Source organism: Acinetobacter yuyunsongii, from assembly GCF_041021915.1.
Taxonomy (GTDB): domain Bacteria; phylum Pseudomonadota; class Gammaproteobacteria; order Pseudomonadales; family Moraxellaceae; genus Acinetobacter.
Genome location: NZ_CP157435.1, coordinates 980,414 through 1,095,756, shown reverse-complemented (window position 1 = coordinate 1,095,756; position 115,343 = coordinate 980,414). Strand labels below are relative to the sequence as shown.

The 115,343-nt window shown below is 37.7% G+C and carries 98 protein-coding genes, 5 tRNA genes and 13 pseudogenes (2 of these 116 running past the window's edge); 39 read left to right on the top strand and 77 right to left on the bottom strand.

From position 1 onward, the window contains the following. The 6 genes from ABLB98_RS05265 to ABLB98_RS05240 all read left to right on the top strand — a co-directional run. Positions 1-297, top strand: partial view of an NUDIX hydrolase gene (locus ABLB98_RS05265; protein WP_348883417.1) — the 3' portion only. It extends 192 nt beyond the left edge of the window; the window shows 297 of its 489 coding nt (coding positions 193-489); the start codon falls outside the window, past its left edge; the stop codon is at positions 295-297. A 4-nt stretch (positions 298-301) separates the two neighbouring features. Then, the gene (gene mnmA / locus ABLB98_RS05260; protein ID WP_348883416.1) at positions 302-1,435 is read left to right on the top strand and encodes a tRNA 2-thiouridine(34) synthase MnmA; all 1,134 of its coding nucleotides are present in this window, start codon (positions 302-304) and stop codon (positions 1,433-1,435) included. A gap of 18 nt (positions 1,436-1,453) precedes the next feature. After that, entirely contained in the window at positions 1,454-2,185 is a 732-nt protein-coding gene (gene hflD / locus ABLB98_RS05255) for a high frequency lysogenization protein HflD (protein WP_005217064.1), read from the top strand. A 54-nt stretch (positions 2,186-2,239) separates the two neighbouring features. After that, positions 2,240-3,628, top strand: a complete 1,389-nt coding sequence (purB, locus tag ABLB98_RS05250) for an adenylosuccinate lyase (protein ID WP_348883415.1) — start codon at positions 2,240-2,242, stop codon at positions 3,626-3,628. 162 nt (positions 3,629-3,790) lie between these two features. After that, a complete protein-coding gene (locus tag ABLB98_RS05245) occupies positions 3,791-4,096 on the top strand; it encodes an IS630 transposase-related protein (protein ID WP_000122230.1) in 306 nt (101 codons plus the stop codon). 47 nt (positions 4,097-4,143) lie between these two features. After that, positions 4,144-4,638, top strand: coding sequence for an IS630 family transposase (locus ABLB98_RS05240; RefSeq protein ID WP_348883414.1), 495 nt, complete (start codon positions 4,144-4,146; stop codon positions 4,636-4,638). A 235-nt stretch (positions 4,639-4,873) separates the two neighbouring features. Here ABLB98_RS05240 and ABLB98_RS05235 read toward each other — a convergent pair. After that, positions 4,874-5,696 (bottom strand): IS5 family transposase gene (locus ABLB98_RS05235; RefSeq protein WP_180012291.1). Its coding sequence is split into 2 segments (ribosomal slippage): positions 4,874-5,314 and positions 5,316-5,696, totalling 822 coding nucleotides; the frame shifts between segments, so codons are not numbered across the junction. Positions 5,697-6,089: 393 nt separating this feature from the next. On the opposite strand from ABLB98_RS05235, the gene ABLB98_RS05230 reads away from it, so the two are divergent. Both ABLB98_RS05230 and ABLB98_RS05225 read left to right on the top strand, forming a co-directional pair. Then, positions 6,090-8,804: a M66 family metalloprotease gene (locus ABLB98_RS05230; protein WP_348883413.1), complete on the top strand. Its 2,715-nt coding sequence runs from the start codon at positions 6,090-6,092 to the stop codon at positions 8,802-8,804. 144 nt (positions 8,805-8,948) lie between these two features. Then, a pseudogene (locus ABLB98_RS05225) lies at positions 8,949-10,039 on the top strand (IS4 family transposase). 131 nt (positions 10,040-10,170) lie between these two features. On the opposite strand, the gene ABLB98_RS05220 reads toward ABLB98_RS05225, so the two are convergent. The 6 genes from ABLB98_RS05220 to ABLB98_RS05195 form a co-directional block, all read right to left on the bottom strand. Continuing rightward, positions 10,171-10,244 (bottom strand) — tRNA-Trp (locus ABLB98_RS05220). A gap of 62 nt (positions 10,245-10,306) precedes the next feature. Beyond that, positions 10,307-10,391 (bottom strand) — tRNA-Leu (locus tag ABLB98_RS05215). A gap of 150 nt (positions 10,392-10,541) precedes the next feature. Then, positions 10,542-10,615, bottom strand: a tRNA-Trp gene (locus ABLB98_RS05210). Positions 10,616-10,683: 68 nt separating this feature from the next. Beyond that, a tRNA-Leu gene (locus ABLB98_RS05205) sits at positions 10,684-10,768 on the bottom strand. Positions 10,769-10,874: 106 nt separating this feature from the next. Further along, complete coding sequence (locus ABLB98_RS05200; protein ID WP_348883230.1) at positions 10,875-11,696, bottom strand: protein kinase; 822 nt, start codon at positions 11,694-11,696, stop codon at positions 10,875-10,877. Then, the gene (locus tag ABLB98_RS05195; RefSeq protein WP_348883229.1) at positions 11,671-13,179 is read right to left on the bottom strand and encodes a DUF3336 domain-containing protein; all 1,509 of its coding nucleotides are present in this window, start codon (positions 13,177-13,179) and stop codon (positions 11,671-11,673) included. The genes ABLB98_RS05200 and ABLB98_RS05195 overlap by 26 nt, the downstream gene beginning before the upstream one ends. Positions 13,180-13,357: 178 nt before the next feature. Between ABLB98_RS05195 and ABLB98_RS05190 the strand changes: the two genes are divergently transcribed. Then, positions 13,358-14,242, top strand: coding sequence for an ATP-binding protein (locus ABLB98_RS05190; protein ID WP_348883228.1), 885 nt, complete (start codon positions 13,358-13,360; stop codon positions 14,240-14,242). Between the two features lie 100 nt (positions 14,243-14,342). Continuing rightward, positions 14,343-14,456: pseudogene (locus ABLB98_RS05185) on the top strand (DUF6670 family protein); the annotation flags it as partial. A gap of 75 nt (positions 14,457-14,531) precedes the next feature. Here the strand turns inward: ABLB98_RS05185 and ABLB98_RS05180 are convergent. Both ABLB98_RS05180 and tsaD read right to left on the bottom strand, forming a co-directional pair. After that, positions 14,532-15,035: a hypothetical protein gene (locus ABLB98_RS05180; RefSeq protein WP_004662957.1), complete on the bottom strand. Its 504-nt coding sequence runs from the start codon at positions 15,033-15,035 to the stop codon at positions 14,532-14,534. A gap of 198 nt (positions 15,036-15,233) precedes the next feature. Next, the gene (gene tsaD, locus ABLB98_RS05175; protein WP_249571135.1) at positions 15,234-16,241 is read right to left on the bottom strand and encodes a tRNA (adenosine(37)-N6)-threonylcarbamoyltransferase complex transferase subunit TsaD; all 1,008 of its coding nucleotides are present in this window, start codon (positions 16,239-16,241) and stop codon (positions 15,234-15,236) included. Between the two features lie 145 nt (positions 16,242-16,386). Here tsaD and rpsU point away from each other — a divergent pair, with 145 nt between their 5' ends. Beyond that, positions 16,387-16,602: a 30S ribosomal protein S21 gene (gene rpsU / locus ABLB98_RS05170; protein WP_004652785.1), complete on the top strand. Its 216-nt coding sequence runs from the start codon at positions 16,387-16,389 to the stop codon at positions 16,600-16,602. A 29-nt stretch (positions 16,603-16,631) separates the two neighbouring features. Next, complete coding sequence (locus ABLB98_RS05165; RefSeq protein WP_004808327.1) at positions 16,632-17,078, top strand: GatB/YqeY domain-containing protein; 447 nt, start codon at positions 16,632-16,634, stop codon at positions 17,076-17,078. An 81-nt stretch (positions 17,079-17,159) separates the two neighbouring features. Here the strand turns inward: ABLB98_RS05165 and ABLB98_RS05160 are convergent, their stop codons facing one another. From ABLB98_RS05160 to ABLB98_RS05130, 7 genes and pseudogenes are all read right to left on the bottom strand, one after another. Next, a complete protein-coding gene (locus tag ABLB98_RS05160; protein WP_348883227.1) occupies positions 17,160-17,519 on the bottom strand; it encodes a hypothetical protein in 360 nt (119 codons plus the stop codon). Between the two features lie 41 nt (positions 17,520-17,560). After that, positions 17,561-17,926 carry a GFA family protein gene (locus ABLB98_RS05155; RefSeq protein ID WP_348883226.1) on the bottom strand — a complete coding sequence of 122 codons (366 nt, stop codon included), beginning with the start codon at positions 17,924-17,926 and terminating at the stop codon, positions 17,561-17,563. 28 nt (positions 17,927-17,954) lie between these two features. Next, complete coding sequence (locus ABLB98_RS05150) at positions 17,955-19,367, bottom strand: M48 family metalloprotease (protein WP_256731731.1); 1,413 nt, start codon at positions 19,365-19,367, stop codon at positions 17,955-17,957. A 154-nt stretch (positions 19,368-19,521) separates the two neighbouring features. Further along, positions 19,522-20,109, bottom strand: coding sequence for a 1-acyl-sn-glycerol-3-phosphate acyltransferase (locus ABLB98_RS05145; RefSeq protein WP_046738732.1), 588 nt, complete (start codon positions 20,107-20,109; stop codon positions 19,522-19,524). Positions 20,110-20,220: 111 nt separating this feature from the next. Further along, complete coding sequence (locus tag ABLB98_RS05140; RefSeq protein WP_348883225.1) at positions 20,221-21,186, bottom strand: D-glycerate dehydrogenase; 966 nt, start codon at positions 21,184-21,186, stop codon at positions 20,221-20,223. 17 nt (positions 21,187-21,203) lie between these two features. Further along, on the bottom strand, positions 21,204-21,851 hold the full coding sequence (locus ABLB98_RS05135) for a hypothetical protein (protein ID WP_348883224.1): 648 nt from the start codon (positions 21,849-21,851) through the stop codon (positions 21,204-21,206). 325 nt (positions 21,852-22,176) lie between these two features. Then, positions 22,177-22,590, bottom strand: a pseudogene (locus ABLB98_RS05130) (DUF4113 domain-containing protein); the annotation flags it as partial. Between the two features lie 222 nt (positions 22,591-22,812). Here ABLB98_RS05130 and ABLB98_RS05125 point away from each other — a divergent pair. Beyond that, positions 22,813-23,043, top strand: coding sequence for a hypothetical protein (locus ABLB98_RS05125; RefSeq protein WP_004662971.1), 231 nt, complete (start codon positions 22,813-22,815; stop codon positions 23,041-23,043). 22 nt (positions 23,044-23,065) lie between these two features. Here the strand turns inward: ABLB98_RS05125 and ABLB98_RS05120 are convergent. From ABLB98_RS05120 to ABLB98_RS05110, 3 genes and pseudogenes are all read right to left on the bottom strand, one after another. Beyond that, positions 23,066-23,212 (bottom strand): annotated as a pseudogene (locus tag ABLB98_RS05120) (IS30 family transposase); the annotation flags it as partial. Positions 23,213-23,281: 69 nt separating this feature from the next. Continuing rightward, positions 23,282-23,509 (bottom strand): hypothetical protein, encoded by a 228-nt coding sequence (locus tag ABLB98_RS05115; RefSeq protein WP_004662973.1) that lies wholly within the window; start codon positions 23,507-23,509, stop codon positions 23,282-23,284. Between the two features lie 325 nt (positions 23,510-23,834). Next, positions 23,835-24,300: pseudogene (locus ABLB98_RS05110) on the bottom strand (transposase). A gap of 514 nt (positions 24,301-24,814) precedes the next feature. Between ABLB98_RS05110 and ABLB98_RS05105 the strand changes: the two are divergent. Next, positions 24,815-25,939, top strand: coding sequence for a Fic family protein (locus ABLB98_RS05105; RefSeq protein WP_348883222.1), 1,125 nt, complete (start codon positions 24,815-24,817; stop codon positions 25,937-25,939). 17 nt (positions 25,940-25,956) lie between these two features. Here the strand turns inward: ABLB98_RS05105 and ABLB98_RS05100 are convergent, their stop codons facing one another. From ABLB98_RS05100 to ABLB98_RS05085, 4 genes are all read right to left on the bottom strand, one after another. Further along, the gene (locus tag ABLB98_RS05100) at positions 25,957-28,833 is read right to left on the bottom strand and encodes a type I restriction endonuclease subunit R (protein ID WP_348883221.1); all 2,877 of its coding nucleotides are present in this window, start codon (positions 28,831-28,833) and stop codon (positions 25,957-25,959) included. Positions 28,834-28,921: 88 nt separating this feature from the next. Further along, positions 28,922-30,574 (bottom strand): RNA-binding domain-containing protein, encoded by a 1,653-nt coding sequence (locus ABLB98_RS05095; protein WP_348883220.1) that lies wholly within the window; start codon positions 30,572-30,574, stop codon positions 28,922-28,924. 9 nt (positions 30,575-30,583) lie between these two features. Continuing rightward, complete coding sequence (locus ABLB98_RS05090; protein ID WP_348883219.1) at positions 30,584-31,777, bottom strand: restriction endonuclease subunit S; 1,194 nt, start codon at positions 31,775-31,777, stop codon at positions 30,584-30,586. Continuing rightward, entirely contained in the window at positions 31,777-33,345 is a 1,569-nt protein-coding gene (locus tag ABLB98_RS05085; protein ID WP_348883218.1) for a type I restriction-modification system subunit M, read from the bottom strand. The genes ABLB98_RS05090 and ABLB98_RS05085 overlap by 1 nt, the downstream gene beginning before the upstream one ends. Before the next feature lie 313 nt (positions 33,346-33,658). On the opposite strand from ABLB98_RS05085, the gene ABLB98_RS05080 reads away from it, so the two are divergent. Continuing rightward, a complete protein-coding gene (locus ABLB98_RS05080; protein WP_348883216.1) occupies positions 33,659-34,246 on the top strand; it encodes a DUF805 domain-containing protein in 588 nt (195 codons plus the stop codon). 54 nt (positions 34,247-34,300) lie between these two features. Continuing rightward, a complete protein-coding gene (locus ABLB98_RS05075; protein ID WP_348883215.1) occupies positions 34,301-34,903 on the top strand; it encodes a hypothetical protein in 603 nt (200 codons plus the stop codon). A 42-nt stretch (positions 34,904-34,945) separates the two neighbouring features. Here ABLB98_RS05075 and ABLB98_RS05070 read toward each other — a convergent pair whose 3' ends face one another. From ABLB98_RS05070 to ABLB98_RS05015, 12 genes are all read right to left on the bottom strand, one after another. Continuing rightward, complete coding sequence (locus ABLB98_RS05070; RefSeq protein ID WP_348883214.1) at positions 34,946-35,431, bottom strand: hypothetical protein; 486 nt, start codon at positions 35,429-35,431, stop codon at positions 34,946-34,948. A gap of 82 nt (positions 35,432-35,513) precedes the next feature. After that, entirely contained in the window at positions 35,514-35,951 is a 438-nt protein-coding gene (locus tag ABLB98_RS05065; RefSeq protein WP_348883213.1) for a hypothetical protein, read from the bottom strand. Positions 35,952-35,971: 20 nt separating this feature from the next. Continuing rightward, complete coding sequence (locus tag ABLB98_RS05060; RefSeq protein WP_087545259.1) at positions 35,972-36,508, bottom strand: hypothetical protein; 537 nt, start codon at positions 36,506-36,508, stop codon at positions 35,972-35,974. A gap of 102 nt (positions 36,509-36,610) precedes the next feature. Then, on the bottom strand, positions 36,611-37,267 hold the full coding sequence (locus ABLB98_RS05055; RefSeq protein WP_348883212.1) for a hypothetical protein: 657 nt from the start codon (positions 37,265-37,267) through the stop codon (positions 36,611-36,613). A 67-nt stretch (positions 37,268-37,334) separates the two neighbouring features. Further along, positions 37,335-40,073 (bottom strand): hypothetical protein, encoded by a 2,739-nt coding sequence (locus tag ABLB98_RS05050; RefSeq protein WP_348883210.1) that lies wholly within the window; start codon positions 40,071-40,073, stop codon positions 37,335-37,337. A gap of 60 nt (positions 40,074-40,133) precedes the next feature. Beyond that, positions 40,134-42,881, bottom strand: a complete 2,748-nt coding sequence (locus tag ABLB98_RS05045; RefSeq protein WP_348883209.1) for a hypothetical protein — start codon at positions 42,879-42,881, stop codon at positions 40,134-40,136. 85 nt (positions 42,882-42,966) lie between these two features. Next, positions 42,967-43,857 carry a hypothetical protein gene (locus tag ABLB98_RS05040; RefSeq protein WP_348883208.1) on the bottom strand — a complete coding sequence of 297 codons (891 nt, stop codon included), beginning with the start codon at positions 43,855-43,857 and terminating at the stop codon, positions 42,967-42,969. A gap of 2 nt (positions 43,858-43,859) precedes the next feature. Next, the gene (locus ABLB98_RS05035; RefSeq protein WP_348883207.1) at positions 43,860-44,792 is read right to left on the bottom strand and encodes a hypothetical protein; all 933 of its coding nucleotides are present in this window, start codon (positions 44,790-44,792) and stop codon (positions 43,860-43,862) included. Next, positions 44,785-45,486, bottom strand: a complete 702-nt coding sequence (locus tag ABLB98_RS05030; protein ID WP_151730859.1) for a hypothetical protein — start codon at positions 45,484-45,486, stop codon at positions 44,785-44,787. Before ABLB98_RS05030 ends, ABLB98_RS05035 begins: the two co-directional genes overlap by 8 nt. A 1-nt stretch (position 45,487) precedes the next feature. Then, positions 45,488-45,727: a hypothetical protein gene (locus ABLB98_RS05025; protein ID WP_348883206.1), complete on the bottom strand. Its 240-nt coding sequence runs from the start codon at positions 45,725-45,727 to the stop codon at positions 45,488-45,490. Between the two features lie 15 nt (positions 45,728-45,742). Continuing rightward, positions 45,743-48,928 (bottom strand): hypothetical protein, encoded by a 3,186-nt coding sequence (locus ABLB98_RS05020; protein ID WP_348883205.1) that lies wholly within the window; start codon positions 48,926-48,928, stop codon positions 45,743-45,745. An 85-nt stretch (positions 48,929-49,013) separates the two neighbouring features. Beyond that, entirely contained in the window at positions 49,014-49,904 is an 891-nt protein-coding gene (locus ABLB98_RS05015; protein WP_178883339.1) for a YafY family protein, read from the bottom strand. A gap of 141 nt (positions 49,905-50,045) precedes the next feature. Here ABLB98_RS05015 and ABLB98_RS05010 point away from each other — a divergent pair, with 141 nt between their 5' ends. From ABLB98_RS05010 to ABLB98_RS05000, 3 genes are all read left to right on the top strand, one after another. Then, entirely contained in the window at positions 50,046-50,315 is a 270-nt protein-coding gene (locus ABLB98_RS05010) for a transcriptional regulator (protein ID WP_348883204.1), read from the top strand. A gap of 156 nt (positions 50,316-50,471) precedes the next feature. Next, entirely contained in the window at positions 50,472-51,083 is a 612-nt protein-coding gene (locus ABLB98_RS05005; RefSeq protein ID WP_348883203.1) for a DeoR family transcriptional regulator, read from the top strand. A 35-nt stretch (positions 51,084-51,118) separates the two neighbouring features. After that, positions 51,119-51,811 carry a hypothetical protein gene (locus ABLB98_RS05000; RefSeq protein ID WP_348883202.1) on the top strand — a complete coding sequence of 231 codons (693 nt, stop codon included), beginning with the start codon at positions 51,119-51,121 and terminating at the stop codon, positions 51,809-51,811. Between the two features lie 64 nt (positions 51,812-51,875). Here the strand turns inward: ABLB98_RS05000 and ABLB98_RS04995 are convergent, their stop codons facing one another. The 8 genes from ABLB98_RS04995 to ABLB98_RS04960 form a co-directional block, all read right to left on the bottom strand. Then, on the bottom strand, positions 51,876-52,097 hold the full coding sequence (locus tag ABLB98_RS04995) for an AlpA family transcriptional regulator (RefSeq protein ID WP_019384633.1): 222 nt from the start codon (positions 52,095-52,097) through the stop codon (positions 51,876-51,878). 85 nt (positions 52,098-52,182) lie between these two features. After that, entirely contained in the window at positions 52,183-53,094 is a 912-nt protein-coding gene (locus ABLB98_RS04990) for a hydrolase or metal-binding protein (protein WP_348883201.1), read from the bottom strand. Between the two features lie 288 nt (positions 53,095-53,382). After that, positions 53,383-54,432: a lambda-exonuclease family protein gene (locus ABLB98_RS04985; protein ID WP_348883200.1), complete on the bottom strand. Its 1,050-nt coding sequence runs from the start codon at positions 54,430-54,432 to the stop codon at positions 53,383-53,385. 160 nt (positions 54,433-54,592) lie between these two features. Next, positions 54,593-55,633, bottom strand: a complete 1,041-nt coding sequence (locus tag ABLB98_RS04980) for a DUF932 domain-containing protein (RefSeq protein ID WP_087545282.1) — start codon at positions 55,631-55,633, stop codon at positions 54,593-54,595. A gap of 18 nt (positions 55,634-55,651) precedes the next feature. Continuing rightward, on the bottom strand, positions 55,652-55,918 hold the full coding sequence (locus tag ABLB98_RS04975; protein WP_087545284.1) for a hypothetical protein: 267 nt from the start codon (positions 55,916-55,918) through the stop codon (positions 55,652-55,654). 168 nt (positions 55,919-56,086) lie between these two features. Beyond that, positions 56,087-56,317 (bottom strand): AlpA family transcriptional regulator, encoded by a 231-nt coding sequence (locus ABLB98_RS04970; protein WP_269228216.1) that lies wholly within the window; start codon positions 56,315-56,317, stop codon positions 56,087-56,089. A 187-nt stretch (positions 56,318-56,504) separates the two neighbouring features. Further along, positions 56,505-57,350, bottom strand: a complete 846-nt coding sequence (locus ABLB98_RS04965) for a hypothetical protein (RefSeq protein WP_087545286.1) — start codon at positions 57,348-57,350, stop codon at positions 56,505-56,507. A gap of 91 nt (positions 57,351-57,441) precedes the next feature. Further along, positions 57,442-58,299, bottom strand: a complete 858-nt coding sequence (locus ABLB98_RS04960) for an inovirus-type Gp2 protein (RefSeq protein ID WP_348883199.1) — start codon at positions 58,297-58,299, stop codon at positions 57,442-57,444. 728 nt (positions 58,300-59,027) lie between these two features. Between ABLB98_RS04960 and ABLB98_RS04955 the strand changes: the two genes are divergently transcribed. Further along, positions 59,028-59,930 carry a hypothetical protein gene (locus ABLB98_RS04955; RefSeq protein WP_262579038.1) on the top strand — a complete coding sequence of 301 codons (903 nt, stop codon included), beginning with the start codon at positions 59,028-59,030 and terminating at the stop codon, positions 59,928-59,930. A 34-nt stretch (positions 59,931-59,964) separates the two neighbouring features. Here ABLB98_RS04955 and ABLB98_RS04950 read toward each other — a convergent pair whose 3' ends face one another. Next, a complete protein-coding gene (locus tag ABLB98_RS04950) occupies positions 59,965-61,320 on the bottom strand; it encodes a tyrosine-type recombinase/integrase (protein ID WP_348883198.1) in 1,356 nt (451 codons plus the stop codon). 225 nt (positions 61,321-61,545) lie between these two features. Here ABLB98_RS04950 and mutS point away from each other — a divergent pair, with 225 nt between their 5' ends. From mutS to ABLB98_RS04930, 4 genes are all read left to right on the top strand, one after another. Further along, positions 61,546-64,218 carry a DNA mismatch repair protein MutS gene (mutS, locus tag ABLB98_RS04945; RefSeq protein WP_348883197.1) on the top strand — a complete coding sequence of 891 codons (2,673 nt, stop codon included), beginning with the start codon at positions 61,546-61,548 and terminating at the stop codon, positions 64,216-64,218. Between the two features lie 275 nt (positions 64,219-64,493). Continuing rightward, a complete protein-coding gene (gene fdxA / locus ABLB98_RS04940) occupies positions 64,494-64,823 on the top strand; it encodes a ferredoxin FdxA (protein ID WP_004663008.1) in 330 nt (109 codons plus the stop codon). 136 nt (positions 64,824-64,959) lie between these two features. Continuing rightward, the gene (locus ABLB98_RS04935) at positions 64,960-65,673 is read left to right on the top strand and encodes a peptidase M15 (RefSeq protein WP_348883196.1); all 714 of its coding nucleotides are present in this window, start codon (positions 64,960-64,962) and stop codon (positions 65,671-65,673) included. A 138-nt stretch (positions 65,674-65,811) separates the two neighbouring features. Further along, positions 65,812-66,480, top strand: a complete 669-nt coding sequence (locus tag ABLB98_RS04930; RefSeq protein ID WP_005157533.1) for an O-methyltransferase — start codon at positions 65,812-65,814, stop codon at positions 66,478-66,480. 119 nt (positions 66,481-66,599) lie between these two features. On the opposite strand, the gene ABLB98_RS04925 is transcribed toward ABLB98_RS04930, so the two are convergent. The 9 genes and pseudogenes from ABLB98_RS04925 to ABLB98_RS04885 all read right to left on the bottom strand — a co-directional run. Then, a complete protein-coding gene (locus tag ABLB98_RS04925) occupies positions 66,600-67,442 on the bottom strand; it encodes a universal stress protein (protein WP_087546763.1) in 843 nt (280 codons plus the stop codon). 115 nt (positions 67,443-67,557) lie between these two features. Further along, positions 67,558-68,175 (bottom strand): DapH/DapD/GlmU-related protein, encoded by a 618-nt coding sequence (locus ABLB98_RS04920; RefSeq protein WP_348883195.1) that lies wholly within the window; start codon positions 68,173-68,175, stop codon positions 67,558-67,560. Continuing rightward, positions 68,165-68,767: a YigZ family protein gene (locus ABLB98_RS04915; RefSeq protein WP_348883194.1), complete on the bottom strand. Its 603-nt coding sequence runs from the start codon at positions 68,765-68,767 to the stop codon at positions 68,165-68,167. Before ABLB98_RS04915 ends, ABLB98_RS04920 begins: the two co-directional genes overlap by 11 nt. A gap of 80 nt (positions 68,768-68,847) precedes the next feature. Beyond that, positions 68,848-70,467 carry a VWA domain-containing protein gene (locus ABLB98_RS04910; RefSeq protein ID WP_348883192.1) on the bottom strand — a complete coding sequence of 540 codons (1,620 nt, stop codon included), beginning with the start codon at positions 70,465-70,467 and terminating at the stop codon, positions 68,848-68,850. A 13-nt stretch (positions 70,468-70,480) separates the two neighbouring features. Beyond that, the gene (locus ABLB98_RS04905) at positions 70,481-72,472 is read right to left on the bottom strand and encodes an AAA family ATPase (protein WP_348883191.1); all 1,992 of its coding nucleotides are present in this window, start codon (positions 72,470-72,472) and stop codon (positions 70,481-70,483) included. A 237-nt stretch (positions 72,473-72,709) separates the two neighbouring features. Next, a complete protein-coding gene (locus tag ABLB98_RS04900; RefSeq protein ID WP_348883190.1) occupies positions 72,710-73,900 on the bottom strand; it encodes an HlyD family type I secretion periplasmic adaptor subunit in 1,191 nt (396 codons plus the stop codon). Then, entirely contained in the window at positions 73,897-76,038 is a 2,142-nt protein-coding gene (locus ABLB98_RS04895; protein ID WP_348883188.1) for a type I secretion system permease/ATPase, read from the bottom strand. The genes ABLB98_RS04900 and ABLB98_RS04895 overlap by 4 nt, the downstream gene beginning before the upstream one ends. Beyond that, positions 76,035-77,570 (bottom strand): TolC family protein, encoded by a 1,536-nt coding sequence (locus ABLB98_RS04890; protein ID WP_249571150.1) that lies wholly within the window; start codon positions 77,568-77,570, stop codon positions 76,035-76,037. The genes ABLB98_RS04895 and ABLB98_RS04890 overlap by 4 nt, the downstream gene beginning before the upstream one ends. A gap of 152 nt (positions 77,571-77,722) precedes the next feature. Next, positions 77,723-78,259 (bottom strand): annotated as a pseudogene (locus tag ABLB98_RS04885) (transposase); the annotation flags it as partial. Positions 78,260-78,336: 77 nt separating this feature from the next. On the opposite strand from ABLB98_RS04885, the pseudogene ABLB98_RS04880 reads away from it, so the two are divergent. Both ABLB98_RS04880 and ABLB98_RS04875 read left to right on the top strand, forming a co-directional pair. Continuing rightward, positions 78,337-78,675: pseudogene (locus ABLB98_RS04880) on the top strand (transposase); the annotation flags it as partial. Beyond that, positions 78,662-79,752: pseudogene (locus ABLB98_RS04875) on the top strand (IS4 family transposase). The pseudogenes ABLB98_RS04880 and ABLB98_RS04875, both read left to right, overlap by 14 nt. 18 nt (positions 79,753-79,770) lie before the next feature. Here the strand turns inward: ABLB98_RS04875 and ABLB98_RS04870 are convergent. The 7 genes and pseudogenes from ABLB98_RS04870 to ABLB98_RS04840 all read right to left on the bottom strand — a co-directional run. Continuing rightward, positions 79,771-80,121: pseudogene (locus ABLB98_RS04870) on the bottom strand (IS1 family transposase); the annotation flags it as partial. Between the two features lie 101 nt (positions 80,122-80,222). Further along, positions 80,223-80,969 (bottom strand): LPS export ABC transporter ATP-binding protein, encoded by a 747-nt coding sequence (lptB, locus tag ABLB98_RS04865; protein WP_004663024.1) that lies wholly within the window; start codon positions 80,967-80,969, stop codon positions 80,223-80,225. After that, a complete protein-coding gene (gene lptA, locus ABLB98_RS04860; protein WP_087546760.1) occupies positions 80,969-81,517 on the bottom strand; it encodes a lipopolysaccharide transport periplasmic protein LptA in 549 nt (182 codons plus the stop codon). The genes lptB and lptA overlap by 1 nt, the downstream gene beginning before the upstream one ends. Then, on the bottom strand, positions 81,501-82,049 hold the full coding sequence (gene lptC, locus ABLB98_RS04855) for an LPS export ABC transporter periplasmic protein LptC (RefSeq protein ID WP_348883715.1): 549 nt from the start codon (positions 82,047-82,049) through the stop codon (positions 81,501-81,503). Before lptC ends, lptA begins: the two co-directional genes overlap by 17 nt. 39 nt (positions 82,050-82,088) lie before the next feature. Beyond that, positions 82,089-82,628, bottom strand: a complete 540-nt coding sequence (locus ABLB98_RS04850; RefSeq protein WP_005157544.1) for an HAD family hydrolase — start codon at positions 82,626-82,628, stop codon at positions 82,089-82,091. Positions 82,629-82,631: 3 nt separating this feature from the next. Then, positions 82,632-83,609 carry a KpsF/GutQ family sugar-phosphate isomerase gene (locus ABLB98_RS04845; RefSeq protein WP_348883716.1) on the bottom strand — a complete coding sequence of 326 codons (978 nt, stop codon included), beginning with the start codon at positions 83,607-83,609 and terminating at the stop codon, positions 82,632-82,634. 147 nt (positions 83,610-83,756) lie between these two features. Further along, positions 83,757-84,098, bottom strand: coding sequence for a hypothetical protein (locus tag ABLB98_RS04840; RefSeq protein WP_348883717.1), 342 nt, complete (start codon positions 84,096-84,098; stop codon positions 83,757-83,759). Positions 84,099-84,323: 225 nt separating this feature from the next. Here ABLB98_RS04840 and cysS point away from each other — a divergent pair, with 225 nt between their 5' ends. The 3 genes from cysS (at position 84,324) to ABLB98_RS04825 (ending at position 86,542) form a co-directional block, all read left to right on the top strand. Beyond that, a complete protein-coding gene (cysS, locus tag ABLB98_RS04835; RefSeq protein WP_348883718.1) occupies positions 84,324-85,745 on the top strand; it encodes a cysteine--tRNA ligase in 1,422 nt (473 codons plus the stop codon). Positions 85,746-85,807: 62 nt separating this feature from the next. Beyond that, positions 85,808-85,883: transfer RNA gene (locus tag ABLB98_RS04830), tRNA-Gly, on the top strand. A 227-nt stretch (positions 85,884-86,110) separates the two neighbouring features. Then, entirely contained in the window at positions 86,111-86,542 is a 432-nt protein-coding gene (locus ABLB98_RS04825; RefSeq protein WP_348883719.1) for a copper resistance protein NlpE, read from the top strand. A 6-nt stretch (positions 86,543-86,548) separates the two neighbouring features. Here the strand turns inward: ABLB98_RS04825 and ABLB98_RS04820 are convergent, their stop codons facing one another. Beyond that, a complete protein-coding gene (locus ABLB98_RS04820) occupies positions 86,549-87,295 on the bottom strand; it encodes an IS5-like element ISAba31 family transposase (protein WP_004645384.1) in 747 nt (248 codons plus the stop codon). A 244-nt stretch (positions 87,296-87,539) separates the two neighbouring features. Beyond that, the gene (locus ABLB98_RS04815) at positions 87,540-89,144 is read right to left on the bottom strand and encodes an isocitrate lyase (protein WP_348883523.1); all 1,605 of its coding nucleotides are present in this window, start codon (positions 89,142-89,144) and stop codon (positions 87,540-87,542) included. 534 nt (positions 89,145-89,678) lie between these two features. Between ABLB98_RS04815 and ABLB98_RS04810 the strand changes: the two genes are divergently transcribed. Both ABLB98_RS04810 and ABLB98_RS04805 read left to right on the top strand, forming a co-directional pair. Further along, complete coding sequence (locus ABLB98_RS04810) at positions 89,679-90,668, top strand: LysR family transcriptional regulator (RefSeq protein ID WP_004663040.1); 990 nt, start codon at positions 89,679-89,681, stop codon at positions 90,666-90,668. Positions 90,669-90,813: 145 nt separating this feature from the next. Then, the gene (locus tag ABLB98_RS04805; RefSeq protein WP_005157561.1) at positions 90,814-92,142 is read left to right on the top strand and encodes a hemolysin family protein; all 1,329 of its coding nucleotides are present in this window, start codon (positions 90,814-90,816) and stop codon (positions 92,140-92,142) included. A 33-nt stretch (positions 92,143-92,175) separates the two neighbouring features. Here ABLB98_RS04805 and ABLB98_RS04800 read toward each other — a convergent pair whose 3' ends face one another. The 5 genes and pseudogenes from ABLB98_RS04800 to ABLB98_RS04780 all read right to left on the bottom strand — a co-directional run. Then, positions 92,176-92,439 (bottom strand): ribosomal protein L7/L12, encoded by a 264-nt coding sequence (locus ABLB98_RS04800; RefSeq protein WP_249571387.1) that lies wholly within the window; start codon positions 92,437-92,439, stop codon positions 92,176-92,178. A gap of 50 nt (positions 92,440-92,489) precedes the next feature. After that, positions 92,490-93,005, bottom strand: coding sequence for a hypothetical protein (locus ABLB98_RS04795; protein WP_249571386.1), 516 nt, complete (start codon positions 93,003-93,005; stop codon positions 92,490-92,492). 198 nt (positions 93,006-93,203) lie between these two features. Next, on the bottom strand, positions 93,204-94,817 hold the full coding sequence (gene cysN / locus ABLB98_RS04790; RefSeq protein WP_348883525.1) for a sulfate adenylyltransferase subunit CysN: 1,614 nt from the start codon (positions 94,815-94,817) through the stop codon (positions 93,204-93,206). Between the two features lie 83 nt (positions 94,818-94,900). After that, positions 94,901-95,809, bottom strand: a complete 909-nt coding sequence (cysD, locus tag ABLB98_RS04785) for a sulfate adenylyltransferase subunit CysD (RefSeq protein ID WP_004663051.1) — start codon at positions 95,807-95,809, stop codon at positions 94,901-94,903. A 325-nt stretch (positions 95,810-96,134) separates the two neighbouring features. Next, a pseudogene (locus ABLB98_RS04780) lies at positions 96,135-96,293 on the bottom strand (capsule assembly Wzi family protein); the annotation flags it as partial. Between the two features lie 22 nt (positions 96,294-96,315). Here ABLB98_RS04780 and ABLB98_RS04775 point away from each other — a divergent pair. Beyond that, positions 96,316-96,516, top strand: a pseudogene (locus ABLB98_RS04775) (transposase); the annotation flags it as partial. Positions 96,517-96,724: 208 nt separating this feature from the next. On the opposite strand, the gene lysS reads toward ABLB98_RS04775, so the two are convergent. Then, positions 96,725-98,251, bottom strand: coding sequence for a lysine--tRNA ligase (gene lysS / locus ABLB98_RS04770; protein WP_348883527.1), 1,527 nt, complete (start codon positions 98,249-98,251; stop codon positions 96,725-96,727). A 162-nt stretch (positions 98,252-98,413) separates the two neighbouring features. Beyond that, positions 98,414-98,828: pseudogene (locus ABLB98_RS04765) on the bottom strand (SRPBCC domain-containing protein). Between the two features lie 369 nt (positions 98,829-99,197). Between ABLB98_RS04765 and rubA the strand changes: the two are divergent. The 4 genes from rubA (at position 99,198) to oxyR (ending at position 102,565) form a co-directional block, all read left to right on the top strand. Further along, positions 99,198-99,362 (top strand): rubredoxin RubA, encoded by a 165-nt coding sequence (rubA, locus tag ABLB98_RS04760; protein WP_004663059.1) that lies wholly within the window; start codon positions 99,198-99,200, stop codon positions 99,360-99,362. A gap of 83 nt (positions 99,363-99,445) precedes the next feature. Next, positions 99,446-100,627, top strand: coding sequence for a rubredoxin reductase RubB (rubB, locus tag ABLB98_RS04755; protein ID WP_348883528.1), 1,182 nt, complete (start codon positions 99,446-99,448; stop codon positions 100,625-100,627). An 81-nt stretch (positions 100,628-100,708) separates the two neighbouring features. Beyond that, positions 100,709-101,653, top strand: a complete 945-nt coding sequence (gene estB, locus ABLB98_RS04750; protein ID WP_256414561.1) for an esterase EstB — start codon at positions 100,709-100,711, stop codon at positions 101,651-101,653. A gap of 6 nt (positions 101,654-101,659) precedes the next feature. Beyond that, positions 101,660-102,565 (top strand): LysR family transcriptional regulator OxyR, encoded by a 906-nt coding sequence (gene oxyR, locus ABLB98_RS04745; protein ID WP_005157596.1) that lies wholly within the window; start codon positions 101,660-101,662, stop codon positions 102,563-102,565. 63 nt (positions 102,566-102,628) lie between these two features. Here the strand turns inward: oxyR and dusB are convergent, their stop codons facing one another. Continuing rightward, positions 102,629-103,654, bottom strand: coding sequence for a tRNA dihydrouridine synthase DusB (dusB, locus tag ABLB98_RS04740; protein ID WP_348883529.1), 1,026 nt, complete (start codon positions 103,652-103,654; stop codon positions 102,629-102,631). A gap of 82 nt (positions 103,655-103,736) precedes the next feature. On the opposite strand from dusB, the gene ABLB98_RS04735 reads away from it, so the two are divergent. Beyond that, the gene (locus tag ABLB98_RS04735) at positions 103,737-104,945 is read left to right on the top strand and encodes a DUF1615 domain-containing protein (RefSeq protein ID WP_348883530.1); all 1,209 of its coding nucleotides are present in this window, start codon (positions 103,737-103,739) and stop codon (positions 104,943-104,945) included. Further along, positions 104,912-105,586, top strand: coding sequence for an HAD-IB family hydrolase (locus ABLB98_RS04730; protein WP_348883531.1), 675 nt, complete (start codon positions 104,912-104,914; stop codon positions 105,584-105,586). Before ABLB98_RS04735 ends, ABLB98_RS04730 begins: the two co-directional genes overlap by 34 nt. Before the next feature lie 37 nt (positions 105,587-105,623). On the opposite strand, the gene proB is transcribed toward ABLB98_RS04730, so the two are convergent. Both proB and cgtA read right to left on the bottom strand, forming a co-directional pair. After that, positions 105,624-106,757, bottom strand: coding sequence for a glutamate 5-kinase (gene proB / locus ABLB98_RS04725; RefSeq protein WP_348883532.1), 1,134 nt, complete (start codon positions 106,755-106,757; stop codon positions 105,624-105,626). Between the two features lie 15 nt (positions 106,758-106,772). Beyond that, positions 106,773-108,002, bottom strand: coding sequence for an Obg family GTPase CgtA (gene cgtA, locus ABLB98_RS04720; protein ID WP_348883534.1), 1,230 nt, complete (start codon positions 108,000-108,002; stop codon positions 106,773-106,775). A gap of 256 nt (positions 108,003-108,258) precedes the next feature. On the opposite strand from cgtA, the pseudogene ABLB98_RS04715 reads away from it, so the two are divergent. Continuing rightward, positions 108,259-108,848: pseudogene (locus ABLB98_RS04715) on the top strand (IS5 family transposase); the annotation flags it as partial. A gap of 259 nt (positions 108,849-109,107) precedes the next feature. Here the strand turns inward: ABLB98_RS04715 and ABLB98_RS04710 are convergent. From ABLB98_RS04710 to uvrB, 5 genes are all read right to left on the bottom strand, one after another. Next, positions 109,108-110,565 (bottom strand): glyceraldehyde-3-phosphate dehydrogenase, encoded by a 1,458-nt coding sequence (locus ABLB98_RS04710; RefSeq protein ID WP_256414565.1) that lies wholly within the window; start codon positions 110,563-110,565, stop codon positions 109,108-109,110. A gap of 348 nt (positions 110,566-110,913) precedes the next feature. Beyond that, positions 110,914-111,665 (bottom strand): IS5 family transposase gene (locus ABLB98_RS04705; protein WP_099714932.1). Its coding sequence is split into 2 segments (ribosomal slippage): positions 110,914-111,329 and positions 111,329-111,665, totalling 753 coding nucleotides; the frame shifts between segments, so codons are not numbered across the junction. Positions 111,666-112,054: 389 nt separating this feature from the next. Continuing rightward, a complete protein-coding gene (gene rarD / locus ABLB98_RS04700) occupies positions 112,055-113,005 on the bottom strand; it encodes an EamA family transporter RarD (RefSeq protein WP_348883702.1) in 951 nt (316 codons plus the stop codon). Between the two features lie 103 nt (positions 113,006-113,108). Continuing rightward, on the bottom strand, positions 113,109-113,693 hold the full coding sequence (locus ABLB98_RS04695; protein ID WP_256414567.1) for a lipocalin family protein: 585 nt from the start codon (positions 113,691-113,693) through the stop codon (positions 113,109-113,111). A 120-nt stretch (positions 113,694-113,813) separates the two neighbouring features. Then, positions 113,814-115,343, bottom strand: the 3' portion of a protein-coding gene (gene uvrB / locus ABLB98_RS04690; protein WP_348883703.1) for an excinuclease ABC subunit UvrB. It continues 495 nt past the right edge of the window; 1,530 of the gene's 2,025 nt are visible here — the last part of the coding sequence; the start codon falls outside the window, past its right edge; the stop codon is at positions 113,814-113,816.

Sequence of the window (115,343 nt, the reverse complement as noted above, 5' to 3'; positions counted from 1 at the left end):
GAAATTGATCATCTGCTCGGTATTTATACCTATACTCCCCCGATGTTTCCAGATCGTACCTATTACCGTTTTTGCTTTTTAGCACATGTCACGTCAGTTGAAGAAAATGCGCAACTGGATACAGGTATTGTTGGTACAGTATGGATGAACTTGGATGAGCTACAAGAATCAGCACGTGCTAGAAGCCCATTGGTTTTAAAAGTAATTGAAGATGCCCTTGCTGGCAAAAAATATCCCTTATCGCTCATTTATGAGCACCCTTTCTCTCCCTCATTAACTTCTCATTTGGACGCTTAATTAGATGCAACAACGTGTCATCGTCGGTATGTCTGGTGGTGTAGACTCCTCTGTTTCTGCCGCATTATTACTTCAACAAGGATATCAAGTTGAAGGCCTTTTCATGAAAAACTGGGAGGAAGATGATGGTACGGAATACTGCACAGCACTTGAAGACTTAGCTGATGCGCAAGCCGTTGCAGATAAAATTGGTATCAAGCTGCACACTGCGAACTTTGCCATGGAATATTGGGATCGCGTGTTTGAACACTTCTTGGCTGAATATGCTGCAGGTCGCACACCAAACCCAGATATCTTGTGTAATAAAGAAATTAAATTCCGTGCATTCCTCGACCATGCGATGACTTTAGGTGCAGATTTTATTGCAACAGGTCATTATGCGCGTCGTGGTGCAAGCATGCAAAACTCGCGTGGCGAAACGTATGCTCAATTACTCCGTGGTGTGGATAATAATAAAGACCAAACTTATTTCTTACATGCAGTGCATGGTCGTGAAATCAATAAGACGCTGTTCCCTGTCGGTGAAATCGAAAAGCCCGAAGTTCGTCGCATTGCTGAACAACTTGATTTAGCAACAGCGAAGAAAAAAGACTCGACAGGTATCTGCTTTATTGGTGAACGTCGTTTCACCGATTTCTTAAAACAATATTTACCTGCACAAGCTGGAAAAATTGTTTTAGAGTCAGGTAAAGAAGTTGGTGAACATCATGGCTTGATGTACTATACGCTCGGTCAACGCGGTGGTATTGGTATCGGTGGTATGAAAGGCGCACAAGAAGGTGCATGGTTCGTACTCCATAAAGATATTGCCAATAACCGACTGGTGATTGGACAGGGACATGATCATCCACTCATGCAAAGCACACAGCTCTGGAGTGAGTCAATTGACTGGGTTGCTGGTGAACAGGATATCCCAGCCAGTGGTTTCCGATGCACGGCAAAAACCCGTTATCGTCAGCCTGATCAAGCGTGTACAATTTATCGTGATGAACAAACTGAAAATGGTATTCGCGTTGAGTTTGACGAAGCACAACGTGCTGTGACTCCTGGGCAAAGTGTAGTGTTCTACTCAGGAGAGGTTTGCTTAGGTGGTGGTGTGATTCACCATACCAATGCACCTGAACCAGATTTTATTTAAGGAAATTGGAAGCGAAGCATGGTGGAGTTACCCTTTCAGCACGCCCAAGCGTTGAATGTTCGACAAAATCGTGCTTTGGCATTGGCTGCTGTGTTTCAAGCAACTCAGCTCACGCATATGACTGCAATGGCGGGTCAGCAAAGTATTGGCGATAGCGGTAATTTTTATTTTGAACTACTGATTAAAGCCAGTCTTAATATTCGCCCAGCCACCAACAATGCCACTCAAACTTTAGATTTTTTTAATCAACTTGCAGATATCTCTCTTGGTTTAAAAACATTAGAAGGTTGTATAACGCAACCTTTTAATACTGCGCCTAAATCTCGTATTCCGAAAATGTCAACTGCTAAACTCCCAATGTCTTATGCAATGGCGTTATTGCAATTAGAAAAGAAAGTGTATAGCAATCCTGAATACGTCAAAATTATCGAAGCAGCTCAACAAAAAATATTAAAACAGCTTTCATTTTTCGATAACAACTATTTGCATCCAAGTATTATCGCCAACCTTGCACAAACTTATGTGGAAACAGCAGGACAAATCAATCCTCGTATTTTAGTTCGCGGTAATGCTGAAGCATTTAAAGACATCAATCATACCAACCGTATTCGTGCATGCTTATTTACTGGCTTACAACTTGCACATTTATGGAAGCAGCTCGGTGGTAGCTCTTGGAGTATGATTTTTACTAAACGTAAGTTATTACAAGATATTCAAGCTCTCGCTCGTTTACAGTATCAGGTGGTATAAACCGATGCTAAGACGAATTTATTTTTATGTTTATTCCAAAATTAAGGAATCTGTATGAATGCTTTAACCGCACTCTCACCACTTGATGGACGTTATGCAAGCAAATGCGATGCGTTACGCCCTTTTTTGTCTGAGTTTGGTTTAATCCACGCTCGTGTTACGGTTGAAGTGCGTTGGTTACAAGCACTTGCAAATCGTGCAGAAATTATTGAAGTTCCTGCTTTTTCTGCTGAAACAAATGCAGCATTAGATGCGATCGTAACCAATTTTTCTGAAGAAGATGCGAATCGTATTAAAGAAATTGAACGTACGACGAACCATGATGTAAAAGCGGTTGAATACTTCCTTAAAGAAAAAATTGCGAATATTGATGAGCTACAAAATGCGGGCGAATTTATTCACTTTGCATGTACCTCTGAAGACATCAACAACTTGTCTCATGCATTAATGCTTAAAAATGGTCGTGAAGTTTTAGTTTCAAGCATGAAACAAATCCTCAATGCGATTTCTGCTTTGGCAATCACACATGCTGAACAACCAATGTTGTCTCGTACACATGGTCAAACTGCAAGCCCGACTACGTTGGGTAAAGAGATGGCAAACGTTGCTTATCGTTTAGCGCGCCAAATCAAGCAATTTGAAAATATAGAATTACTTGGCAAAATCAATGGCGCTGTCGGTAACTACAATGCTCACCTATCTGCTTACCCAGAAATTGATTGGGCTGCACATGCTCAAGCATTTGTAGAGTCTTTAGGTTTAGCATTCAACCCATACACCACACAAATTGAGCCACACGATTATATGGCTGAATTGTTTGATGCATTACGTCGTTACAACACGATCTTGATCGATTTTAACCGTGATGTTTGGGGCTATATCTCACTAGGTTACTTCAAGCAAAAATTAAAAGACGGTGAAGTTGGTTCTTCAACAATGCCTCATAAAGTAAACCCAATTGACTTCGAAAATTCTGAAGGTAACTTAGGTATCGCAAATGCGGTATTGGGTCATCTTGGTGAAAAACTTCCTGTTTCTCGCTGGCAACGTGATTTAACTGACTCAACTGTTCTTCGTAACATGGGTGTTGGTTTTGCACAAAGCTTGATTGCTTTTGATGCTTGCTTAAAAGGTATTGGTAAACTTGAATTGAACGCGAACCGTTTAAATGAAGATTTAGACCAAGCACAAGAAGTTCTTGCAGAGCCAATCCAAACCGTTATGCGTCGTTATAACGTTGAAAAGCCATACGAAAAATTAAAAGCATTGACTCGTGGTCAAGCAATGACCCGTGACATGATGGTGAACTTCGTGAATGGTGATGAACTTGCACAAGTTCCAGCAGATGAACGCGCTCGCTTAGCTGAACTTAGCCCTGCAACTTACACAGGTAATGCGGCTGAACAAGCGAAACAAATTAATGATCTAATTAGCAAAATCTAAATTTTGTTGATTAAAAAAAGCAAAGCCTCGTCTTTGCTTTTTTTATTTCTTCATTTTGCTCGTTAAAATCATCAGAATCCCAACGATTTTAACTGATCACCACCCGATTTTTATTTAAAAACGTTTATAGTCAAATCATTATAAAACCAATACAATGGTGCAATGAGTTATTCAGAACATTTTAGACGTAAAATTTTAGCTAAGCTTGAGGAAGGTTATTCTATTCGAGCGGTAGCTGCACAATTTGAAATTAATAAAAATACCATTGTTGAATGGAAGAAACGTATAGAGATTAAAAAAACTCGTGTACGTAAACCTTCTAAAATTAACGATGATGCTTTACGTGAAGATGTTGAAAAGTATCCTGATGCTTATCAATATGAACGTGCTGCACGTTTTAATTGTGGTGTTTCATCTATTGGTGCTGCATTAAAGCGCTTAAATATTACAGTTAAAAAAAGACGTTAAGCCATCCTAAAGCAGATACAAAGCTTAGGGATAAATTTATTCAGCAAGTGAATGAATTAGAAAAAAACCATCCGATTATTTATCTGGATGAGAGTGGTTTTAAGTCACATGATTATAGACCTCATGGCTACTCAGGAAAAGGAGTACCCTGTTTAGGGCAATATAATTGGCAATTAAAGAATCAGACCAATGTCATTGGCGCAATCCATAAAGGGTATTTATTTTCAGTCGGTTTATTTGACTGCAAAATCAATTCAGATGTTTTTCATTTTTGGATTGAGCAATTCCTCATACTAGCATTACCAGAAAATAGTGTAGTGGTTATGGATAATGCAGCATTTCATAAAAGAGCAGATATTCAAGAGTTATTGGAACAACAAGGTCATAAAATTCTTTGGCTTCCTGCATACAGCCCTGATTTAAATCCTATAGAACAGATGTGGGCATGGGTTAAACGTAAGCGTAAAGAATGGTTGATCGACTCAGTCGATGAGTTATTTCGAGTTTTTTTCGAATCTTGTATGAATAATAAAGTAGTTTGACTATACAGTTCTATAAACTTTATTCATTTCTACGCCACCCCAAAATTGATATCAGCGCCAAACTTAAAACTACCATTTCAAAAAAATGGAATTAAAATATAAGAATTATGTGTCCCCCCTATCATTTTAAATATAATAAAGGCAATTAAACACATTATTTAAAAGATGAATTTTAAATAATAAAGTAGACACACAAAATAATTATAAAGATACATTAGATCTCTTGCGAAAGTCGTTATTGCAAGTTCATCCGGTTTACCAGTGCAGCGATTAAGTTAATGCGTAAACCGAATCTTTTCCGTCTATTTCGATAGCGTTCACTTAGTATTCTAAATCTTTTCAATTGACTGTTAATGTGTTCGATTACAACTCGTATTTTTCCAATCATTTTATTGTAATTTGTCTCAGCATCAAATAAGGGTAAATTCTTCTTTTTCTTTATTGGCATCAATAATTTAAAGCCATCTTGCTCTAACCCATAGTACCCTAAATCGGTCATAACATAGTCACAATGTTTGAATTTCTTAACTGTTTTTCTTGCCAATTTAATATCATGCTGACTGCCAGACGATATATCTACTCCTATGATTTGTTTGCTCTTCGGATGATAGATCACTTGGGCTTTTAACGTATGTTTCTTCTTTTTACCACTGTAGAACTTACTCTGATTTTTTTTTCGGGCGTTCTATTAAACATTCTGTCGCATCAATAATTACCCAGTTAAATTGTTCGTCTGCTGTGGTAATGCTTCGTTTTGGCAGGGTAAAACGTCTTGATTTCATTAATGCATCTTCAACCTTTTTAATAGTTCGATTCACATTACTTTCAGCGATATGGTAATTTGCCGCCAATTCCAATTGGGTGTTGTAGCTCCGTAAGTAATTGAGTGTTAATAATAATTGATCCTCTATAGCTAAAGTATGAGGACGCCCTAATTTCTTTTTAAGTGATTCTGCTTCTTTTAAAACTTCGACCATTTCACTAAAAACTGCTCGAGGTACACCAACCAAGCGCTGGAATTCAGAATCTGAAAAACGATTTAATTTCTGATATTTCATGAAATCTATATTGAGGCAGTTTTTACTTTCGCAAGAGGTCTATTAATTATATCCATTTTAAAACCCCTGCATTTTTAATTAAGACTAAATCCAATTGATAAATTAATTTAAAGCTCAATAAAATAAGCTTAACAAACTATGTCTAATTATAATTTTTGCCAAAATGTGTCAATAAATGTCATTCAATAACATAGCCTTATATTTTGAGAACACCACATCCATATTAAAAATTTACAAAACGACATTAATACTTGGTTAAAAAAACAAGAACAATATCACGAAAATAGCATATATACCTCATATCAAATATATATACTCATCAATTAAATATAAGTTATATTATTTTTAAATAAACCCCTATTTAACACTTTATTAACTCGGTTAATTAAAAACATGAAAAACGTGACAAAACCCTCAATAAGCACATTAAGCTTTTGTATTTCACTCTTATTATTATCTGGTTGTGGGGGAAACTCTCAAGAAACAACTGATAATAATAAAACTGATTCGGTGACAAATGGTCAAGCAAAGGCACTTACGACATCAGGTGCTTATCCTGAGCCAAATAAGGATGTTTTTGATTCAAATACATTGGGATTCTACGATTACGACTTACAGGGTAATACGCGACCTTTACGTAATGATCTTGTCGGCAGCTTTTCAGCAATGATCCAATTTGCACAAAACCATACCGTAGACCCGAATGGTAACGAGGCGAAAAGTATGCCTCGTCTTACCAGTGAAAAAGATGCTCTTCTTTTAGTCACCCCAAATACCGACATGGGTGAGGTGCAACAACTAAATGCAGAAATCTATTTAAATAGTCGTTTAATACGTCGTGTTGCATTACAAGAACCCACTCAAATCCCCGCCTCAGATCAATCTAACGGCGATGCTCGCCCAAGAGTTCAATACTCTAAACGCACATGGACAGCAGCCCTTAACTGGGATGAAGTCAAACCGGGTTTAAATATTCGCATTATAGATCCTATTAGCCTTAAAAACGGGCGACTCGGTACACAATCGATTGATTTTGGAGCGCCGGGTGAATTAGTGGTTCAAAGCATTCGTTTAGGCATGCTCACCGCACCTCGACAATCTAGCGGTCACTATATGCTGAACGAACCTGAAAAAGCGGGTACTGATTATTTTGAAACGATTCCCGCGGCAAAAATGATCGTCACAAAGTATGATGACATGCAACTGAATCAAGTCATGGTTGCAAGTGGTGTCATTTATAATGACAAAAGCGCCACAACAGGTGATGTCTACAGTGGTGATATGAGAGAAAATACTGCTAAATCAACATTTAGTACAGGAATAAATCTTGCAAATTGGGGTGTAACCAGTGCATCAATGTCAAGCCAAGAGCAACCTCAACTGACTCAAAGTGCAGTCATTCACCATGCTTGGGGTAAATACCAAAATGGTGATGTCAATCATGGCTTAAGTGGTGGTAATGGTATCTTAACGCTGATCGATTCTATGGGTAATGAATTCAGTCATGAAATTGGGCATCACTATGGTTTAGGGCATTATCCCGGACAAAATGCTGAAAACTACTTTTGGTCAGCTCATCATCCTGACAGTGGATGGGGTTATATTGCTTATCGCAACCGTATGCGAGGCAATTTAAACTGGAATAATACAAATCTAGAAAATCGCTTAGCTGGCACACCAATTTTCCAAAATGCCTATACTTACGGCACTGATGCTATGGCAGGAGGTAATTACTCGAGCTCCCTCTCCCGTTTTACCCATTACACGGGTTATAGCACACAACTAAGAATTCAACCTACATTTGATCGTGCTGTGTGGGATTCGACCTCTCCAACAGGATATAAACGCTGGAACGCGACAACTCGCCAAATGGATGTCACTCAACCTAAAGTTCCAAACTCAAATCAAGTTTGGTACAACCGCCCAGATGGCAATTATTTAAAACCCACTCAATTTGGTGTACCAATTTTTACCATTTTAGGTGGCTATGACCCTGTCAACCAAATTGGTCTGCTTTATCCTGCAGCACGTGGTAATTGGGGGAACGTGTTTTCACTTCCTCAAGCACAACTGGGTCTTGCTAATGCAAGCTGTTGGATTAATGTCAAATATGCATTAAAAGCTGAGGAAAACATTGCGCTCGCACCAAATCGAATGAATGGAAATGCAAATAAATTGCACATTAACTTGGCTCAAAGCGATGTACCACTCAGCGTTGATTTATACTGTAAACGCGCCAATGAACAAGCCAATAAACTTTCATCGATTGTTATTCCAAGTTATGCCCAACCTCTACCTGCTGCCGTAACGATTGGTAAGGAACAAGGTTATAAAGCTTTACGCAAAGTTGAACTTCCACAATTAGAACAAGCTTTACTCAGCAATCAAGGCAAGCTCGTCGCTAATTTATCTCCAAGTAATAAAATTCTTTATGATTCTTATAAGAATTTTAAAAATGAACTTTCAACAACTGCGCAGCAAGAATTAGAACGTTTTAGCAACCAACAAAAACAGCTATATCGCTTAAACCGCTGGGTCAACGTATATCGTAGTGACTTAACAGCGAATGTGACTGCTGCTCATACTGCTTTAAAAAGCTTTGTTGCTCAACTTGGTCTTTCCAATAGTAATCCATTGGCTGGCGCCACTATGTTGATTATGCCAAACATGAATTCAGCGTGCCTCAAGACAGAAATCTCAAGTAGTACAGGGAAACCAAGTGTATACATGAGTGGCAAAAATGGCTGTACAGGTGATAGTGCTAGTTTATGGGTCTATGATGCTGTAGGTAAAATCCATAGCGTACAATATCCTGAACTTTGTTTATCAGGTGCAACCCTTGCTAGCTGTAATAACAGCGTAAGCAATCAGATTTGGGAAACACCTGTAACAGGCTCAACACAGCAATTCCGTCAAGGTGATACTTGCCTTGATTTGAGTGGTGGCGGTGCACCAGCCGCAGATGGTCGTGGTACTTTAATCACATACGGTTGTAGCAGTGGAAATAATCAAAAATGGACGATTACCACAGCTAGCCAAAACTTTATTTTAGCTTCTGCTACAGGGCAAAATTTACCACTCTTGGCAACTGTATTAGCAACACCATAATCGATCAATATATAAAATCACCAACTTAAGACTAGGAAACCTATGTGTTCCCTAGTCTTTTTATATAAGTCAACTTTGTACACGACAAAAAAAGATAACTCATTGAAATAATGGCATAATACTTGTTTTCTGACGACGAATATGATGACACATTTCAATGAGTTATATCTCATCTTAAACAAATATCTAAAGTGGAACAAGTCACATGTAAAATGTTTTACACTGATTATGCTGGCATTAATTATAAAACAGACATGTAATCTTTCTTCTGCATCTAAAGCCTTACCCATCAAGTGCTTACCACAATCATTTTATCGACGTATACAACGCTTCTTTGCAGATCAGTACTTCGATTATCGTCAAATTTCTCAGTTAATTTTCAATATATTTTCATTCGATAAAGTCCAATTAACTTTGGATAGAACTAACTGGAAATGGGGAAAACGAGATATCAATATCTTGATGTTAGCCATCGTCTATCGTGGAATAGCGATACCTATTGTTTGGACATTGCTCAATAAACGTGGAAATTCAGATACAAAAGAGCGTATTGCTTTGATTCAACGCTTTATCTCCATTTTTGGTAAAGATCGTATTGTGAATGTGTTCGCAGACAGAGAATTTATCGGTGAGAAATGGTTTACATGGTGAATTGAAAATGACATTAACTTCTGTATACGTGTTAAAAAAACTTTATTTTGAACAATCACTTAGCCAGGAATCATAAAATTAGTGATTTATTTCGTCATCTTCAAGTTGGTCAAACTGAATGTCGTAAACGACGTATTTGGGTTGGTCGAGTGAAACTGTATATTAGTGCGTTACGATTAGAAGATGGAGAACTTTTACTTGTTGTTTCTCCTATGTTTAATGCTTCTGCTATTCGTGATTATGCATTACGCTGGGAAATCGAAACCTTATTTAGTTGTCTCAAAGGACGTGGATTCAATCTTGAAAATACTCGTTTAACAGACCCTAGACGAGTCAAGAAATTGATAGCAGTGCTAGCGATCGGTTTCTGTTGGTGCTATTTAACAGGTGAATGGCAACATGATCGAAAAAAAGCGATAAAAATAAAGAAGCATGGACGACTTTCAGTAAGTTTATTTCGATACGGTTTGGACTATGTTCAAATGGCTATTCTACGTTTGATTGGTTTTGGAAAAAAAGAAGAATTTAAGAAAGTGCTCGCAATTTTAAGGAAGAAAAAGCCTGATAGGACAAGGGCTCTATGAAATTTGTCGTGTACAGAGATAAGTCAAAACAGGCTATGTATGCTTTGAGCAAATATTTCTATACTTTTACTAAAACATCAAATTGAGAAAATAAAAAAGCCCTTGTATTTACAAGGGCTTTTTTATTAATTTGGCAGAGGATCAAGGACTCGAACCTTGACGAACGGTTTTGGAGACCGTCATGCTACCATTACACCAATCCTCTATAACTGCATGATTAATTCATTTCTGATTTAATCATAAAAGTAAGAAACTTACTTTTAAATTTGGTGGGGGCGAAGAGACTCGAACTCTTACACCTTGCGGCGCTGGAACCTAAATCCAGTGCGTCTACCAATTTCGCCACGCCCCCGATGGATGTGTATATTAGTGATAAACTTTCTTGCTGACAAGCCTTTTTTATAAAAAAACTATGCATCTGAAAGCTAATGCTTTTTTCGTATACAAATGAAAAAACTCTTGAAATAAAAAAAGGAACTTATTTAAAGTTCCTTTTGATATTTGGCAGAGGATCAAGGACTCGAACCTTGACGAACGGTTTTGGAGACCGTCATGCTACCATTACACCAATCCTCTATAACTCTATGATCAATTCATTTCTGATTTAATCATAAAAAAAGCAAGAAACTCTTGCTTTTTAAATTTGGTGGGGGCGAAGAGACTCGAACTCTTACACCTTGCGGCGCTGGAACCTAAATCCAGTGCGTCTACCAATTTCGCCACGCCCCCGATGGGTATGCATATTAGTGAGAAACATTCGCTATGACAAGTCTTTCTGACAAAAAACTCTACCAAATGCACATATAATATTCAAATCAAACATTTATGTTTATTTTTACAGCAAATCAATTGCATTCAAACAATTTTTTGCCTCTATTGCTGAGCTAAATCGCTGTTTTACATGTTTCTGCAATAAGCCTGTTAATAAAGGCAAAAAACAGCGCAATTCATCAGGTAAGTCAATTTCCAATTTCTGGCAATGTAGGATGGCCCATTCATGGTAGTTTTTTGCAGTTAATTTGCTTTGGGATAACCACTCATAAACAATAATGCCAAAAGCATATAAATCAGTTTGTACCGTTTTTGGCTTTCCATGAAAAAGCTCAGGTGCCATATAATGAGGAGTTGCGGTTAAATTTTGGATTGGCTGTAATTGATAACTTTGTTCAAAATCAATGAGCTTGCATGAGTTTTCATATAATCGAAAATGCTCTGCTTTAAAATCGCCATGAACCCAACCTAATTGATGCATACTTTCAATCGCTTGCAGCGCAGTTAAAATTTTATAGTGAATAACTTGGATGCTATCCATACCCTGAATATGACTAAAAAATACATTTGTAGTAACACTAAGCAACCCTACCCCACACTGAGGAAGATCATCGTCATTTTTAATATGAGAAAGTGGTATAATTTGATGGGGCAATAAAAAATTCTGTCTAACTTGAGAGTTTTGTTGATAGAAATTTAGTTCTCGCTCAAACGCTTGCTCTAAAACCTCATGGCTATTGATTAAATGAAATTTAAGCCAATATTGTTGTTGCTCAATTTGGCAACGATATAAACGCCGCCCAAAAGCATAGCTTCCAGGTTTAGTACTTAGACTTAAATTATCCAGTTGAATATTTGAATCAAAGATCAACGTAGTAAAACTCACTCTGTTGCTTTTCTTGCTGCTTACGCAGTGATGTTAAACAATGCTCAATCGTTTTTCCAATCCGTGCATGAATTTCAATAGATGAAATCTTCGGCCATGTCGCTCGCTCTCCCTCTTGCTGCAAAACCTTAAAGAGTTTCGGACGTGGATTTTTAAGCATATAGCTATAATGTCTTAAACCATAGCGCGCAATAATATTTACATCGCCGTAATAACGCTGCCCTAAAATGCCATATCCATGATCTAAAACACGGCGAATCGGGAAAAAACTGCCCATATAATTACGTGTTAAATCCATAACTTCCAGAGCAAGCGATTTGCCTTGATGCCGAATAATTCGTTTAGGCCAGTTGAGAACATCGCGACGAAACCGTTCAGTATCACTTTGCATAAATGGCACGATATGCGGATTTACTTGGCTGGCAATGGTGTAATTTATATTATACAAACGAGCCATTTTTTCTTGTGGAAAATCACTACGCATACTCCCATCCACCCACTTGGTATTGGCCAAATAAGGTGTATGCTGACCATCGTAACGTTTACTGGTTAAGTGCACAGGCGGAAATAATACAGGTACAGCACAAGATGCTAAAACAGCACTCCACACCAAAACATTCGGCGCGGTGAGTGCATTCATAATCCGTGGGTTTTGTGCTGTGTTATACGGGGCAATTACAATATTAATATGTCGCTTTGACTGTTGATAGGCTTCTGCAAATGTCACATCACCCAAATTTTGCATCAGGAATTTTTTCAAATACATGACATCAGCAATACCACCATGACCTCGAATTAGCTCTGAAATTTTCCTGAATTGAAAAGCATCACTAAAAAAATGTTCGCCTTCGAGCAGTTCTGGAATTTTATCAGCCGAGGATACCCCCAACATGCCCGTCATGATCGCCCCTGCACTTGAACCAGACAGGACTCGAGGCATCAAATCTTGTTCGAGCAAAGCCTTACATACACCTGTATGAAATAAACCCAGTGTTGCACCACCAGAAAACATAAGGGCAGGTTGTCCATAGGCTCTTTGACATTCTTTAAAAAATTGAATTTTTTCTTTGAGTTGAAAAGTAATACATTCACTAGAAGCTAAATAGCGAAGACATTCACTCATTTCTTCAACATAGTTTTCGATAATTCTTTTCGTACCAATATAGGTTTGTGCAAATAACATTGGATGACCAATATTGGCGAAGTCATAAGATAAGCCTTCACGGAGAACATAAATTAAATCTAAAGTTCGATGTTGCATTCGATATTTTTTTAATAAGTTGTATCGTTTAGACAAAATTTCTGCATCAAAGTAAGGCGATTGATTGTCATATTTCCATGCTTCATGCCCCGCTTCTTCGTCCAGTTTTAGTGCAATTTCTTTCCATTCCGCATAAGAACTCGCATGTTGCAAGCTCTCTTTTAACATATCGATTCTATGCAATTGATATGTATTTCTTTTTTCTTGAGCTCTATTGAACATTAGCATTCCTATTTTTTCATTATATTTTTATCATCTCGCACTTATACAATGCAAAAAGCAGCACCAACAATCAAGGGTAAAATTGACTATTTGCAACATTTTTAATGATATTTTCTTCATTTCAGCTATAGCAATGATAGTATCCCTAATCATTAATCACTGAGTTTGGTTTGTGTTTATGGCTATTCTTGATTTACCCGAATCTATTCTTCAATCTTTATCTAGTGTTTTGACACAGTTACAACAAGTTCTCCCTGCACCTAAACAGCCAACAGATTTTTCTGCGATTGCTTTTCGATGGGAAAATCAACAACTAGTTGCAATTCAACAACCTAAAAAATTGTATTTAGAAGATCTAAAAGGAATTGAACGCCAGAAAGCTAAGATTATTCAAAATACTTTACAGTTTCTCAATGGCTTACCTGCCAATGATGTTTTACTCACAGGTTCACGTGGTACAGGGAAATCATCGATTGTTCGCGCCTTGCTTACAGAGTATTCAGCACAAGGTTTGCGTTTAATTGAAATTGAACGAGATGATCTTTCTGATTTACCTAAAATCCAAAAATTAATAGAACATCGCCCTGAAAAATTTATTGTTTATTGTGACGATCTTGCGTTTAACGCAGAAGATGAAAATTATCGTAGTTTAAAAAGTGTCTTGGATGGCTCACTTCAATCGGGTTCAAGTAATTTTATTATTTATGCAACCAGTAACCGCCGTCATTTACTACCTGAATTTATGCATGAAAATACGCCTGTGCGTAAAGTGGATGTTCCTCAATATACCGAGTTACATCCACAGGAAGCGATTGAGGAAAAAATTTCACTGTCTGATCGTTTTGGCATGTGGCTTTCCTTCTACCCAATGGATCAACAACTGTATTTAGAAATTGTTGAGCATTATATTGTTCAAGCAAATTTGGAATATAACGACATTATTCGTGCTGAATGTTTGAAATGGTGCCAAGCTCGTGGGCAGCGTTCAGGGCGTGCAGCTTACCAGTTCTCTAAACACTGGATTGGCTCGCAAAACCTTGAAAAATTGTCTAACAACGATTAAGGAGATTGTCCTAAAAAGCTTTGACTTTGTCCTTATTTCCGCTTAGCAAAGGCAATTGTTTTTCATAACCTAGCTTTTCAGTATGGAAAGAACGTAGGAAATCGGTTATGCAAGTGCATACAATTTCACGGGTGAATATCAAAACCAAAAAGTTCAAGGTCGTGGTTATCTTGAATATATTGATGTCGAAAATCAAAATGCGTTTAAAGATTAAAAGTCTTGAAATTGTATTAGTTCAGAATTGATGCAGAAAATAAATTTTCTCTGCATCAAACATACAGCTTAAATATTAATACTCTTTTGCTAACTTCTCTAAGGTTGTGAGCATTTTTCTCACCACACTTCTTTTATGATGCAGCATATTCTTAATATTGCTTGGATTAAAACCTGTCAATTTTGCAATACCACGACTGGTCATGTATTCACCCGTTTTCGCAAAGTGCTTTTCACTTAACTCGGTTTTCGCATTTGAGAATCGAACCGCCAGCTTATAATCACTAAACTCAGACCATGCGCCAGTCTTATATTCGTCCGCATCAAAGCTACCCTTCTGCTGAGTAGGTTTTTCACGCAGAATATTACTCAATCGATTAATAACAATCTTTTCTTCACTTTGCTCAATGATTTGATAAAGTTCAGTTTCTTCAAAAGGACGTCCTAAAGCGATGTCTTTTCTATATTGTTCAACGACCTTTTCTTTTGACTCGACCTTTTTCTCACCTTGTTGAGTGAGACAGAGAATCTTAAATAAAGACTCTAATCGGCCACATGTAAAAATATAAGAAATTTTCAACTTTTGTACTCCACAATGAGTTTTAGCTCATCAAAAAATAATTTATCCAATACTTCAAATACAATAGCGTAGGCAGTACGCGTTCGCTATGCATAAAATGAATGATTCAATTTTTTAAATAGAAGAATAGTCAGGTAAATATAAGAATCACCTAGATTTACCCACTGCCTAACAAGCAATAGAAAGATGAATTGTATTTTAGGTCGGTTGTAACTCAGTCATTGGCCATCTTGGTGTCGTCGTCACCGCCAAACCATCATGTTGCCCTGCTTTTAAACGTTGATAACCAGCAAAGGCAATCATTGCTCCATTATCTGTACATAAGGCAGGTTCAGCATAATAAACTTGCGCTTTGATCTTTTTCAAAGAGGTCTCTAATTGCTCACGTAAGCGAACATTCGCACTCACACCACCAGCAATCACCAGTCGCTTTAAACCAGTTTGCTTTAAAGCTTTCACGGATTTTTTAGCGAGTGTATCGACAACAGCTTCTTGAAAAGAAGCCGCCACATCGGCATCACGATTCTCTTCACCGAGCTTTTTCAATTGTACAGAAACTGCGGTTTTAAGACCGCTAAAAGAAAAATCTAAACCTTGATGTAATATTGGCCGTGGGAATTCAAATGCCTTGGCATCACCCTGTAACGCCAATTTCGCAATATTCGGCCCACCTGGATAAGGCAGTTTCATCATTTTTGCGACTTTATCGAAAGCTTCACCTGCTGCATCATCAATTGACTCACCGAGCAATTCGTATTGACCGATGCCATAGGCTGCCATGAGTTGAGTGTGTCCACCCGAAACCAATAAAGCCACAAATGGAAATTCCGGTGGCGTTTCCGAAAGCAATGGCGCAAGCATATGGCCTTCCATATGATGCACACCAATCGCAGGTTTATTAAATGCAAACGCCAAACTGCGACCAAATAAAGCCCCAGTCATCAGTGCACCCATCAATCCTGGACCACGGGTATAGGCAACAGCATCAATCTCTTGCTTTTTAACACCACTCTGCTCAAGCAATTGATTAATTAAAGGAATCATCTTACGAACATGATCACGTGAAGCCAATTCAGGAACGACACCGCCATATTCTGCATGCAGTTTGATTTGGCTATACAAAACCTGTCCACGTAAGCCGAGCTCGCTATCATAGAGTGCTAACCCAGTTTCATCACACGAAGTTTCTAAGCCCAAAACTATCATTAAACTGCCTTTACAACGATCAAAAATAATATCAGAGCTATTATAGACTTGTGATCTGAGTTGTAAATGAGTAAAATACTGACCTTCACTTGCGATCTAGTGTAATCGTGCATTAGATCTTATCCATAATCTTAGAGGATTTTACATGCCACAAGTTAAGTTGAAAGAAGGCGAACCAGTAGACGTAGCTATCCGTCGTTTCAAGCGTTCATGCGAAAAAGCGGGTGTTTTAGCTGACGTTCGTAAGCGCGAATTCTATGAGAAACCAACTCAAGAGCGTAAGCGTAAAAAAGCTGCTGCAGTTAAGCGTTATCAAAAGAAATTGACTCGCGAATCTGTACGTACTACTCGCCTTTACTAATTAATTTGTGATTGACTGCTGAAGAGACTATGAATACTTTAAAAAACCAAATTACTGACGTATTAAAAAACTCAATGCGTGCCAAAGATATGGCAACAGTAACGGTTATTCGTGGTGTACAAGCAGCAATTAAGCAAATCGAAGTCGATGAGCGCATAGAGCTTGACGATGCTCAGGTTCTTGCGGTCATTGAAAAGCAAATTAAACAACGTAAAGAATCGATCAAGGCCTTTTCTGGCGCTGGTCGAGATGATTTAGCTAGTAAGGAACAAGCCGAGGTTGAGGTTATTTCTCAATTTCTACCAGCCGCTATGACTGAGGAAGAACTTGATTCCATCATTGAGCAAACGATTGCTGCTCAAGAAGCTACTAGCATGAAAGATATGGGTAAGGTGATGAATTCTCTACGTCCGATCATAGCCGGGCGTGCCGATCCTGCACAAGTATCTGCTAAAATTAAAGCAAAATTAAGCTAATCTGCTTAATTTCCTCCATTTTATACAAATTACTCTATTTAAAAATTGGATTCATTAAATAATGAACCCAAGAGATTTTTTTTACTTAAAATCACACTGAACATTATATTTCACTAGCATTTGCATCTCATTTGACTCAGTGACTTGTTTGATTACATCCTGTTTGGTCATATTTGCGTATTGTGGCGGTAAGGATGAGCGATTTTTTTCAATCGCATCTGACATATCCTGAATATAACGCTGATTAATACCACAATACTGAGCTTGCTGCTCAGGTGTGAACTGTGAAATCTGTGGATTAAGGCTACGTAAAAAACTACGAATATCCTGTGCATAGACACTACGAATTTTCTCAACCGAATTCACATATTGCTCAACTGATGCTGCTGAGCTAATCCCCGCACTGCTTATCGCAAAAATAAAAACTAAAATTTTCTTCATAAATGTTCTAACTTCTCAGCGATTTTTTTACGCAGATCATCTTATCTTAATTCAATAAAGTTTGGCTTGTGCTCAGTAAAAAATTCTTCTTTTGGTGCAGGAAGATTCCCATTTGTCACTGTTCCTAGGCGTAAACGAATCACATTAGGTAAACCTGTACGATATGAGTAAAGTGGGCTTGCGCAGTTTTGACAAAATACGCGTGCTTTATTCGGTGTGTGGAAATATTCTTTGAGCTGATCATGTCCAGACAGAATTTTAAATTGTGTTTCGTCAAGTGGGCTATTCCAACCAGCTATCGAACCTTGCGCCTGCTGACAATGACTACAATAGCATAAAATGCTGTTTTCAATTTCACCATAATATTGATACTGCACAGCACCACACAAACATTGTCCTTTGATCATTTTTATTTCTCTTAATTCTTGATAAAGATTAAATTTTCATACGTCGATCATCTTGCATTTGTTTTAAGCGAGAGTCAATTTTTGCTGACATGGCTAAATTTCCTTTGGCTAAACGCTGAGCGTGCAACATCGATTTAATTGCATTTTCTTCATATCCTGACCAATACTCAGCTTCAGCACGGTAACAAAGCACATTAATTGCTTGCAGTGGCGAACTTTTATCTAAGTTTGTTGCTTGTTGCAACAGTTGCCAACCTTCAATATCTCTCTGGTTTTTATGAATAAACCGTTGAACTAATGTTTGAGCTTGAGCAGCCTGCCCTTGCCGAATTAAAACTTCTGCAAGTTTGTAAGATAGTGCCCTATTTTCAGGCATCGTTTTTTGAATAAAATTTATACTACTATAAGCCTGATCAAATTTATTTTGCCCTAAGTAAATATCTGTTTGAATCAGTGGGACCAATACATGATATTTAAGCTTTGCTTTTACCAAATCTAGATTTGCTTGTGCCTGAGTATAATCACCACGTTCTAAATAAAACTTACTTAGCGCTAATTGTGCAGCTGTATTTTTTTGATTTGCAAAAGCTTGTAATTGAGTTTCTGTCGCTTGGTTTGAAATTACGAGCGTATATAACTTTAAAATCTCAAAATCAAGATCATATATTTTTGATTTTACTTTTGGGAGTTGGTTTGCTCGTAATCGGGCTTCACTCATACGCTCTGTCGTTAGTGGATGAGTGAGCCAAAAATCAGGTAAGAAACTCACACGACTTGTTTCACGATGCATGGTTTCAAAATAATCTGCCATGCTTTGTGGATTGTATCCAGCAGAATACATAAACTGCATACCGATACGGTCTGCTTCACGCTCTTGATTACGACTATAACTGAGTTGCTTGTCCATCAACGCCGCTTGTGTGCCTAACATCACCGCTGAACCAACATCACCATCTGCTTTAGATGCGATTGCGGCACCGACAAGAATACCTGCAAGAGCAAGTAACCCCTGTCCTTTAAATGCTTCTTGTGAACGACTGTAATGTCGCTGTGCAACGTGGGCGATCTCGTGTGCCATGACCCCTGCTATTTCATCCAAATTTTTTGCAGATGTAATTAAGCCTGTATTTAATGCAAACAAACCACCAGGCACTGCAAATGCGTTAATTTGTGGATCTTTTATAACCACTAAACCAATCGGTTGACCAAGCTGAGTCTGACTAAGAATACCTGAAAAAACCTGTAGAAATTGATCTTCTAACCACGCATCTTGTACCGTTGGCATCTGTCGATGAACTTCACGATAAACTTTTTCACCAATCAGTTTTTCTTTCTGTTGATCAAGCAAACCTACACCACTGCCAATTTCAGGTACTTCTGTTTGTCCAATTGCCTGTGTAGGCAAAAAGATCTGAGTATGACTCAATTGAGTAGTGGCCAATAAACCACATGCAAGCAGCAGCGATCTCAAGTCGTTTCTCTATGATTCTAATAAAGAAATTTAATATAACATTAGAAAATGAAGATATTTGCAACGAAGTGTTATAAAAGGCAGGAAAATCCTGCCTTAGTTTATATTTTTGAAATCAACACTATTATTTCGTGTTTATATAACGTTGATCGACACTAAATTTCTCTGGAAACTTTGCATTAATCTCTGCATAAAAAGACATAATTTCAACCATATCTTTTTCATAATCTCCCGTAGGATAAACAATTTTTCCTACACCTGTTTTTTTCTTAGCATAATCCATATACGCCAATGCAATCGGTACGCCTGCGGTGGTTGCAACATGATAAAAACCAGTTTTCCACTGTTCTTGTTTGGCACGCGTCCCTTCTGGTGTCACTAACATCACTAATTTAGGATGTGTTTTGAACAAGTCACTCATGAGTTGAACCATACTCGGTCGCGCTTGTCCTTCTTGTTTCACGCTACGATCAATCCCGATACCACCCATTGCACGCACAAATGGACCAAATGGAAACTTCATATAACTATCTTTAATCGTAAGACGAACATTTACACCTAAAGCTTTTAATGCCAACCGTGCATATAAAGCATCCCAATTACTGGTATGTGGAGCTGCAATCATCACGCATTGATCAACATTCAAATCCCAATGATTATCCAGTTCCCAACCCATTAGATTTAAACTTTTTTCAGCCAATTTCTCAAACACAGACACCCCGAAGACAAAATTTCAAAAAGCGCAAGTGTACCAATATTAATCAATTTAAAAAGATAGACCCGCACAATAATGCAGCAATTGACTGATCAGCATTGTAAGCAATTATTCAAACTTTGGATTAACGAGATAACGAGGTGTTCTATCTTGTAGTGCGTCCACTAAATTTTGATAAGCAAGTTTCACCATTTTCTGACGCGTTTCAGTCGTTGCTGAGCCAATATGCGGCAAGGTTACTGCATTTGGCAACTCAAATAATGCTGAATTTTGCAGAGGTTCTTTGGCATAGACATCCAATCCAGAAGCAAAGATCTTATTTTGTTTTAATGCTTCGATTAAAGCGTTTTCATCGACTACAGAGCCACGCGCGATATTGACGAAGACAGCATGTTTTTGCATTAAGTCAAACTGTTCTGCGCCAATCAGTGCTTGGGATTCATGATTTAAATCGACAGCAACTACAATAAAATCAGACTGCTGCAATAACTGATCTAAGTCGCGATATTGTGCATTAAATGCTTGAGCCACCTCAATCTTTTCACGGCGGTTATGGTACAAAATATTCATATTAAAACCATAAAATCCACGACGGGCAATGGCAGCACCAATATTCCCTAAGCCAATAACCCCTAGCGTTTTACCAAAAACATCCATACCAAATTGTTCAGTAGATACCATTCGTTTCCACTGGCCTTGTTTGGTCCATGCATCAAGGTATGGAACTTTGCGTGCGGCACTCAGCAACAAAGTAAAGGCAAGATCAGCCGTTGTTTCTGTCAAAACATGTGGTGTATTAGCAAGCCAAATTTTCTTTTGATTAAGATAGTTAACATCATAATTATCATAACCAACAGACACTGTCGAAATGATTTTAAGTTTTTGGGCGGGTGCCAAATTACCTTCGTTTAACAGTCGTCCTGCGCCAATCATGGCATCAGCATCAACAACCTCTGTTCGAATCTGGTCGTTGATATCACCCAGTTTAGGATTAAGTACCACGACCCGATAATCTTGCTGTAACTGCGCTAAAACATCTTGATCTATTTGGCTGAATACAACAACTTTCTTCATGATTCGATTTCCGATCTTTATTGCATGAGCTGCCACAACCGTCTTTTTAATAAAGGTTGGGCTAACATTTCTTCTAAACTCGCTAAATATAAGATATTAGAATGCTGAATAAAGTCCAATTGACCTAAGCACAATATCTTTTTTTGTGTTGCGGTTGCATCCAGAAAACCTTGAATATACGAGGAGAATCCCCGACTTTCCTGAAAAGCAGCCAAAGGAAATGGCCATTTTAATTCAGCATACTGTCCTAATCTTGCCTTTTGAATATTTTGCCAAAGTTGGCTTTGAGCATCGCTGAGCTGACTGGTTTCTAATAAAATGGCGCAGTTTTCCAACACATACATTTGCAATTCAAATGACCGAACCTGAGCAGTAATAACAATCTGTTCTTTTACATCAAGCGCTGCTTTAACAATAGGTTCTGTAACAACTTTCGTTTGCTGCGATACTTCAATTTCGGCGATCGGTGGCGTATGTGCAGATGTTGCTGGAATATCTTCTAAAATCGGTGCAACTTCAAATGTACGTTCTGTAGACTCAGAAACGTCATCAATTAATTGATCTCGCCATAGACTTGGTGCAGTGTTTTTTTGACATACAACTTCCCGAGGAATCCAAACATCTATTCCCAAAGCTGCTAGCCTGTTTCTCTGCTGCCCAATCATCTTACCTACTCATTTTGGTTATTCACGGTAATTTGCGATACCGTAAGTTGAGTAGTCTAACATAAACCGATCTCGTCAAAATGGCTTCCTTTTGTTCAATCAAATCCATACAAATTCAATTCATTATTTAAAAGATACGCTTATCTTTAATTTCGGAAAATATTTAATAAGAATAGATAATTTTTCATTCATCTATTTTCTACATTTTTATTAAAATACTTCAATAAATCATTAGGGTCTTACTTTGTTAAATTCAAACGTTCTCAAGGAAAAATAATAAGTTTCAAGGTTAATATTGAAAAATATAAGCTGTACCATTAATACTTTAGAGAACCCTCAGAAGCTCATCCCACTTGGTCAAATAACTCGGTGATTTATGGTTTTGATTCATACGCCACGCCCGCCCATGCGGCGTAATCAATCGTCCTAGTGTCATACAATCCCGACCAAATCTTTTATTAATATTATCAAAAGCGATCGAAAGATTTCTTCGAGCAATCAGTTTATTGGTGTCATGGAATAAATCTACTGCATGGCTATATTGAGGGATAATATCCAACAAAATCACTTCTGCTTTTTTATAACGATGACCAGCTTGATAAATTCGATCAAGCCCCTGTAACACAGCTTTGATAATTTCTAAACGATCATCGCTATAGTCGGATAGATACATCACTGTATAGGGACGATAATATTGATCTTTGTCAAAACGATTGGTACGAATGCTAACGCCAATAGCGACGTACAATTAATTTTGCATAACAATGAATTTAATAGATCAAATTTTGGCTTGTTTAACTAAGACAAGGATGTGAAACAAGCTGATATTAACTTTTAAAATCAATGATTTAAAAAGTAAATTTATTTTTAAAAACTTAAATCATTGATCTAATTCAAGAATATATTTGATCTGTTAGCAGTAGATTTTACTCAAAAGATTTTTGATGTGGAGACATGAAAAATGAACAATCGACGTGATGCTATTCTAGGTTATGCTGACGAACAACATGCTTTCTTTATTCGTCTCATCGAGAACAACACTGTATTAGGTGAGAGCTATGGACTATTTTGTGACAACCAAAATAGTGAAGCAGCGGAAAGTATTATGACTACCCTTTTTCTAAAAAAATCTTTTTGGCTCAATGGCTCTGAGTTTAATGACATTGTTAAAGGGCTTAACCCAATTCATTGAGATCACATAACATTGGGCGAATTCAAACATGAGGTGCGACAGTTTCAAAAGCCTTATGATAATCAACAAGTTGAGCAAACTTCTCTAATAGTGTAAGCCAATCTAACGCTTTTCTAGGACGAGTAGTCAGTGACATGGCAACTTGATTTAAATCACTTTTGTTGCTCTCAAATAAAGCCCACTTATTTAAATCTCATAAGTGGGTCTTTTTTATCGTATTGAAAATAGAAGATTGAGGTCAGATAAATCTTTTATCATTCACAGGTGCAACTAACTTATAAATCTTTCCATCTATATCACTTTCAAAAAGTAAATCGATATTTGGAAAAATGATATTCCCTTCTACTTCAATATGCTCAACTCGTTTAAAAAAAGGAATATCTTGGTCTTCTAAATCATTGAGCTGTGCCACAACAATCGATTCATTTTCTTCTTGATCTTTAATAATTACCGTAATCTTATCCATAATACTTCTTCCCAAAATATTGTTGATAGGACTATGGGAAATTTTCTATCGATTGTCGACTAATAGCTTGTAACAAGATTTATAACTATTATATTTTTATTTTTTAGACGACTAAGTGGTTGAAATTAAGCACTGGTTAGAAATTTCTTTAATATTAAACTAACCATACGGTTACAATATTATTTAAAAATATTTCAGAAAATTTTACATTTTTAATCCTTTTATCAATTCATGATTTAAAAAATAAATTCTAAAAAAATTTCCTGTTTGCATGGCTTTGTTGCACAAACATTCAAAGACTAAACTTGTCCCAAGTTATTCAAATTTAAGTGACTACTTGGGTGTGAGGTCGGCCCAACTCCGTAAATTTATTTAATACTGCCACACGTGCATGAATCTCATTGACTTGGTTATCAAAACGCCTTGCACTAAGCCTATCATCCAATAATTTGATGCAGTGCATCTTGGTTTCTACCAAACTTCGGCGATGATAGTTTGACCATTTTTCCCATAGTGTCCTGCCTAGATGCAACCCATCGCTACTTTTTTGGTAGCTGATTGCAATATCAATATGCTTTTGTCTTCTACAAACGGAATAGAGATTTAATCATCAGACAACATTGAATAGCAGCATTAAAATAGGTTTGATTTCGACCATGCTTGCCTTTTGGTTGAGCGTACCATTTAGTTTTGGGATCAAACCAAATAGAGATATTTCCTCGATTTATTAATGCTCTGTTATAAGAAGGCCAATTGGTTGTACGATAGATTTTAGATGTGGACTTATTCATTTGAGAAATGAAATGTTGACTAAGCCTTTAACGGTAGGTTTGTGCAACAAAGCCGGTTTAAAATAAGATTTCACTCACTATTGGCTCAATTCTTAGATATAAAAGCTGTACTTTTCCTTAGATGAGTTCCTGTTGACTCCCTATCAGTTAGACAATTAGACTTTCTATATTTTAATTTATTCAAAAATTTAAGGACTTAATACGCATGAACAGCGCTGACATCATGGCTGACTTATCTTCTCACACCCCTATGATGCAGAAATACCTTTATATTGATTTATAAAAGAATTTTTTAACAAAATCTTAGAACCTACACAACAACCTACACTTTTTCAAAATCATTAAAACAACCTACACCGCAACCGACCCACCATTTTTTATGCCCATCAAATAAGCAATCAGATTGAATCATTAAATGAGCTGAATCATAAATTTATTTGACTCATTTAATGAGTCGAATATACACTACAATCTACTCACTCCCATTCTTCACGCTTTCAGAGGATGACCAAATATGTATGATGACTGGATTTGGAAACAGCCTAACTGGACAACCTTTACATGGAAAGATGAAAATATCCTTCCTCTCACCAGACACATTCATCAAAAAATTGGAATCCTACTTGGACAAAGCCAGCATAATCCTGAAAAAGAACAGCTTACCCTAGATAACCTAATTGCCAATCTGGTCTCATCCTCAGCGATTGAAAATGAAACTCTGAATGTTTATTCGCTGCGTTCATCCTTAGCAAGGCATTTAGGTGTGTCACTAGACCAACCATACCCCAGTTCTGAACGTTCCGATGGTCTAGCCAATATCATGCTGGACGCTTTAAATAATTTTGAACAAGACTTATCCGTTGAAAGATTATTTCAATGGCATCAATGGCTATTTAATGAAACTGACTGGACGATGCAGCGTATTCGTATTGGGCAATTACGTGGACACGAACCCATGCAGGTTGTATCAGGGCGTATGGATTACCCTACTGTACATTTTGAAGCTCCACCACGAGATGCTTTAGAACAACGTTTGGATGAATTTATCCAGTGCTTTAATACGAGTAGAAACAATACCCTGCTTGACCCACTGATTCGGGCTGGAATTACTCACCTATGGTTTGTGACACTCCATCCTTTTGATGATGGTAATGGACGTATTACCCGTACATTAACTGACTTGGCTTTAGCTCAGATGGATCAACAAAGTATTCGTCTATATGCAATGTCACCTGTCATCCTAAATAAGCGTAAGAGTTATTATGAAATTCTTGAAGCCACTCAAAAAAGTGATTCTGATATTACGGATTGGTTACTTTGGTTTCTACAGGCACTCAATGAAAGCCTTGAGCAGACATTAAAGCGTATTGAAAGGACGCTTCGAAAAAGTACGTTTTGGCAGGTTTTTTCGGAAATGGATTTACATGAGGGGCAGCGTAAAGTTTTAAATCGACTGCTTGATGGTGGGGAAAATGGCTTTGAGCATGGCATCAGTGCTTCACAATATCAGAAAGTGGCTAAAGTTAGCCGAGCAACGGCAACTCGCCACCTGACTGATTTATTGGAAAAAGGCTGTATCATAAAACTTGAAGGTGGTGGGAGAAATACAAGGTATCAAATCCAAAATTTAAGGGTTTAAGTCATTCTAAACCCTTACTACAACCCCACATAAAACTTCTCAATCAACTGTCGTGTTTTCACTAACAAATTGGATAATACACTGTCCCGCTCAAAAAGCTTGATCTTGTAGTTTGGCAACTCTTTCATCTCTTCCTTTCGCGGCAAGCGCTTATTAAACTCATAATTATCTAAAACCTGTTTCATTGCTTCAGGTTTAAGCTTTTCTTGCTCACAAAAATGCTGATAGGCTTGTTCTTTTTCTGCATCCCAAAACTGAGCAAAAGCCACTTGTACACTTTGTCCATTGATCATTTTTGGCATGTTTTCTTCAATAAATTTTTGTATCAAGTCTTGCTTATCATGCAAGCTAATATCACTGCCAATCAGATCATGTACTTGAGCTTCGTATTTCTTACGCTGCTCATCTGTTTCAGCATTCACTGCCATCTGTAACAGTGTCAGGATATAACCCACATTGATACGGTCACTGTGCAATAAATCTAATTGGAAGTCGACATCATCCAACACAGAGACTTTTTCTTTCTTGGTCGTTTTTCGAATCGCACGACAGAGATCGGCATATTTAGATGCAAAATTCGCAAAGTGCTGTTTATCAAGCTTAGTGTCGTCTTGATCATACTCAATGAAAGTTTGTAGCTGGGCGTTGTAGCGCATGACCTCACGGAAAGCCTTAATAAATTCGAGTTGCTGCTCTTCAGTGATAAGGTCATCTACTGTTTGATAATCAGGCGTAATACTGCGTAGCTTTTCAACCGCTTGCTCATAATCTTGTTTGATTTCATCAAAACTTGGGACAAGTACAGTCTTCCGTGCTTCTTTATTGGAAAATAATGCCAATGCTTCATCTGTAGCACGTTTGAGGTTACGGAAGCTAATGATGTTCCCAAATGGTTTTTTATCATTGTAAACACGGTTAGTCCGTGAAAAAGCCTGAATTAGACCATGATATTTAAGGTTCTTATCGACATACAAGGTATTCAAAGGCTTTGAGTCAAAGCCCGTCAGGAACATATTTACGACCAACAGAATATCAATCTGCTTTTTCTTGACTCGATCTGCAATATCTCGGTAGTAGGCATAGAAGCCGTCACCAGAATTATAATTCGTGCCGAACTGGGCATTATAATTGGCAATATAGCGATCCAACTTGTCACGACTAGACTGATTTATTTGGTGCGGAGTATCCGTTGATTCTTCTTGAATCAATCCATTTTGGTCATTGTTCTCAACAGCTTCATTCGCACCGTAGGAGAAAATAGTCGCAATGGTGAGAGGTTTAAATAATCGACCTTCCGCTTCATCTTGTTGTTGCTTCTCAGCTTGTATCTTTTCAAACAGTTCATAATACTGCGTTAAGGTATCCACTGAACTGACACAAAACATCGCCGTAAATTCACGGTTTTTGGTTTTGGTATCATGCGTATCAACGATATAACGGGCAATCATTTCTAATCGCTGCGGATTATCATAAAGCTCTTTGGTATCTATCCCCTCAACATCTTCATCATAATCGAGGTTATTCTGCATACCTTTAGCAGTATATTTGCCACGGTAATCAATTTGGAACTGCAATACATTGCGGTCTCGAATCGCATCCACAATGACATATTGATGCAGACAATGATTGAATAAATAATCTGTGGTGAGTTTTAAACCTGCTTTGGATTGACTATTTTCCTCAAAGATCGGTGTTCCCGTGAATCCAAACATCTGCGCATTGCTGAAGAATTTTTTAATGTTCTGATGGGTCTCACCAAATTGGCTACGATGACATTCATCAAAGATAAACACCACTTTCTTGTCTTTCAGATAATTGATGTGTTCTAAATATCGGTCAGTGCTAATCGCACGATTCAGCTTTTGGATGGTGGTCACGATCAGCTTGTCATGGCGTTGATCGAGTTGCTTCACTAAAGTGTGCGTGCTGTCTGTGCTATCCACACTCTCGGCTTTAAAGGCATTAAATTCTCGTGAAGTCTGGGTATCAAGGTCATTACGATCCACCACAAACAGTACTTTTTCCACATCAGGCATCTTCATGATGAGCTGACTGGCTTTAAATGATGTCAGTGTTTTACCTGAACCTGTGGTATGCCAGATATAGCCGTTTTGTTCTGAATTTTGCACATGGGCAATAATCTTTTGCACGGCGTAAATTTGATAAGGGCGTAGCACCATCAAACTTTTACTGGTTTCCAACATTACCATGTATTGGGTCAGCATGTCTGTAAGATGCTGATGATTTAAAAATGCATCCGCAAAATCGACAATTTCATTGATATGTTTATTGGCAACATCTGCCCACGGAAAGGCAAACTCAATCCCAGTTGTACCATTTGAGTAATAGCGAGTATTTGCACCGTTACTAATGACAAAAAGCTGAATAAAACCAAACAGCCCTTGCCCTGCCCAATACGCTTCACGAATATAGCGTTGAGTTTGATTAAAGGCTTCGGCAATTTCCATGCCTCGTTTTTTCAACTCAATTTGAACTAAAGGCAAACCATTGACCAAGAGCGTGACATCAAAACGGCTGGTTCGACCATTAAAATCACGATGATCTACCGTGATTTGATTGGTGACTTGGTATACATTTTTGCTTGGGTCATCTGATAAAAAGAAAATGTGCTTGCTTGAACCATCATCAAATTTGACAGGAAACTGGTCACGTAGGTTTTTAGCTCTTTCAAATACAGTGCCTGTATTTAGAAAGCTAATGACCTGCTTCCATTCAGATTCTGAGAGTGGCGCAAGTCCGTTGGCACGTTCAATTTGTGTTTTGAGATTTGACAGTAGCTGGCGTTCATCCTTGATGGTAACGGTTGCATAGCCCAGTCCTTGCAGTTGTGCAATCAGTTCATTTTCAAGTTGATATTCGCTTTGTACTGTCATATTTCTCTCATAATTAAATATTTAATTAACAATAACTTATATAAAAAACTAGCTAAAACTAGCTAAAACTAGCTAAAACTAGCTAAAACTAGCTCTTCTTTAAATACCATGTCAAACCTTTAGCTTCGACCAAACCATCTCTACGCATTTTTTGCAATAAATTACGTACTCTATGTCTACGCTGGTCTTCATCTAATATTTGCGGTAATTTATCGATTAATAACTTTTCAAAATCAGCTCGTTTCGCCTGCTTAAACTTGCGTAAATATTCCAAAATGAGTCCCTGATAATGCTGATCATCCAAACCACGCATTTCTAAATATTCTGCTTGCTGATCTGTTTGTTCAGCCACATTTGCAGAGATACAATAATTTGGCTTTCTACCTTCAATTAAACCTTTTTTTCTAAGTTCGGCAGCGTCATCATCACTGATTAACTGGTTCTTTTGTACCTGATCCAGCGCAATAATATTGGTGAGGGATAAATCAGGCAACTCAGCAAGTTTACGAGCATAGTCCATACTGAGCACTTTACCTGTAAATTTCACCTGAACCCGATTATTTTCAAAGCTATAATCTGGCATAGGGAAGAACTTTTCTTTTTGCTTTAAGAACATTCTGCGAATACCACTACCAATGGTATCAATCAGATTGAGCTGCATCATGGCATTAACCAAAAATGTATTCCGATATTTTTGCTCAGGTGCATCGTTTAAAATGACATTTTCAATAGAAACAGGTAAAAAGCTGCCATAGTTCTGAAAGGTCAACGTTGAATCTTCTTTTTCCACTACCGTAATCCGCCCACCTAAACGATAGTCTTGGTGTGCAATAGCATTACTCAATGCCTCACGGATAATATAGGGGTCATATTGATCGACTTCTTCAGGGAACAGTGTACCATCGACAATATAACGATATTTTAGATTTCGAATTTTGTGATACAGCTCATCAACTGCAAGTAAAAATGGCGTATAAAAATGTTGATAGTCTTTTTCAACACCATCCACACCTTTTAAAATCCATGTAATTTGTGCCACGGCAGGGTTAATAAAGTGCGCTGATTCGGGTAAACCAAGCAATACAATCGCCGTTTTGGTGATTTTCCCTTGAATAGTCACACGGGCTTTATTTAAAAATGTCGCATCATCCCAATTGGGAACATCTTCAGCCAAGCGTGGATTTTTACGGATAAAAAGCTGTCGGGCTGTAGCAATCGCAATCGGGTCTAAATCTTGTAATGTCGCATCGGGACAGATTTCAGCACTCCAATCGGTTTCCATGCTTTGCCATATTTTCTTGGCTTTATCGGGATAGTCTTTAAGTTTTTTGGTATAACTCCCAATACGGATATAGGCTTCATGTAGAAAGCTCACTGGTGAGCCGCTAGTCGCTGGAATTTCAAATAAAACGAGATGTTTACCCTCAATCTCCAGCTCATGGATTTTAAAGTCAATACGTGGGTTTAAGCGTGTCAGTAACCAAAACTCTAAATCTTCATTGCCTTTAGCTTTTTGTTTTTTAGGGTCAAATGTTGTACCGACAATACTCTGATCATGGTCTTTAATTCCAAAAACTAAGTAGCCATAGCGCTTGTTACATAAACATGCGCCGTTGGATAGGGCAGAAATACGCTCTCCAATTTCTTCGGCACTATGGTAGTTTTCTTTAAACTCTAACCATTCTTGCTCACTGGGTTCTTGGAGCAATTGCAATACAAGATTTTGAAAGTAATCGGTCATCTGTTTCACCTACACAAACATCTGCTGTAACAAGCCTTTTTTCCATTGTTTGGCTTGTTCAATTTGCTGTGCCACCACCTCATTTTTTTGGTCGATACTCGATAAGAAATTGGCAATTTTGGTTTGTTCTGCTAAGCAAGGTAAACGAATTAAGCATAATCCAATTTCACCTAAATTAATTTTCTTGGGAAAAGCTACGTGAATAGTTCTTTCATGTAATTCTTTTTGAAAGAAAATAGACTTAATATATTGATTTACAAAAGAAGAATTATGGTTTTTATCAACTTTAATTAAGGCTAGGCTTACATAGAATGATGCACGTACATCCCAATCAATTAATTTGGATGTCCCAATATCTCCGATCCTGGTTAATAAAATGTCATTTTTCTCTAGTTGAACTCTTTTCAGCTCATCCAAAAATACGTTTTCAGCGATAAATTTTGTTTTAGAAAAGTTGTTTGCTGTTACGTGTTCCACACTATAGAAAGGTACACCGTCTTCAACATAATTAGGGGTTTGATGAGTGCCGTCATAAATTCTTGCAATAGTCTTAAGCGCTTTTTCCTCCCACTCCCCAAACTCACTCCCATCATCCGCTTTAAAACGAATCTGCTGACTAAACAACTTTTGCATCATGCCTTGTTTATATTGGCTGAGTAGCTGTTGTTTTTGAGTCAGTTGGCTAATCTTTTCATCGACTGCGGAAAGGAAAGAGGCGATTTTGGTTTGTTCTTCGATGGTAGTTATTGGCATAACTATTCGATAAAAATCTGAATGATTTAAATCAGGAATAGTTGAAGCACCTGCATACTTTAAAATAAGATGTTGAGTCGTGTCTTTTTTTAGGAACTCAATGAAAAAATTTTTATTAATAATACTTCTATCAAAATCAATTTTAAAAAAATTATTATGAAAAGCGCCTTTTACATCAGTTACAACTTGCCCTGTATTTCCTGTTCGAGTCATCAATATATCTGACTCATCACAAATAACAGCTTTAGGTGGATTCTCAATAAAATATGCTTTTTTAGAACCTTCTTTTAGAAACTCATTTGTTATATAGAAATAACGATTATTACCATCCTCTAAAAATCTATCTTCAATAGCAATTTGCAACCCCTGATTGATTTTACATAAGGCTTTCAATGGTGAAGTCGTCCAATCCCCATCAAACTCTTTAAATCGTAACTTCGGTACAGCCATTACTTCACCTCCGCAAACGGCGAAGCAATCCCAAGCTCGGCACAAAACTCACTAATCACCGCATCGGTTTTGTTACTCTCAACTTCTAGAACCTGCAACGCTTGAGCAATTGCATCAAGATCAATCTCATTCTCAGCTTCAAAGGTATCGACATAACGCGGAATATTCAGGTTAAAGTCATTGTCTTTAACTTCTTTTAAAGTCGCTACATGCGCATACTTTTCAATATTCTGACGGTTTTCAAATGCCCCAATAATATTGTCCAAATGCTCAGGTAATAACTTGTTTTGATTCTTCTGCTTTTCAAACTCATGACTGGCATCAATAAACAAAATATTGTCTTTATGCTCACGGTTTTTCTTCAGCACCAAAATACAGGTCGGAATAGACGTACCATAGAAAATATTGGCAGGTAAACCAATAATGGTATCAATCACATTGAGCTGTTCAATCAGATACTGACGAATCACGCCCTCACTCGAACCACGGAATAAAACACCGTGCGGAAGCACCACCGCCATTGTGCCATTGTCATCCAATTGATGTAGCATGTGCTGAACAAATGCCATATCCGCTTTAGAGCTTGGTGCGAGTTTGCCATAAGCCGCAAAACGCTCATCTTGTAAAAATAACGGATCGGCAGACCATTTTGCCGAAAATGGCGGATTGGCAACCACCGCATCAAAACGCTTGTCCAAATGCTGTGGACGAATCAAGGTATCTTCTTGCTTAATATCGAATTTGGCAAAATGCACATCATGCAAAATCATGTTCATACGTGCCAAGTTGTAGGTAGTACGGTTCATCTCCTGACCATAAATCATATCCACATCTTGTACTTCTCGTTTAACACGCAGCAACAACGAACCTGAACCACAAGTCGGGTCATACACAGAACGTAAACGAGTTTTACCTTGGGTTACGATCTTCGCCAGTAAAGTCGATACCGTTTGAGGCGTATAGAATTCCCCTGCTTTTTTACCCGCTCCAGACGCAAACTCACCAATCAGATATTCATAAGCATCACCCAATACATCCGATTCAGTATTGGAAATATCAAAATCAATATCGTCTAAATGACTGAGAACCTTTGCCACTAGCTCATTACGGTCATTCGCCGTATTTCCTAGCTTGGTCGAGTTTAGATCGAGATCTTCAAATAGATTGGCAAAGTCATCGGCAGAGTCTGAACCCAACGTACTTTGTTCAATGGCTTTCAGCGTGGCAGATAAATCATCAAGAATAAACTGACCTTTACGACCACGTTCTGCAAGCGTGTGGAATAGTTGCTTTGGTGTCAGCGCATAGCCCACTTCATCAATGGCATTCTTTTTAATTACTTCGATATACGGCGTATGTTCAGCGTTGTTTTCATCAAGCTCTAAAAAGCCAATGTCTTCACCATCAAGCAATTCATTGGCAAAGTTCACGGCTTTTTCAGATAAATATTTAAAGAAGATAAACCCAAGAATATAGTCACGAAACTCATCTGCACCCATTTTGCCACGTAATGTATTGGCAATATTCCATAGTTGTTTTTGTAGCTGTTGCAGTTGTACTTGGGTCATTGTTATTGAAGTCCAAAGAAAAGTATAAAACGTGAATAGTTTACCGAAATTTAATTATTTTTCAGCTACATTTGAAAGATAAAAGACATAGTTTGTCGTGCTTATTCTGGTTTTTCTCTTTGAACATCATATCTGATCAATATCCAACCCATTTATAATCTTCCACCATGATTTAGTTGCAATGTGATAGAAAATTAACCATTAAAAAATACTTATTCATAAAATAATTGCTTAGGGACACCACCTGTCCATCAATCATTGCAATATAGCTTCACAAAACAACAAAACAGACTTGTTTAACGTGGAGCAAAATATGAAAGGTACAATTTTAGATTTTTCAATTCAAACCAATACTGGGGTAATTTCAGGCGATGATGCTGTTAGATATCATTTTTTGGGCAGCGAATGGAAAGAATCAGCTTTACCACAACGTGGTATGAAAGTCGATTTTGATACTAATCATTTAAATCAAGCAATTGCTATATATAAAGCTTTAGGAACAAATACATCCTCCACGTTAAGCACCTCTTATTCAGAAAAACCTGAAGAAAATTTTAATCTTTTTGACTGGTTTATGAAGTGCCTAAAAAATTATGCCAATTTTAATGGTCGAGCAAGACCTAAAGAGTTTTGGTTTTTTTATCTAGGCTTCGTTATTTGTAATATTCTTTCAATGGTCATTGATGCAATTCTAGGAACAGAGATTGTATTTTATGCCATCACAACGCTAGCATTAACTATTCCTTTTCTAGCCGTTTCTGCTCGTAGACTCCATGACACAAATCGTTCTGGATGGTGGTATCTGATGAGTTTCACGATTATTGGAATCATTCCTTTAATTATTTGGTGGGCGCAATCAGGAGACAGCCATAATAATCAATACGGTGAACCAACTTTATAACTTTTATGCCTACATAATTTTCCAGTTATGTAGGCTTTTTTAATGGAATCCTATATGAAACCCTTTATTTTTACGCTTATGCTACTCAGTAGTGCAACTCTATTAAATGCATGTGACAATATTAAAAAAGTTCTGCCGCAAGCTGAAAATGAGAAATCTGAACAATCTATTCAACCCCAAGCTGAAGAAAAGATTATTCAAAATAAACCTACTCTTCAAGGCATTGAAACTTTGGTTGACAATAAAATTGCTGAATCGATTAAATTCTTAAATGAAGAATCCCGACGTTCTGCTACAGATGACGATTATTTTAAATATGCATTAAACGCAAAAAATATTATTAAGTCCGATCTTAATCAGGATGGAAAGACTGATTACGTTGTTGAGGCGAGTTTCTGTGAGGAAACAAACTGCCATTCAACAACCATGACCTATGAAGTTTTGATTTTTACTACTGACCAACAAGACCAGATCAATTTTATAACTGATCTCAATTTAGGCTTGGATGCCAAAGTCACCAACATCAGTAAAGATGGCATTGTTACGGTCGAGAACCATGAATATGCAGAAAATGATCCCTCTTGCTGCCCATCAATTGTGAATACTCAATCTTACGCACTGGTTGGCAAGAAACTAGCTTTACTTGCTAATCCATAATTTTAAAAAGAGGAAATGCCAATATTGACATTTTCTCTTTTATTATCTTTTAAATGTCCAGTTACCTAAATTTGTATTAATTTGAATTTCAATGATTTTATCCAAGTTACAGTTATTGATATAGCCTCGATAGGTATGACCAAAGCTTAAAGTGACAGGCATTTTAATTGAATTATCAATTGCACTACACTGTCCCCGATTGAGAATCACTTTTTCAATCACCACTTGATCTGTTGTCGATTGAACATCAATCATACCTAAGCCATATTCAGCCCATGCAGGGTTTAATTGTAAGTCGATTCGCACAGGCGCTTCTTCGGGAATTTGAGGTGTTTCCATTTCCTCTACACTTTCATTCTCATAACGGGTTAAGCCGTCTGCACTATATTGATCATCGGTATCATTAACAGGTCGTGTTTCCTGAATCACTTCAGCTTTTTCAGTGGAATCTACATTGGGCTTATTGTTTGAGGCATCCTGACACCCAGCGACAAGCAACAGACTCCCGATAAGATAGTATAATCTCATTGGATCACCATTTATTTTTAAAAAATTCAGGTTCTTATTCCGAGAAAATGAAATAAGAACTTAGAGAAAGATAAAACTAGGATTACATTTCAGGACGAAGTTTAATGCCCTGAATTTTACTGGTTATTTTTTTATTGGCAGCACATTCCACTGTGGTAAGTAATTTGTCGTTATTGAAAACTTCAACGCCAGCCGTATATTGTTGAGACATTTTGTCCAGACTGTCATTGACCCGATATATGGTTTTTCCATTCGGAATATTAATCGCATAATTTTCATAGCGACCAATGCCCTGCCATTGATAGGTGGTGACTTTATTACGAGGAACTGTAATCGCCAACTCTGGTGTGGCATTTGCCTTACCAAATGAATAGCTGATCGCATTGCCTGCATCACAGACCTGAATCACTCTGTTATTGGTCGTTGTGCAGTTGAATACCGTTTTGCTCTGACTTGGGCAAGCTGCGAATAATGAATGACTACAGGCAGCAACGGCAAGTCCGATGATTAATTTTTTCATTTTAGAGCCCTTTAAGTTTCTTATTGATCGTGGCAATATTTTTGTTCACCAAATGGTTCATCATCACCCAAGCTCAGTGCTGATACTTTTTGGCTTTTTAATTGCTTGGTTGTTATGTCCCCACCCCAAGTATTAAAAATCAGATTGATTGAACCCTCTGGACCACTTCTCACAACATAGTCTGCAATTGCACCCTCACCCCAGCCCTCATGGTAGCAACCGTACTTGAGTTTTTTCTCAATGCTATTGATGCTTTCTTTATTAAGGAAAATCTTAATGCCATCTGTATATAAATAATCAGTAGATACATTTCCGCTTAATGTTGCATTACTTAAGCCATATTGATCAAAACGAGCTGCGATCTTATTGCCATTTTTTAGCTTCCAGATAATCAACCCTGCTGCTTTCTCTGAAGGTTTGCCTAGTCTGCTTGTAACCATTTTTAGTGAATCACCGACTGTAAGCTTCACCCCATTTGCAGAAATAAAGTCATCTGCAAAAACAGATGTAGTTGTAGCAAGTAAACTTGCCAGTAAAATAGATTTTGATAATTTCATTGAATAAACCCCTTGTTGAATTATCATTATGGTAAGGCTTTAGTATTGAGTATAGAGTGGACAGGTTGTGTCCCTGTCCTTATAAAATTTTCTTTTTATCAATTATTTTACGACTGGATAAAATGGTTTTCCCCATGTTTTATCATCTGGATTTTGTAGCATTACTTTAAGCATTTCAGGAATCAACGTAGATAAAATATTACAAGCATCTTTTAGCTGACTACGATTAATAGTACTGTTAAATGTTGCACCGCCATGCATGATCTGATTGCGTAAAGTATAGAGATGATTAAACACTGCAATTAAAATTTCAGGTGTATCCTTTTGCTTTAAAGCCTCAAGTGCTTTTTTTCTATTTTTCTCAAAACTAGCTATCCAATCTTGTTCAGTAATTAAACCATTGTGATAATCCCAAAAAGGCTGAAAGGTAAATTGGTTATTCAGCAAAATACGGATACTGCCTGAAAATGTATTCCAAACTGTATAATAAATTTTTTGTTCTTTATCTAAGTGACAGATACGATAAATAAATTGTACAAATGCCCCCTTATCAGCACTTCTTAAACCAGCTCCCAAATCTTTGGCATAAGCAGCATTAAAACTAATCCATAGATAAATAAATTTTGAGTCTAAGTCCTGCTCTTGCTGAGCTTGTTCAGCTCGTTGTAACCAGCTTAGTGAGCGATGAATCCGTAAACGAAAATCCTCATTAAAATTTTCACGGTTTTGTTTAAAGGTTTGCTGGATATCCGAAAGCATTTTTCTTCCCAATCTAAAAAACTAAATAGGTTGCTTACCCTAAAATAAACAACCTCAATCCACTGAATTAAATGCTTAATTGAATAATACGGTTATTATTGGTTTGCTGGCGATGAACATCATCCAAACTCTGCGCCGTACAGATTTCAATTTCATTTGGTGAAAGTACTTTAGCAAATACCTTATGACCTTGGATATTACCCGATAATCGTAAGTTTTGTTCAAACACACCTTTATCACCACGTTTAACCTGATTTTCAAGTGCTGCACTAGATGAAGTTGTATAGCCCATAACCAACACACCATTGAGGGGCTTACCGAGTTCCGCCCACTCCTGATAAGTCTGTCCACGATGAATTGCCACTTGCAAAGTATCTCGTCTAAATGCACCAATAAAATATTGGAATGGACTATCGGTATTATCCTCCGCAGCATGGTTGACGACTTTTAGTGTTTCCCCAGGGCATAAACGTAACAACCCCAACGCTACCCCTGTTTTAGCGGTTGGTGCATACGCGTTTTTAGGATCAGCATCTAAAGGTAAATGAATTTCAAGATCAGGCAAATCCTCAAAAATCTCTGCTAAATCTGTCAATAACAATTGATGTAAGGCTTTAGATTTCTCATCATCTAAACGCCCAAGTAGCCCTAACACAATTCGTGATCGACTTGAATTTCCAGCTAAAAGAATATGAATCAATTCAGGTAACTTTTGATGCTGTTGTTTAAAGGCAACATTCATGGCAATAAAGAAATCTTTTAAACCCTGACGAATACGATTTTCCAAAAAGGTAATTAATTCTTTTTCTTTAATATTAATAGCACACTGTACAGTTTGACCATCTTTATCAATCAATAAAAATTTTTCTTCTCCCTCTGAATCAAGGCTTTTTCCAGCTTCCCATAATGGTCTTAATTTAGACATCATCAGCGTAGTATTGGTATAGGCAGCCTGTGTTTGTGCAATGAGTAGTTCTGAACCTGCAAAATTTTCTGCATCCAATGGTTTGGTAAATGCAATTTTATTTTTATTACACTCGCTGCTATTCGCTTGAAATACCAAATACGCCAAGTTTTCCAGTAAATTTTCACCACCTAAAAATTGATCACCTGATGAACCAAAATGTTCAATCACATAATCCCATCCCTCATCATGTTCTTCGTCATTTGGATTACGATAGAAACCATAGTCAAAATCGGTTGTACCACCACCGAAGTCAAATACAGCATAAGAAACACCACCATCATCAGGTTCAATTTCCAGACGCTCTAATGCCGCAGCAGCAAATGCAGCAGGTTCAGAAGCCAACTCCTCTACGCTAAAATCATTAAAGCGTTCATCATAAATCAATGATTCAGGCAAACTACGTTGTAGTCCTCGGCGAAATGCTGCCAATATTCGGGCTTTCACCTCATTGGAATATTTAACAGGGAATGTTAAGTAATAATTGAGGAAGATACCTCTTTCTCGCCAGTTAATGGTCATTCCCAAAAACCATGCATAGACTTCGATTGGGTCAAGTTGTGGGTAATCTTTACCGATTTGAATTGGCTGACCTTTGACAGGATTATATTCAGTTAAAGGTTGTAGTTGATATTCATAGTCTTGTTGGTCACGTAAACGAACTTTCGCTGTTTGTTCATTCCGCAATACCCATTGTTTTAAGCGAGCAAAAATACTACTCACTACTTTGGTATTACTATTATTGTTGCGTAGTGCCGCTCTTGCCTCATGTGAACAATGAATATTGTCCCAATTTACCAATGGACGATAACTTTCACTCTGCCATTCTTTCAGAAAGTTTTGTAAATCCAGAAATTCTAAAACAGTCGGGTTTTCATATTGTTGATCAGTAATGGCATCTTTGGCAAAATCTTTTTCCTGCATCCCAATACGCAATAATTCATCTTTACCATTTTTACGAATGGCAACCACCGTACTACTTGTACCAAAATCAATTGCGACATTGGCTTCCCGAATATCCAAAACAGGGTTACGATCACGGCAGAATTGTTTGGATTGAACTTTTGTATATTTACCCTGTAAAGCTTTAGGAACAAAAAATTCCCACATGCCTTGTTCAACATCAGTAAATTTTAGAGAGTCAATTTTTGGTAAGCGTGTGCTGATATAGTCAATACTTTGCCAAACTTGGGCAATACTTAGTTCAGGTTTATAGTTATAGGTCTTTTCTGACAATTGGTTAATAATATTTGCATTTTTATGCAATGTGCTAATTTCTGCCGCAGCATTAACATTATAAGGTTTATAATTCCATTTCCTCTTGTTGAGTGTTTTTAAAATTTCTAGTGTAGATTTTCCTTTGAAGTATAAATTTATCGCTAAAATTAAATATCCACTGGTATTAAGTGTAGAGGGATAATCTCTATCCAACCACATCGCTTGATTTTCGCTTAATTGTATAATTGAACTTCCTAGAAGATAATAACTATTTTGATTTTTTCGCCAATGATTATTATTATCTTCTACAATTGTTTTTACATCACCTTGTGTTGGAAACTTCCAATCTTGTAAACCTAATAAATTTAGTTGTTTCATTTCAGTGGCATTATTTACTGTCTTCTTTTCTTGCCACAATAAACCTGTTTTTCTGTCAAAAATAATACCTGCTTTATCTATCGACCAGTAACGATATTGTTCAAAATACTTTACAGCATCTTCAGTCGCTTGTTTCAACGTTTTCGCATCTTCTACCTTATCATTTTCAAGTGCGATTGCTTCTGCTGTAGCAAGCAGCTTTTGATGTTTTAAAGTTGGTACAAAAGTTTCAAAACTTTGACTCATTTATGTTCCCCGATTTAACTATTTCTCAATTTTGATGTTTGGTTGGGACAGGTTATGTCCCTATGACAATTTAATTTGCTGTAAATTATTACCACCCGTTACTTGTATTTCGTCCAGATCACTTGCTGAACACAATTCAATCTCACTTGGAGCGAGAATACGAGCGAAAACTTTTTGCCCTGCGGTGTTGCCAGCAAAACGGATACGCTGATCAAATAGACCTGTTGCTCCCCGTTTCATTCCTTCATCCGTTAAGGCTTGAGCCAAAGAACTATAAAGTAATAGGAAAATCCCATCTTCACTCACAGCACCAATCTGCTGCCATTGATGGTACGCATCGCCACGTTTTATCATGACTTCAAATACCCCACGTTTTTGACGACCAACATAAAACTGGAATGGACTATTTGCATCATCATTTGTTTTGGCATGGTTAATGACTTTTAAGCCCTCTCCAGGGCAAAGGCGTAATAAACCCAATGCCACGCCTGTTTTTGCAGTAATGACATCATGATGTTTAAGGTCGGCATCTAGTGGATAATGAATTTTAAATTCAGGAATATCCTGACCAAAAATTGTGCCTAGATTTAATAATGTGGTTTGAGTTTGATCTTTTTTATCAATACCCACTAATAATTCTTTCACCAATTTGGAACGACTGGCATTTCCTGCCAGCAAAATATGAATGACTTTAGGTAAAGCTTGATGCTGTGTTGTAAATGCCTGTTTTAGCCCTACAAAGAAATTAACGAAGCCTTGATAGATACGACTCTTTAGATAAGATAACAATTCATCTTGTTTAACCGTAAATTGACAATTTACAACCTCATTTTGTCGGTTGAGCAACTTAATATCCAAAGCTCCTGCAAAACCATCAGCAAATTGACCTTTTTCTAAAAATGGACGTAGTGCTGCCATCAATAAAGACGTATTGGTATACGCCATTTGACTATCATCAATGAGTTGTTCATGACCTATAAATTTTTCGGCATCTAGTGGCTTTGTAAAACTTACTTTTTGTTTACGGCAAATTTCCTGATTATATTTAAAGACGATATAAGCAAGATTTTCCAGTAAGTTTTCACCGCCTAAAAATTTGTCACCCGATGCACCAAAGTGTTCAATTACATGATCGTATAAGTCTTCTTCCTGCTCATTCGGTTCTCGATAAATACCATAATCAAAATCGGTTGTACCTCCACCAAAGTCAAATACAGCATAAGCAACGCCTTGTTCAGTCGGTTCAATATTGAGTTTTTCCAAAGCTGCGGCTGCATAGGCAGCAGGTTCAGAAGCCCATTCCCGAACACTAAACTGGTTAAACTGTTCATCCGCAATTAAAGATTCTGGCAAGCTCCGCATTAAACCACGGCGAAAAGAAGCCAGAATTTTATCTTTTACTTCGGATGGATATGCGACTGGAAACGTCATGTAATAATCAAGGAATATGCCACGTCCTCGCCAATTGATATTCATACCCAAAAACCAAGCATAGAGTTCAATTGGATCAAGTTCAGGGTAGTTTTGATTGATTTGAATCGCTTGACCTTTAACAGGGTGATATTCCGTTAATGGTTGAACTGTATATTCTGTGCCTTGTTGGTCAGTAATCACAACTTTGGTGTGTTGAGCATCACGCAATGCCCATTGTTTTAAACGTGGGAATATACTTGAAATAACCTTGCTATCTGCTTCCTTATTATTATTTAAGCTGGCTTTGGCTTCATGCGAACAATGTACATGATCCCAATTGACCAAAGGACGATAGGCTTCACTTTGCCATGAGGTTTGAAATTCATTAAGGTTTAAAAACTCTAAAATCGTTGGGTTTTCAAATTGCTCTGCACTAATCGCTTTATTTAAGTCTTTTTCCTGTATGCCAATACGCAATAATTCATCTCGTCCATTTTGACGAATGGCAACAACCGTACTACTTGTACCAAAGTCAATTGCAACGGGTGCATGTTGAATATCTAAAGCTGGATTTCGACCACGTACAGAGGTCTCAGACTGAACTTTATTAAATTGATTTTGTTGTGATTGTGGAGCGTAAAATTCCCATAATCCCTTATGACTATCAGTAAAAACTGGAGCATCTATGACAGGTAAGCGAACAGAAAAATAATCAATATTTTTCCATGATTCAATAATATTTTGCTCTCTATCACTTTCTCTTGCAATGAAATCTCTATATATATTCAAATTTCTTAGAAAATCCTGATAATCATTATCTGCAAAACCAATACTATCAGCAGGGAAAAAAAACCATTTTTTAACAAGTAAATAGTCTATTATCTCTATATTAGATTTGTTCTGAAAAAAATCACTTACTGCATAAATATAAACACCATTAACATACCCTTTATCAAGCTCAACACTACCATCATTAAAATAACTAACTTTACCATCTATTGTAAAATAACAATAAGTATTAATGATATTGTAAAAATTTTCTAACCGATATATTTCCTCCATTTTTTTTATTGTCGGAATTTTCCAATTTTTAATATTAAGAGTATCTCTAAGATTATTCTTATCTGTTTTATGAAAATCAGTTAATTCTTGATAGTCAAATCTCTCATTCCAAGCCAATTTCGTATAAATATCCAACTCAAAAGTTTCGTAATCACTCGGATATTCTGACTCATCAGTAAAAAGACTACTATCATAATTTTCAACAGACCAAATACGTACTGTTTTTAAAAAATCTATCAATATTTTTTTTACATCATATACTGCAATTTTTTTTAATACTTTTTGCTTGGCTTTAGGTAAATAAACATCATATGTTTTAGCAGACTGACTCATAACTTCCCTGTTCTTAGGCTATTTCTATTCATCATTATTTCCCCTTATTTCTTTATGATTAAGGGGAGTTTATTCATTTCTAAAATTAACGTGTAGTTACTATGGCAGCTCTTACATTTTCGCCTGCGGCATTATATAAACCTGCAAGTAAGACTTGCTCAACACTTCCGCCACTACCTGATACTTTTTGATGAATATCATAATCATAACTTTCACCAGTTTCAGGATTTTTCAAAGTTGCCTGATTACTTTGTAGAGTCAGATTAAATAAAGCTAGACTATGCTCAAGAATTTGCTGTTCTGTTGCAGAAATAGCTTGTTGAGTATTTTTTACCTGTGTTGCTATAGCATCCCAAACCCGTAACACGTTATTCCATTGAGATGCAATCGCAATGAGTTGCAGGACATTATCATCACCGTTTGGCAATAAAATACTAGTAAGCTCTGGATGTGACTGTACTTGTTTTAAAAAAGTAAATTCAGATTCAAGTGATTTTGCCCAGTTAAATGAGCCAATCTTCTGATTTAAATGTTGGATTTCATTATTTAAATGTTCATTATTTTGTGTAAGTTTTTGCTGTTGTTGATTTAAATCACCAATCTGTTGTTGTAAATGACTAACATCTTGTTCTTTTCGCTTAAATAAATCCAAAAGCCCCATTTTTTCTTTTTCCAATTCCTTATTGATATGATTAAGCTGATTTAATTGCTGACGTAAAACATCATTATCGTGTTCCATTACATGGATACGTTGTTCAAGCTCTGTCGATTTTGAGTTTGATAATAAATGATTTTCCGATTTTGTATCATGTCGTATAGGAGAAGTATCATTTGGGGCAATTGTTTTATCGCCAATTTTGCGTAATAAGCCACCCAATTTTTCTTTAAACACGTTGTCGTCCTCAGTTAATTGCTCTACACGTTCAAGAAATTGAATCATCTCTTTTTTGGTTGGCATGTTGTCATCTTTTGCCATAATCAATCCAACGCCCCGACTAAAGATTTAAATTCCTGATGAACTTGTAACGCATTATGGTTATGTACCAATTCTCGGCATAAATCCAAAATTTTATCCTGACTTTCTTCTGACAGTGCTAAAAATTGACGTTTCTTTTGCTGCACAGTGCTTAGGCTTGGTGAATGGTAAGGTGATGGTACAGATGGCGTATTGAGTACCCCAACAATCATTGCCAACTCATCAGGACGTACCACATTCCAGAAATCTTTAAAAATGACAGGTAGAAAAACCAAAAGGCTTTCTAAGTCAGGCTGCTGCAATTTTTGCAATTGTGCTCTTGCATCAAAAATATGTTGTTGTAACTGCTGCTTATCATTTTCAAGTTTATTCACTTGTTGAGCCAAAGCTTGCTCTGCATCAGAACGCATTAATGCAAGCTGCTCTTCAATCTGATTTTTTTCCTGACGCAAAGCAACTAAAGCCTGCTGTTGATGCTCAATACTGTTTTCATGCCAAACCAATGGCAAGATATGATCTTGCACCCATGGGTGATCTACTGTTTGAGTATCAAAAAATACCTGTTCGATATTCAATATCTGTAAAGCATATTGATAAATACTGTCCCAGTTGAGTATTTGCCATGTCTTACAGTGATATTCCTGTAAGTTTTTCACAGCATCAATAAATAGCTTATCTTGCCCCTGTTGATAAAGTAGACTCACTTTTACTTTTTCTAAGCCATCTTTCAAATTCAGGTTAGCAGAAATATCGCTTAATACATCTTTTAAGCTACTCGCCTTATCCTTGTGTAGATATTGCTGACTTCCTTTAATTTGAATTAACTGCCAAGGTTCTGATTGCATACTTTGGTATGCGACCAGATGATCTTTAAATGCCAAAATACATAAGTAATGTTGTAGGTCATCGTTAATAGTGGCTTTTTGTTTACTCATGGGTATAGTCCCTAAATTGAGTATTGTCATTCAGTTCTTTTAAAATATTTGCAGTTGATTTATCTGGATTGATACTTTTTTCAGCTTCAATCAATTTATCTTCCACAGCATTACGTTCATTTGATGAAAGCTTTCCATCAAAAAACTGGACAACATCAGATATATTTTCAACTTTATCAAGGAAACTAGCTAAACGATCTCCTGTGAAATAATCTGGTGACTCAACAGTTTTAGATAATAAGTCTCCTGTACCAACCCCAAATTTTTCTTCAAAACCCCAATACTGTACGCCAATACCTGCTGCCATTTTATCGAGGTCACTTGTTTCAGCAGATTTTTTAGGATCTAATTCAAAACTTTTAATCGCAGCCAGATATTCTTTATAAGTTGCATAGTTCTCAGGACTAATTCCATGATCCTGTGCCTGTATCGCACGATCACCAATCTCTTCTGTGGTTTCATTAGGCTCTAACATTCCTAAAATTTTACTAATCACATCTATCGCTGTAATAGCTTTTGCTAATGCACCAGAGATAGGTAAAGCAAGTGCTAATGCTGTAATAAATGAGCCTGAAGAACTATTTAATACATTGGAAATCCCGCTTAACACACTAGAACATGCACTACTGACCGCAGAACAGACACTACTAAATGCGGAACTAACCGCAGAACAGGCATCACTGAACCAACCCATTTTATTTCTCCTGAAAATGTTGTTTTACGTCATCAAGACTATCTATTTCATTTAAATCATCTTGGATTTGACTGAGTTGAAGACTACTATTTTTAGAACTGACCGATTGTTTAACTAATTTCGGATCAAGTTCAAAATTATTGATTTCCGCAGCATATTTTTTATATGTGGCATTGTCTTCAGGTGTTTCCGATTGACTTGAAGATGAACCAGATCCTATCAAACTACTAAACCAACCCATGATTTTTATTTCTCCTTAAATTGATTTAATGTTATTGCACATCTCAGCAATATCTAACCAAATATTTGCATTAGCCTTAATATTTTCTTCACCTAAAATCCGCTGGAGCGTATTTTCTGCATCTAAAGATTCTAATAAATTTAACTGGACTAAATCCCACAATATTGCAAATAATTCCACAGCCTTTAATTTCACTGTTTGGGCGTTACGTGTATAAATACGTTCAGGTGAGATCGGTGCAATATCTTCAAATAATATCAATACTGTCGGTTTTACAGGTACAAATGGGTATTTTTCTGCCAATACTTGCATTGCTTCAAAGGTACGAGCTTTCCAATCTAAATCGTCAGCTTTCATCCCCATACGAATCAATAAATTTAACATTCTAGTTGCGTCCACTAGATATTGATTAAAGACTTCTACCCCAATCTCATTCCAATCATAATGCTTGGATAAACGTGGATAGAGTTTTGCTTGTTGAGTAAATATTCGTTGTTGTCCAAGTTGTTTAATGATATCCACGTCTATTTCAGGTGCATTGGTATCATTTGGTGTATGTACTTGCACTCTGACTGCTTCATGCCAACCCGCACTATAAACAATCGCTTCACCTGCGGTCAGCAAGGTTAAAAACTCTTTTTGCTCATCGTCTAAACCAATCGTATCACCAATCGCATGACGGTCATCAGCAGCAAATAGTCGATGGATAATTTTGGTATTAGTATTTTTTAAGACTTCTGGTGTCAATTTATTCGGAATTTGATCAGCAATAATCAAACCTTCACCATATTTACGGACTTCGGCTAAAAGGTTAGCGAATAATTCTACACCCAAACGTTTAGAACTATCTTCCCCACCTTGTGGTTTAGATAACAAACGGTGTGCTTCTTCCAATAAAGTGAGATGTTGAAAACTATGGTCTTTTTTATGACGTTGTTTAACTGCTTCAGCCACACGCCCAATCAGCAAGCCCATCATTAAACATTTATCTTGTTCATCTCGTAAATCCTCTAACTCAATCACAACTTTTTTATCAAGCATCTCATTGATGTCAATTGAATTGCGAGTATTCAGCATCCGACCTTTTGCACCTGTAGTCAGATTATCTAAGCGAGAAATTAATGAACCTTCATATTTTTGCTGTAAATCAGCTCCAAAATTTTTAGATTTAATTACTTCTTTTAAGGTCAATAATACTTCGGAAAAAATAGGAAAACTTTGTCCACCACAATTCCAAGGATCAGGATAAATATAGTTTTCATCATAATGAATATCCCAGCCTTTTTGCTCATAACTACGAACAATTGCATCTTCAATTAAATACGGCATTGAAGCTTCCATTGGAAATACTGCGGCAAATGTTGCTTTAAGCATGTCAATATGACCTGATAAAGGCTCATTCGGTAATAATTCAAATGGATTAAAACGAAATGGTGAAACTTTTTCATTACCCAAAGTATAATATTCAATTTCAGGATGATGCTTCGATAGGCTACGATATTCAGTTTTAGCAGGCTCAATAACCAAAAAAGGCAAACCTGAGTTAATCAAAATCTGTTGGCAAGTGGTGGTTTTACCTGCTCCTGTAACCCCTGAAATAAAAATATGCTGATTAAGTAATTTTTTATCTAAACGCACCACATTATCTTTTAATTTACGTCCATGCTGTACCACAACACCCAAATCAAAACCATCTTTTGGATTTACTGGATTTACTGCAAAATCAACATTTTTGCGTAATTTAATGCCTGCTACTTCACGACTTGGTAAACCTGCCAATAAGGAAAGCTCATTAGCATTAAGCCATGTTGCTGCGGAAAATGCCTGTTTAGCCTGTGGAATACTGTGAATCAATGCCAGTTGATTACTCATATTTGACTGCGGCAAACGCTGTACTAAAAATAGATTATGAACTTGTTTTTTTTGTAAAGAAAAATCCGTTACTTTAAGTGGCGAAAAATGCGATTGATTGCCCTGAAAAACGGATACCATCGCACGAGATAAACGATTATAAACGACAGGTGTTGGTGCAGCCAAATAGACTGCGGTACGGAACATACCTTTACTACGCCCTAAATCAAAACGCTCAATCAATTTGTCATTGATATGGCTTTGTACACGTTCAATTTTTTTATTGATGTATTCAAACGTATCCGATTTTGATGAACCAATACTTGTACCAGTACTTGTAGAGCTATTATCAGAATCAGTTTTAGAAATAGATTTACCTGTATTTTTCCCTACAGTTTGGGATTCATTGGTACTTGTTCCATCTGCAATCGTCTTAGATGAATTTTTCCCCCAGTTGGTTGTATCACTACTACTAGAATAACTACTATTCTCTCCTTTAGTTCTACTTCCTCCAGCATTATCGCCTTTTGAATGGCTAACAGTTCTACTATCTCCAGTACCATCCGTTTTAGAGAAACTCGTTCCTGTATTCTTGGTTAAACCATAGCTACTACTCCGCCCTGTGGTCTTTGAAGTTGTTGTACTGTCATTTTCACCTGACTGCTGTGAACGCTTGATATGTGGATGTAAATCAGATGAAAGCTGTAACAATTCATCAATTTGCTGGTTAATTTCAAACTCCTGTGCAGGCTCAGCCACTAATAAAAGCTGCCAGACCTCACCTGACAAACCACGAGCAAGACGGTCTATTCCCTGTGTAATGTTCTGTCCAGTCTGTGATTGCTGGTCGATACTGCGAGAGGGTACGCCATGCAACAACCCAAAATGTATCGATTCCTGTAATGGTTGAATGATTTTTACAGATAAATCTTCGCTGCTAACTTTTTCCAATTGCACACCCGTCAGATTACCCTCTAACTGACTGGTTAGCAGTTCGCTATATTCATGTACACCCGATTTTTGAACCTTATTTACCACCCCTAGATAAAGTTCAATCCCTTCCGATGTACCCGAAATATAGTATACCCAACAATAATCAGGATGATCCAAACAGGCGATAACATTTTCAAGGTCTTGTCTTAATGTTGCTTCCTCTTCAGCAGAAAGCTCAGTAATACGGAAAAAACGAGCATTACCATTATTAAGCTCAAATTTTTCATTCCATTGATGTTTATTCAAACTTAAAACTGGAGTATTACTCCATCCTTGTGTCTGAGATAATTCACCAATAAAAGCCCCAACATCATCTTTTAAATCAATTTTTAAATTTTGCTTATTTAATACATTCATCGTTTATTTCCCATTTTAAAATCTTGTTAATTTATAAACATCATCTTACATTGAGCTGATTTTCCCATCACATGGCTATACTCTATTAAATATCCAGATATTTCTTTAATCCCCATTCCATCTCATCCTGCAAGCCCTCTGGATTCACAATTTTTAGATGAGGAATCCAGTATCGGACTAAAGGTAAAATCTGGGTATGATGCGTAATTCGACTAGACAGTAATAAGCCACCATCATCCAGTTTTTTAATGACTTGCTGTTCAGGCAAAAGTGGTCTTTGCTGAAAATGCAAAGCGACATCAGCATGAACCGTTAAGATAATTTCCTGCTTCTCCTGACCAAACCAGATACTTTCTTCATCCTCTAGTTGAGTCAAAATTGTTGAATCAGGTTTAAAGCTTAAAAGTTCATGAGGGTGTGGCGATAATTCAATCCGACTTAAACGATAGGCACGCAATACACCTTTACGCACTGCTGCCAAATACCAACAGCCATGATGATGAACTAATTTATAAGGTTCAACGACACGAGGTTCACCTTTATAAAGGAAACCTATTTGTTGATGTTTACGAATGGCTTCACCAAATACTTCAAATAAGGTTTTAAACTGTGCAGCATCTTCAACGAAATAACCTTTGGCATCATAAACACGACTATCCAAAAGCTCCCGAATAAAGGAAACATCAAGATTTGGATATAAATGACGAATCCCAGATATACGAGCAAAAGACTGAATATCTTTTAGTTTTAACTTACCTAAGTAGGTCGAGTCTAAATAAAAATATTTGCCCTCTCTTTGAATAGGCAAATTACAGCTTTCCAACCGTACTAAATCACGTCGAATGGTTTTTGGGTGGGCATCATAGCTTTCTGCAAGCATATTGATGGTTAATTTTTCCCCTGAGTTTAGCCTTGTAAGAATATCAATCAAACGATTGGCTAAAGTCTCATTTTTATTTTGTGTATCCTTTTGCATAACAACCTGTATTTTTTATTTCTGACGTTACAGCAATTATTCATTTCCAAGGGACAGGTTGTGTCCATTTAACGATACTTATTTGATCAAAATATATTTTCCTATTTTGTTCAAAAATCAAATATATCATAAATATACGTGATGACAAGAAGTATCAATACTGATGAAATGCTTGCCTTACAGGGCTGGCTTAAAAGCCAGCATAAGTCACAAAATCTTACTATGCAAAGTCTTGCTGATCGTATGGCACGACCAAACTCGTTTATTGTAAAAGTAGAGCAAGGCAAACGTCGTTTAGATGTAGTCGAATATATTTGGTACTGTATTGCTCTAAACATCGATCCCCGAGTAGGAATAGAAGTGGTACTTGACCATGTAAACTATCCTAGCCCAAAGCAAGACCTTTCTTAACATCTCAGGCGTTTTTAATAAAAGCCAAAACGTGCGATAAAGTATAATAGAAATCAATAAATCGAGTACGTCAAACTATGACCTACTCATAACTTTATTCTCTTAATTTTGCATAAGAAAATGATTACACTCGGCAAAAAGCTGTTTGAGCCCCTTATGAGTCAGTCATCATCAAAAATTATCATCCGACAATGGAAAATCATTCAATTTCTGTTAAATCAAGGGTATGTCACCACTACAGAAATTGAAGAATACCTTTATCAACAGGGTATTGAAACTGCACAACGCACCATCCAGCGTGATCTAAATTTACTGGAAAAGATATTTCCTCTGGAATGTCGTCGTGACTGTATGCCTCATAACTGGCGTTGGAAGAAAACAGAAACCACAATCAAAGGTTTAAGTCTTTCTCAAGCGGTTATTTTACATCTGGTCAATAAAGAGCTTCGAGATGTCTTACCACAACATATCTTAACTGAACTCAATCCCCTATTTGAAAAAGCAAAACTCATCACTGCCAATAAAACCATGCAGAACCCAGAAAAAAGTATTCTGGATATTTTCAATTCAGATGATCATTTGGGTGCAATGCGTCCTTCAATTGTCGGGCAACTGATTAACCATATTGGTGATTCAGTAAATGAAATTTATCGGGATGTTTTAAACCTTGATGAAAAAGAAGCTCAACCTGTATTGGAACAACTTGCTATCATTTTAGAAACCAATGAGTTGCCTGAGTTAGCTCAGGCACTCAAACAGCAAAAATAATCTTTGTTAGCCCTAATTAAAATTGGATCAACACCATGCCAAACAATGAAGTAGACTTAAATGAAAACCTTGCCATTTATACCCATACCAAGATTAATCTTGATTTCTTTAATCCAACAGTAGAGCATCTGCGCCCTTTAAACATGGTGCAAAAGCCACTATCTGCTTTAGCCTACTCTCAGACTAATAAATTTGCCGTTATCATTGTAGATGATTTGGCAGAATTAACCGCAATTCCGATTGGCTGTGAACATAGCATCGTGATTACAGCCAAAAATAATCTAACACCTTTACCTGAGCATTTATCTAATACCATTATTTATCAGCAAGCATCCAATGAAAACCATCAGCAGGCATTGGAAAAGGTTTTTAATGCATTGATTAAAACCTATTTCTCACCAGAATTATTTCTCGAACCAGCAGATCTTTACCAGTCGGATGCTTTTGAAAAAGGACAACGCTATATCAATATTCATTCGTTACAAGAACAGCAGTTAATGAATGAAAATGTGAAACCTTTATTTAGCCCGATTGGGAAAGACGGTACGGTGATACTCAATTTCAATCTGCACCAATCTTCATTCTCACTTGATAAGATTCAGGATTTAACTGAGATCATTATTGAACAGTTAGGGGAAAAGTTTGATGGGGAAATTTTTTATAGCTGTAATGCCACATCCAAGCCAGAGCAATCAGATTTGATTTATCTAAGTTATTTGTCAGCTTAAATACTCTATGAACTTCCTCAACCCAATCTATTTAAGACAAAAAAATAAGGGGATCATTTTCCCCTTACTCTTCTCGCTGAGCGATTTTTAACTCCAGCCAATCGTTGATTTCCTGTGACAACCAACCAATCCGATTTTTTGTCAAATGAAGAGGTTTCGGAAAACTTGGGTCGTAGTAATCAGATTTGGGATTAATGAGAGCGTAGATGGTTGAACGACTTAAAGCCGTAATTCCAATCACAGCAGTGATATTAAGAACCTGATATTGATATTCAATAGTTGACATGATGTTATTACTCCCAGTTTGTGATCGAGAAGTGTTTCTCTCAATACAAACCCGAGTTCTGTATTTTTCTGCCAATAGCCCTGACCTAATTTACAGCCCTTACACTTTGCTGAAGCCCCTGTTTTATGCCTGTGACATCATCCATTCCATGATGAACGGACGCTGAATCAGACTGTACCTCAACAGCATTTTGCTGGTCATTATAAAACTCCTCCGCTATATCCAGTCCCTCATCACCACCCACCTCAAAGCTGGCATTGCCATAGCCTTGCCTCGCCACAAAATCCAAAGCCTCCTGATAAAATCCTGCTGCCTTGCTTTGTTGATCAATCTGTTTGGCTGAAGCAATCGCATCCTGTAAATTCACGCCATCACGTAAAGTTAAATCCACGTAATAGATCGGGGTACGATAGCTTTGTGTGGTGCTTTTACCTCGTAAAGTGAGCTGTAATGGTAAACAGGACAGTAAATTACCTGATGCCGCATGGTAATAACTGAGCCGTGCTGCCAATGTCCGAATACTGTTAAAACCCGTGGTTCTAAAAATGAATGTGCCAAACTCATCCGATTCATCTAAATTCACGTAGAGTCTGCCATAGGGTTTGCATAGTCCACCTTGTGCGAGTGGGCATAAATCAGGTGATGGACATGGATGTTGCTCAATACCATTCTGTCCGAGTCGCTGACAGGTTTCCCCATTGCCTGAGCAAATTAAACGTCCAGTCTGTCGATCAAATAAACTGTACTCTGCCCGAAGATTGAGTTCAGGCTCATTAAAGATCATCCGTACAGGAATGGTACGGAGCTTTCCATTTTGTGCCTTTTCCCGAAGCTGCTCATCCAGTGGATGTTTAACCCAACCATCTTTATTTTGAATCTGGCTGGTAATAGTAAACTGGTCATCCTTTTCAGGCAGTCGCTTGCCATTCTTTTCGACAATCTTGCCAATACTGATGCGCCCCAACACAGGTGGGGTAATTGCTAAACCTTTAATCATGGTGATTATCCTTTATTGCATTTATTTACGGATTCCCCAAATCCATTGAATGCACCGCTCCCTCACCTCAAGATTGATGAAATAAAAAAACCTGTTGAATATTCGGTTATGGGAGAAACTGTAGTGCAATGTTCAAGTGTTTCATGCAAAGCTGCTCCACCGTCCTTTCCTTAGTATTAGGGAAAGGACAAGAGGGGCGGCTTTGCACAAATTTTAAATTTAGGGAAATAAAATCGTTTGATGTGGTGTGTGATGGAAATAGGTCTAAAACTTGTTTAGTCAGATGATTTAGGTTGTTGCAGAATAAATATTAAAGCGTCTGCTCCCTTGTCGGGATTGTGGATACTGTTGCAGTAGTTCAGGCTGTGCCTGTAATAATGCCTTTTGATCCAGCACCACACTGTCCTTTGATTTTTTCCATGTCACAGTACCATTGGAAAAGATGGCTTTCTCGGCATCTTTCATGAGTGCCTGAATCCGATGCTTGAGATAGTCATACTTGGTTTGATGGTCGGTGAGTTGTTTTTCCTCATGCAACAGATCTGTAAACAGTTGATCAACACCCTCCAATGTGGAGAAATCAACGGACTGTAAAGGGATATGTTGAGGGTAAAGTAATTGCAGGGCTTTGGCGGCTGATTCACTGGCATCAACACTCGGTGGTATGTCATTTTCCACACAGCTCCAGAATATCCGTTCAGAAGTCATGATTTGGTCTATCACAATTTCATTGCGTTCGACCTTAAAAATCTTGGCTTCATGTCCACAGATCAAGGCACAAATATGCGCTGCCTGTTTGCCTGTCACTGCCAGTTGATGCTGTACCTGAATAATCACGTATAAAGGCACACCATCACGCCAGAGTTTGGTTCCCCACTCCCCCACAGATTTACATTCCAATACCTGCACTTCATCACAACCAACCACGCTGTAATCCAGATTGGCTAACATAAAGTGTTTGTCAGGATCAGGATGCTGTAACACTGCATTGACCTTACGCACTTTATGACCTGTCTTGTGTTGGTAATAGTTGGCAATCAGAGGTTCAAGCTGATTGCCCCAATATAAAGGTGAATAACTGTTTTGAGTAGGTTGATAGGGCTGTGTCTGCATCCGACCTGTTTTAATCATCCACAGCTCCAGCATCGACATATGAGGATTAAGCCCACAAGCTGCGGCTGCATCACTACTGCCAATGCCTTGTTTGCGTACCTGTAACCATTGTTCACGGCTCATGCCTTTGGTTTTAGCAAGCCGTTTGGCACGACTGGGATTAGGTTTAGCTAACGGTAAATGTGGTATGGATTTACTGCTTTGTGGTTCAACGATATGGTTCATGAGATACTCCATGTCTGTAAAAATTAAAATTGCGGCATAAAAAAAGCCACATCAGGGCGATGTGGCAAAAGGGAGTTTTGGGTAGAGGGAAATAGAGGATTTAAGCAATGGGTATTTTATTTTGCTTAGGCTAGTTTGATTAGCTCAAATCCAATTCAAGTTAGACCACCATTCTGAGTGCCTGTTCCAATCCTCGCTGTTTCATGGCTGCACCCGTACCAAACCATGCTGAATCCAGTCGGTGATCGGTACTCATGGCTCGACGTTCGTGATCGACAAACTCGGTGATGCTACACAGCAAGCCATAGGCTGTCCCTTGGGCTGAACTGAGTTCTGCACCCCGTCCCTGACCATTAAACATATCCATGACTTTCGACATGGCTCGTCCATTCGGTTCAGTTTTATTGGTTGCAGCGTTTTGGGCTTCATTTGCCACATTGCGGTAGAACTGGATAATGTTGTCATCCTGTTCAGCAATGCTGAGACTGGTATTGTTAAATACCGCATCAAAATAGGCTGCCGCTTCCTGTTGGGTGACTTTACGCTGACTCAGTTGTTTCATTTCATACATATGCTCATCCCATGCACGAACTGAAATACCCAATTGCTGTTTGACCTTTTCCGCATCAAATCGGGTACTGTGCGGAACTTTCACCACGCCTGCACTGCTACTGCCATTGCGTAAGGCGATTGCCAAAGTGTTATTACACACCACACGGATTGAAGTAAATTGTGCCGTTGTGGCAAGTGTGCCATCACAAGCTGTCGCAAGAAGAATATAGCCATTGCTGACATCCTTTCCCTTGAGCGCTGTAGTCTGTCCTGTACGTGCCAAAGCCCAGAACTTTTTACCACCTTTGAGTACCCCTGCGGTTTCCAGTTCAAAGCCTGATTGTTCAGTCAGATCACGATAAAACTCAAGAATTTCTTTGGGTTGAACTTCCTGAAAGCGTTGGCTGACTACTGATAAAGGTGCATGGGTATCAGAACGGTATAAGACACGTTGTTCCTCATAAGGCAGGATGATGCTTTGTCCCCGATCATTCTTTGCCATGTAACTGACATTGGATGATTCAATCCGCCAGTCCATGCCTGCCTGCTGTGCCCAGACTTCAATCGGTTGATGTGGACTGAGTTGATTACCCAGACCATGCCACGGAGTTTCACCGACATACGCCATTTGTTCAAGTTGATGTGCCATGATGATTTCCTCCCATCCTTAGTTGAAATTGCACTGACAATTGTTGCAATGGAAATAAGCAGTAGGCTGCTGTGGCTGTGAGGGCTGTGTCAAACTATCAATTAGCCCTCCTACAACTACCCCCATTAATCCACCCAATAATGGTGACATCGGTATAGGCAAGCTTTTAGAAATCATCGTACCAACTCCTGCACCAGCCATAGAACCATAAGTATTAGAACTTCTAGATGCTGATGTTGAGCGGCTAACATTTTCAGAATAACAATATGGGCATGTAATATTCATAGGATAATCCTCATTAAATGAAAAAAGGCTTACCAATCGGTAAGCCTGTGTTTTTGAATGTAAGGGATAAAAGAAACATTCAATCTTCATGTTAATGATATATATCTGTGATTTTTTGGGATCATGCCAGTTCGTTGCGATTCAACCATGTAGCCGTATCAGGGTGGATCAGTGTGCCTCTGATCGTTGGGCGATTTTTGATTCAAGCCAATCATAGATTTCCTGCGATACCCAGCCAATCCGATTCTGGGTTAAATGAATCGGCTTGGGAAAATTGGCATCGTAATAGTCTGATTTCGGATTGATCATTTCATAGATGGTTGAACGACTCAGTGCAGTAATTTCAATCACTGCTTTGATGTTCAGGATACGATATTGGTATTCAACGAGATTGGTCATGTGGGTACTCCCAGTAATTGTAGTTGAGAGGGGTCTTCCTCAATACAAATCGGCATACCGTATTTTTTTACTGCACCCCATGAGATGAATTGACCCAACATCCCCACATGACTCAAGCCAAAAAATGAATATATGAAATAAACATTCATGTTTATAGTGTGTAGATTCAATTTTTTGGGATCAACATTTATCCAAAGCAACGCATCCCTTTAATCCTTGCACGTAAATATTGATCTTCAATATCGAAATTTGCCAGAATGCTAATAATGTTAAGGTTATTTTCTTCTATTTGTACATCATTACAGTGAATCATGTCGCTCTTCAAAGTATCTTGCTCATAGGAATCTCTGTGCTGATGTTTGGATTCGCGGTTCAGTGAATCATTTTCTTCCTCAATATCGTCTAGAATTTGAATTATCTCTTCAACATATTTTTCAGTATGGTTGCGATAGGAACCATCGTAAATAAACAGGAACTGACAGAGATAGCCCTCATCCCGATCTTGTTCAATGACCCATGAATAATCCAATAGCTCTTTGAAGCAAGTATCACGGTTAAGAACACGACGGTGAAACTTTTTCAGGTTTTCATGAAACTGGTAAATATCCTGAGCGGTAGTGTATGGATAACTGACACCTTCAAGCATCAATAGCAACTCATGACCATCATCCAATAAGTCCTCAATGTGATTCTTGATTGCAGTAAAGTTACGTTTGCGTTGCCGCTTATGCTTCAGAATAAAATGATCATGCTCATCCATCAGACCATTACAGAAATTTTGAAAAGCAGTTCTGGATTGTAGTGGTGATCTACGTGGATTTATTGCCCTGCCTGAGCTTGATGTGGAGCTAATCGACATTAAGTCAAAATAGCCCTGTAACATCGGTGAATATTCAAGTTCTGGATCATAAATCGCTGTAGCAGCTTCCCGATAATCTTCAAGTGCAGCCATCACACTTTGCCAATAGTATCGGTCTAAACAAACATCCAGCATTAGGTCTTCAATCTGGATCAGTACTTCATGACGGTTCATGCATGTCTCCTATGGGTTAGAACCATAAGAGACTCGACTCTGTAATGAATTGCCCAAAGGTGTGATCAATCAATGATCAAAATATTAAGTCTTATTCTTTCCATCTAGTCTGTCCAGTTTGAAATACATTCATTCTACGACTGAGTTTTACCCTTAAATACTGGTCAGGCTTATGGCGAGTCAAGTAATGAATGGTGTGATAGGCATTGGTAACTGCTGTTTTATTACGCCGTTCCACCAAACCTAAACCCCATGTCCCTTCATCCTCGTAATAGCGTTTATGCTCTTTTTGATTGCAGTTATAGAATAGACCGTTACCCTGAGTGATCTTATCCTGCCATAGCTCACCGATAGATTGTCCCAGATAAGCATCACGGCAACGCTCAGAACCGTTGTAGATCACCAGTAAATGACAATGATAGCCTTTGCTCTTGCCACCCTGTTCCAGTCGATAGGCATAGCCAACTTGATCTTTAAATATCGTATCCTTGTTTTGGATACGACTAAGTAACTTCCTGATGTTGTTGCCAAACTGTTGGATACAGGGACTACGCTCAAAGCGATAGGATAAATCGACCCTGACCAATAATAATTTACGATGACGGTCAACAAGGCTGGCAAAATAATCATCCAAACGGTTGTGATAGTCATCACTTTGATTTGCCAAATCTTCTATAAAATATTGCTGCTGGTATTTGAGATGACGTTGAAAGGATCGAAATGCTTGATCATCCTCAAATATATCTTGATCTTCCCAATCAATCCGTTCAGGTATTAAATCAAAATAGGCTTGAATCAAGGGACTGTATTCAAGCTCTTCATCATAGATAGCCCTTGCATCGTCCAGCCACTGATCATAATCGGGTGCAAAGTCTTCCCAGTGATAATCTCGTCTACAAACTGATGACATAAATTTTTCAATATCAAGTAGGGTTTGTGCTTGGTTCATTTGGAAATACTCCTATGGTAAATTTCATAGGAGTGCTGGTTCTGTATTTTTATAATTTAGATCAATTGATTGATTATTCTTCTAATGACAATCCATCATCATCTTGGATATGATGATGGTATATAGATTTAAGTTATTAATAAATAAACTTGAATAATGATTTAACTGATTAATAAGTAATAATAATTAAATATATATCCTAGTAAAAATCAGCGTAAAAGACTCTCATCATCATACCCAAAAATCAGTGATCTCTACTTCTATACACAAAATGAAAAATCACACCAATTGGCATGATTTTATAGGTAAAAATTGAAGCTAAAGTTAAATACTACTACCCCCTAAAAATTAGAATATTTAAACCTATTACTATCCTACCCCTACAATAATTTTAATTTAATTAATTCCCACTCTCTACTAAAAATATATAATTATCTTAAAAAATTAGTTATTATGAAACTACAAACAAATATCTATTAAAGTAAGCTTTTTTCAACTTAGAGGATTTCTTACTAGAAGCTAAATTTAAATTACTGGCGATTGGCATCCCCTTGGCAAAGCCGAAAAACACTACATATATAACTAAAATGTAATGAAAATACTTCTAAAATATAGGTAAAATATAATCAAAATATTTCTAGAATGTTACTGGAATCTTACTTTTTTCCATGTTAAAATTACGTAATATTACCCTAATTCAGCCTAAAAATTAGGCATTACGAGGATGTATGGCTTTAGAAGTGAATGGATCAACCTATTATGATGAACAAAAAGATGTTAAGTCTTTAATAAAAAATTATAACAAATACGATTATATTTTTTTATTAGAAGCAGCTATAAGAGTTGAAAGAAGATACAATAGGGAATTAAATACTCTAACAAAGCTAAATAATATAATAAAATTAGAGGAGATAAAAAACATCATATTAGAAATTACTTCAAAATTTAATAATGAAGATTTAATTGAGTTCAAAGAATATATAACTGACTATACCAACTTAAATACCATAAGAAGTATAAATTTCCAAGATTACGAAGAAAATAAAAGGTTATTAAATTTTTCTCTAAATATAATAGAAAATGAAAAAATAGTAAAATCAAAAATCAGGGATGATTTTATTAAATTCTTATACATATGTTATATAGAGCTTAATAATAAAATCCCAAAAAAACTAGATAAAATAAAAACTGAGTTTAGCGACTTAATATTAAACCAAGGCAGTCATTTCAAAAATAAAGATAGCGAATTTTATAAATGGGCTATTAATTACATGAAAGACAACCCAGATTATAAAAGTCAAAATTACTCTCCTATTAATGAGTCAGACTTCAAAAATACCGTAGAAATTATTTTTGACTTTTTATACTATGAGAATAGAGATAGATATGAAAATCTAAAAAATAAATTATCTAATGCTTGGAATCAAAAAACACATAGAGAAAAAAATAAAGGTAAAAAAAGTTATTATTACGTTTTATCAGAAAAAACTAAAAAAGAATTAGAACTTTTATGTTTTGTTAATAAATGTACAGAAGAACAACTTTTAGAAAAGCTAATATCAGAACGTTATGTTAAGGATTGTAAACTTGCTACGGGAGAAGAAAAATATCGACTGCCACCGAATTCATAGATAATAGATAAAGGCTAGATACTTAAAATCTAGCCTAACTTTTTTTGATTCCATCCAAATAATCCGCCCACTTCTGCAACCACTCTGCACATTCGGCTTCATAATTATGCAAGTTATATGTCCCCTCAATCCCCTTTTTTGAATGTCCTAAAACTGCTTCAGCAATATCTGCAGGACAGCCCAATCTGGATAAACCAGTTCGCACTGTTCGACGTAAATCATGAGGATTCCAATCATTCATGTTTTCTAACCACAGTTGTTCAGGGCGATATTTCGTTTGAACTTTCTCAGGATTCTTCAGTTGCCATTTCATCTCACTCAAAGACTTTTGCTGAATAGGTAACCCTGTTCTAGATGAAGCAAACAAATATTCCTGATCTGATTGATATAGATTCCGTAAAAAATTGGCACATTGTCTCGACAACTGAACATAACGCTCAGTACTATTTTTAGAGGCTTTTAGGTGCCAAACTCCTTTATCTAAATCAAAATCTCTCCATTGAGCTTCACACAATTCGCCAGTTCGGCAGCCTGTCCAAAGCGTCAAATAAAGGACATTTTTTTGATGTGTTGTAAAGCCTGATGTTGGCAACCAAGCAAATACACGTTTTAATTCCTGATCATTTAAAACTCGTGTGCCCTTTTTACAGGTTACTTTTAGCCTTGACTGCTTGATACTCATCTTGGCTAATAAGGCAGGATTGGCAAAATTGGCTGGAAACCGCTCTAGTCCAATAGCGTATTCATACGCTAACGTCAATTCGGACAATACCCGTCCAGCCTGTACATTAGAACCACGATCAATAATCTCTTTGGTTAAAGCCACCACATCTTTTCGAGTTACTTCCAAAGCAATTCGATTACCCAAAACCCGTACCGCATCGCCATACAAGGTTCGTCGTGTTTCAGATTGACCTTTAGGCTTTCTTACCCCCAAGACCTTCTTCCTTTCCCCTGTTCGAGAGTCAGTAATCCAGTGATCTTCAATCACCTCAGTCAAATACATCTCTATCATTTGCTGTACAGTGAGTTGAGACATATCTTTTTTTGCAAGCTCTTGTTCAATCTGTTGCTGGAGCTTTTCCTGCTCTTTTTTATGTTTGGGACAAATCCCCTGATTCCTTTCAGCTTTTAAACGAATGAGCTCTATTCTTGCTTCCGCCAATGTAACTTGAGGGAAATTTCCGATCTTATATTGTTTGATCGAATCATCCACAGGACTACGATAACGATAGAAAAAGGTCTTCGTTCCCGTTTTGCCGCAATGCACCCGCAGCCCCACATATTCCCCAATATCAGATTTATCAGGATCACCCACTTTCATCTTCTCAATGGCTTTTGCTGAAAGTGCTTTTTTTATTGTCGTTTGTTGATCTATCGAGCCGACCATTTTAAACCTCACAAGAAGATTGAATTATTTGTTATCCTTTCAAGCTGTCCATTTTCCAATTATTGATCAGGAATGATGGCTAGTTTAAACTAAAACAACCTACACTAAAACCTACACTAATGTTTTGGCTTAGGCTGTATTTGCTTAGATTTTCTCCTACACCTTCGGATATTCTGTTTATGTTAAACACTATTAAATACATTGAAAATAAAGGATTTAATACCAATGAAAGATAATAATAGCATAGCAGACTTTTCCAACCACACACCTATGATGCAGCAATATCTCAAAGTCAAAACAGAGTATCAACATGCATTGCTGTTCTATCGTATGGGTGACTTTTATGAACTATTCTTTGAAGATGCGCATTTAGCAGCCAAACTACTCGGCATTACACTGACTCATCGCGGTAAAGCGAGTGGGCAACCGATTCCAATGGCTGGAGTGCCTTATCATTCAGCCGAAGGCTACCTTGCCCGCTTAGTTAAATCTGGTCGCACAGTTGCAATTTGTGAGCAAGTTGGTGAAGGCGAGAACGCAGGTTCTCGCGGTAAAGCACCTATGGAACGTAAAGTAGTTCGTATTCTAACACCAGGTACTTTGACTGATGATGCATTACTTAGCAGTTATCAGTCTTCAAATCTGGTTGCTTTATGTATTCAACAAAATCAAATTGGGTTTGCATTACTTGATTTGAGTGCGGGTATTTTTAAAGTTCAACAACAAAACTATAAGCCAGAACAATTGGCGATTGAGCTAGCTCGTTTAATGCCTAGCGAGATTCTCATTGATGAAGATCTGATCGATCAAAATATTATTGAACAAATTAAAAAGAATTTAGACTGCCCAATTACTAAACGTCCAAATGTTGATTTTAATTTAAATAATGCACAAAAAACTTTGTGTGACCAGTTCTCAGTTTCAACTTTATCAGGCTTTGGTCTAGATCCACTCCCTTTGGCAAAAGCCGCAGCCGCAGCATTAATTCATTATGCCAAAGAAACACAAAAAACGGCTTTACCACATATTCGTTCTATTCAAATTGAGCAAAGTACTGACTTTATTGCACTTGATCCAATTACACGGCGTAATTTAGAAATTATTGATCCGTTATTTGAACATGGCACATCATTATTCCAACTGATTAATGACTGCCAAACCGCAATGGGTGGCCGTTTACTCAGTCGAACGCTTATGCAACCGATTCGTGATACTGCCATATTAGATGCTCGCTTAGATGCCTCAGAGCAATTATTAAAAGGCTACCATGAATCTCCTGTACGTTTAGTGCTCAAAGAAATTGGTGATATCGAACGTGTATTGAGTCGTGTTGCTTTGGGCAGTGCACGTCCACGCGATTTAGTTCAGCTGCGTCAAGCATGTGCACAAATTCCATTTTTACGGCATGCTTTAGCGCCTGTACTAAAAACCCAACAATCTCAATTATTAAATCAACTGGATAATCAATTAGGTGATTTCAAAAGTCTACATCAACATTTAATGGCGGCAATTGTTGAAAATCCGCCAGTATTATTACGCGATGGTAATGTGATTGCTGAAGGTTATGATGATGAACTGGATGAATTACGTAAAATTCGCGATCATGCAGGGCAATTTTTAATTGATTTAGAAATTAAAGAACGCCAACGTACTGGAATCAATACACTTAAAATTGGTTATAATCGTGTCAGTGGTTATTATATTGAGTTGACACGCGTTCAGGCCGAGCAAGCACCAGCCGATTATATACGTCGTCAAACACTCAAAAATGCGGAACGTTATATCACGCCTGAACTAAAAAGCTTTGAAGATAAAGTCCTTTCAAGTGAATCACGCGCGCTTGCCCGTGAAAAGCTTTTGTTTGAATCCTTATTAGATGAGCTTCGCCAAAATATTGCTCAACTACAAATGATGAGCGCAGCAATTGCGCATATTGATGTACTGGCAAATTTTGCACATCAAGCCAGATTAAATAATTGGACAAGACCCGAATTTACGGCTGAAACCAGCATCAGAATTCAAGCTGGTCGTCATCCCGTTGTTGAAGCTTTAAATAAAGCACCATTTACACCGAATGATACGACTCTAGACCCACAACACCGTATGGCGATTATTACGGGTCCAAATATGGGCGGTAAATCGACATTTATGCGTCAGACTGCATTAATCAGTTTACTTGCTTACTGTGGTAGTTTCGTTCCTGCAAAATCGGCAAAACTGGGTTCAATTGATCGTATCTTTACCCGTATTGGTTCTGCGGATGATTTGTCGACAGGTAAATCTACTTTTATGGTGGAAATGACTGAAACCTCACAGATTTTACATCATGCTACAAGTCAATCTTTGGTTTTGATGGATGAAGTTGGTCGTGGTACGAGTACTTATGATGGCCTCTCTTTAGCTTGGGCATGTGTACTTGATTTGACGAAGCGTGTGAAATGTCTATGTCTGTTTGCAACACACTACTTTGAGTTAACCGAACTGGGTGGTGAAGTTGGTATTGATAATTATCATGTGACAGCACAAGAACTGAATGGTAATTTAATTTTATTGCACAAAGTACAACACGGTCCTGCAAGCCAAAGCCACGGCTTACAAGTTGCAAAACTGGCAGGTATTCCAGCAAGTGTAATTAAAGAAGCACAGAAACGTTTGAAAATTCTGGAAAAGCAACAGCATCAACATTTGCAAAATACAGTTCAAAATGATTTATTCAGTTCACTTGAGCATGAAATTGAAACTCAAGTTGTTGAGAAAATTGTTGAAGTGGAAGCTCAATCCCCTGCGCTTGAATTGTTAGATAAAATTGAGGTGGATGATCTAACACCACGTCAAGCACTTGAACAGCTTTATCAGCTCAAAGCCTTATTCAAATCTAGCCAAGCACTCGAAAATTAAGATTAAATCATCAGCTTTGGCCCTAGGTCAGAGCTGATTTCTCTAGTTGTAAAATCGCAATTATATTTGTGCGCTCATTTTGCATCATGTAATGCAAGGAGAAATTCGACAATTCATTAAGTTATTGAGACTTATTATCAATAAAAGTCATATAAATAAGCCCATTTCATTGATACGAATAATAAATATCAATAAAAGGAATTGTTTCTATCGGTATTTTTTGCCTAAAATACGCTATGCAAAATGAAAACCATATTTTTTAGGTAGCTGCCGCCATGACCTTTGTTGTCACCGAAAACTGTATTAAATGTAAATATCAAGACTGTGTTGAAGTTTGCCCTGTAGATTGCTTCTATGAAGGTCCAAACTTTCTTGTCATCAATCCAGATGAATGTATTGACTGTGCATTGTGTGAACCTGAATGTCCAGCAAATGCGATTTTCTCTGAAGATGAGCTACCTGAAGGTCAAGAAGCGTTTATTGAGCTGAATGCTGAACTCTCTGAAAAATGGGCAGGTAATAACATCACTCAAATTGGTGAACAACCTGCTGATCGTGAAGAATGGAATGGCAAGCCAAATAAATTGCAATATTTAGAAAAATAATCATAGAAAAGACCAGTATTAACTGGTCTTTTTTTATACTCGAATCACACATTTCTTTGCAATTGCACCATTATTTGTACGTTATTTTGCATTAAAATGATTCATCTATCACTTATAGATTGTGAACTGCTTTTTTATGATGCGAAATAAATTACAGGGTCTCTTATCATTTTGTATCATCCCTGTGATGATGGTCGGTTGTGTCAGTTCAGTCACTAAAGTGAATCAAAATCAAGATAAAAGAATTTACATTCCTCAAGAACAAGTTACTTTTACTCGCCCAATTCCAAATAAAGTTGAACCAAACTCTTATCGCCAATGGCTCAATCAAGGTGAAAATTACGCGCGCGTCCGCGAATACGAGCAGTTTTTAACACGCAACAATGTGGCGCATATTATTCCAAGTTTTGAATTATTACGTACCGCTAGAGATTGGCAAAAATGTGGTCGCTCAGAATATATGGTACCAAATCGTGAGCTATGGAATAATTCACTTTCAACCTTACGGGTCTTTAAATATTTAATCGCTGCTAAGATTTTAACTGATTTCGAAGTCACTTCTGTTTACCGCGATCTACCTTTAAATCAATGTGCAGGTGGTGCGGGTTCTTCTAAGCATTTGTTCAATTCAGCAATCGACTTCCGTATCGGGCCTGAGGTTCCACAACCGCAAGACTATGCATATATTGAACAGACCAAATTTAAACTATGCCAATTTTGGATCCAGCATGGGCAGAGTTTAAATCTTGGAATAGGCTTGTACAGCTCTGGCCAAATTCATATCGATACGCAAGGTTATCGAACTTGGGGGCCTGACCTCACCCGAAATAGTTCAATGTGTAACTTCTAATAAACGATAATTTAAATCGATAAGAGATCTAAACGGTCTCTTTTTTATTTCAAAGATAGTGATTAATTCAGTAATCAAATTGCACTCTGGATATAAATGTTTAAAATGCAGCTAACAGATTCATAGGTAAACTTGATTATGCAACAGATGTGGACCGACATTGATGACTATATCAATTCACATTTAATTCCCACAGACCCAAGACTTCAACATGCATTAGACAACACCGATACTCAGGGGTTTTCTAATCATTTGGCTGTTGCGCCTAATCAAGGCATGTTTTTGCAAATGTTGATTCAGATGAACCAATGCAAACGAGTACTGGAACTGGGAACGTTTGGTGCCTACAGTACTATTTGGCTTGCAAAAGCATTACCTGAAGATGGCTATCTACTCACGGTAGAAGGTCGAGATACTCACGTCATTATTGCTCAGGAAAATATCGATTTTGCCAAGATGCCAACCAATATCGAGCTCAAGAAAGGTCGTGGTGCAGATATTATGAAGCAACTCATTGCTGAAGGCAGTGAACCCTTTGATTTGATTTTCATTGATGCCGATAAACAAAGTTATCGTGAATACTTTGAATTAAGCTTAAAGCTTTCTCACTCAGGTACGATTATTGTACTTGATAACGTCATTCGTGCAGGTGCGATCTTAGATGAGAATAATAAGAAGCCTAGTATTGAAGGCATTCGTGAAGCATTCTCAGCATTAAAAGATCATCCTCAACTGCTCTCTTGCACTGCTCTACAAACAGTAGGATCTAAAGGGCATGATGGTTTTGCAATTGCAATCGTAAAATAGAGATCAAAAAACAATCTAAAATTTTTAATTATTTAATATCAATAACTTATATTTATCCACAATGCTTTTCCATATAGTTATCCACAGTAATTGCGGATAACTATATGGAAGAAAATGAATCACTTAGCTACGAGTAAGGGAACATTGGCATTTCGGAAGATCGTTGTAGTAATACTGCCTAAGAAAAATTGATGAATTTTACTATGGCTAAAAGCACCTAAAACAATGAGTTGAATATCATGTTCTCTTTGATATTCAAGAATATTTTGGGCAACATCCCCGTATCGATAAATGGGTATAACATCTAAACCCACATCTTTTAAATATTTTTCTGGCTCTGCCAGCATTTCTGGGTGATCACCGACATAAAGTAAATGACATTGTAACTTTTTCAATAAATCACTTTGTGCTATACGTTGCAGCATTTTTTGACAGGTCGGTGAATACTCATAAGCGAAAATAAAACGTTTCGGTGGTTCAAAATGCTCTCCCACAGTAATCACTGTACAGTTTGCACCACGAATAAAGTTTTCCACGTTACTGCCAATTGGCTTATTCTTCTCGGCCGCCCGTTCACCCACACGCCCGATAATGACAACATCATTCTCTTTTAAAATATTAAAGCTCTGTTCAAGAAAATCGCCTTTTTCCTGAATCTTGGTACTGGTTAAACCATATTGTTTTTCGATCAGCTCAGAAATATGTTTCAGTAAGTTATTACTGTAGTCGAGTGCGAGTTCACTTTGCTTTTGCTCAAGCTCAGCCAGCTCCTTGAGCAACATGGCATTACTTTCAAAACCAATGACACCGCTGATTTCACCTAAATGATAGCTTGCTGGATAATAGTCCAGAATTTGCAACAATACTAATTCTCTTTGCGTTTGCTTCGCCACCCATGCGGCTGCTTCAGCAACAGCATCAATACAGGGTGAAGAATCAATACATGCAATGACACGGTTCATGTTCGCCTCTCTTTAGGTTTAACACCTTAGGTCTTCTACTTGTTTTTAATTTATCACAGATCAAAGTATGGTGGGTTAAATTTATGTATAGAATCTCATGAGCTTTTAATTGATTTTATTCAGTACGATAACGAATCAATCTAGCTGGATTACCTGCCACAATTGCAAAATCTTCTATATTTTTAGTGACCATACTATTCATCCCCACAACCGCATGATGTCCAATTTTCACGCCATCTTTTATACCAACATGAGCACCTAACCATACATCTCGCCCAATCTCAATTCCTTTGGAGCTAACAGCTTGTTGGTATATTGGTCGGTCTAAATCCATTCCATGATCGAAGGCATATAAATGGCTATAGGCCGCGATGCGAACCTGATCATGCAGCTTAATGCCTGCACGTCCGCCATCTAAAATACAGTGGTGATTGATCGCCACTTCACTGCCAATCTGCAACGGCCCATGCAAGGTACAATCTGCCGCAATAAAGGTATTGTCACCAATGCTAATCTTTCGCCCACGCTCTGCAAAAATATGCGCTAAAGGGGAAATAAAACAATTTTTGCCAATCTCTATTGTTTCCATTTCCATCAAATAAGCTTGATATTCAGCCTGCCATACATCTGCCCACTCTCGATGTTTAGGCTTAAGTGACCAGTACAACCAAGGCATATAATTCAAACGATGCTTATGTTGTTCTCGATACTTTAATAAAGGATCAGTTGTCATCTTCTTGTTCCTCTATCACCTTAAGCGATTCACGTCCACGTGTCACATCTTGGAGCTTATGCCTTAAAGGCTCAATTTGATGTACTTGTAATCGTGCTTCAATAAGAACACCTGTTTCAGTGTAACTTTCTTGATATTCAATCTGTTGTTGCATCAACTCATATTGAATAATTGCCCATTCATTAAACAGGCAGGCAAACTGTATTGCTTTTTTCTCAATTAGCTCAATTTTCTCAGCCAATAGCAAACACTGTCCAGCACAGCCACCATAAGCCCGTACCAGTCCACCTGTGCCCAGCTTGATTCCGCCATACCAACGGTTGACCATGACAATCACATTGGTTAAATGATTGCCCTCTATGGTTGCCAGAATAGGACGACCTGCTGTTCCAGAGGGTTCACCATCATCATTAAAGCGTACATGGTGTCCTATCTTCCATGCCCAGCATTGATGAGTGGTTGATGTATCTTTAGTCTGGTCTAAAAAGGCCTTGACCTGTTGTTCATTTTCAACAACCGCAGCAATCGCCTGAAAACGACTTTTTTTAATTTCTTCTTCAAAAGTAACCGTATGGGCAATGGTGAATGGCATAAAAATCTAAATAAAAGCAAAAAAGAAATTATATCAATTTTTGTAGCTGAGAGAGCTATCTCACAAAGTCTATCGTTCTACTATAAGACAAAGATCTCATCACTAAAGTTATCTTTAACTCGTTGTCCTGCACATAACACAGAATACACCATACAATTTAACTGGTCTTTTGAACCTTGTAATTGGGCTGAAAAATAATCTGACAAATTACAATCTCCATCTGAAATCATTAAAATATCGGCTTTTTGATAATTTTTTTCAGCTTTTATAATGTCTACTGCTCGTTTTAAAGGGGTTTCAAAATCCGTACCACCATTAAATCCCTGTTGGAGAAATTGCAATAAATCTGCTAGAGATTCTGCGCCCAACATTTGAAATTCTTTTAACTCACCACTTGAACCAAATAAAATCACATGCAAGGAACGTTGCTCCTGTTTTAAAATATTGGCAATGGCGAATAATAATGCTTTGGCTTTGAGTAGTGGTTCACCCTGCATACTGCCCGAAGTATCTAAACAAGCCACCACTGGATCTGTACGTTTATGTTGTTGCTCTATTTCTTCACCATTGATAAACGTTATCCCTTGCAATTCATAGGTTAATAGATTCTGTTCAAGTAAACGAGCATAAAATAATGTTTCCAGTGTTTCATCCTCAAGATTAATCAATTCGCTTGGGAGTAATCGCATCACATCATCGCTACGATGCGTACCATGTACTTCGCTTTTACTGGCGGTTGGGATTTTATTTTGTTTCTTTTTTTCTTCCGAAATATAATTACGTCCCATTTTTCGGGCTAAGTCTTTAATCACGCTATTATTTTGTAGTTGCTTGGCTAAAGCAGTAAAATCAATTTTACAGTCTTGTAATTGTTGATAGCTAAATTGTGCATCGGGACACGTTGCCAAAAAGCCTTTGACTTGTTCATATTTATCAGAAATATTTTGTAGATTCTGTTGAAACCCCTGTAATTTATTTAAAATGTCTTTAGGGATATTTTCGTCAGAAATTTCCTGTTGATATTCCTTTGTTTGTTCCAGTTCTTGCTGTAACTGTTCAATATATTCAGGCGTTAAAGGCTGATGTTTATATTGACGTTCAATATCTTGCCAATCGGGTTCAGGTTGTTTTGGTTCTTTTTGATTATCCTCTTGCCAATCCCATAATAACCATTTTCGGGCATTGATTTTATGATTAGCCGTTTTCTTTAATAATAGAAGATTGGTTGGTAATTCGGTCACTAAATCAGTGAATCCAACGATCGAATTAAGCCAATAACTTTCCTGTGAATAATTGACACATTTTTGCGAAAAGCTATGACAGTTTTTAAACACTAAGCCATAAAAGCCACGGTCACCGACATGATTCATCGCACCACCGCAAACATCAAAATCGCCTACTGGTTTACCGTTTTTATCACAAGACACATAGATTTTTTTACCTAATAAACTTCGGTCGGTAAAATCCCGTGCATTACTTAAACGGACAGTACTTTCGCCTTTTAGCAAGCTATCAACGATAATATTAGAAATCTGTCCACCACCAACATAAATCCCAGAATGTTCAACCACAGCATAGAGATTTGAATAGAGTACACTACCCTCAACAGGTTCAACTTTTGAGCGAAAATTATCATCGACAAAATATTTAAGGGGTTTTAAAAAGGGTTGAAAGAGCTTTGTCGCTAAAAAACCTAACATAATCGACAACCTTTTATAGCCAAATATTCGCTTGTAATTGTTGCGTGATTAAAGAGATTTTATTTGCTTTAAGTTCGGGTTGTTTTGTGGTTTTATCTGCTATTAATGGACGTAGTGTAGGATGATCTTTTTGTGTATCCCATTGCCAAATATTTTCAAAATCCCAACCTAAATGATCTTCAAAATATTTTTGGTTAAAAAATGCAGCAGGAACAGTTAAACCATCTTTACCATTGGCATCGGATGTTCCATTATTACTATCTATAGATATATTGTTTGTTAAAGTAGTATCTGAATAATTATCAATAAATCTAGTTTTAGTATAAGCATTAATTTTACCCAAAGCATTATTTAAAATAGAGCTATTATTACTCTGACAAACTAATCCATAAAAATTAAGATTAGCGATATTTCCTTGAACAAAGCAATTTTCTATTTTACTTTCATCAGTAACTCTGTATGAAACTCCCCAATAGTCGCTCGGCTTATCTAATAGAACCAAACAATTTAAAATCAGTGTATTAAAAACCTGTTGCCATAATAAGGGAGAACGAGTATAACATTGCTGTATTTTTGAATTTCTAGCATAAATTGCAAAACTATTTTTTGTATAACTACCCAAAATTTCACTATCTGCTATATTTTTTGCAAGCAATACGCCCTCAATAGATATATTCGTTATTTTTGAATCTTGGACATTAATAAAGATTGAATAAATATTACCTTGTGTATTTGAAAAATTATCATGATGAATAAAATTATCTTTAAACTTAATTAAAAAACCATTGCCGTTATAGTTACCTTTAAAATCTATATCAAACCATTGTGTTAAAGCAGAACCATAAATATCAGCCGTTTGTAAGAAATAGTAGCCTTGCTGTCCGACTTCTGGTTTTTGTAAACCTGCCAAGTCCTGTATCGTTTCAATTAAAATTGGGTCATGTTCTGTACCACTGCCTTTATAACCTTTAATCACTGAATTTAATGATGCAGATTGATATGGTTTTGGGCTGTTTTGTTGTTTGATTTTTTGGCGTTTTAAAGCATCCTGCTTTAATCGAGATGAAGATTCAATAGAAGAACTATTATCATTATAAACAGAAAATTTACCAATAGCCTTACGAACTATATCTAAAACTTTTTCTGCATGATCAGGGTGATTCCAAAGATAATCTTTAAGTAACATTACATCAGAAAAATCAACTTCTTTGCGTCCATTGGTTAAAGCAGAAATTCGTAAAATATGCAAAACTTTGACAAAACGCCGATCTGACAATACCTCATCTTTATTTTCTTTAAATTCTTCCTTAAATTTCTTCCAAATATCTTGAATTGCTTGCTGTACTTCATCAGGAAAAATCACCGCTTTGGCTTTTTCTCTAATATCATTTAACTCAGTTACAGTGAGTTGATATTTTGCTTGAATCTGTTCTCTTTGCGGTAAATTAAACAATAGGCTTATATTCTGTTCATCAATATAATCCACAAATTTACGTACTAAAAAACGATCATATAAAGCCGACAATTCATCCTGACCAATCGGTAATTCATTCGATGCCGCAATCAAAGCATGTAAAGGGATATCCTCAATACTTGTACCATTATGATATTTACGTTCATTTAAAATCGTCAGTAAAGCATTCAGAATGGAGGAACTAGCTTTAAAAATTTCATCTAAAAATGCCACTTGTACAGTTGGTAAATAACCAGCAGTTTTACGATGGAAACGATCTTGTTTTAAATCTGTTAACGATAAAGGCCCAAAAATTTCCTCTGGTGTAGAGAACTTGGTCAGTAAGTATTCAAAATAATTAGATTTTTCATTTTCAGGTGTAAGGGGTTCAGCAACGCGGCGAGCCAGCATACTTTTACCCGTGCCTGGAGGGCCAATCAGTAAAATATTTTCCCCTGCAATCAAAGTTAATAATGCAGACTTCATGACGTCTTCACGACCAATAAAACCTGTATTGAGTTGTTTAAGTAATCCTGCAATTTTTTCTTTCATTTTTATGTACAACATATTGAAATTTAATTCGTTTTTGCAGTGTAGCATTGGATATGGACAGATTGTGTCCCAACTTCATTTGATTTTTTATTGTAACGACTTAAGCGGTTAAAATTAAATCAATCATTTTTCCCTATAAACTTGTTCACCTATATTCGACGTAAAAAAAATACCCTCGAAATTAAATAGCTATCCAATCTTGAGGGTATGATCCACTTTATTTACAACTCAATATAATCAACGCTCCCGCAATGCTTCCTTGGCTTTGTTAAATGGTTTAAGCAGGTAATCCAGAACTGTTTTCTGTCCAGTGCGGATATCCACGGTTGCCACCATACCAGGGGTAATGCTAAAGGCTGTGCCAGCTTTGTTATGTAAGCGGTCAGATTCCGTACGAATGTAAACACGATAATAAAATTGATCCTGCTTTACTTCATCACGAATCGTATCGGGTGAAATCACCGTTACTTTACCTTTTAAGCCACCATAAATTGAATAATCATAAGCTGTGATTTTTACCAATGCTTCTTGTCCTGGACGAATAAATGCAATATCTCTTGGAGAAATACGCGCCTCAATTAATAGCTTATCTTCCAATGGGACAATCGTCATTAATTTACCATTTTGAGGAATGACACCACCCAATGTCGTTACATCAATTTCTTTTACCACACCTCTGACAGGCGCTTTAAAAACAGCCCGCTGTAAACTGTCATTTCGGCCTTTCACCACCTGTTGCTGGGTTTGAATATCGGTATTTGCCTTGGAAAGTTCCTCACGTGCCTTTACATAATATTCATTGCGGGTGTCATTGATTTTATTTTGTAAATCGTTTGCCTCACGTTTTAAACGTAAAACTTCAACTTCACTTGCCGCACCTTTGGCAACTAGAGGTGCTGTCATTGCCAGCTCCTGCTGTACCAGTTTCAGTGCCTGTTGGTTGCCTGCAATCGACTCTTCAAGATTGGCACGGCGTGAACGATAAAGTGCAGTTTCTTCCTGTACCAGTTTAGGTTCTTTCAGCACCTCTTCAGGAAAAGCCAGTGGGGTTCCGTTCACTTCCGCACGCAGGCGTGCAGCAGTGGCCTGTGCAGAGGTCAGCAAGGATTGGGACTCTCCTACATTTGAAGCAAGGCGTGTTGGGTCTAGCTGGGCAAGTACCTGCCCCTTTTCAACCACATCTCCTTCCTTAACCTCAAGCTTGGTTAAGATACCGCCTTCAAGAGATTGAATGATCTGTTCCTTGGAAGATGGAATCACTTTCCCCATACCTGTTGAAACCTCTTCCAAATTAAACAACCACGCCCAAATTAGAAGTACAAGTAAACCGATGCCTACAATCCATATAACAAAGCTAGAACGCGGTAAACTTGGTTCTTTATAGGTAACATTCATGGGACGGCTATTGGCTTGTTCTAGTTCACTCATGAATTATCCCCTTGCTTAAATTGTTTTTGTTGTAAAGTAGATTGGTTTAATACTTGTTCACGGGGTCCATCCATTACCACTTTGCCATCATTCATGACAATAATACGATCAACCAATTCTAAAACAGCACGGCGATGAGTCGCCACCACCAAAGTTCGGTGAGAAAGCCAACCTTTTAAATGATCAATCAATTGTTTCTCAGCAACATCATCAATTGCAGCTGTAGGTTCATCTAAAAGTAAAATATTAGGTTCACGAATCAGCAGTCTTGCCAATAATAATGCCTGTCGTTGTCCTCCAGAAAACCCAACGCCCTCTTCTAAAACTAAATGATCTAAACCCTCTTTTTTCTCTTGTACAAAGCTTAAAGCGCCCGTAACTTTTAAGGCTTTTAAAATATCTTCATCACGTGCCAACGGCGCACCAAGCGTTAAATTCTCACGAATTGTTCCATAGAATAAATGCGCATTTTGATTCAATAAACCCATATCCCGACGCACATCAGCGGGATCAATTAAACTAATATCCAAGCCATCTAAATGAACCGAGCCATTGGTAGGAAACTGCATCGCTGAAAGAATTTGCAATAGGGTGGATTTACCCGCACCGTTACGGCCTAAAATCGCAATCCGCTCACCTGCCCGTATTTTGAGTTGCTGAATGGCCAGACTTGGTCGTGGGTCATCTTCAGAGTACTGAAACACCACATTCTTGAGTTCATAATCACCATGTAAGGCTTCCTTATGCACCAAGTGGGCATGGTCCGCCTGATCAACGGGTTTCTTCATCAACTCATCAAGACTTTTCTTGGCCACTTTTGCCTGCTGGAGACGACCCAATATACCTGTCACCTGTGAAATTGGAGCCAGCATACGTGAGGAAAGAATGGAACAGGCCACCAAGGCACCCGTTGTCATTTCCCCAGCCATCACGGCAAAACAGCCGACCAGCACTACAATTGCATAGGTCAGCCCCTGAATTTTCTGTGTCCAGGCCATCAATACACCCACAATCTTGCGTTGCTGCATACTGATGTCGGCAGACACCTCATTCATGTGATTCCACTGATTCTGGAAACGGGACTCTGCGCGTAGTAACTTAATATCCTCAATTCCCTGTACAGCCTCCACCAGAATGGCATTACGGATTGAAGATTCCCGCATTCCTTCCTGCGCAAGTTTAGCCAATTTTTTTTGCACTAAAATACCAGGCAAGATCATTAACGGCACCACCACCAACATCACCCAAAACAGGTTGCCACCAATCAGTGCAAAAATAACCAGAAACAGGAAGAAGAATGGCAGGTCTGCGATGGCTCCCATGGTGGTTGAGGTGACCAGCTCACGAACACCCTCCAACTCACGAATCTGGGAAATAAAGGTGCCTGTAGACTTGGAACGCTCACTGTTCTTGATTCTGAGCGCATGGCCAAAGACCTGATCTGAGATACGCAAATCGGCACGTTTTCCAATAATATCTGACAAATAAACACGCGAAACACGGAGAACAAATTCAAAAATTGCTGCAATGAATACTCCACCCGCAAGTACCCAAAGTGTTGGAATAGATTGCGATGGAACGACCCGATCATATACTTGCATAGAGAAAATGATGGTAGCTAATGCCAGAATATTAGCCATAAGAGAGGCAAACATTATATCAATATAACGCTTCCAATCTTGTAATACAATTGACCAAAACCAGCTCGCTTCATAAGGCTTAATGTATTCATCGATACGTGCATCTGGTACTGATTTTTCTGGTCGAAGGATATAAACACCTTTAACAATATGTTTAAGTGCTCCAACAGCAAATTTTTGCGATAGCCCTTGATCACCACTTAATTGAACACTGACATTACCTTCTGTATCAGCCTTATCAACAACACCAACTTGACCATCATTCAGTTCAACAATCACGGGCAAACGCCATGGATTGACCACATCATCACTAAACTTAACTTTGCGTAAATGAAGACCAACTTGTCGACACATTAATAATAGAATTTCATCTAAATTTTGATTTTGATTCCAATCAAGTTGCAAACGTACACGTTCTTCAGACGGTTCTATACGATAATGCTTTGCAATCATTAATACCGCTTGCAACCACGGTTGATAATTTATTTTTGTCATCATGGCTGAACTTCAAACCCCTGAATTTGTATATTATTTAAGTCGTAGGCTTGACGCGAACGCCCTGTGGTTGCTATGTATTGCGCAATACTGCTATAAATATCGTAACGTGCACTTTCTAACTCAGAATTTGCGCCGTGAATTGCCTGTTCAGCATTTAATAAATCTACAAGTGATCGTGTACCTAATTTATATTGTTCTTGATAAAGTTCTTTTGTTCTCACGGTTGTCGCTTGACGGCTCTTGAGAACTTGCATTTGTCTTTGCTTATTTTCAATTTGTTCCCGACTCGTCCGAATCTGGTCAAGTATTTGTAGATAGACTGCATTGACTTGAGCTTTAGCAGCCTCTTCGGCAAAGCTAGCCGCTTTAATTTGTGAGGATGTTGCGCCACCTTGATAAAATTGACTGGTCGCTTCCAACATAATGGCGCTATCGAAACCTCCCTCTTTATCATTATTTGGGTTTCGACCATGCAAAGCCTGACTCAATTCACCTTTCACAGATAATGTAGGATATCGACTTAATTGTGTTTGCTGTTTCTGCGAACGAGCAACGTCAATTCCTGCTTGTGCAGCAATCATTTGAGGAATGATGTTAAATTGTGGGGCTGAATATAAGTCTGACTGTTGAACTAAATCATCTGGAATCGCCCATTGCACGTTATTTACATCAAACCCAAGTAAAGTATTTAAATGCTGCTGGTATTGGGCAAGTAAAGATTGCTGTGCAATTAAAGCAGACTGAGCAGACTGTAAATAAGACTGGGCTTGTACTGGGTCCGCTTGGCTGCTAATTCCTGCATTTGCTCTTAAATTTGCCATTTCTTGAATCCGCCGAATTCCAGAAATTTGTTGATTCGCAATCTGAATAAGCTTCTGATAACGTTGTATATTAATTATCGTTTGAGCGACATCTAATGAAATATCATCAATTTTAATAAGCACTTTTGCTTGTTCTAATGAAAGTTTTGCCTGTTCCGTGTTGACACCTGATTTCACTTTTCCAAAGTCAAAAAGCATTTGTGTCGCATTCAATGCAAGAATCTGTTGTCCACGAGCTGATTTTTTTGTCAAATCTCCAGTGTTAACGCCCCCAGTAATCTGTGGATAGTAGCCCGCTTTTGCAACATCAATATTTGCATTTTGTGCTGCTAAAGTCGCGAGTGTTTGGGAAATTTCTGGATTTCTCTGCACCACTACTTTTACCGCATCTTTTAAAACTTTCAGGTGGCTTTGCCAAAAAGCACTTGGAATTGTATCAATCGCATGACTAGCACTAACTACAGGTAATTCAACACTAGAAGAATTAAACGAAAAATTGCTTAGTCTCTGCATATTGGCAATTTTAAAGTCTTCATTACTTTTTGGTGCAAACAGCTGCGACAAATTATTTTTTAAAGTATGGTACTGTTCACGGGGTGTCTCAGCATGCGTAATCGGTACCGATAAAAGTACTATAGAAAATAGCCACTTAATATCTACATATATTTTCCATGTTCTACTATTGACGATTATATCTTTCTTTATGCTCATATTCTTTTCATATTATTATCATTTAAAAGCACAATCATTCTACTCACTTTTTCCACTCTGTACACGACAAATTTCATAGGTCCCTTGTCCTATCAGGTTTTCTCTTTCTTAAAATTGCTAGCACTTTCTTAAATTCTAGGACTTACGCACTATCATTTATAGATTCTCTGTGGTAGCAGATGATTTTTATCGAGAATAAAGTCATGAATGAAGTCTTTGATGATTGGTCTAAATAATTTCTTCTGCCAACGATATACATTTTCAAAGATCCGCTCAAACTGGTTCTTTTGTATCTCGACGTAGGCCATTAAGGCTGAAAAAATATGATTCAAAATCAGTTTAGATCGTCTTACTTGAAACTTTTCAATATGACAAACCTGTTTAATCACCCGGTGATATTGTTCTATTTTCCAATGAGTTGAATGTAATTCATGAAAACCCTCAAAGGACAATAAATCATCTTCATCTTGATGCACAATATAAAACATCTGCTGTTCTTTTAACTGAGTCTTAAATAATTGTACAAAGCCAAAATCTTTGAGCCAGACCACTTGACCCTGATGGAAATCTGGCAATAAACGCAGTTGAAACCATTGTCCTTTTTCTGGGGAAACCTTACGGTTACAGTCGATACCAAACATAAATCGAATACCATATTTTCTTATGGTTTTTAGATTTCCAGTCGAAGAGAGAGATGGATCCGGAAATTTGAACAACTCCTATAAGTGATATTCTGCTCCTCAAATGATGTTATAAACATCAATATATGGAGTATTTTATGGCGCGTAGACCAAGAAGAAATCATTCAAACGACTTTAAGGCTAAGGTAGCACTTGCTGCGATCAACGCAGAAAAAACACTTGCTGAATTGAGTTCTGAGTTTGATGTTCATCAAAACCAAATTATTGACTGGAAAAATCAATTAATCTCAGCTTCCTCGCAAGCTTTCGATCAATCAAAAGCTCCATCAGAACTCCCATTGATCTTAAAAAGTTACATGCAAAAATCGGTGAGCAGGCACTTTGTACACGACAAAAAAAGACAACTCATTGAAATAATGGCATAATACTTGTTTTCTGACGACGAATATGATGACACATTTCAATGAGTTATATCTCATCTTAAACAAATATCTAAAGTGGAACAAGTCACATGTAAAATGTTTTACACTGATTATGCTGGCATTAATTGTAAAACAGACATGCAACCTTTCTTCTGCATCTAAAGCCTTACCCATCACGTGCTTACCACAATCATTTTATCGACGTATACAACGCTTCTTTGCAGATCAGTACTTCGATTATCGTCAAATTTCTCAGTTAATTTTCAATATATTTTCATTCGATAAAGTCCAATTAACTTTGGATAGAACTAACTGGAAATGGGGAAAACGAGATATCAATATCTTGATGTTAGCCATCGTCTATCGTGGAATAGCGATACCTATTGTTTGGACATTGCTCAATAAACGTGGAAATTCAGATACAAAAGAGCGTATTGCTTTGATTCAACGCTTTATCTCCATTTTTGGTAAAGATCGTATTGTGAATGTGTTCGCAGACAGAGAATTTATCGGTGAGAAATGGTTTACATGGTGAATTGAAAATGACATTAACTTCTGTATACGTGTTAAAAAAACTTTATTTTGAACAATCACTTAGCCAGGAATCATAAAATTAGTGATTTATTTCGTCATCTTCAAGTTGGTCAAACTGAATGTCGTAAACGACGTATTTGGGTTGGTCGAGTGAAACTGTATATTAGTGCGTTACGATTAGAAGATGGAGAACTTTTACTTGTTGTTTCTCCTATGTTTAATGCTTCTGCTATTCGTGATTATGCATTACGCTGGGAAATCGAAACCTTATTTAGTTGTCTCAAAGGACGTGGATTCAATCTTGAAAATACTCGTTTAACAGACCCTAGACGAGTCAAGAAATTGATAGCAGTGCTAGCGATCGGTTTCTGTTGGTGCTATTTAACAGGTGAATGGCAACATGATCGAAAAAAAGCGATAAAAATAAAGAAGCATGGACGACTTTCAGTAAGTTTATTTCGATACGGTTTGGACTATGTTCAAATGGCTATTCTACGTTTGATTGGTTTTGGAAAAAAAGAAGAATTTAAGAAAGTGCTCGCAATTTTAAGAAAGAAAAAGCCTGATAGGACAAGGGCCCTATGAAATTTGTCGTGTACAGAGATTATTTTTATTTCCCACAAAAGTCCAAAACTCATCAACTTCAAGAGACTCATAATGACTTTGTTTAGGCTGAATTTGGTAGGTCGATTCGGTTAAAGTACGTAAAACTTTACCGATACTGATTCGCTCAACTTCAGCGATATCTCGTATACCACTACCTCTGACCATCAACTGTAATATTTTTCCAGTAATGCCTGAATTACATCCTAGATAGCTCAGAGCATGGTCACCAATAAACTGACGTTTACAGTCTTTGCACTGATAGTTTTGTTTCCCATCTACTTTGATGCCATTTTTCTTTATACTGTCACCGAGGCAGGTTGGACATTTGATTTCTAGAGTTATTCGCATTTCTCTATTTTATCAAAATTCAACCTGCTTTGTTTCAGCATACTTTTTGAAACACCACCAAAAAAAGAACCATAAATGGTTCTCTTTTGATTTAATTTGATTCAAACCACAAAATCATCACCTAGATATACTTTACGCACTTGCTCATTATCTAAAATTTCTTGCGGAGTTCCTTCTGCAATCACAGAACCTTCACTGACAATATAAGCTTTCTCACAAATTGCTAAGGTTTCTCTTACATTATGATCAGTGATTAAAACACCAATTCCTCGACTCTTTAATGTCTGGATAATATCTTTAATATCACCTACAGAAATTGGATCGACGCCTGCAAATGGTTCATCTAATAGCATAAATTTGGGATCAGCTGCCAACGCACGAGCAATTTCAGCACGACGACGTTCACCACCAGATACACTCATTCCTAACGAGTCTTTAATATGATTAATTTTAAAATCATTCAATAATTCAGTTAAACGTTGCTGTCTTTGCTGTTTATTTAGATCTTTACGCGTTTCCAAAATTGCCATGATATTTTCGGAAATTGTGAGCTTTCTAAAAATTGATGCTTCTTGTGGTAAGTATCCAATACCTTTACGTGCCCGCTCATGCATCGCTAGATCAGATAAATCTAAATTATCTAAATGGATTTCACCCTTATCCATCCGAACAAGTCCGACAACCATATAGAAACTTGTGGTTTTACCTGCACCATTTGGTCCAAGTAAACCGACAATTTGACCGCTTTGCATCGTAAATGAAACGTCTTTTACCACCCACCGTTTACTATAGTTTTTAGCTAGGTGTTTAATACATAAAGTTTGTGATTGCTGTACTGATTGATCCATTAATCACGCGCCCCTGGAGAACTTTTAGAACTTGATGGCGGAATAATAATTTGAACTCGATTTGATGAAGAACCTTGTGCCTCTACATCACCTTTGTTCATACTATATTTCAGACTGTTACCACGAATACTAGAGCCATCTTGATACAGATACGCCTTACCAGTTAAAGTAATAATTCCTGTATCGGCATTATAAACAATGGTCTGTGCTTCACCACGTGCTAAACCTTTTTTAGCATCCATTTGCTGCTGAAATTTTGCCAACTGACCTTTAGCTGTAATCGTTTGTATTTCTTTTTTGCTATTCAATGTCGCAATAATAGAATCAGCCTGAAGCTTCATCGTGCCTTGCTCGATCACTACGTTACCCGTATAGGTTGTTACACCCGTTTTATCATTATAGGTTGCACGATCAGCAACCAATGATAACTGTTGGCTACGGTCTGATGGCAAAGCAAAACTTGAAGCCGAAGAAAATACTACAGCGGCAATACAAGTGACCTGTTTTAGGAAAGTGAAACGAAATTTAGAATTAAAAGCTTGGCGCATACTTTCCTCGAATTTTATAGAATTCATATTGACCATCATTCAAATTTGCCTTTAGACCTTGACTAACAAACTCAGAACTTGGCGTTTGTACAGTGACTGAGTGTTGTGTCTCTAATTCTCTGGTTTTTGGATATCCTGTGAGTTCATTAGTATGAAACTCCATTTTCCCCTGATCAGACAATTTAGTTGCAACGACATTGCCTTGTAATATGATCTTTGTATTATCGTCATAGGCTTGTGCTTGTTTTGCATAAAACGTTGCATCAGCCTTACCCTGCTTGTACATCACGGCATTTAATTGATCAAGTTGGGATGTTTTCTGCTGCATATTTTGCTGCAACTGTTTCACCTCAGCCCGAATGTATAAATTACCCTGCTCATCAGTCTGTGTTAAGTGAACACCCTGCGCTGAATAAGTCATATTTTTCGCTGAATCAACATCCAACTTTTTTGCTTTGCCGCTGTAATAATAATAGCCACCACTTAAAGCAGCAATCAAAACAGCGACAACATATAAAACCTTGGTATCCATAAACAGAGTTACCTAACCTTTGGGTAATTCGCGCTACTATTAATGTGGTACAGCTAAATATTTTGCAAGTAGCTCTTGGTAAACGCCTTTTGAACATAAGAGCATATCGCATACTTCTCGAACTGCGCCACGTCCACCCATCGCTTGAGTGACTAAATTTGCACGACGACGAACTTCCTCATGACCATTGGGAACAGTAATACTCATGCCAGCAATCGCAAATGCAGATAAATCAGGCCAGTCATCGCCCATATATAAACAATCTTCAGGTAAAATATTTAACTGAGCACAAGCTTCACGTAATGCCACACCTTTATCTTCTCGCCCTTGAAAAATAAGATCAACACCTAAATCTGTCATTCTTTTTTCAACAATATTGCTCTTACGTCCAGTGATAATAATCACTTTCATTCCTGCTTGTTGAACCAATTTCATACCTAACCCATCACGAATATCAAATGATTTAAGTTCATCACCTGAGTTTGTTAGGGTTACAAAGCCATCGCTTAAGATTCCATCCACATCAAGCACTAATGCTTGTAAATGACGTGCTTGTTCTTGTAAAGCATAAGATGCCATGGCTTAATTTACTCCTGCCTGAATAAGGTCATGCATACTAATCACACCAATCACTTTATTGGTATGATCAACAACTACAAATTGATTAATCTTTCTCTCATGCATTTTTTCCAATGCTTCCACCGCACGGGCTTCTTGAGAAATAGTGAGTGGATTTTTGGTCATAACTTCAGCAACTGGGAGATTTACATCAAAACCTTGCTGCTGATCAATCATTCGGCGTAAATCACCATCAGTAAAAATACCTAATAAAATATCGTTCTCATCAACAACCGTGGTAAGACCCAAACGTTTATCTGAGATTTCATATAACACCTTATTCATCGGTGTATCAGGTTTAACTTTGGGTAATTCAGTCCCTGTATGCATCAAATGTTTTACATGCAAAAGTAAGCGTTTACCTAATGCTCCCGCAGGATGGGAGCGAGCAAAATCATCTGCGGTAAAACCTCGCGCTTCCAACAATGCGACGGCTAATGCATCGCCTAAAACAAGTGTTGCAGTCGTACTAGATGTTGGTGCTAAACCTAGAGGACAAGCCTCATCCGCCTCACCTAATGTCAGTGCAACATCCGCATTCTGTGCCATTGGTCCTTTATCATCACGACTGATAGTAATTAATGGTACACCTAGATGTTTGATTAACGGCATGAGCATCATGATTTCATCACTTTTGCCTGAATTTGAAATCGCGATTAATACATCACCTCGAACCAACATACCCAAATCACCATGCCCCGCTTCACCTGGGTGCATAAAAAATGATGGTGTCCCAGTTGATGCAAGTGTCGCTGCCATTTTTCGACCGATATGACCTGATTTTCCCATACCCGTCACAACAACACGCCCTTTACACTGCAAAAGAATTTCACAGGCACGATCAAAACTTTCATTAATTTGTGTTGCAAGAACTTCTAAGGCTTGTTGCTCAATTCGCAGGGTCTCTAATGCGCTTTTTTGAAAATTTATGGCTTGTGACATATGAGTTTGACCCAGAATAATACGCTATCCACCTGAGGGCAGATGATTTTAATCAAAAGAATGATACTGATTCTAGCATAATTGAAAAATATGCACGTTTCTAAATGTAGTAGTTTTCATCGAAAATGAAGAGAGATTGAACTTATGTTAATTGCTAGAATCTACTAAGTAATAAAGTATATACCCTGAATAGACTAAACGACTTGCTTTCACTTCATTTTCAAAACATTGCTTTAAAGCAGCTTCGCTAGAAAATCCATATTCAAATAATCTTGAACCAGCAAAATCAAGCAATCTCCATAAATCAAAACCATTGATCTGCCCCTGCTCTCCAAAATCAAAATCTACGGCACCTCTAGGTAATTTAACCTTACAGCCAAAACCATGTTTAAAATATGGAATACCTCCTATCAATTTACCAAGTTGAGGGATATCCATACATGCCCATTCAATATTTGTAATAGGTTGCTTTATACCAGATCCTTGCATAAGAGCTAGAACCTCACATACTGCACTTTGATAAGCAAGAATGAGACATCTGAGATTGCTATTCATCATAAACTCAAGAGTAAAAAATCATAATATGCGATATTGCTAAAAAATAGGCATTTATAAAGGCAATCACTCCTCCATTTTTTTCACCTGATAACTTTATGAAATACAATGCATACGTTATGATGAATCACGATTTTTGTAGAGTGTTTGAAAACCCTTATGCAACCTTTTGTTCTATATAATTCTGAGCAACGTAAAAAAGTTGAATTTGTCCCACGTCAAGAAGGTCAAATCGACATGTATGTCTGTGGTATGACTGTTTATGATTACTGTCATATTGGGCACGCTCGAGTTATGGTTGCATTTGATTACATCATCCGCTTCTTACGCAGCCAAGGCTGGAAAGTTCGCTATGTCCGCAACATTACTGATATTGATGATAAGATAATTGCCCGTGCCAATGAAAATGGCGAAACCATCCAGCAACTCACTGCACGCTTTATTGATGCAATGAATGAGGATGCAGCCAACCTTGGCTGTGTGCCGCCTGATGAAGCACCCAAAGCGACCGAATATATTGACCAGATGCAAAGTATGATTGCTACGCTGGTGGATAATGGTACAGCCTACCCTTCCGCCAATGGTGATGTCTATTTTGAAGTGACTAAATTTGATAAATATGGTCGCTTATCAGGTCGTAAATTGGACGACATGCAAGCAGGAGCATCAGAACGTGTCGATGTCGAAGTAGACAAGAAACACCCATTCGACTTTGTACTTTGGAAACATGCCAAAGAAAATGAACCTGCATGGGCTTCACCATGGGGCAATGGTCGCCCAGGTTGGCATATCGAATGCTCTGCAATGTCGACTTGCTGCTTAGGCAATCATTTCGATATTCATGGTGGTGGTTCAGATCTCATGTTCCCTCACCATGAAAATGAAATCGCACAAAGTGAAGCATCAACAGGTGAACAATATGTCAATTATTGGATGCATGTTGGTTTTATCAATGTTGATGGCGAGAAAATGTCTAAATCTTTAGGCAACTTCTTTACCATTCGCGATGTCATGGAAAAATTCCATCCCGAAGTGATTCGTTACTTTATTGTCTCATCTCATTATCGTAGCCCTGTCAATTTCTCTGATGTTGCATTAAAAGAAGCAAAGACCACACTAAGTCGTTTTTATCATTCATTTAAAGCTTATCAGCAAGTTTATGGTCAAAAAACAGTTGAAACTTTAGCGCAAGATCTTGTTGAACGCTTCAACAGTGCAATGCGTGATGATTTTAATACTGCGGAAGCAATCGCAGTACTATTTGAAATCAATAAAGAATTAAATCGTGCGGTTAAAGAAGAACAGGCTGAACAAGCAACTTTTCTTTATTCAACGCTACGTTATCTGACGAACATTCTTGGTCTAGTGCAATATGATGTTGAAGATTTTTTAAAGTCTGATATTGGTCAAGAAGCGCTTAATCTCTCTGATGTAGAAATTGAAGATTTTATTCAACAACGTGTTGATGCAAAACAAGCTAAAGATTTTGCAAAAGCCGATAGCATTCGTCAGTCTTTACTCGATCAAGGTGTCGTTTTAGAAGATACTCGCCAAGGCACAATTTGGCGACGTGCTGATTAATTCAACACTCAGTAACATAGAGAGTTGACAGTTGGATGAAACTCTCTATAATGCGTCCTATTGCGGGAATAGCTCAGTTGGTAGAGCATAACCTTGCCAAGGTTGGGGTCGCGAGTTCGAGTCTCGTTTCCCGCTCCAAAATATAAAAAAGCCTTTATCTAACGATAAAGGCTTTTTTATATTTAAAATTTACTTTTTTCTAAAATTTTAATACTTTGCAATAAGTAGGTTAAATAATAAATTTAAATTCTGACATTTATAGATTTACCAAAGGTTAAATAACCCTTACATACTGTCACTACCCTTTCTTCTTAAAATCCCATAGTTTAAATAACAATATTTTTCAAAAAAGAGTTTAACACCAAATGAAAAAGTCAATTATTGCAATTTCTCTAGCTTCTCTTGTATTAGCCGCTTGTAGTAAAACTGAAAATAAAAAAGTTGAAGAGCAAACACCAGCTACAACTGAAGCTATATCAGAAGCAACTGTAGCTGATACTGCACATACTACTGAAAATGCATTAGATTGGAATGGCACATATAAAGGCATACTCCCTTGTGCAGATTGTGAAGGTATTAAAACCGAACTAGAACTTAATTCAGATAAAACTTATGAGATTAAAGAAACGTATCTTGGTAAGGGTGATGGCAAACCATTTGAAAGCAAGGGTAGTTTCCAATTCGATAACAAAAATTCATCTATTATTGAATTAGATAAAGCTGGTGATAGCCGTAAATATTTTGTTGCTGAGGGTTATTTAAAAGCATTAGGGTCTGTTGACATTTACTGTTCATAATTAACCCTATAAAGGTAGCCATAAAAATATACAGGCTAAAGCAACAGAACTTTGATAATTTCTTTTGAGCTTGTCATATCGAGTAGCTATTCCTCTAAATTGCTTTAGTCTACAAAACATATTTTCAACTAAATGCCTGATTTTATATAAATACCAGTCCATATGGTCATTGTTCGATTGGCTATTTGTTTTCTTTGGTATATTCGCTTTAGTCCCTGTTTTCCTGATCTGTTCACGCAGTGGTTCTGAATCATAGCCTTTATCTGCACATACCACTTTTGTCTCTTTTAAATCTAATGTTGATATTAAATCAGGTGCAACTTTAACATCATGTGTGGTTCCATCGGTAATCATGAAATCAATAGGATTGCCATGTGCATCAACAATCAAATGTATTTTTGAGGAGTTTCCTCCTACACTTTTAGAAATAGATTGATTCGCTATGCCGGCAGAATGTTGATGAGCACGTACATGAGAGCCATCAATAAAAATCCACTCCATATCGGGGCATGAGGCTAGTAATTTGAATAATCTAAGTAACTTACCGCTGCTTGACCAACGATTAAAACGTTTGAAAATAGAGTTTGAATGACCAAAACAACAAGGAATATCTCGCCACGGACAGCCTGTTCTAATTCTATAGAGAATAGCTTCAATAAAATTGCGTAAATTTGAGTTGTGGTGAATGGATAAATTACGCAGAATAACTTTCAACTTTTGCCAGTGTTGATCTGTCAGCATGGTACGAGGCATAGCGAATAGTAAAATTGGGTTTGGCGATTTGATTTTACTACTTCGCTATTTTTTTAAGCTAAAAGTGTCAACACACCCTAGATATAGATGGGAAAGAAATTACGGGTGATTTGGCTGATAAATATCAACTCAAAAAAGAAGCTGAATAATCTTTTTAAATTTTAAATGCTCGCTGTTGCGAGCATTTTTATGATTAAAATAAAAAACCCTGCTTAAGCAGGGTTTTTTCGAATCAGTTCGCGACTTAGTGAGCAGCGAATTGGTTCATTGTGTTTTTAGCATCGTCGTGCGCTTTAAGAGCGTTGTCACCAGAGAAGATTTCTTTGTGATCATCACCGATGTCAGAACCAGCCATTGCTTGGTGTTTAACACAAGCGATACCGCCACGGATTTCTTTACGTTGTACGCCAGCAACATAAGCCAACATACCTTCAGAACCGAAGTAACCTTGTGCAAGCTCATGAGTAGAAAGAGCAGCAGTGTGGTAAGTCGGAAGTGTGATCAAGTGATGGAATACACCCGCTTCACGAGCAGCATCTGCTTGGAATGTACGGATCTTAGCGTCTGCATCAGCAGCCAATTCAGTAGCATCGTACTCAGCGCTCATTAATTTAGCACGGTCGTAAGCAGAAACGTCTTTACCTTCAGCAACCCAACGGTCGTAAGCTTGTTGACGGAAGTTTAAAGTCCAGTTGAACGATGGGCTGTTGTTATAAACAAGCTTAGCATTTGGAACTGTTTCACGTACACGGTTAACCATGTGAGCGATTTCTTCAACGTTTGGAGTCGCAGTTTCGATCCAAAGAAGGTCAGCACCGTTCTGTAAGCTAGTTACACAGTCAAGTACAACGCGGTCAATTTGAGTGCCTTCACGGAACTGGTATAGACCAGAAGCAAGACGTTTAGGACGGTGAAGTTTACCATCACGCTTGATCAGGATTTCGTCTTCTTGAGCTTCTGAAATGTCGATTTCAGTTGTGTCTAAGTAGCTGATATATTGAGAAGCGATGTCGCCTGGCTCTTTAACCACTGGGATTTTTTGAGTCAAGTCAGCGCCTTCAGAGTCAGTACGCGCAACGATGATACCGTCGTCAAGACCCATTTCTAAGAATGCATAACGTAAAGCGTGGATTTTAGCGATGAAGTCTTCGTGTGGAACAGTTACTTTACCTGCTTGGTGACCACATTGTTTCGCATCAGATACTTGGTTTTCGATTTGAAGCGCACAAGCACCAGCTTCGATCATTTTCTTAGCAAGTAAGTAAGTCGCTTCTTCGTTACCGAAACCAGCGTCGATGTCAGCAATAATTGGCACAACGTGAGTTTGGAAACCATCGATTTGAGCAGTGATTTCAGCAGCTTTAACAGTGTCACCAGCTTCTTGAGCTTTTTTAAGAGCACGGAATAAATCGTTTAATTCTTTCGCGTCAGCTTGACGTAAGAAAGTATAGATTTCTTCGATTAATGCAGGAACAGAAGTTTTTTCGTGCATAGATTGGTCAGGAAGTGGACCAAATTCTGAACGAAGTGCAGCAACCATCCAACCAGAAAGGTAGATATAGCGACGTTCAGTAGTACCGAAGTATTTTTTGTTCGCAATCATTTTTTGTTGAGCGATGAAACCGTGCCAGCAACCTAATGATTGAGTATATTTGCTAGAGTCAGCATCATAAGCAGCCATATCACGACGCATAATCGCAGCTGTATATTTAGCAATATCTAAACCAGTTTTGAAACGGTTTTGCATTTGCATACGAGCAGCATCTTCTGGGCTAATATCGCGCCAAGTGTCGCCGAATTTTGCTTTTAATTCGCGGATTGCATCAATCGCTGTTAAATATGTAGACATGATATATTCCTTTAGAGGGATTGGCATCGAATGATCGCAAAAAACCATGCTTTTATAGTCTAGATTTTAAGCACTTCATCAACATATTGCACAGCTTAGTCTGTGCAAACAGATTAATCCAATATTCTTGGTTAATTTTCAGTATTTATTTATGAAATATACAGATAAAACGATATAGAATATTCAAAACAACAAACCAAGACTTTGATATATAAATATTTTTAAAAATAAAATTCATCATAAATTATTCATTAAACAATCTAACTCGTATTATTTCTATACATTTAAAACAACTATCCAACACCAAAACATATGAATGAATAAAGCGAATAAATGCAGAAATGGCCATCGTGTTTTATATATTGAATATCATTTCCTCATGATAATGAATCTGTTATAAGCTTATTCAAATTTAATAAGACCAAACCATTCAACTATTTGCTATACCTTTTATCTCGTTTTAAGTTACACAAACGGCTTTAGTTATGTCATAATTCATCACAATTCAAAAATTTTATTTTCGGTATTTTTTTTATGAATCTGGAGCGGGTTGATCTCAATTTATTAATTTATCTTGATGTACTTCTTCGTGAAAAAAATGTCACACGTGCTGCAGAACAACTGGGTGTCACTCAACCCGCAATGAGTAATATTTTACGTCGCTTACGTAATTTATTTAACGACCCTCTACTCATTCGTTCTTCTGAAGGCATGACACCAACTGAGCGTGCACTCGAATTACAACCACGTATTCGTGATGCATTATCAGATTTGTCAATGATTCTCGAACCACGTACCGAATTTAGACCTTATACCAGTACGCGCGTTTTTCGCATAATGACTTCCGATTATGCTGAAGCAACGCTTGTACCGCGTCTTGTAAAAGCACTTCGCTCTGAAGCGCCAAATGTTGTACTGGACTTCTTAACTCCAAGTGATGTCTCTTATCGAGATATGGAACAAGGCAAAGTTGATCTAGCCATTAACCGCTTCAATGAAATCCCGCAAAGCTTCCATCAGGTTTTGGTATGGCGCGATAGTTTTAGCTGTATTTTAAATGATAAACACCCTGCTGTAACCCATCTCAACCTTAAAAGCTATTTAGATGCTCAACATATTTGGGTTTCTAAAACAGGTATGGGTGTTGGCTTTGGCGTAAATCCAGATAAACAAGCAGGACTTGGTTGGATTGACCAAGCTTTGGAACGAATTGGTCAGCGTCGTAAAATTTCCGTGTTTACTCGCCACTATCAAATGCCTGCACTTTTAGCGCAAAATGTTGATCTGATTGCAACATTGCCAACACGTATGGCACGTTTGCAAGCACAAAATCCTCGTCTTCTTATTAAAGACCCACCATTTTACATTCCAGAATTTGAGCTTAAAATGGCTTGGTGTCCATTGTTACACCATCATCCTGCACATCGTTGGTTAAGACAACTTATCCTCTTTGTAGCACGCCAAATGATCGAAGAAGAAAATCGTGAGTTTCTTTTAAATAATTCACAATTTTCACAATACTAAAATATTGCTTTGTAACAATATGATTTCCTCTACGGATATGCTTGTTTCATAAGCAAAATTGTTATACTGAGGTAATACCCAATTACCTCTCTTCTTTTTTTATGTTACAACATATTCATAATAAACGATGAACCACAGGTGATGTGTGAGTCTCTTCCAAAATATTATTGTCATTATTCTGCTCATAACTGCGGCAGGTTTTCTCTCGCTCACTGAAATTGCACTTGCTGGCGCACGAAAAGTTAAATTAAAAATTTTGGCTGAATCTGGTGAAATTCGAGCACAAAAAGTTTTAGATTTACAGGAACAATCTGCGGACTTTTTTGCAGCCTCACAAATCGGTTTAAATGCTGTTGCTATCTTAGGCGGTATTTTAGGTGAAGCAGCTTTTCGCCCATTTTTTGTAGAAATGCTTAAACAGTTTTATGTAGGCCCTTGGCTAGAAACGATTGGTTTTGCTTTATCTTTCACTTTGGTAACTTCCCTGTTTATTTTGTTCGCGGATCTAATGCCAAAACGTTTGGCAATGATCGCCCCAGAAAAAATTTCCATTCGCGTTATTGAGCCGATTCAAGTTTTTATCAAGATTTGTAAGCCTTTAGCTTGGGGAATCAATGCAATTGCAAACTTATTGTTCCGGTTATTTAAAGTAAATACCATTCGTGATGACAATATTACGTTTGATGATATTTCTGCGGTTATGGATGCAGGAGCTCAAGCTGGTGTATTACAAAAACAAGAACACCACTTCATTGAAAATGTTTTTGAACTCGAAGAACGCACAGTACCATCAAGTATGACCACACGTGAAAATGTGGTTTATTTCACTCTAAAAGAAAATGAGAACAGTATTCGCCAGAAATTAGCCGAATATCCCTACTCCAAGTTTTTAGTTTGTAATGAACAAATTGACCAAGTCATTGGTTATGTTGATACCAAAGACATTTTAGTTCGTATCTTAAACAATCAATCTCTCCTTCAACTTAATGAATCAACAATCCGTACTGTTCTTATTATTCCAGACACATTAACACTTTCAGAATTACTAGATCGCTTCCGTTCAACCAAAGAAAAATTTGCGGTCGTTATTAATGAATATGCCTTGGTGGTTGGTGTAATTACTCTCAGCGACATCATGATTACTGTGATGGGTGATTGGGTAACACCAATGGAAGAAGATCAACAAATTATTAAGCGTGATAACCACTCATGGCTAATTGATGGTAGCACCCCAATTGAAGATGTGAAACATGTATTGGAAATTGAAGAATTTCCTGAAAATGAAAATTATGAAACGATTGCTGGTTTCATCATGTATCGTTTACGCAAAATTCCACGTCCAGCTGATGCAGTAGAATATGCGGGTTTTAAGTTTGAAGTAGTTGATATTGACCATTATAAAATTGATCAATTACTGGTCACTCAAATTATTCCCAGCTTAGAAAATGAACCACCTTCAACAACAACTGAATAACTCATAAAAATTAAGCCCTCTTAAGGGCTTAATTTATCTGGTCAAAAACCAAACTAAAATCACCAATATGATGAAAATCAAAATAAAGATTTGGATTCCGCCACGACTGCGTTGGGCTAACTGCTCCTGAATCAGCGCTTGCTCTTGTGGATGCTCTTTTAAATATCGTTCGACCAAGTCTTTGGATTCTTTCAACCCAAGACCTGTTTTCTCACGAGTAATTTTGATTGCATCTATCAACTGACCTGATCTTAAAGCTTCTAACGCCTCACGTGGCATCTCTATATTCAAACTCATAAATTTGACATCCTTGTTATTTATAATAATTTATTTGATTTATAGAAAATTTAATTTCCACCATATAGTGAAATTAATTGATCTAATGTAGCTTGATAATGAATTGCTATGTCTTCTGATAGGATTTTATACGCATTATCGAACTGAACCATTGGCCATCCTTCTTTCCAAAATGGAAAGATGTTGTGCAGATCATGTGTTACTATTGAATCTTCACGCACAATTGCTTGAGCAACCTGAGACAGAACTTGAGCTGTTTCAGCCCCATCAATCGCAAGATAATCAATACCTCGCACTTTCATAATACGAATACGATCTTTCTTATAACGAATTTTTTTAGCTTGTCCAGAATTTAAACCTAATGCAAGTGTTACTGCTTCTACAAATTTATCTTCAAAACTTGTATTCAGTGCAACCAAAGCTTGCTTGTGCGCTTCTTGACGGCCGGCCTTACCCCCATTACGGATGATTTCGTTCGCTTCTGCATCAAGCTTATCTTTTTTCATAGACTGTAAAATGTCTAAAATTTCGATATCGCTTAAATATTCAGGAGTTTGCTCAGTCATGGGAGTCCTTAGACAATAATTCAAAGAGCTATTGTCTCATAAAAGACATTTCAAAACAGAATAAAAAAATATCAGCTCGATATATTTATCAGTATTTTAAATTAAATCGAAGAATCAAGAACCTTCAAATATATAAATATCGAATTTTTAAAATAAAAAAGCCTGCATGAGCAGGCTTGTAGAAGTCAGTCCAAGCTATTAAAGACGAACTAACTCCACGATTTTTTCAGCTGCTTCTTCAACTGTTTCAGCATTAATATCGGTATCTGTACCATCAACAGTTGTTGTAATAACCACTACACCTGTTTCACGCAATAAAACAGTTTGCTCAGTCGTTAAACCAACTTTTGCAATCGCAACCACACCTTGTTGAATCAACAAACTTTCCAAAGCCTGAGCCTGTTCAATCAACTGAGCAGAAACACCAATCACAGCAGGTTTCTGACCTAAGCGCGCAGCACGATCTTCCGCAGTGACAGGATTGCTATGCGCTGTCCATTCTACTGCTGCTTCAATCATCCCCGCACCAACAGTAACGTTGCTTAAGCGGTCAATAAAGATCAATGAACCCGTATAACGGCTGTCTTGATATTGGTCAAATACCACTGGAGCATCAAACTCAATTACAAGATCTGCAATTGCATTTAACTCAAGCTCTTCAACTTGAGTATGTTCAAGTGTATTGACATTGACACGGTAATTGATCGCACTGACTTTTGCAGGAACAGTTTGCGTACCAATTTTGACGTTATACAATTTACCTTTGACCAATGGATGTTCATTCATCCACACCACAGAAGCACGAACACTACGCGAAATAAGCGGTTGTTCACCTGCACGAACTAAAACATTACCACGTGAAATATCAATTTCATCATTTAACGTTAAAGTAACCGCTTGACCTGCAATTGCTTGTTCAAGGTTTCCATCAAAAGTGACAATTTCTTTCACCGTTGATTTTTTACCTGAAGGTAAAGCAACGATTTCATCGCCAACGTTAATTTCACCCAGTGCAATCGTACCTGCAAAACCACGGAAATCAAGATTTGGACGATTCACATACTGAACAGGGAAACGAAATTCTTTTTTGTTCGAATCACGCTTGATTTCCACTGACTCAAGAATGCTCATCAAGGTTTGCCCCTTGTACCAAGGCGTACTTGCAGATGGATTAACAACGTTGTCGCCATTCAATGCCGAGATTGGCACGAATAAAATATTCTCTGGACGGCGCTCACCAAGCTGGCTTAAGAATGCATCATATTCAACTTGGATTTCGTTGAAACGAGATTCAGAGAACTCAACCAAGTCCATTTTATTGATCGCAACAACGATATTTTTAATACCAAGTAAACTTGCAATAAAAGTATGACGGCGAGTTTGCGTTTGCACACCATAACGCGCATCAATCAGGATAATCGCAAGATCAGCCGTTGATGCACCTGTTGCCATGTTACGCGTATATTGCTCATGTCCTGGCGTATCAGCAATGATGAACTTACGCTTTTCTGTAGAGAAATAACGATAGGCTACATCAATCGTAATCCCCTGTTCACGTTCAGCTTGTAAACCATCAACCAGTAAAGCAAGGTCAGGCGCATCGCCCGTTGTGCCTACTTTTTTACTATCACGCGTTACTGCTTGTAGTTGATCTTCATAGATCAACTTTGAATCATAAAGTAAACGACCAATTAGCGTTGACTTACCATCATCGACGTTACCGCAAGTCAAGAAGCGCAAAAGGTCTTTATTTTCGTGCTGTTTTAAATATGCCAAAATATCTTGGCTAATAAGATCTGATTGATGAGACATTGCTCAAAACTCCACAAAATTTGAAATCTAATTTTGTAATTTCCCTACATCCCTCTTTTAACAGAGGGACTTGCTTAAGGAAATTAGAAATAACCTTCCTGCTTTTTCTTTTCCATTGAGCCAGCTTCATCATGGTCAATCATACGACCCTGACGCTCTGAACTGGTAGCCAAAAGCATTTCTTGGATAATTTCAGGCAATGTATCCGCCTCAGACTCAACTGCACCTGTTAATGGGTAACAACCAAGTGTACGGAAACGTACCGATTTCATTTGAGGAACTTCACCTTCCTTTAAACGCATACGCTCATCATCGACCATAATTAACGTACCGCTACGCTCTACAACTGGGCGTACAGCCGAGAAATAAAGAGGAACAAGTTGAATATTTTCTAGGTAAATATATTGCCAAATATCTAGCTCAGTCCAGTTAGATAGAGGGAAAACACGGATGCTTTCACCTTTGTTCACTTTACCGTTGTAAAGATTCCAAAGTTCTGGACGTTGGTTTTTTGGATCCCAACGATGCTTCGTATCACGGAATGAATAAACACGTTCTTTCGCACGTGATTTTTCTTCATCACGACGTGCACCACCAAACGCAGCATCAAACTGATATTTATCTAATGCTTGTTTTAAACCCTGAGTTTTCATGATGTCGGTATATTTTGAACTACCATGATCAAACGGGTTAATGCCTGCATCACGACCTTCTTTGTTCTGATGTACGATCAAATCAAAGCCATGAGTTTTTGCCATGTTGTCACGGAATGTGATCATGTCTTTAAACTTCCAACCTGTATCTACATGCAGGAGTGGAAAAGGAAGCTTAGCAGGATAAAATGCTTTCAAGGCAAGATGTAACATGACTGCTGAATCTTTACCAATTGAATAAAGCATCACTGGATTTTCAAATTCAGCTGCAACTTCACGAATAATATGAATACTTTCTGCCTCAAGTTGCTTGAGGTGAGTTAATCTATTTTCAGTCATGTACATATCCCCCCTTATCAATGTTACCCATAAAATCTATAAGTGGTATTAAACCACCACTTGGAAGACCGTGTGGAGGAACGAGTATCATAACAACTCCAATTTTTCGTGATATCGATATTCTTACTAGCGGACAAATGAGCAATCTAGTAAAGTTTATCCATTATAATAATTTAGAACGGCTTCTTTAGCTTGTTTTTTCATATCAATATGCAAAATTGTGATATGCATAGCTCAGAAAGAAAAGAAGGACTGTTAAAAATAACATGAAATTAAATTAAACAAAAAAGAAGCCGAATTCGGCTTCCTATCTATTTAGTTAAGACTAGAAACGGAACATATTTTTTTCCAATGGAATCTCAACGCCAACAGAAATACCACCATCATTACCATTGACATCCGAGTCACTCACCCAACCATTAATTTTCAATGGAATCGTTGGCTTTAAATAATGTGTCCATGTTAAATCTAAACCTTTCAAGGTGTACTAGCTCAAACCTGATCTGAGAGAGCTACTTAAAACTAACTTTTCGACGAATCTGTATTTTATTCCAGCTTATAGCCCTGAGTTAAATCGAATCGAGATGGTATGGAAGCAGATGAAATATTATTGGCGAGATTTTCAAGTCATGACAGCTGATAAAATAGAGCAATGGGTGGAGAAAATATCAAACCAATTCGGAAAAGAATACATGTTTACTTTTTAATGACAACTTTGCAGCTGAAATAGCCGAAAATAATGCGATATAAAGCGATTTTTTTACAAACATACCTTAACTGTTCTCAAATTTATTCATTAGCACATCATCGTTTTTTATACTTTTTTTCAATCATCAAACCAAACAATTACATTTGTTAACCAACAAAATAAAAAGCCACTTTTAAAGTGGCCTTTTATTAATAATAAGTGAGTAATTAATCTTTACGGCGCATGTGTGGGAATAACAATACATCACGAATACTTGGCGCATTAGCAAATAGCATAACCAAACGATCAATACCAATTCCTTGACCTGCTGTAGGTGGCAAACCATATTCTAATGCTTCAATGAAGTCTGCATCATAATGCATAGCTTCATCATCACCAGCATCTTTTTCTTCAACCTGTGCTTGGAAACGCTCAGCCTGATCAATTGGATCATTTAACTCAGAGAAACCATTTGCCAACTCACGACCACCAATAAAGAACTCAAAACGATCTGTAATATGTGGATTATCATCATTACGACGAGCGAGTGGTGAGGTTTCAGCTGGATACTCTGTAATGAATGTTGGTTGACGAAGTTTAGTTTCAACGGTTTCTTCAAACACGATTGTTTGTAATTTGCCTAAACCGAAACCAGGCTTCACTTTTTCTTTCAACACATCTTGAGTAAATTTAGCCAAGAACTCACGATCATTTACATTTTCTGGCGTAAAGTCTGGATTATGCTCAAGAATGGCGTCAAACATTGATATTTTCTTGAATGGACCTTTGAAGCTATACACCTCATCACCATAAGGCACATCGGTAGAACCTAAAATATCAATTGCGAGTTTTTCAAGCATATTCTCAGTTAATGCCATCAAATCTTTATAATCAGCATAAGCTTGATAAAACTCGATCATGGTAAATTCAGGGTTATGACGTGTTGACACCCCTTCATTACGGAAGTTACGGTTAATTTCAAACACACGCTCAAAACCACCCACTACAAGGCGCTTTAAATAGAGCTCTGGCGCGATACGCAAATAGAGTTCCATATCCAATGCATTATGATGTGTTACGAATGGTTTTGCAGATGCACCACCCGGGATCACATGCATCATTGGTGTTTCAACTTCCATGAAACGTTCATTGGTTAAGAACGCACGAATACCTGCAACCACTTTGGCACGAATTTCAAAAGTCTTACGTGTTTCTTCGTTAACGATCAAATCTAAATAACGCTTGCGATATTTCGCTTCTGTGTCCGTTAAACCGTGGAATTTATCTGGAAGCGGACGAAGTGATTTGGTTAATAATTCAAATCCTGCAAGGTGTACATATAAGTCACCTTTGCCAGAACGTCCGATATAACCTTCAGCGGCAATAATATCGCCAAGATCTAAGCTTTTAATCGTTTCTAAAACGTCTGCTGGCAAACCTTTACGATCTACATAAAGTTGGATACGACCTGTCATATCTTGGATCACAATAAATGACCCACGGTTCAACATGACACGACCCGCGACTTTTACATAAACTTTTTCAGCACCTTCGATTTGTGCTTTATCTTGATCTTTAAATTGTTCCTGTAAGTCACCTGTATAGTGCTCACGTTTAAAGGTATTCGGCCAAGGACTTTTACCGCTTTGTTTAGCAGTCTCTTGGATTTGCTTTAACTTGGCATGACGCTGTGCGATTAAATCGTTTTCGGAAAGTGTTTGTTCAGAAGTCGATTGAGCGTTTTGTTGCGTCATCTCTGCCTCGATTTAAGTAAAATTGAAGTGGCATAGAATAGCAGATCAAAGCCCATTTTCGCACCATTTCAGTCACACAATCGTGAAAAAAGCAAAGATTTATCAATTTCAAAGCGAAAATAATACTTTTATCTTGCAATAAATATGTACTTAAAATGATTTCTATTGCTCAGCGAATTGTTTAACCAAAGCTAACCCTTTTTCAAATCCTTGATTCATCATTTCAATATATTGGGGTTGAATATCCACTTCTACATAGAGTTGAGTAACGTCATCCGAATCAAATAACATGTACTTTTCTAATGCACCTGCCCAAGATTTTACATCGTCACTTTCAGTATCTTCCTCTCCATCTTGAATCATCTAGATATGTTTAAAAATAATCACATTCGGCTCATCTAAACGTTCGATTGTTGAAATCATGCCACCCCCTTATCATCATAGAAATAGGTTTTACCGCCTACTTTCTAGTCTGATCGTATGGTCGAGTTGCAAGAAAAAATTGCGCCCAAGCTTGGTAACTTTCTTTTTGCCATAATATTTCCCACACTTTTTGCTTCGAAGCCTTAATTTCAATATTGTAAGATCAGGTCTGCATTTTTATTTTCCTCATAATTATGATGATATTTTTGATCTTTTAATTTTAAATGGTTATTTTTCACCCACTCTATATTTATACTTTTACTGTTTTTAAAAAGCTATAAGCATATACATATCTACAAAAATTAGAGTAATTGCTCAAATAGCAAGACTTTCAGAACAAATTGCCATTCCACTTTCTACATAAATGATTAAACTCTTGCATTTGCTTTACTTAAATGGCGTTCTGCGTAAAAATCTAACTCCTGATCAACACAAGTTTGTTGTATTGCAGCGATCGTAGCGACATTATGGAATAGTTTTACTGAAAGGCAATTTGAGCATACCTATCAGTTTGGAGAGTCACATGAAAAAATATCAATGTATCGTTTGTGGGTGGATTTACGACGAAGCAGATGGTTGGCCACAAGACGGCATTGCAGCAGGTACCAAATGGGAAGATATCCCTGATGATTGGACTTGCCCAGATTGCGGCGTTTCAAAAGCTGATTTTGAAATGATTGAAATCTAAATAGATCTAAAAGACCGTGATCATGATCATGGTCTTTTTTTTCCTATCGTTTGTTTTTATTGAAAGAAATACTGGAGAATATAATGCATCCTATCGTCATCATCGGATCGGGCATGGCAGGCTATACTGTTGCACGTGAGTTTCGCAAACTCAGCCCAGAACAAGAACTCGTTATGATCTGCGCAGATGATGCGGTAAATTATGCAAAACCAACATTATCTAATGCCTTTGCAGGGAATAAAGCACCTGAACAAATTGCCCTAGGTGATGCAGCTAAAATGGCAACGCAACTGAATATGCGCATTGAAACTGAAACCTTGGTGAAAGAAATTAATGCTGAACAACATGAAATCACTTTAGAAAAAAATGGTGAAATTTTCACTCAACCTTATTCAAAACTGGTCCTTGCAGTAGGTGCAAACCCAATTCGTTTAGCAATTGCTGGTGATGGTAGTGATGATATTCATGTCGTGAATTCCTTGATCGACTACCGTACGTTCCGTGAAAATTTAGCAAAGCGTAAAGATAAACGCGTTTTGATTCTAGGCGCTGGGTTAATTGGCTGTGAATTTGCCAATGATTTATTACATAGCAACTACGATGTCACAGTAATTGATCTTGCACCACAACCACTTGGTCGCTTGCTACCAAATCACGTTGCTGAAGCATTTAAAACAAACTTAGAGCAAGCGGGTATTAAATTCGCATTGTCGACCACTGTTGAAAAAGTAACGAAAATCAATGATGGTGAAGATTACGAAGTGACTTTGGCAACAGGTCAGACTTTAATTGCAGATATCGTTCTTTCAGCGATTGGTTTACAGCCAAATATATCTTTAGCAAAAGCTGCAGATATTCAAACAAGTCGTGGCATCATTACCAATACCCTATTGGAAACCAACCAGCCTGACATCTATGCGGTGGGTGACTGTGCAGAAGTGAATGGAACATTACTGCCATATGTCATGCCAATCCTGCAACAAGCACGTGCATTAGCAAAAACACTGAGCGGGCAAAGTACTGCTGTACACTACCCTGCAATGCCTGTTGCGGTAAAAACACCTGCTGCACCATTGACTGTATTACCTGCACCAATCGGTGTGGACGTGAATTGGGAAACTGAAGAGTTTGAAGATGGTATGCTTGCTAGAGCAGCAGATGATGAAGGTACATTGAGAGGTTTTGTGCTTTTAGGTGCGACTGCAAGCAAACAACGTTTAACTTTAACCAAACTTGTTCCAGACTTGATTCCAGCACAAGTTTAAGGTTTAAATTAGAGTCTGTTAAGAAAGAAATTTCTAGCAGACTCTAATTCTATAAAAAGAATTCAATTCGGAATGAATGCCATGAACAGTGCTTTACAATTTAATGTGTCACCTTATGCTCCATTTATGCAGGAAACCAAAGTCACTTTAGGTAATGGTATTGAACTGCATGTTGAAATGGGCGGCAATCCAGCACACCCAACAATTCTATTGATTATGGGTTTAGGTGCTCAAATGCTGTTTTGGCCTGACTTCTTTTGTAAATCATTGATTGATCAAGGCTTTCGCGTTATCCGTTTCGATAATCGTGATATTGGTTTATCTTCAAAAATTCGTGAAAAAAGAAAACGCCTCAATACGATGAAACTCATGAGTCGCTTCATCATTGGGCTTGGTAACGAAGGTGCACCTTACACTTTATATGATATGGCTGATGATGTTTCGATGTTAATCGACCAATTGGGGCTTGAAAAAACATATCTCATAGGCGCTTCAATGGGTGGCATGATCTCTCAAATCGTAGCAGCGAAATATCCAGAAAAAGTTGAGAAAGTAGGATTATTATTTACCAGTAATAATCAACCCTTCCTGCCACCGCCGTTTCCAAAACAACTTTTCAGTTTATTAGGCAAACCTGAAGCACATGACGAAGATGCGATTGTGAATCATAGTTTGAAAGTATTTCATATTATTGGATCACCAGGTTATGTGAATCAAGTTGAAGCAATTCAAACCATTCGTAAACTATATCGCCGTAGTTTTTACCCAGCGGGTGTACTTCAACAGTTTTTAGCAATATTATGTACAGGTTCTTTGTTAGCATTGAACAAAAATATTACTCAACCGACTTTGGTTGTACATGGTTCAAAAGATCGTTTATTACCACCAAGTCACGGGAAAGCTGTTGCAAAGGCGATTTCTGGTGCTAAATTTGAATTAATTCAAGGAATGGGGCATGATATTCCTGCTCACTTCATTCCACAACTTAGCGGTTTGTTTGCTCATCACTTTAGATCATCACACTAGGACTCTATGGCTGCATTACCCTCATTAAGACAGCTATCGTATTTAGTTACGTTGTCAGAAACTTTACATTTTACTGAAGCTGCGCGCCGTTCATTTGTCACTCAGTCTACTTTGTCGGGTGGTATCATGGAACTAGAGCGCCTCTTAGGTGGCGTCCTAGTTGAGCGTGATCGTCAAAACGTTCGTTTAACCCCATTAGGCGAACAAGTCGTTGCACGTGCACGAGTATTACTTGCCGATGCACAAGATTTAATGCGCCTAAGTAGAGAAATGAGTGAACCGTTAACAGGTGATCTACATCTCGGTATTATTCCTACGATTGCACCATTTATTTTGACTCAACTACTTGATGAAGTGCATCGACAACTGCCGAAAATTCAGCTTCATTTACATGAAGCTCAAAGTGAGAAAATCGTAGAAAAGCTAGAACACGGCAATTTAGATATGATTGTTCTGGCGCTTCCTTTTGACACTCGTGGATTAAAAGTTGCAGAAATTGCAAAAGAAAATTTATTTGTTGTCTACAATAAAAATGACAAGAATGCTGAGAATGCAAACTCACTAGATGATTTGGACTTATCGCGTCTGATGCTACTGGAAGAAGGTCATTGTTTACGAGATCACACCTTAAGTGCCTGCCCTGTGGGTGAGCGCAAAAATGATCATCGTTTAAAGGCAAGCTCTCTTCCAACTTTAGTGGAAATGGTGTCGTCAAATCTTGGCTTTACACTGCTACCCGAAATTGCCTTGAAAAACAGCATGATTCATTTCAATGAAGAAATTGCAGTAAAATCAATTGAAGATGCCCCGAACCGCACATTGGCATTGGTGACACGAAAAAGCACACCATTACAAAGTGAATTTGATGTGATCTTTCAAATTCTGCAAAAAATCACTGCACATTTAGAGTAATCGGAAGCCTGTAATGAAACTCATCCATCATTACAGGCTTTTAAACAAATAAAAATAGCATCACTATTTAATGTCTAGTAAATTGACTTGTTCAACTTCCACATCACTCATACGCTGCCCTAGATCAAGCAATTGATCAAAATATGCTTCTACAAGCTTGGCTTGATCAGCAGTACTCTCTACTTTATACATACTTTGGCGAAATTCATTACTCGAACGCAAGCCTTTGGTGTACCAAGCAATATGCTTGCGCGCAATACGACAACCAGAATATTCGCCATAGAATTGATATAATTCTGATAAATGCCCTAATAGCACAGCTTTGACTTCAGCAATATCAGGCGCTGCCAAGTGTTTACCTGTTTTTAAGTAATGTGCTATTTCTCTAAATATCCATGGTCGACCTTGGGCAGCACGTCCAATCATAATCGCGTCTGCGCCAGTATAGTCTAGGACATATTTAGCTTTCTCAGGACTATCAATATCACCATTGGCAATCAATGGAATATCAATCAGTTCTTTTACCTGCTTAATCAGCTCATAACGGGCTGTGTTCAAATACATATCTTCACGCGTACGACCATGTAAGGCTAAAGCTGAAATTCCTGATTCTTCAGCACGTTTTGCCACACGCAAAATATTTTCATGACCATTTAAAGATCCTAGTCGGGTTTTTAAAGTCACTGGCACATCCACGGCCGCAACCACCGCATCTAGAATTCGGGCTACTAAATCTTCATCTTGTAATAATGCTGAACCTGCCAACTTGTTACAAACCTTTTTGGCTGGACAACCCATATTGATATCAACGATTTGTGCACCGTTAGCGACTTGGTAACGAGCAGCTTCCGCAAGTTGCTCTGGGTCAGAACCCGCAATTTGTGCTGAAATTGGCGCAAGTTCGCCATCAAAATTTGCCCGATATAAACTTTTCTTACTCATACGTAAGGTTTTATCAGCCGTCATCATTTCACTTACGGCATGACCTGCACCAAAATATTTACATAGTGTCCGAAAGGGTCTATCTGTTACGCCTGCCATAGGTGCAACAATCAAATTATTTGACAGTTGATATGAACCGATATACATATATATTCTTACAAATTCTGAGCAACATAGTATACTTCATTCGCCCATTTGACTCATCTTTTTATGTGGTGTTGTTCTGATTATGAATAAATCATTCCCTACTCGTCCTTTATTAAAAATTATGGGCATCCTCACTGCATGTCTCAGCTTAACAGCTTGTGGAGATAAAGCATGGTGGTCTAATGGTAAAGAACCAGAAATGGAAGCAGAACAAATTAAGAAAGTGCTTCCCCCTCGTGTAAATGATCGCCAGTCATGGGCGCAAGATATTTTTGATATCATGCAACAACTCAGTATTCCAAAAACCAAGCAGAACGTATGTAGTGTGGTTGCTGTGGTAGATCAAGAATCCAACTTTGTTGCTGATCCAGCCGTCCCAGGACTTGGAGAAAAAGCAGTACAAGAAATTAATACTCGACTCAAAGAAAAATTTGAAGCAAAGTTGGGTGAAACCATCGGCGGAACAATTGCAGGCTATTTTGAGGACGTACTCAAAAATCAACCGTCTCCAGAAAATAATTACATGAGTCAAATGCGTAAAGTTAAAACGGAGCGCGAGCTGGATTTGCTCTACCGTGAGATTTTCGACTACATGTCAAAACATTATCATGTCAGTGCATTAACGGGTGCAGCGAAACTCGTTGGACAAGATATCGGGGAAAAAATGAATCCGATTACGACATTGGGTTCAATGCAGGTCCATATTAATTACGCCAAAGAACATAAACGCCAAAGTGGTAGTATTGCCGAATTGCGTAATGATCTATATACCCAATATGGGGGTTTATACTATGGTATTCATCGATTAATGGAATATCCTGCTGATTATGACAAAGCAATCTATCGCTTTGCAGACTACAATTCTGGTGTTTACTCAAGTCGAAATGCAGCGTTTCAAAGCATGTTAAATGCACTCACCAAGACTGAAATCAGTCTCGATGGTGATCTATTACTTTACAATAAAGATGGCGATGTGAAATCAAACCAAAGCCAAAGTGAAAAAGAGCTCATCGCTGTTTTCGCTCAAAATAATATTTTAGTGACACCACGCCAAATTCGTGATGATTTGAAAAAAGAGAAAGAGAAAAAATTTGAAGATACTCAAACTTATTTAGCTGTACAAAAGCTATATCAAAATAAAACCAAAAAAGAACCAATTTATGCAACCATGCCACAAGTCGTTATTTCAGGACCAAAACTGAGTCGTGATTACAATACAAATTGGTTTGCAAGCCGTGTAAATGGACGATATGAGACATGCATGCAAAGAGCCAAACGCATAAAACTATAAATCTTGCTTTATTTGACTTTGATGGCACGCTCTATCCTAAAGATAGTTTTACGGGGTTTATTTTCTTTACCCTATCAAAGCGTCACATTGTAAAAAAAGGCTTAACCATACTCCCTTGGATTCAAGCCTATTATTTACGCTTATATCCTGCACATGCGATGAGACCTCGACTATTTCAAACGATGTTTGAAGGTATCTCCGCCACATTTGTTGAAAATTTGGTTGATGAATATGCGCAAAAATTAATAAAACAATTAGATCCAGCTTTACTAAAGCAGCTTTATCTCCATCAACAGCGTGGTGATCATATTGTTCTTGTTTCTGCGTCAGTCGATTTATATTTAGCACCAATCTGTGAATTGCTTAGTATTGAGTTGATTTGCACCCAAACAGAAATTAAGAATGGTACTTTAACGGGTCGTTATCGCTCTGAAGATTGTAGCCGTGAACAGAAAAAATTACGGATTTTGCAACAATACAATTTAGAGGACTATCAATATATCTATGCTTATGGAAATAGTGAAGAAGATCTGGATATGTTGTCATTGGCTGACCACCCGTACATGATGGGAGAAAATAAATCACTTCCAGAATTAAAATTTGAGGCACTAAGAGTTAGTCCCAATATAGAACGAACGTAAAAAAGCTCGCCTAAGCGAGCTTTTTTTATATTTGTATTTAGTAAATTGCCATGTGGTCTCGATGAATCATTTCTAAAGAACGAGCCTCACCTAAAACTTGGTAGACTTTCTCAGAAGGTAAACCCTTCACCATTTCTGCTGAACGAGAACTAAAATTCACGCGACCAACAGCAATACGAGCACCATTCTTATCAACACATTCAACCACATCACCGCGATCAAAATGACCTTCAATCGCTTTCACACCAACAGGCAATAAACTACGATGCTTCAGTTTAATCGCTTCAACAGCACCATCATCTATCACTAAACGACCTGCGGTTTGCAAATGAGCTGCAAGCCATTGTTGATGAGCGGTCACACGGTCATTATCAGTTGTAAATAATGTTCCAAGCATCTCACCCGCCATTAAACGAGCCAATACATGGTCACTTTCACCACTAGCAATTAAAGTAGGACAACCAGACTTCGCTGCAAGACGTGCTGCACGAACTTTAGTCACCATACCACCGCGACCTAAAACACCACCACCACCCGCCATTTCAAATAAAGTATCGTCTAATGCACGAACCGAAGAAAACAACTTGGCATTTGGATTATTACGCGGATCAGAATCGAACATGCCTTGCTGATCTGTCAAAATAATCAACAGCTCAGCCTGAACCTGCCCCGCCACCATTGCGGCTAAAGTATCGTTATCACCAAAACGAATCTCATCGGTAGATACGGTATCATTTTCATTAATGACAGGAATCACACGCCAATCGATCAAGTTTTGCAAAGCATCACAAGAGTTGAGGTAACGACGACGATCAGCAAGATCATCATGCGTGAGTAAGACTTGTGCTGTTTGAATCCCATGTTGATCCAATACGCTTGACCACGTATGGATTAAACCCATTTGGCCAATAGCAGCACAAGCTTGCAAACTGGGTAAATCAGTGGGTCGACTCGCAAATTTCATGCGTACCATCCCTTCCGCAACCGCACCTGAAGACACTAAAATAATTTCGTGCCCAGCATTATGTAGATCTGCAATTTGTTTCGCCCAATGCGAAATTGCATTTAAATCTAACCCTTGCCCATTTGCAGTGAGTAAAGATGATCCGATTTTAACAACGATTCGTTTACACGCATTGAGCTGACGTTGCCCATCGACCACTTCTATCATTTTTTCCTCGGTTCACTAATCACGAACGTAAATGCTTTCTACGCCGCCTTCATCCTCATCGTCATCAAAATCATCTTCATCGTCTTCATCGTCTTCTAAGCCAGCTTCACGCTGAGCCTTACGCATAGCACGATAAGCTTCTTTTGCTGCGATAGTTTGTTCACGTGTCTCAGCCTCAAGCTGCTCACGGAATGCTTTCATTTCTGCTGCATACTCAGGATCTTCAACTTCACGCTCACGCTGTTGCTCGATCTGATCCATTAAGTAATAAACAACTTCTTTCGTCCCTTCTGACATCAAACCAGAAGTTTTAAATACAGGACCTTCCCATTGCAATTCATCAAGAATATGCTGACACCACTCTTCTCTTGATTCTTCAGGAAGTTGGTCAAGTTTGTTCAAGACAAGAACCACAGGGAGCTTTGCCAAAGTTGGCGAGAATTTCACTAACTCACCCAAAATTGCTTTGGCGTTATGCGCTGGATCTGAACCATCAATCGGTTGAACATCAACAATATGCAACAGGATACGAGTACGTGCCAAATGCTTAAGGAAACGAATCCCAAGACCCGCACCTTCTGCTGCACCTTCAATCAGACCTGGAATATCGGCCATGACGAATGAACGATGACGGTCTGCATCAACCACCCCAAGATTAGGAATCATTGTGGTAAATGGATAATCCGCAACTTTTGGTTTTGCCGCACTGACTGCACGAATAAACGTTGATTTACCAGCATTTGGCATACCCAACAAGCCAACATCTGCAAGTACTTTCAACTCTAAACGTACTTCGCGGTATTCACCTTTGATACCATGAGTGCATTTACGTGGAGAACGATTCGTTGAAGACTTAAAGTGCGTGTTACCTAAACCACCATCACCGCCATTGGCTACTTTGACACGTTGACCATCGGCAACTAAGTCACCAATAATATCACCAGACTCAATATCAACGATGGTTGTACCTACAGGTACTTTTAAAACAACATCTTCACCACCGCGACCTGAACAGTTTGCACCACGACCATTTTTACCACGTTCAGCGCGGAATCGACGCGTATAACGATAATCTACGAGTGTACCTGTGTCATCATCGGCTTGGATATAAACACTTCCACCACGTCCCCCGTCTCCACCATCTGGACCACCAAAAGGGACAAATTTTTCACGGCGAAAACTGGCTACGCCATTGCCACCGTCGCCAGCCTCTACGGTTATGACTGCTTCATCAACAAAGCGCATGTGCCAATCCTCTAAATTCTTAAAAGCGGACTATTTTGCCACATTTTAATAAATTTCTCGAATAGATTTACTCAGCTAAGCATGAATTTTATTAAGCAATCAATCAACTTCTTTAAAAAACTCAAATAAATCTGCTTTTTAATTATTTTTCACATAATTTCGGCTTTGTTGCACAAACCTATCTGTAACGTTTTTTTTCATCGATATAATTTTCAAATGAAGAAGCCTACACACAAAATCTACCGCACAACCAATTGGCCTGCGTCTAGTCATAGACTCTACAGGCATGAAGTTCTAGCTAAGGGCGAATAGAAACGCAAGAAACATGGACCTGAATATCGTCGCCAATGGCGTAAACTACATATGGGTATAGATGCTAAAACCCTACAAATACGGGCTATTCAGCTCACAACCAATAATGTCAGTGATTCACAGGTGCTTGGTGATTTACTTAAACAGATTCCACAAGATGAGCAGATTGACTCTGTTTATACCGATGCAGCTTATGACACCAAGCAATGCCGTCAGGCCATTGCAGATCGTCAAGCACATGCGGTGATTCCAACTAGAAAAAATGCGAAACCATGGAAAGATACAAAGAGTAGCTCGCTAGAGCGAAATGAATTACTTCGAACAATTAAACGTTTAGGCAGGACACTATGGAAAAAATGGTCAAACTATCATCGCCGAAGTTTGGTAGAAACCAAGATACACTGCATTAAATGATTAGGAGATAAACTCAGTGCAAGGCGTTTTGATAGCCAAGTCAATAAGATTCATGCATGTGTGGCAGTCCTCAACAGATTTACAGAATTAGGTCGACCACTTACCCAAGTTACGCATTAAATTTAGCTCAATTACGGGGCTTTGTATTTCAAATCTTTGTGCAACAAAGCCACGTTAAATCAAAAGTTTGAGGATTTGCTTGTACATGCATACTGATACTTGCAACTAAAATAGTAAATATATATTTTTTCATTATGAAGCACTTTTATTTATTAGAAGCATAATTAAACATACGGTCAGTTAAAATACAATATTTTAGATATACCTAAGTATAAAAAAAGGAGCTTTAAATCAGCTCCTTTTTTTATACTTTCACAAATTATGCATTTGTTTCAGCTGGAATTTTTGTATAGCTTACGCCACACATTTGTTCAGCGATACGCAATACTTGGCAGCTATAACCAACTTCGTTATCGTACCAAACATACGCTGTTAAACGTGTACCAGAAGTGATTGTTGCTTGTGCATCAAACACACCTGCAGTACGTGAACCAATAAAGTCACTTGATACAACTTCAGTCGAGTTTGTATAACCAATTTGACCTTGTAGGCTAGAATTAATCGAGATTTGACGAATGTATTCGTTCACTTCTTCACGATCAACTTCTTTCTCTAAGTTTAAGTTCAAGATTGCAAGTGAAACGTTTGGTGTAGGAACACGTACAGAGTTACCTGTTAACTTACCTTTAAGACCTGGTAATGCTTTCGCAACCGCTTTTGCAGCACCTGTTTCAGTAATCACCATGTTTAATGTCGCAGCACGACCACGACGGTCAGCCTTGTGGTAGTTATCAATTAAGTTTTGATCGTTTGTGAATGAGTGAACTGTTTCAACATGACCATTTAATACTTTGTATTTGTCATCTAAAACTTTTAATACAGGTGTAATTGCGTTCGTAGTACAGCTTGCAGCAGAGATGATTTTGTCTTCATCTAAAATATCTGTATTGTTTACGCCGTATACAACGTTCTTCATCTCACCTTTACTTGGTGCAGTCAAGACTACACGTGCAATACCTGCACATTTCAAGTGTTGGCTTAGACCTTCAGCATCACGCCATTTACCTGTATTGTCGATCAAAAGCGCATTTTCAATACCATAAGCGGTGTAATCCACTTCGCTTGGGCTTGAAGCATAGATCACTTTAATGAATTGACCGTTTGCAATGATTGCTTCGTTTTCTTCATCAACAGAAATTGTACCGTCAAAAGTACCGTGAATAGAGTCACGACGTAATAATGAAGCACGTTTCGCCAAGTCACCGTCAGATGATTTACGAACTACAATCGCTTTAAGGCTTAAACCACGACCTAAACCAGATTGGCTAATGATTAAGCGAGCCAAGATACGACCAATACGACCGAAACCGTAAAGAACGACATCTTTAGGTTGTTCAGATTTTGCTTTACCTTCAATCGAAGCAACGGCATTTGCAACAAATGCATCTACATCGCCACCTTGATTTTTATATTCAACAGCAAGTTTACCGATGTCTACTTCAGCAGAACCAATGTTTTCAATTTTCATTAACGCTTCCAAAATTGGGAAGGTATGAACAACTGAAAGTTCTACATCAAGCATACGTGTACGGCGATGTGATTTTAAAATTTGAATCACTGAACGGTTTATTAAAGAACGACCGTAAACAGAAACAACAATATTTTTCTCACGGTATAATTGACCAATCAAAGCAATCATGCGTTCCGCGATTTCTTCACGGTTTTTCCAACGACCTTGATGTTCTGCGTGTAGGGCAACAATAGTGTCTTTGCTCACAGTTACGTCCTCAAATTTAATATCTATACTGGGCGTGAATTTTTAAAACGCCATAATTGTAATGGAATTATCATCAAGATTGAATCAAAAGCTGTTAATTGAGTTAAGATTTTGTCCTAATTGACTATAAATTCATAAAATACCTATAATTATTTTTGTGATTTTAGGGAAACCCTTTTGCAATCATCTAAATACATGCTGTTTGTCTAACTTTAATAACAGTTTTACTGATAACTTAACGCTATCGTTGTTTGACTCAAACAGTATGCTAAAAATAAGCAAAAACGGAAGTGATACATGACAAATCATTTAACGAGAAAAATCGTATAAACTAGGGTCTGTTGAGAATTACCGAGAGTTAATTAAACTCGCGCACAATTGAATCATGGCTTCAAAACTCGTATCTGTTTTACAACTACGCATCGCTATACGTTTAAATTCTTTTAACTTACAGAAATAGTTTTCAATGAGATGACGCCATTTATACATAATCGTATCAAATGCTCTCATTACTTTTCGATTAGATTTAGGTGGGATCACCACTTTCACTTTACGTTCATTGAGTTCTTGGATGAGCCAATCTGCATCAAATGCTTTATCCGCTAGTAATGCTTGAAAATCAACATCTTCGATTAAAGGTTTGGTTTCTACTAAATCGTGATATTGACCAGGCATTAATCGAAACTTAATGAGGTTGCCTAGACTATCCACTAAGGCAAGAATTTTACAGGTCATTCCACCTCGAGATTTACCTATAGACTGTTTGAAAGTCCCCCTTTTGCACCTTGGCCATGTCGATGAACTTTAACAATCGTTCCATCAATCATGGCGTATTCCAAATCAACATCTTCATTTACAGATGCAAAAATAGCTTCAAATACACCAGCTTTCACCCAATCACGGTATCTTTTAAAGACGGTATTCCATTTACCAAAATGAGCAGGTAGATCACGCCATGGACTGCCTGTACGGGCAATCCATAGAACTGCTTCTAAAAATAATCGATTATCTTTTCCACTACGACCTCGATCGGTCACTTTACCTAGGCAAAAAGGTTCCATTTTTGCCCATTGGGCATCAGTAAGTATGTATCTATCCATAGTACTATTATAAATTAATCAGTTGCCTTTGTTAATTCTCAACAAGCCCTAATGTAAAAACATGAAATAAAAAGAATAAAGTATTTAAAATGATCTCTAATTATCTACAGCACATAAACAACTAAAATGAATTTTAAATTATGACTATTACTTATTGGCATTCCCCATGCTTGTGAAGTATCGATGGGTTTTATTGGAATGATCGGATTAGTTCTGAAAAATATCGTCTATTTCCCTATTTCTTGGCTTGGAGAACCATTTTTCAATTGTAATGGTGAAGTCGGTTGCCTAACTAAAGAATATGTTCGTATCTTAATTTTTCGACTCATAAACCTAAGCTATTATTTATATTTAAAATTAAAGCAAGAAAACCAGTTTAACTGGTTTATTCAGCGCCCAATCTCTTCATCATCGCCTAAACGTTGCGAATACTGTTTTAAATTCAATTCCAAATGCTGCTTGCGACGCCTTTGCTGATAAAGATGTAACGCCCCTTCAATTACCAATACCAATACGGCCAACCAAATAGGAATATAGGTCAACCATTCACCTTGACCAATTTTTTCACCAAGCACCAACGATGCCAATGCCAATAAAACAGGTTCTAAATAGCCCAGTAAACCAAAAATAATCAGCGGCAAATAGCGACTTGCTAAAATATAACTTCCTAGGCCAATCGCACTCAACAAACCCAAACCTAGAACCACAACTCCCAAACTAGGATGCTCTAAAAACTTTAAATATGGAGTTTCACCTGTCTGAGTAAAGAAAATCGCAATTGGCAGGATCAAGAATAAATCCCACCAAAAACCACCTAAGTGATCAGTTTGAATTTTTTTTCGAAGAATGAAATACGCTGCATAGCCTAAAGCAACAAAAGCAGTTTCCCAAGCTATTGTACCTAAGCGCCAAATCTCATGCCCAACACCAAATACTGCCAGAAATACTGCGAGATACTGTAACTTAGACAATTTCTCGCCATATAAAAAGCTTCCAGCAAGCACAAGAACCAAAGGCAACAGGAAATACCCCAAAGAAACTTGTAACCCACGACCATGCATAGGTCCCCATAAAAACAACCATAATTGTGCTGAGGTCAGTACGGAAGTGATCATTAGAAACACTAATAAACTAGGCTTTGCTATAATTCGATTAAATATGGTTTTGATATGCGTCAAGTCACCACTAAACCACATAAATAAAGTCAAAAATGGAATTGTGGCAATAATTCGCCACCCAAAAGTTTGTTCACTATCTAATGCACCCAGTAATTGAGTGTAAAAATACAGAATCCCAAAGGTGACAGAAGCCAAAACTGAATAAGCGATGCCTTTTAACATTTTGACCTCAGAAGCATTTGGGACGTATCTTAAAAACGTGAATTATCCACTATATAAAAATAAAAAAACCATGCAAGCATGGTTTTAACTAAGTATAACCCATTTAACGATGTTCAGGGTAAATCACATCACGGATATCATAGCCTAATGATTTGGCATAATTTAGATATTCATGAATAATTTCTTTTTTCGGCTGAGGTGTACGTGACAACACCCATAGATATTTACGGCGTGGTTCACCCACAAGCACGGTTTGATAATCTTCATCAAGCTTTAAAACCCAGTAATCTCCGCGTGCAACAGGAATCCAACGCACACCTTCTGGTAAAAAACTCACTCTTAATTTGGTGTTAAAAGGCGCATTCGCAACAAACGCCTCACCTAAACTGCGTTGTAAAGCACCCTCACTATCATAACATTTGTTATCAACAACAATATTGCCATTTTCGTTTAACGTATAAGTTGCTGTCACGTTATAAGCGCATTTACGTTCAAAGAACATTGGCTTACGAGCAACCTCATACCAAACACCTAAATATTTATCCAGTTCTACTTTATCAACTGTAGGTAAAGACTTTGATTGTGCATAAGCAATCGTTCCTACAGCCAGTCCAGTTAAGACCACTCCACCAATTGCAATTTTTGTTAAACGCCAACTTGCTTTAGGGAAATTCTTAATCAGCGGCATGGGAAATCCTCAAAACAGAAATTTGTTATCAATAGTCATATATTTAGCTTTTCAACATAGCCTATTTAATAAACAAAAACTGTTGCGATATGTATCATTTTTGAGGACTTTCACCTGAGGTTATGATTGCAACATATATGCTTTAAGGCGAACAATTTCATCTCGTAATCTTGCTGCTTGTTCAAATTGCAACTCTTTAGAGGCTTTTAACATCTCTTTTTCAAGTTTGGTAATATGCTTCGCAAATAACTTTGGATCAGATAAAAGATGTTGTTCATCTGCACTCATTGCCTGTGCTTGTTCAAGCACCTTGTCATCAATTTGATCGTCCGTTAATACTTCACCTGAATCAATCTCTTTAATCACTTGGCGAACTGCGCTACGTGGCGTAATACCATGAAGCTGATTAAATTCGATCTGCTTATTACGGCGACGATCTGTTTCATCCATCGCTTTACGCATCGAGTCAGTAATACGATCTGCATATAAAATCGCTTTACCTTTCACATTACGTGCTGCACGACCAATGGTCTGGATCAAGGATCGTTCTGAACGCAGGAAACCTTCCTTATCGGCATCCAGAATTGCCACCAGAGAAACTTCGGGCATATCCAGACCTTCCCGCAGTAGGTTAATCCCAACCAGAACATCATGTACACCTGTACGTAGTTCGTGAATAATTTTGACGCGCTCAACCGTATCGATATCCGAGTGCAGATACGCGACTTTAACGCCATATTCTTTCAGGTATGAGGTTAAATCTTCCGCCATACGCTTGGTTAAGGTGGTCACAAGGACACGTTCATTTAATTGTTTACGAATATTGATTTCAGAAAGTACATCATCGACTTGAGTTAATACTGGACGTACTTCAATTTCAGGATCAATCAAGCCTGTTGGACGAACGACCTGCTCAACAATTTGCTCTGACTTTTCTAATTCGTAATGTGCAGGCGTTGCACTCACAAAAACCGTGGTCGGAACAATTCGCTCCCACTCTTCAAATTTCATTGGACGGTTATCCAAAGCACTGGGTAAGCGGAAACCATAATTCACCAAGTTTTCTTTACGTGAACGGTCACCTTTATACATCGCACCAATTTGAGGAACTGTCACATGCGATTCATCAATAATCAGCAAGGCATCTTCAGGGATATAATCAAATAAAGTCGGCGGCGCTTCGCCTGCTGTGCGGCCTGAAAGATGGCGAGAGTAGTTTTCAATCCCATTGGTATAACCCAACTGCTGCATCATCTCTAAATCATAGCGAGTACGCTGTTCGATACGTTGCGCTTCCAGTAATTTGTCATGATCCTTGAAAAATTTAAGCTGATCCTTCAATTCATCTTTAATGGTATCAATCGCACGAGTTAAATAATCTTTTGGAGTAACATAATGACTTTTCGGATAAATCGTCACTCGTGGCACTTTACGCACCAATTTTCCTGTCAATGGGTCAAACCAGCGAATCGAATCAACCTCATCATCAAATAACTCCACTCGAATCGCATCTTTATCCGACTCGGCAGGGAAAATATCAATGATTTCGCCACGAATACGATAAGTACCACGCAAGAACTCCAATTCATTACGGGTATATTGCATTTCCACCAAACGGCGAATGATCTCATCACGACTAACGCGATCGCC

Excerpts from the sequence above, each read along its gene's own strand:
- mnmA (WP_348883416.1), top strand. The coding sequence starts at position 302 with ATGCAACAACGTGTCATCGTCGGTATGTCTGGTGGTGTAGACTCCTCT.
- hflD (WP_005217064.1), top strand. The coding sequence starts at position 1,454 with ATGGTGGAGTTACCCTTTCAGCACGCCCAAGCGTTGAATGTTCGACAA.
- purB (WP_348883415.1), top strand. The coding sequence starts at position 2,240 with ATGAATGCTTTAACCGCACTCTCACCACTTGATGGACGTTATGCAAGC.
- ABLB98_RS05245 (WP_000122230.1), top strand. The coding sequence starts at position 3,791 with ATGAGTTATTCAGAACATTTTAGACGTAAAATTTTAGCTAAGCTTGAG.
- ABLB98_RS05230 (WP_348883413.1), top strand. The coding sequence starts at position 6,090 with ATGAAAAACGTGACAAAACCCTCAATAAGCACATTAAGCTTTTGTATT.
- ABLB98_RS05195 (WP_348883229.1), bottom strand. The coding sequence starts at position 13,179 with ATGTTCAATAGAGCTCAAGAAAAAAGAAATACATATCAATTGCATAGA.
- ABLB98_RS05190 (WP_348883228.1), top strand. The coding sequence starts at position 13,358 with ATGGCTATTCTTGATTTACCCGAATCTATTCTTCAATCTTTATCTAGT.
- tsaD (WP_249571135.1), bottom strand. The coding sequence starts at position 16,241 with ATGATAGTTTTGGGCTTAGAAACTTCGTGTGATGAAACTGGGTTAGCA.
- rpsU (WP_004652785.1), top strand. The coding sequence starts at position 16,387 with ATGCCACAAGTTAAGTTGAAAGAAGGCGAACCAGTAGACGTAGCTATC.
- ABLB98_RS05165 (WP_004808327.1), top strand. The coding sequence starts at position 16,632 with ATGAATACTTTAAAAAACCAAATTACTGACGTATTAAAAAACTCAATG.
- ABLB98_RS05160 (WP_348883227.1), bottom strand. The coding sequence starts at position 17,519 with ATGAAGAAAATTTTAGTTTTTATTTTTGCGATAAGCAGTGCGGGGATT.
- ABLB98_RS05155 (WP_348883226.1), bottom strand. The coding sequence starts at position 17,926 with ATGATCAAAGGACAATGTTTGTGTGGTGCTGTGCAGTATCAATATTAT.
- ABLB98_RS05140 (WP_348883225.1), bottom strand. The coding sequence starts at position 21,186 with ATGAAGAAAGTTGTTGTATTCAGCCAAATAGATCAAGATGTTTTAGCG.
- ABLB98_RS05135 (WP_348883224.1), bottom strand. The coding sequence starts at position 21,851 with ATGATTGGGCAGCAGAGAAACAGGCTAGCAGCTTTGGGAATAGATGTT.
- ABLB98_RS05125 (WP_004662971.1), top strand. The coding sequence starts at position 22,813 with ATGAACAATCGACGTGATGCTATTCTAGGTTATGCTGACGAACAACAT.
- ABLB98_RS05115 (WP_004662973.1), bottom strand. The coding sequence starts at position 23,509 with ATGGATAAGATTACGGTAATTATTAAAGATCAAGAAGAAAATGAATCG.
- ABLB98_RS05105 (WP_348883222.1), top strand. The coding sequence starts at position 24,815 with ATGTATGATGACTGGATTTGGAAACAGCCTAACTGGACAACCTTTACA.
- ABLB98_RS05100 (WP_348883221.1), bottom strand. The coding sequence starts at position 28,833 with ATGACAGTACAAAGCGAATATCAACTTGAAAATGAACTGATTGCACAA.
- ABLB98_RS05095 (WP_348883220.1), bottom strand. The coding sequence starts at position 30,574 with ATGACCGATTACTTTCAAAATCTTGTATTGCAATTGCTCCAAGAACCC.
- ABLB98_RS05090 (WP_348883219.1), bottom strand. The coding sequence starts at position 31,777 with ATGGCTGTACCGAAGTTACGATTTAAAGAGTTTGATGGGGATTGGACG.
- ABLB98_RS05085 (WP_348883218.1), bottom strand. The coding sequence starts at position 33,345 with ATGACCCAAGTACAACTGCAACAGCTACAAAAACAACTATGGAATATT.
- ABLB98_RS05080 (WP_348883216.1), top strand. The coding sequence starts at position 33,659 with ATGAAAGGTACAATTTTAGATTTTTCAATTCAAACCAATACTGGGGTA.
- ABLB98_RS05075 (WP_348883215.1), top strand. The coding sequence starts at position 34,301 with ATGAAACCCTTTATTTTTACGCTTATGCTACTCAGTAGTGCAACTCTA.
- ABLB98_RS05070 (WP_348883214.1), bottom strand. The coding sequence starts at position 35,431 with ATGAGATTATACTATCTTATCGGGAGTCTGTTGCTTGTCGCTGGGTGT.
- ABLB98_RS05065 (WP_348883213.1), bottom strand. The coding sequence starts at position 35,951 with ATGAAAAAATTAATCATCGGACTTGCCGTTGCTGCCTGTAGTCATTCA.
- ABLB98_RS05060 (WP_087545259.1), bottom strand. The coding sequence starts at position 36,508 with ATGAAATTATCAAAATCTATTTTACTGGCAAGTTTACTTGCTACAACT.
- ABLB98_RS05055 (WP_348883212.1), bottom strand. The coding sequence starts at position 37,267 with ATGCTTTCGGATATCCAGCAAACCTTTAAACAAAACCGTGAAAATTTT.
- ABLB98_RS05050 (WP_348883210.1), bottom strand. The coding sequence starts at position 40,073 with ATGAGTCAAAGTTTTGAAACTTTTGTACCAACTTTAAAACATCAAAAG.
- ABLB98_RS05045 (WP_348883209.1), bottom strand. The coding sequence starts at position 42,881 with ATGAGTCAGTCTGCTAAAACATATGATGTTTATTTACCTAAAGCCAAG.
- ABLB98_RS05040 (WP_348883208.1), bottom strand. The coding sequence starts at position 43,857 with ATGGCAAAAGATGACAACATGCCAACCAAAAAAGAGATGATTCAATTT.
- ABLB98_RS05035 (WP_348883207.1), bottom strand. The coding sequence starts at position 44,792 with ATGAGTAAACAAAAAGCCACTATTAACGATGACCTACAACATTACTTA.
- ABLB98_RS05030 (WP_151730859.1), bottom strand. The coding sequence starts at position 45,486 with ATGGGTTGGTTCAGTGATGCCTGTTCTGCGGTTAGTTCCGCATTTAGT.
- ABLB98_RS05025 (WP_348883206.1), bottom strand. The coding sequence starts at position 45,727 with ATGGGTTGGTTTAGTAGTTTGATAGGATCTGGTTCATCTTCAAGTCAA.
- ABLB98_RS05020 (WP_348883205.1), bottom strand. The coding sequence starts at position 48,928 with ATGAATGTATTAAATAAGCAAAATTTAAAAATTGATTTAAAAGATGAT.
- ABLB98_RS05015 (WP_178883339.1), bottom strand. The coding sequence starts at position 49,904 with ATGCAAAAGGATACACAAAATAAAAATGAGACTTTAGCCAATCGTTTG.
- ABLB98_RS05010 (WP_348883204.1), top strand. The coding sequence starts at position 50,046 with ATGACAAGAAGTATCAATACTGATGAAATGCTTGCCTTACAGGGCTGG.
- ABLB98_RS05005 (WP_348883203.1), top strand. The coding sequence starts at position 50,472 with ATGAGTCAGTCATCATCAAAAATTATCATCCGACAATGGAAAATCATT.
- ABLB98_RS05000 (WP_348883202.1), top strand. The coding sequence starts at position 51,119 with ATGCCAAACAATGAAGTAGACTTAAATGAAAACCTTGCCATTTATACC.
- ABLB98_RS04995 (WP_019384633.1), bottom strand. The coding sequence starts at position 52,097 with ATGTCAACTATTGAATATCAATATCAGGTTCTTAATATCACTGCTGTG.
- ABLB98_RS04990 (WP_348883201.1), bottom strand. The coding sequence starts at position 53,094 with ATGATTAAAGGTTTAGCAATTACCCCACCTGTGTTGGGGCGCATCAGT.
- ABLB98_RS04985 (WP_348883200.1), bottom strand. The coding sequence starts at position 54,432 with ATGAACCATATCGTTGAACCACAAAGCAGTAAATCCATACCACATTTA.
- ABLB98_RS04980 (WP_087545282.1), bottom strand. The coding sequence starts at position 55,633 with ATGGCACATCAACTTGAACAAATGGCGTATGTCGGTGAAACTCCGTGG.
- ABLB98_RS04975 (WP_087545284.1), bottom strand. The coding sequence starts at position 55,918 with ATGAATATTACATGCCCATATTGTTATTCTGAAAATGTTAGCCGCTCA.
- ABLB98_RS04970 (WP_269228216.1), bottom strand. The coding sequence starts at position 56,317 with ATGACCAATCTCGTTGAATACCAATATCGTATCCTGAACATCAAAGCA.
- ABLB98_RS04965 (WP_087545286.1), bottom strand. The coding sequence starts at position 57,350 with ATGAACCGTCATGAAGTACTGATCCAGATTGAAGACCTAATGCTGGAT.
- ABLB98_RS04960 (WP_348883199.1), bottom strand. The coding sequence starts at position 58,299 with ATGAACCAAGCACAAACCCTACTTGATATTGAAAAATTTATGTCATCA.
- ABLB98_RS04955 (WP_262579038.1), top strand. The coding sequence starts at position 59,028 with ATGGCTTTAGAAGTGAATGGATCAACCTATTATGATGAACAAAAAGAT.
- ABLB98_RS04950 (WP_348883198.1), bottom strand. The coding sequence starts at position 61,320 with ATGGTCGGCTCGATAGATCAACAAACGACAATAAAAAAAGCACTTTCA.
- mutS (WP_348883197.1), top strand. The coding sequence starts at position 61,546 with ATGAAAGATAATAATAGCATAGCAGACTTTTCCAACCACACACCTATG.
- fdxA (WP_004663008.1), top strand. The coding sequence starts at position 64,494 with ATGACCTTTGTTGTCACCGAAAACTGTATTAAATGTAAATATCAAGAC.
- ABLB98_RS04935 (WP_348883196.1), top strand. The coding sequence starts at position 64,960 with ATGATGCGAAATAAATTACAGGGTCTCTTATCATTTTGTATCATCCCT.
- ABLB98_RS04930 (WP_005157533.1), top strand. The coding sequence starts at position 65,812 with ATGCAACAGATGTGGACCGACATTGATGACTATATCAATTCACATTTA.
- ABLB98_RS04925 (WP_087546763.1), bottom strand. The coding sequence starts at position 67,442 with ATGAACCGTGTCATTGCATGTATTGATTCTTCACCCTGTATTGATGCT.
- ABLB98_RS04920 (WP_348883195.1), bottom strand. The coding sequence starts at position 68,175 with ATGACAACTGATCCTTTATTAAAGTATCGAGAACAACATAAGCATCGT.
- ABLB98_RS04915 (WP_348883194.1), bottom strand. The coding sequence starts at position 68,767 with ATGCCATTCACCATTGCCCATACGGTTACTTTTGAAGAAGAAATTAAA.
- ABLB98_RS04910 (WP_348883192.1), bottom strand. The coding sequence starts at position 70,467 with ATGTTAGGTTTTTTAGCGACAAAGCTCTTTCAACCCTTTTTAAAACCC.
- ABLB98_RS04905 (WP_348883191.1), bottom strand. The coding sequence starts at position 72,472 with ATGAAAGAAAAAATTGCAGGATTACTTAAACAACTCAATACAGGTTTT.
- ABLB98_RS04900 (WP_348883190.1), bottom strand. The coding sequence starts at position 73,900 with ATGAGTGAACTAGAACAAGCCAATAGCCGTCCCATGAATGTTACCTAT.
- ABLB98_RS04895 (WP_348883188.1), bottom strand. The coding sequence starts at position 76,038 with ATGATGACAAAAATAAATTATCAACCGTGGTTGCAAGCGGTATTAATG.
- ABLB98_RS04890 (WP_249571150.1), bottom strand. The coding sequence starts at position 77,570 with ATGAGCATAAAGAAAGATATAATCGTCAATAGTAGAACATGGAAAATA.
- lptB (WP_004663024.1), bottom strand. The coding sequence starts at position 80,969 with ATGGATCAATCAGTACAGCAATCACAAACTTTATGTATTAAACACCTA.
- lptA (WP_087546760.1), bottom strand. The coding sequence starts at position 81,517 with ATGCGCCAAGCTTTTAATTCTAAATTTCGTTTCACTTTCCTAAAACAG.
- lptC (WP_348883715.1), bottom strand. The coding sequence starts at position 82,049 with ATGGATACCAAGGTTTTATATGTTGTCGCTGTTTTGATTGCTGCTTTA.
- ABLB98_RS04850 (WP_005157544.1), bottom strand. The coding sequence starts at position 82,628 with ATGGCATCTTATGCTTTACAAGAACAAGCACGTCATTTACAAGCATTA.
- ABLB98_RS04845 (WP_348883716.1), bottom strand. The coding sequence starts at position 83,609 with ATGTCACAAGCCATAAATTTTCAAAAAAGCGCATTAGAGACCCTGCGA.
- ABLB98_RS04840 (WP_348883717.1), bottom strand. The coding sequence starts at position 84,098 with ATGCAAGGATCTGGTATAAAGCAACCTATTACAAATATTGAATGGGCA.
- cysS (WP_348883718.1), top strand. The coding sequence starts at position 84,324 with ATGCAACCTTTTGTTCTATATAATTCTGAGCAACGTAAAAAAGTTGAA.
- ABLB98_RS04825 (WP_348883719.1), top strand. The coding sequence starts at position 86,111 with ATGAAAAAGTCAATTATTGCAATTTCTCTAGCTTCTCTTGTATTAGCC.
- ABLB98_RS04820 (WP_004645384.1), bottom strand. The coding sequence starts at position 87,295 with ATGCCTCGTACCATGCTGACAGATCAACACTGGCAAAAGTTGAAAGTT.
- ABLB98_RS04815 (WP_348883523.1), bottom strand. The coding sequence starts at position 89,144 with ATGTCTACATATTTAACAGCGATTGATGCAATCCGCGAATTAAAAGCA.
- ABLB98_RS04810 (WP_004663040.1), top strand. The coding sequence starts at position 89,679 with ATGAATCTGGAGCGGGTTGATCTCAATTTATTAATTTATCTTGATGTA.
- ABLB98_RS04800 (WP_249571387.1), bottom strand. The coding sequence starts at position 92,439 with ATGAGTTTGAATATAGAGATGCCACGTGAGGCGTTAGAAGCTTTAAGA.
- ABLB98_RS04795 (WP_249571386.1), bottom strand. The coding sequence starts at position 93,005 with ATGACTGAGCAAACTCCTGAATATTTAAGCGATATCGAAATTTTAGAC.
- cysN (WP_348883525.1), bottom strand. The coding sequence starts at position 94,817 with ATGTCTCATCAATCAGATCTTATTAGCCAAGATATTTTGGCATATTTA.
- cysD (WP_004663051.1), bottom strand. The coding sequence starts at position 95,809 with ATGACTGAAAATAGATTAACTCACCTCAAGCAACTTGAGGCAGAAAGT.
- lysS (WP_348883527.1), bottom strand. The coding sequence starts at position 98,251 with ATGACGCAACAAAACGCTCAATCGACTTCTGAACAAACACTTTCCGAA.
- rubA (WP_004663059.1), top strand. The coding sequence starts at position 99,198 with ATGAAAAAATATCAATGTATCGTTTGTGGGTGGATTTACGACGAAGCA.
- rubB (WP_348883528.1), top strand. The coding sequence starts at position 99,446 with ATGCATCCTATCGTCATCATCGGATCGGGCATGGCAGGCTATACTGTT.
- estB (WP_256414561.1), top strand. The coding sequence starts at position 100,709 with ATGAACAGTGCTTTACAATTTAATGTGTCACCTTATGCTCCATTTATG.
- oxyR (WP_005157596.1), top strand. The coding sequence starts at position 101,660 with ATGGCTGCATTACCCTCATTAAGACAGCTATCGTATTTAGTTACGTTG.
- dusB (WP_348883529.1), bottom strand. The coding sequence starts at position 103,654 with ATGTATATCGGTTCATATCAACTGTCAAATAATTTGATTGTTGCACCT.
- ABLB98_RS04735 (WP_348883530.1), top strand. The coding sequence starts at position 103,737 with ATGAATAAATCATTCCCTACTCGTCCTTTATTAAAAATTATGGGCATC.
- ABLB98_RS04730 (WP_348883531.1), top strand. The coding sequence starts at position 104,912 with ATGCATGCAAAGAGCCAAACGCATAAAACTATAAATCTTGCTTTATTT.
- proB (WP_348883532.1), bottom strand. The coding sequence starts at position 106,757 with ATGATAGAAGTGGTCGATGGGCAACGTCAGCTCAATGCGTGTAAACGA.
- cgtA (WP_348883534.1), bottom strand. The coding sequence starts at position 108,002 with ATGCGCTTTGTTGATGAAGCAGTCATAACCGTAGAGGCTGGCGACGGT.
- rarD (WP_348883702.1), bottom strand. The coding sequence starts at position 113,005 with ATGTTAAAAGGCATCGCTTATTCAGTTTTGGCTTCTGTCACCTTTGGG.
- ABLB98_RS04695 (WP_256414567.1), bottom strand. The coding sequence starts at position 113,693 with ATGCCGCTGATTAAGAATTTCCCTAAAGCAAGTTGGCGTTTAACAAAA.